This is a genomic window from Paenisporosarcina sp. (assembly GCF_057785155.1).
Genome location: NZ_JBYNRN010000012.1, coordinates 173,014 through 288,356 on the forward strand (window position 1 = coordinate 173,014; position 115,343 = coordinate 288,356).

The 115,343-nt window shown below is 36.6% G+C and carries 113 protein-coding genes, 1 other RNA gene, 1 riboswitch and 4 other annotated features (2 of these 119 only partly in view); of the genes, 103 read left to right on the forward strand and 11 right to left on the reverse strand.

What is annotated here, in order from left to right; all coding sequences use genetic code 11:
- From racE to AC3EA5_RS04190, 19 genes are all read left to right on the forward strand, one after another.
- On the forward strand, nt 1-235 hold the end of the coding sequence (racE, locus tag AC3EA5_RS04100; RefSeq protein ID WP_488607182.1) for a glutamate racemase. 563 nt of this gene lie to the left of the window's left edge; only the last 235 of its 798 coding nucleotides appear in the window; its start codon lies off the left edge, out of view; its stop codon occupies nt 233-235.
- 100 nt (nt 236-335) lie between these two features.
- The gene (rph, locus tag AC3EA5_RS04105) at nt 336-1,094 is read left to right on the forward strand and encodes a ribonuclease PH (RefSeq protein WP_488607530.1); all 759 of its coding nucleotides are present in this window, start codon (nt 336-338) and stop codon (nt 1,092-1,094) included.
- Complete coding sequence (locus AC3EA5_RS04110; protein WP_488607183.1) at nt 1,091-1,687, forward strand: XTP/dITP diphosphatase; 597 nt, start codon at nt 1,091-1,093, stop codon at nt 1,685-1,687. Before rph ends, AC3EA5_RS04110 begins: the two co-directional genes overlap by 4 nt.
- Before the next feature lie 13 nt (nt 1,688-1,700).
- Nucleotides 1,701-2,210 carry a metallophosphoesterase gene (locus tag AC3EA5_RS04115; protein ID WP_488607184.1) on the forward strand — a complete coding sequence of 170 codons (510 nt, stop codon included), beginning with the start codon at nt 1,701-1,703 and terminating at the stop codon, nt 2,208-2,210.
- Nucleotides 2,211-2,804: 594 nt separating this feature from the next.
- On the forward strand, nt 2,805-3,251 hold the full coding sequence (locus AC3EA5_RS04120) for a group I intron-associated PD-(D/E)XK endonuclease (RefSeq protein ID WP_488607185.1): 447 nt from the start codon (nt 2,805-2,807) through the stop codon (nt 3,249-3,251).
- A gap of 171 nt (nt 3,252-3,422) precedes the next feature.
- Entirely contained in the window at nt 3,423-4,658 is a 1,236-nt protein-coding gene (locus AC3EA5_RS04125) for an ATP-binding protein (protein ID WP_488607186.1), read from the forward strand.
- Between the two features lie 60 nt (nt 4,659-4,718).
- Entirely contained in the window at nt 4,719-5,720 is a 1,002-nt protein-coding gene (locus AC3EA5_RS04130; RefSeq protein ID WP_488607187.1) for a tetratricopeptide repeat protein, read from the forward strand.
- 99 nt (nt 5,721-5,819) lie between these two features.
- Nucleotides 5,820-7,103 (forward strand): trigger factor, encoded by a 1,284-nt coding sequence (gene tig / locus AC3EA5_RS04135; protein ID WP_488607188.1) that lies wholly within the window; start codon nt 5,820-5,822, stop codon nt 7,101-7,103.
- A 200-nt stretch (nt 7,104-7,303) separates the two neighbouring features.
- A complete protein-coding gene (clpX, locus tag AC3EA5_RS04140; RefSeq protein ID WP_488607189.1) occupies nt 7,304-8,572 on the forward strand; it encodes an ATP-dependent protease ATP-binding subunit ClpX in 1,269 nt (422 codons plus the stop codon).
- Nucleotides 8,573-8,701: 129 nt separating this feature from the next.
- Nucleotides 8,702-11,029, forward strand: coding sequence for an endopeptidase La (gene lon, locus AC3EA5_RS04145; protein ID WP_488607190.1), 2,328 nt, complete (start codon nt 8,702-8,704; stop codon nt 11,027-11,029).
- On the forward strand, nt 11,026-11,634 hold the full coding sequence (gene yihA / locus AC3EA5_RS04150) for a ribosome biogenesis GTP-binding protein YihA/YsxC (RefSeq protein ID WP_488607191.1): 609 nt from the start codon (nt 11,026-11,028) through the stop codon (nt 11,632-11,634). Before lon ends, yihA begins: the two co-directional genes overlap by 4 nt.
- A 613-nt stretch (nt 11,635-12,247) precedes the next feature.
- Nucleotides 12,248-13,612, forward strand: coding sequence for a glutamyl-tRNA reductase (gene hemA, locus AC3EA5_RS04155; protein WP_488607192.1), 1,365 nt, complete (start codon nt 12,248-12,250; stop codon nt 13,610-13,612).
- A gap of 89 nt (nt 13,613-13,701) precedes the next feature.
- Nucleotides 13,702-14,532 (forward strand): cytochrome C assembly family protein, encoded by an 831-nt coding sequence (locus tag AC3EA5_RS04160; RefSeq protein WP_488607193.1) that lies wholly within the window; start codon nt 13,702-13,704, stop codon nt 14,530-14,532.
- A gap of 17 nt (nt 14,533-14,549) precedes the next feature.
- On the forward strand, nt 14,550-15,479 hold the full coding sequence (gene hemC, locus AC3EA5_RS04165; protein ID WP_394187581.1) for a hydroxymethylbilane synthase: 930 nt from the start codon (nt 14,550-14,552) through the stop codon (nt 15,477-15,479).
- Nucleotides 15,472-16,233, forward strand: a complete 762-nt coding sequence (locus AC3EA5_RS04170) for a uroporphyrinogen-III synthase (RefSeq protein ID WP_488607194.1) — start codon at nt 15,472-15,474, stop codon at nt 16,231-16,233. The genes hemC and AC3EA5_RS04170 overlap by 8 nt, the downstream gene beginning before the upstream one ends.
- The gene (gene hemB / locus AC3EA5_RS04175) at nt 16,230-17,210 is read left to right on the forward strand and encodes a porphobilinogen synthase (protein WP_488607195.1); all 981 of its coding nucleotides are present in this window, start codon (nt 16,230-16,232) and stop codon (nt 17,208-17,210) included. Before AC3EA5_RS04170 ends, hemB begins: the two co-directional genes overlap by 4 nt.
- Nucleotides 17,210-18,499 carry a glutamate-1-semialdehyde 2,1-aminomutase gene (gene hemL / locus AC3EA5_RS04180; protein WP_488607196.1) on the forward strand — a complete coding sequence of 430 codons (1,290 nt, stop codon included), beginning with the start codon at nt 17,210-17,212 and terminating at the stop codon, nt 18,497-18,499. The genes hemB and hemL overlap by 1 nt, the downstream gene beginning before the upstream one ends.
- Before the next feature lie 248 nt (nt 18,500-18,747).
- Complete coding sequence (locus AC3EA5_RS04185; protein ID WP_488607197.1) at nt 18,748-19,803, forward strand: AbrB family transcriptional regulator; 1,056 nt, start codon at nt 18,748-18,750, stop codon at nt 19,801-19,803.
- Nucleotides 19,804-19,858: 55 nt separating this feature from the next.
- Nucleotides 19,859-20,416 carry a hypothetical protein gene (locus AC3EA5_RS04190; protein ID WP_488607198.1) on the forward strand — a complete coding sequence of 186 codons (558 nt, stop codon included), beginning with the start codon at nt 19,859-19,861 and terminating at the stop codon, nt 20,414-20,416.
- On the opposite strand, the gene AC3EA5_RS04195 is transcribed toward AC3EA5_RS04190, so the two are convergent.
- Complete coding sequence (locus tag AC3EA5_RS04195) at nt 20,409-20,600, reverse strand: hypothetical protein (protein WP_394187587.1); 192 nt, start codon at nt 20,598-20,600, stop codon at nt 20,409-20,411. The two genes, AC3EA5_RS04190 and AC3EA5_RS04195, sit on opposite strands and share 8 nt — an antisense overlap.
- A 66-nt stretch (nt 20,601-20,666) precedes the next feature.
- Nucleotides 20,667-20,896, forward strand: a binding site (T-box leader).
- A 48-nt stretch (nt 20,897-20,944) separates the two neighbouring features.
- Between AC3EA5_RS04195 and AC3EA5_RS04200 the strand changes: the two genes are divergently transcribed.
- The 6 genes from AC3EA5_RS04200 to AC3EA5_RS04225 all read left to right on the forward strand — a co-directional run bounded on the left by AC3EA5_RS04200 (nt 20,945) and on the right by AC3EA5_RS04225 (nt 30,559).
- Complete coding sequence (locus AC3EA5_RS04200) at nt 20,945-23,590, forward strand: valine--tRNA ligase (protein WP_488607199.1); 2,646 nt, start codon at nt 20,945-20,947, stop codon at nt 23,588-23,590.
- A gap of 344 nt (nt 23,591-23,934) precedes the next feature.
- Complete coding sequence (locus AC3EA5_RS04205) at nt 23,935-25,239, forward strand: bifunctional folylpolyglutamate synthase/dihydrofolate synthase (protein WP_488607200.1); 1,305 nt, start codon at nt 23,935-23,937, stop codon at nt 25,237-25,239.
- A gap of 81 nt (nt 25,240-25,320) precedes the next feature.
- Nucleotides 25,321-26,571 (forward strand): bifunctional folylpolyglutamate synthase/dihydrofolate synthase, encoded by a 1,251-nt coding sequence (locus AC3EA5_RS04210; RefSeq protein WP_488607201.1) that lies wholly within the window; start codon nt 25,321-25,323, stop codon nt 26,569-26,571.
- Nucleotides 26,572-26,653: 82 nt separating this feature from the next.
- Entirely contained in the window at nt 26,654-28,357 is a 1,704-nt protein-coding gene (locus tag AC3EA5_RS04215; protein ID WP_488607202.1) for a sensor domain-containing diguanylate cyclase, read from the forward strand.
- Nucleotides 28,358-28,446: 89 nt separating this feature from the next.
- On the forward strand, nt 28,447-29,220 hold the full coding sequence (locus tag AC3EA5_RS04220) for a hypothetical protein (protein ID WP_488607203.1): 774 nt from the start codon (nt 28,447-28,449) through the stop codon (nt 29,218-29,220).
- Entirely contained in the window at nt 29,204-30,559 is a 1,356-nt protein-coding gene (locus AC3EA5_RS04225; RefSeq protein WP_488607204.1) for a hypothetical protein, read from the forward strand. The genes AC3EA5_RS04220 and AC3EA5_RS04225 overlap by 17 nt, the downstream gene beginning before the upstream one ends.
- Nucleotides 30,560-30,586: 27 nt before the next feature.
- Here AC3EA5_RS04225 and AC3EA5_RS04230 read toward each other — a convergent pair whose 3' ends face one another.
- Genes AC3EA5_RS04230 through AC3EA5_RS04240 form a run of 3 tightly spaced genes read right to left on the reverse strand, consistent with a single transcriptional unit; the run spans nt 30,587 to nt 32,802 of the window.
- Entirely contained in the window at nt 30,587-31,900 is a 1,314-nt protein-coding gene (locus AC3EA5_RS04230) for a hypothetical protein (RefSeq protein ID WP_488607205.1), read from the reverse strand.
- 14 nt (nt 31,901-31,914) lie between these two features.
- A complete protein-coding gene (locus tag AC3EA5_RS04235) occupies nt 31,915-32,334 on the reverse strand; it encodes a type II secretion system protein (RefSeq protein WP_488607206.1) in 420 nt (139 codons plus the stop codon).
- A gap of 15 nt (nt 32,335-32,349) precedes the next feature.
- Nucleotides 32,350-32,802, reverse strand: a complete 453-nt coding sequence (locus AC3EA5_RS04240) for a type IV pilus modification PilV family protein (protein ID WP_488607207.1) — start codon at nt 32,800-32,802, stop codon at nt 32,350-32,352.
- Nucleotides 32,803-32,892: 90 nt separating this feature from the next.
- On the opposite strand from AC3EA5_RS04240, the gene AC3EA5_RS04245 reads away from it, so the two are divergent.
- From AC3EA5_RS04245 to pheA, 25 genes are all read left to right on the forward strand, one after another.
- Nucleotides 32,893-34,536, forward strand: a complete 1,644-nt coding sequence (locus AC3EA5_RS04245; RefSeq protein ID WP_488607208.1) for a GspE/PulE family protein — start codon at nt 32,893-32,895, stop codon at nt 34,534-34,536.
- 15 nt (nt 34,537-34,551) lie between these two features.
- On the forward strand, nt 34,552-35,592 hold the full coding sequence (locus tag AC3EA5_RS04250) for a type IV pilus twitching motility protein PilT (protein WP_488607209.1): 1,041 nt from the start codon (nt 34,552-34,554) through the stop codon (nt 35,590-35,592).
- A complete protein-coding gene (locus AC3EA5_RS04255; RefSeq protein ID WP_488607210.1) occupies nt 35,592-36,800 on the forward strand; it encodes a type II secretion system F family protein in 1,209 nt (402 codons plus the stop codon). The genes AC3EA5_RS04250 and AC3EA5_RS04255 overlap by 1 nt, the downstream gene beginning before the upstream one ends.
- A gap of 66 nt (nt 36,801-36,866) precedes the next feature.
- Nucleotides 36,867-36,950, forward strand: a riboswitch (cyclic di-GMP riboswitch).
- 19 nt (nt 36,951-36,969) lie between these two features.
- Nucleotides 36,970-37,434, forward strand: a complete 465-nt coding sequence (locus AC3EA5_RS04260) for a type II secretion system protein (protein WP_488607211.1) — start codon at nt 36,970-36,972, stop codon at nt 37,432-37,434.
- A gap of 90 nt (nt 37,435-37,524) precedes the next feature.
- Nucleotides 37,525-38,496 carry a type IV pilus biogenesis protein PilM gene (gene pilM, locus AC3EA5_RS04265; protein WP_488607212.1) on the forward strand — a complete coding sequence of 324 codons (972 nt, stop codon included), beginning with the start codon at nt 37,525-37,527 and terminating at the stop codon, nt 38,494-38,496.
- 14 nt (nt 38,497-38,510) lie between these two features.
- Entirely contained in the window at nt 38,511-39,098 is a 588-nt protein-coding gene (locus AC3EA5_RS04270) for a PilN domain-containing protein (protein ID WP_488607213.1), read from the forward strand.
- Nucleotides 39,095-40,120 (forward strand): LysM peptidoglycan-binding domain-containing protein, encoded by a 1,026-nt coding sequence (locus AC3EA5_RS04275; protein ID WP_488607214.1) that lies wholly within the window; start codon nt 39,095-39,097, stop codon nt 40,118-40,120. Before AC3EA5_RS04270 ends, AC3EA5_RS04275 begins: the two co-directional genes overlap by 4 nt.
- Before the next feature lie 16 nt (nt 40,121-40,136).
- Complete coding sequence (locus AC3EA5_RS04280; RefSeq protein WP_488607215.1) at nt 40,137-40,892, forward strand: prepilin peptidase; 756 nt, start codon at nt 40,137-40,139, stop codon at nt 40,890-40,892.
- 86 nt (nt 40,893-40,978) lie between these two features.
- A complete protein-coding gene (locus tag AC3EA5_RS04285; protein WP_488607216.1) occupies nt 40,979-41,617 on the forward strand; it encodes a hypothetical protein in 639 nt (212 codons plus the stop codon).
- Nucleotides 41,618-41,703: 86 nt separating this feature from the next.
- Nucleotides 41,704-42,324 carry a Maf family protein gene (locus AC3EA5_RS04290; protein WP_488607217.1) on the forward strand — a complete coding sequence of 207 codons (621 nt, stop codon included), beginning with the start codon at nt 41,704-41,706 and terminating at the stop codon, nt 42,322-42,324.
- Entirely contained in the window at nt 42,314-43,012 is a 699-nt protein-coding gene (gene radC / locus AC3EA5_RS04295; RefSeq protein WP_488607218.1) for a RadC family protein, read from the forward strand. The genes AC3EA5_RS04290 and radC overlap by 11 nt, the downstream gene beginning before the upstream one ends.
- A gap of 94 nt (nt 43,013-43,106) precedes the next feature.
- Nucleotides 43,107-44,123, forward strand: coding sequence for a rod shape-determining protein (locus AC3EA5_RS04300; RefSeq protein ID WP_394187609.1), 1,017 nt, complete (start codon nt 43,107-43,109; stop codon nt 44,121-44,123).
- Between the two features lie 14 nt (nt 44,124-44,137).
- Nucleotides 44,138-45,046: a rod shape-determining protein MreC gene (gene mreC, locus AC3EA5_RS04305; RefSeq protein WP_394187610.1), complete on the forward strand. Its 909-nt coding sequence runs from the start codon at nt 44,138-44,140 to the stop codon at nt 45,044-45,046.
- Complete coding sequence (gene mreD / locus AC3EA5_RS04310) at nt 45,043-45,567, forward strand: rod shape-determining protein MreD (RefSeq protein ID WP_488607219.1); 525 nt, start codon at nt 45,043-45,045, stop codon at nt 45,565-45,567. Before mreC ends, mreD begins: the two co-directional genes overlap by 4 nt.
- A 29-nt stretch (nt 45,568-45,596) precedes the next feature.
- Complete coding sequence (minC, locus tag AC3EA5_RS04315) at nt 45,597-46,268, forward strand: septum site-determining protein MinC (protein WP_394187612.1); 672 nt, start codon at nt 45,597-45,599, stop codon at nt 46,266-46,268.
- 1 nt (nt 46,269) lies between these two features.
- Complete coding sequence (gene minD / locus AC3EA5_RS04320) at nt 46,270-47,067, forward strand: septum site-determining protein MinD (RefSeq protein WP_394187613.1); 798 nt, start codon at nt 46,270-46,272, stop codon at nt 47,065-47,067.
- Nucleotides 47,068-47,981: 914 nt separating this feature from the next.
- Nucleotides 47,982-48,530, forward strand: coding sequence for a hypothetical protein (locus AC3EA5_RS04325; protein WP_488607220.1), 549 nt, complete (start codon nt 47,982-47,984; stop codon nt 48,528-48,530).
- Entirely contained in the window at nt 48,517-49,119 is a 603-nt protein-coding gene (locus AC3EA5_RS04330; RefSeq protein ID WP_488607221.1) for a site-2 protease family protein, read from the forward strand. Before AC3EA5_RS04325 ends, AC3EA5_RS04330 begins: the two co-directional genes overlap by 14 nt.
- Nucleotides 49,120-49,162: 43 nt before the next feature.
- Nucleotides 49,163-49,239, forward strand: a sequence feature (ribosomal protein L21 leader region).
- Between the two features lie 14 nt (nt 49,240-49,253).
- Nucleotides 49,254-49,562 (forward strand): 50S ribosomal protein L21, encoded by a 309-nt coding sequence (gene rplU / locus AC3EA5_RS04335; protein WP_394187616.1) that lies wholly within the window; start codon nt 49,254-49,256, stop codon nt 49,560-49,562.
- Nucleotides 49,563-49,580: 18 nt separating this feature from the next.
- The gene (locus tag AC3EA5_RS04340) at nt 49,581-49,916 is read left to right on the forward strand and encodes a ribosomal-processing cysteine protease Prp (RefSeq protein WP_488607222.1); all 336 of its coding nucleotides are present in this window, start codon (nt 49,581-49,583) and stop codon (nt 49,914-49,916) included.
- A 15-nt stretch (nt 49,917-49,931) separates the two neighbouring features.
- Nucleotides 49,932-50,222, forward strand: a complete 291-nt coding sequence (gene rpmA / locus AC3EA5_RS04345) for a 50S ribosomal protein L27 (protein ID WP_394187846.1) — start codon at nt 49,932-49,934, stop codon at nt 50,220-50,222.
- Nucleotides 50,223-50,330: 108 nt separating this feature from the next.
- The gene (locus AC3EA5_RS04350) at nt 50,331-50,861 is read left to right on the forward strand and encodes a Spo0B domain-containing protein (RefSeq protein ID WP_488607223.1); all 531 of its coding nucleotides are present in this window, start codon (nt 50,331-50,333) and stop codon (nt 50,859-50,861) included.
- Nucleotides 50,862-50,864: 3 nt separating this feature from the next.
- On the forward strand, nt 50,865-52,154 hold the full coding sequence (gene obgE / locus AC3EA5_RS04355) for a GTPase ObgE (protein WP_488607224.1): 1,290 nt from the start codon (nt 50,865-50,867) through the stop codon (nt 52,152-52,154).
- Nucleotides 52,155-52,172: 18 nt separating this feature from the next.
- A complete protein-coding gene (locus tag AC3EA5_RS04360; protein ID WP_394187620.1) occupies nt 52,173-52,628 on the forward strand; it encodes an ACT domain-containing protein in 456 nt (151 codons plus the stop codon).
- 55 nt (nt 52,629-52,683) lie between these two features.
- Nucleotides 52,684-53,568: a prephenate dehydratase gene (gene pheA / locus AC3EA5_RS04365; protein WP_488607225.1), complete on the forward strand. Its 885-nt coding sequence runs from the start codon at nt 52,684-52,686 to the stop codon at nt 53,566-53,568.
- Between the two features lie 28 nt (nt 53,569-53,596).
- Here pheA and AC3EA5_RS04370 read toward each other — a convergent pair whose 3' ends face one another.
- A complete protein-coding gene (locus AC3EA5_RS04370) occupies nt 53,597-54,127 on the reverse strand; it encodes a 3H domain-containing protein (RefSeq protein ID WP_488607226.1) in 531 nt (176 codons plus the stop codon).
- Between the two features lie 141 nt (nt 54,128-54,268).
- Here AC3EA5_RS04370 and AC3EA5_RS04375 point away from each other — a divergent pair, with 141 nt between their 5' ends.
- The 9 genes from AC3EA5_RS04375 (at nt 54,269) to AC3EA5_RS04415 (ending at nt 61,706) form a co-directional block, all read left to right on the forward strand.
- The gene (locus AC3EA5_RS04375) at nt 54,269-55,234 is read left to right on the forward strand and encodes a LysM peptidoglycan-binding domain-containing protein (RefSeq protein WP_488607227.1); all 966 of its coding nucleotides are present in this window, start codon (nt 54,269-54,271) and stop codon (nt 55,232-55,234) included.
- A 17-nt stretch (nt 55,235-55,251) separates the two neighbouring features.
- On the forward strand, nt 55,252-56,094 hold the full coding sequence (locus AC3EA5_RS04380) for a phosphotransferase (protein WP_488607228.1): 843 nt from the start codon (nt 55,252-55,254) through the stop codon (nt 56,092-56,094).
- 106 nt (nt 56,095-56,200) lie between these two features.
- Nucleotides 56,201-56,401, forward strand: coding sequence for a hypothetical protein (locus AC3EA5_RS04385; RefSeq protein WP_488607229.1), 201 nt, complete (start codon nt 56,201-56,203; stop codon nt 56,399-56,401).
- A 278-nt stretch (nt 56,402-56,679) separates the two neighbouring features.
- Complete coding sequence (ruvA, locus tag AC3EA5_RS04390) at nt 56,680-57,300, forward strand: Holliday junction branch migration protein RuvA (RefSeq protein ID WP_488607230.1); 621 nt, start codon at nt 56,680-56,682, stop codon at nt 57,298-57,300.
- Nucleotides 57,301-57,318: 18 nt separating this feature from the next.
- On the forward strand, nt 57,319-58,320 hold the full coding sequence (ruvB, locus tag AC3EA5_RS04395; protein WP_488607231.1) for a Holliday junction branch migration DNA helicase RuvB: 1,002 nt from the start codon (nt 57,319-57,321) through the stop codon (nt 58,318-58,320).
- A 21-nt stretch (nt 58,321-58,341) separates the two neighbouring features.
- A complete protein-coding gene (queA, locus tag AC3EA5_RS04400) occupies nt 58,342-59,400 on the forward strand; it encodes a tRNA preQ1(34) S-adenosylmethionine ribosyltransferase-isomerase QueA (RefSeq protein WP_488607232.1) in 1,059 nt (352 codons plus the stop codon).
- The gene (gene tgt, locus AC3EA5_RS04405) at nt 59,397-60,536 is read left to right on the forward strand and encodes a tRNA guanosine(34) transglycosylase Tgt (RefSeq protein WP_488607233.1); all 1,140 of its coding nucleotides are present in this window, start codon (nt 59,397-59,399) and stop codon (nt 60,534-60,536) included. The genes queA and tgt overlap by 4 nt, the downstream gene beginning before the upstream one ends.
- Before the next feature lie 151 nt (nt 60,537-60,687).
- The gene (yajC, locus tag AC3EA5_RS04410; RefSeq protein WP_394187629.1) at nt 60,688-60,960 is read left to right on the forward strand and encodes a preprotein translocase subunit YajC; all 273 of its coding nucleotides are present in this window, start codon (nt 60,688-60,690) and stop codon (nt 60,958-60,960) included.
- Between the two features lie 98 nt (nt 60,961-61,058).
- Nucleotides 61,059-61,706 (forward strand): DUF421 domain-containing protein, encoded by a 648-nt coding sequence (locus AC3EA5_RS04415; RefSeq protein WP_488607234.1) that lies wholly within the window; start codon nt 61,059-61,061, stop codon nt 61,704-61,706.
- Here the strand turns inward: AC3EA5_RS04415 and AC3EA5_RS04420 are convergent.
- Complete coding sequence (locus tag AC3EA5_RS04420) at nt 61,693-63,198, reverse strand: putative polysaccharide biosynthesis protein (protein ID WP_488607235.1); 1,506 nt, start codon at nt 63,196-63,198, stop codon at nt 61,693-61,695. The two genes, AC3EA5_RS04415 and AC3EA5_RS04420, sit on opposite strands and share 14 nt — an antisense overlap.
- Nucleotides 63,199-63,295: 97 nt before the next feature.
- On the opposite strand from AC3EA5_RS04420, the gene AC3EA5_RS04425 reads away from it, so the two are divergent.
- The 7 genes from AC3EA5_RS04425 to dtd all read left to right on the forward strand — a co-directional run bounded on the left by AC3EA5_RS04425 (nt 63,296) and on the right by dtd (nt 72,282).
- The gene (locus AC3EA5_RS04425; RefSeq protein WP_488607236.1) at nt 63,296-63,646 is read left to right on the forward strand and encodes a post-transcriptional regulator; all 351 of its coding nucleotides are present in this window, start codon (nt 63,296-63,298) and stop codon (nt 63,644-63,646) included.
- A 108-nt stretch (nt 63,647-63,754) separates the two neighbouring features.
- Entirely contained in the window at nt 63,755-66,025 is a 2,271-nt protein-coding gene (secDF, locus tag AC3EA5_RS04430; RefSeq protein ID WP_488607237.1) for a protein translocase subunit SecDF, read from the forward strand.
- Nucleotides 66,026-66,139: 114 nt separating this feature from the next.
- Complete coding sequence (locus AC3EA5_RS04435; RefSeq protein WP_394187634.1) at nt 66,140-66,514, forward strand: LapA family protein; 375 nt, start codon at nt 66,140-66,142, stop codon at nt 66,512-66,514.
- Nucleotides 66,515-66,680: 166 nt separating this feature from the next.
- A complete protein-coding gene (gene recJ, locus AC3EA5_RS04440; RefSeq protein ID WP_488607238.1) occupies nt 66,681-69,014 on the forward strand; it encodes a single-stranded-DNA-specific exonuclease RecJ in 2,334 nt (777 codons plus the stop codon).
- 12 nt (nt 69,015-69,026) lie between these two features.
- The gene (locus tag AC3EA5_RS04445; protein WP_394187636.1) at nt 69,027-69,539 is read left to right on the forward strand and encodes an adenine phosphoribosyltransferase; all 513 of its coding nucleotides are present in this window, start codon (nt 69,027-69,029) and stop codon (nt 69,537-69,539) included.
- 89 nt (nt 69,540-69,628) lie between these two features.
- Nucleotides 69,629-71,824: a RelA/SpoT family protein gene (locus AC3EA5_RS04450; RefSeq protein ID WP_488607239.1), complete on the forward strand. Its 2,196-nt coding sequence runs from the start codon at nt 69,629-69,631 to the stop codon at nt 71,822-71,824.
- An 11-nt stretch (nt 71,825-71,835) separates the two neighbouring features.
- Complete coding sequence (gene dtd, locus AC3EA5_RS04455) at nt 71,836-72,282, forward strand: D-aminoacyl-tRNA deacylase (protein ID WP_488607240.1); 447 nt, start codon at nt 71,836-71,838, stop codon at nt 72,280-72,282.
- A gap of 94 nt (nt 72,283-72,376) precedes the next feature.
- On the opposite strand, the gene AC3EA5_RS04460 is transcribed toward dtd, so the two are convergent.
- The gene (locus AC3EA5_RS04460; protein ID WP_488607241.1) at nt 72,377-74,143 is read right to left on the reverse strand and encodes a glycoside hydrolase family 13 protein; all 1,767 of its coding nucleotides are present in this window, start codon (nt 74,141-74,143) and stop codon (nt 72,377-72,379) included.
- A gap of 353 nt (nt 74,144-74,496) precedes the next feature.
- On the opposite strand from AC3EA5_RS04460, the gene AC3EA5_RS04465 reads away from it, so the two are divergent.
- The 6 genes from AC3EA5_RS04465 (at nt 74,497) to AC3EA5_RS04490 (ending at nt 82,528) form a co-directional block, all read left to right on the forward strand.
- A complete protein-coding gene (locus AC3EA5_RS04465; protein WP_488607242.1) occupies nt 74,497-75,780 on the forward strand; it encodes an extracellular solute-binding protein in 1,284 nt (427 codons plus the stop codon).
- A gap of 236 nt (nt 75,781-76,016) precedes the next feature.
- A complete protein-coding gene (locus AC3EA5_RS04470) occupies nt 76,017-77,300 on the forward strand; it encodes a carbohydrate ABC transporter permease (RefSeq protein ID WP_488607243.1) in 1,284 nt (427 codons plus the stop codon).
- A gap of 1 nt (nt 77,301) precedes the next feature.
- Nucleotides 77,302-78,144 carry a sugar ABC transporter permease gene (locus tag AC3EA5_RS04475; RefSeq protein ID WP_394187642.1) on the forward strand — a complete coding sequence of 281 codons (843 nt, stop codon included), beginning with the start codon at nt 77,302-77,304 and terminating at the stop codon, nt 78,142-78,144.
- A 37-nt stretch (nt 78,145-78,181) separates the two neighbouring features.
- Nucleotides 78,182-79,708 (forward strand): alpha-amylase family glycosyl hydrolase, encoded by a 1,527-nt coding sequence (locus tag AC3EA5_RS04480; protein ID WP_488607244.1) that lies wholly within the window; start codon nt 78,182-78,184, stop codon nt 79,706-79,708.
- 31 nt (nt 79,709-79,739) lie between these two features.
- Nucleotides 79,740-81,413 carry a glycoside hydrolase family 13 protein gene (locus AC3EA5_RS04485; RefSeq protein ID WP_488607531.1) on the forward strand — a complete coding sequence of 558 codons (1,674 nt, stop codon included), beginning with the start codon at nt 79,740-79,742 and terminating at the stop codon, nt 81,411-81,413.
- A gap of 65 nt (nt 81,414-81,478) precedes the next feature.
- On the forward strand, nt 81,479-82,528 hold the full coding sequence (locus tag AC3EA5_RS04490) for a LacI family DNA-binding transcriptional regulator (RefSeq protein ID WP_488607245.1): 1,050 nt from the start codon (nt 81,479-81,481) through the stop codon (nt 82,526-82,528).
- A gap of 35 nt (nt 82,529-82,563) precedes the next feature.
- Here AC3EA5_RS04490 and AC3EA5_RS04495 read toward each other — a convergent pair whose 3' ends face one another.
- Nucleotides 82,564-84,114 (reverse strand): N-acetylmuramoyl-L-alanine amidase family protein, encoded by a 1,551-nt coding sequence (locus AC3EA5_RS04495; RefSeq protein ID WP_488607246.1) that lies wholly within the window; start codon nt 84,112-84,114, stop codon nt 82,564-82,566.
- A 614-nt stretch (nt 84,115-84,728) separates the two neighbouring features.
- Nucleotides 84,729-84,963: a binding site (T-box leader), on the forward strand.
- 62 nt (nt 84,964-85,025) lie between these two features.
- Here AC3EA5_RS04495 and hisS point away from each other — a divergent pair.
- The 4 genes from hisS to AC3EA5_RS04515 all read left to right on the forward strand — a co-directional run bounded on the left by hisS (nt 85,026) and on the right by AC3EA5_RS04515 (nt 89,189).
- A complete protein-coding gene (gene hisS / locus AC3EA5_RS04500) occupies nt 85,026-86,318 on the forward strand; it encodes a histidine--tRNA ligase (RefSeq protein ID WP_488607247.1) in 1,293 nt (430 codons plus the stop codon).
- On the forward strand, nt 86,315-88,102 hold the full coding sequence (gene aspS, locus AC3EA5_RS04505) for an aspartate--tRNA ligase (protein WP_488607248.1): 1,788 nt from the start codon (nt 86,315-86,317) through the stop codon (nt 88,100-88,102). The genes hisS and aspS overlap by 4 nt, the downstream gene beginning before the upstream one ends.
- A 44-nt stretch (nt 88,103-88,146) precedes the next feature.
- A non-coding RNA gene (gene ssrS / locus AC3EA5_RS04510) (6S RNA) lies at nt 88,147-88,330 on the forward strand.
- A gap of 97 nt (nt 88,331-88,427) precedes the next feature.
- Complete coding sequence (locus tag AC3EA5_RS04515; protein ID WP_488607249.1) at nt 88,428-89,189, forward strand: tRNA threonylcarbamoyladenosine dehydratase; 762 nt, start codon at nt 88,428-88,430, stop codon at nt 89,187-89,189.
- 30 nt (nt 89,190-89,219) lie between these two features.
- On the opposite strand, the gene AC3EA5_RS04520 is transcribed toward AC3EA5_RS04515, so the two are convergent.
- Nucleotides 89,220-90,509 (reverse strand): replication-associated recombination protein A, encoded by a 1,290-nt coding sequence (locus tag AC3EA5_RS04520; RefSeq protein WP_488607250.1) that lies wholly within the window; start codon nt 90,507-90,509, stop codon nt 89,220-89,222.
- A 135-nt stretch (nt 90,510-90,644) separates the two neighbouring features.
- Between AC3EA5_RS04520 and cymR the strand changes: the two genes are divergently transcribed.
- The 18 genes from cymR (at nt 90,645) to mtnN (ending at nt 108,414) form a co-directional block, all read left to right on the forward strand.
- Nucleotides 90,645-91,064, forward strand: a complete 420-nt coding sequence (cymR, locus tag AC3EA5_RS04525) for a cysteine metabolism transcriptional regulator CymR (RefSeq protein ID WP_488607251.1) — start codon at nt 90,645-90,647, stop codon at nt 91,062-91,064.
- A gap of 34 nt (nt 91,065-91,098) precedes the next feature.
- A complete protein-coding gene (locus AC3EA5_RS04530) occupies nt 91,099-92,241 on the forward strand; it encodes a cysteine desulfurase family protein (protein WP_488607252.1) in 1,143 nt (380 codons plus the stop codon).
- Between the two features lie 21 nt (nt 92,242-92,262).
- Nucleotides 92,263-93,384 (forward strand): tRNA 2-thiouridine(34) synthase MnmA, encoded by a 1,122-nt coding sequence (mnmA, locus tag AC3EA5_RS04535; protein ID WP_488607253.1) that lies wholly within the window; start codon nt 92,263-92,265, stop codon nt 93,382-93,384.
- 18 nt (nt 93,385-93,402) lie between these two features.
- Nucleotides 93,403-94,059 carry a tetratricopeptide repeat protein gene (locus tag AC3EA5_RS04540; protein WP_488607254.1) on the forward strand — a complete coding sequence of 219 codons (657 nt, stop codon included), beginning with the start codon at nt 93,403-93,405 and terminating at the stop codon, nt 94,057-94,059.
- Nucleotides 94,060-94,079: 20 nt separating this feature from the next.
- Nucleotides 94,080-96,512: an SF1B family DNA helicase RecD2 gene (recD2, locus tag AC3EA5_RS04545; RefSeq protein ID WP_488607255.1), complete on the forward strand. Its 2,433-nt coding sequence runs from the start codon at nt 94,080-94,082 to the stop codon at nt 96,510-96,512.
- 87 nt (nt 96,513-96,599) lie between these two features.
- Nucleotides 96,600-96,809: a binding site (T-box leader), on the forward strand.
- A gap of 43 nt (nt 96,810-96,852) precedes the next feature.
- Nucleotides 96,853-99,480 (forward strand): alanine--tRNA ligase, encoded by a 2,628-nt coding sequence (gene alaS / locus AC3EA5_RS04550; RefSeq protein ID WP_488607256.1) that lies wholly within the window; start codon nt 96,853-96,855, stop codon nt 99,478-99,480.
- Nucleotides 99,481-99,569: 89 nt separating this feature from the next.
- Nucleotides 99,570-99,836, forward strand: a complete 267-nt coding sequence (locus AC3EA5_RS04555) for an IreB family regulatory phosphoprotein (protein WP_017380185.1) — start codon at nt 99,570-99,572, stop codon at nt 99,834-99,836.
- 2 nt (nt 99,837-99,838) lie between these two features.
- Nucleotides 99,839-100,264 (forward strand): Holliday junction resolvase RuvX, encoded by a 426-nt coding sequence (gene ruvX, locus AC3EA5_RS04560; protein ID WP_488607257.1) that lies wholly within the window; start codon nt 99,839-99,841, stop codon nt 100,262-100,264.
- Nucleotides 100,265-100,269: 5 nt separating this feature from the next.
- Nucleotides 100,270-100,566, forward strand: a complete 297-nt coding sequence (locus AC3EA5_RS04565; RefSeq protein ID WP_394187657.1) for a DUF1292 domain-containing protein — start codon at nt 100,270-100,272, stop codon at nt 100,564-100,566.
- A 96-nt stretch (nt 100,567-100,662) separates the two neighbouring features.
- Entirely contained in the window at nt 100,663-101,778 is a 1,116-nt protein-coding gene (mltG, locus tag AC3EA5_RS04570) for an endolytic transglycosylase MltG (RefSeq protein WP_488607258.1), read from the forward strand.
- Between the two features lie 173 nt (nt 101,779-101,951).
- The gene (locus tag AC3EA5_RS04575) at nt 101,952-102,587 is read left to right on the forward strand and encodes an O-methyltransferase (RefSeq protein ID WP_488607259.1); all 636 of its coding nucleotides are present in this window, start codon (nt 101,952-101,954) and stop codon (nt 102,585-102,587) included.
- A gap of 5 nt (nt 102,588-102,592) precedes the next feature.
- Nucleotides 102,593-103,522 (forward strand): peptidase U32 family protein, encoded by a 930-nt coding sequence (locus AC3EA5_RS04580; RefSeq protein ID WP_488607260.1) that lies wholly within the window; start codon nt 102,593-102,595, stop codon nt 103,520-103,522.
- An 80-nt stretch (nt 103,523-103,602) separates the two neighbouring features.
- Nucleotides 103,603-104,880 (forward strand): peptidase U32 family protein, encoded by a 1,278-nt coding sequence (locus AC3EA5_RS04585; RefSeq protein ID WP_488607261.1) that lies wholly within the window; start codon nt 103,603-103,605, stop codon nt 104,878-104,880.
- On the forward strand, nt 104,877-105,515 hold the full coding sequence (udk, locus tag AC3EA5_RS04590; protein WP_394187663.1) for a uridine kinase: 639 nt from the start codon (nt 104,877-104,879) through the stop codon (nt 105,513-105,515). Before AC3EA5_RS04585 ends, udk begins: the two co-directional genes overlap by 4 nt.
- Nucleotides 105,516-105,624: 109 nt before the next feature.
- The gene (greA, locus tag AC3EA5_RS04595; protein ID WP_394187664.1) at nt 105,625-106,101 is read left to right on the forward strand and encodes a transcription elongation factor GreA; all 477 of its coding nucleotides are present in this window, start codon (nt 105,625-105,627) and stop codon (nt 106,099-106,101) included.
- 83 nt (nt 106,102-106,184) lie between these two features.
- Nucleotides 106,185-106,652, forward strand: coding sequence for a transcription elongation factor GreA (gene greA / locus AC3EA5_RS04600; RefSeq protein WP_488607262.1), 468 nt, complete (start codon nt 106,185-106,187; stop codon nt 106,650-106,652).
- A gap of 142 nt (nt 106,653-106,794) precedes the next feature.
- On the forward strand, nt 106,795-107,526 hold the full coding sequence (locus tag AC3EA5_RS04605; RefSeq protein WP_488607263.1) for a YrrS family protein: 732 nt from the start codon (nt 106,795-106,797) through the stop codon (nt 107,524-107,526).
- A 195-nt stretch (nt 107,527-107,721) separates the two neighbouring features.
- The gene (gene mtnN / locus AC3EA5_RS04610; RefSeq protein ID WP_488607264.1) at nt 107,722-108,414 is read left to right on the forward strand and encodes a 5'-methylthioadenosine/S-adenosylhomocysteine nucleosidase; all 693 of its coding nucleotides are present in this window, start codon (nt 107,722-107,724) and stop codon (nt 108,412-108,414) included.
- Between the two features lie 25 nt (nt 108,415-108,439).
- On the opposite strand, the gene sigK is transcribed toward mtnN, so the two are convergent.
- Together sigK and pssA are read right to left on the reverse strand one after the other, a co-directional pair.
- On the reverse strand, nt 108,440-109,174 hold the full coding sequence (gene sigK / locus AC3EA5_RS04615) for an RNA polymerase sporulation sigma factor SigK (protein WP_394187668.1): 735 nt from the start codon (nt 109,172-109,174) through the stop codon (nt 108,440-108,442).
- 86 nt (nt 109,175-109,260) lie between these two features.
- The gene (pssA, locus tag AC3EA5_RS04620) at nt 109,261-109,800 is read right to left on the reverse strand and encodes a CDP-diacylglycerol--serine O-phosphatidyltransferase (protein ID WP_394187669.1); all 540 of its coding nucleotides are present in this window, start codon (nt 109,798-109,800) and stop codon (nt 109,261-109,263) included.
- A 92-nt stretch (nt 109,801-109,892) separates the two neighbouring features.
- On the opposite strand from pssA, the gene AC3EA5_RS04625 reads away from it, so the two are divergent.
- The 9 genes in view from AC3EA5_RS04625 to AC3EA5_RS04665 are tightly spaced (at most 38 nt apart) and all read left to right on the forward strand, a layout consistent with a single transcriptional unit that may run on beyond the window.
- Nucleotides 109,893-110,675, forward strand: coding sequence for a phosphatidylserine decarboxylase (locus AC3EA5_RS04625; RefSeq protein WP_488607265.1), 783 nt, complete (start codon nt 109,893-109,895; stop codon nt 110,673-110,675).
- Nucleotides 110,676-110,713: 38 nt separating this feature from the next.
- A complete protein-coding gene (locus AC3EA5_RS04630) occupies nt 110,714-111,235 on the forward strand; it encodes a YqeG family HAD IIIA-type phosphatase (RefSeq protein WP_488607266.1) in 522 nt (173 codons plus the stop codon).
- Nucleotides 111,232-112,335, forward strand: coding sequence for a ribosome biogenesis GTPase YqeH (gene yqeH, locus AC3EA5_RS04635; protein WP_488607267.1), 1,104 nt, complete (start codon nt 111,232-111,234; stop codon nt 112,333-112,335). Before AC3EA5_RS04630 ends, yqeH begins: the two co-directional genes overlap by 4 nt.
- A gap of 13 nt (nt 112,336-112,348) precedes the next feature.
- Nucleotides 112,349-113,191, forward strand: a complete 843-nt coding sequence (gene aroE / locus AC3EA5_RS04640) for a shikimate dehydrogenase (protein WP_488607268.1) — start codon at nt 112,349-112,351, stop codon at nt 113,189-113,191.
- Nucleotides 113,178-113,477 (forward strand): ribosome assembly RNA-binding protein YhbY, encoded by a 300-nt coding sequence (gene yhbY, locus AC3EA5_RS04645; RefSeq protein WP_488607269.1) that lies wholly within the window; start codon nt 113,178-113,180, stop codon nt 113,475-113,477. The genes aroE and yhbY overlap by 14 nt, the downstream gene beginning before the upstream one ends.
- A 2-nt stretch (nt 113,478-113,479) precedes the next feature.
- Entirely contained in the window at nt 113,480-114,052 is a 573-nt protein-coding gene (locus tag AC3EA5_RS04650) for a nicotinate-nucleotide adenylyltransferase (protein WP_488607270.1), read from the forward strand.
- Nucleotides 114,039-114,608, forward strand: a complete 570-nt coding sequence (yqeK, locus tag AC3EA5_RS04655; RefSeq protein WP_488607271.1) for a bis(5'-nucleosyl)-tetraphosphatase (symmetrical) YqeK — start codon at nt 114,039-114,041, stop codon at nt 114,606-114,608. The genes AC3EA5_RS04650 and yqeK overlap by 14 nt, the downstream gene beginning before the upstream one ends.
- Nucleotides 114,609-114,959, forward strand: coding sequence for a ribosome silencing factor (gene rsfS / locus AC3EA5_RS04660; protein ID WP_394187677.1), 351 nt, complete (start codon nt 114,609-114,611; stop codon nt 114,957-114,959). It abuts the gene before it with no gap.
- Nucleotides 114,959-115,343 carry the 5' portion of a class I SAM-dependent DNA methyltransferase gene (locus AC3EA5_RS04665; protein WP_488607272.1) on the forward strand. The gene runs 353 nt beyond the window's last position, so the window shows 385 of its 738 coding nt (coding positions 1-385); the start codon lies at nt 114,959-114,961; the stop codon falls past the right edge of the window. The genes rsfS and AC3EA5_RS04665 overlap by 1 nt, the downstream gene beginning before the upstream one ends.

Below are 115,343 nucleotides of genomic sequence, written 5' to 3' on the forward strand. Positions count from 1 at the left end.
ACTTCAAAAGCATATTGAAGCAGCGGTGGGAAAGCATATTAAAGTTTTATCATCTGCTGAAGAAACAGCTGAAGATGTAATGGAATTGTTAACATATTACCACTTACATCAAGAAACACCATCAACAGAACCACATGTATTTTATACAACTGGTTCTATACCTATGTTCAAATCCATCGTTACAAAATGGCTTGAAATAGATGAGCCTAATATTCAATCCATTGAATTTAAATAAACCCGACGTTCCCATAAAAAGGAATGGTCGGGTTTTGGTTCGTTTAAGCAAAATGTGATACGATAAAGTTCGCGATAGTATTCGAGGAGGCAGTATGAAAATGAGAAATGATGGACGTATGAAAGAGCAAATTAGACCGGTTCAAATTGATACCGAGTATTTAGTGCACCCTGAAGGTTCTGTTCTAATTACAGTAGGACAAACTAAAGTAATATGTACAGCGACAGTTGAAGATCGTGTACCTCACTTTTTAAGAGGACAAGGAAAAGGATGGATTACAGCTGAGTACTCCATGTTACCTCGTGCAACTCATTCTAGAACCCAACGTGAAGCATCTAAAGGGAAAATCGGTGGACGTACAATGGAAATTCAGCGTCTCATTGGACGTGCGCTACGTTCAGTTGTTGATTTAGAAGCATTAGGTGAACGCACAGTGTGGATTGATTGTGATGTTATCCAAGCAGACGGTGGAACAAGAACCGCTTCAATTACGGGTGCTTTTGTTGCAATGACGATGGCTCTTGCTAAATTGCAAGATGCAAAACAACTGCCTTTATTTCCAGTAACGGACTTTTTAGCAGCAACAAGCGTAGGAATTGATGCTGAATTTGGTGCTATTTTAGATTTGAACTACTTAGAGGACTCTTCTGCTCAAGTAGATATGAACATCATTCAAACGGGATCAGGTAATTTTGTTGAATTACAAGGTACCGGTGAAGAATCAACGTTCACAAGACAACAATTAAATGAGTTACTCGATCTTGGTGATATCGGAATAAAAGAATTGATTGAACAACAAAAAGTTGCATTAGGTGAGATTTCTGAAAGACTGATCAACAGAATCGAATCTTTGTTATGAAAAAAGTCATTGTAGCAACGAAAAATAAAGGTAAAGCAAAAGATTTTGAAGCACTATTTCATCCATACGGATTTTCCGTGCTGACGTTGCACGATGTTGCTGACGATATGGATATTGAAGAGACTGGTGAAACGTTTCAAGAGAACGCCATTTTAAAAGCTGAGGCACTGTCACAACGTCTTAATATGTTTGTGATTGCAGATGATAGCGGATTAATAATTGACGCATTAAACGGTGCACCAGGCGTCTATTCTGCACGTTATGCAGGTGAATCAAAGAGCGATGATGCTAATATGGATAAAGTATTAGAAGAATTATCGAATATTGATGATCCTGGGCGAACAGCTCGGTTTTATTGTGCAATTGCATTAGCTGGTCCTGATTTCGAAACAAAAACCGTTTACGGAACGTGTGAAGGGGTAATTGCAAAAGAGAAAAAGGGTACGAATGGCTTTGGATACGATCCAATATTTTATGTACCTCAACTTGGGAAAATGATGGCAGAGCTTTCTGCTGAAGAAAAAGGGTCGATTTCCCATAGAGGAAATGCTATCAAGAAAATCCAAGCCGAATTGCCAAACTTATTTAAATAAGGAGGTAGCTTGTATGAAGATTTTAGTTATGTCTGATACGCATGGAGATTCTGATGTTATTGATGTAGTGAAGGAACATGTAGGTTCAGTTGACGCTGTTTTCCATTGTGGAGATAGTGAATTGGACATACATCATTCTTCATTGGAAGGAGTTCAAGTTGTATTAGGCAATTGCGATATGGATTCTTCTATGCCCATTGAAGTTACCACTACTATTAAGGGTACACATATTTTTATGACACATGGTCATCTTTTTCAAGTGAAGTCTACATTGATGTCATTAAATTATCGAGCACAAGAAATCAAGGCTCAACTCGTATTATTTGGCCATTCACATGTGCTTGGTGCCGAATTGATAAACGGCGTACTATTTGTCAATCCAGGGAGTTTAAAAGTTCCTAGAGGACGAAAAGAAAAGAGTTATGCAATCATTGAAAAGTCATCTTCCCAATGGGTAGTAACATTCTTTTCAGATACCCATTTAAAGTTAGAGTCGGTGAGTTTTTCATTAAATGAAAATTAACGTTGACTTTTGCCTGTAGCATTTCTATAATAAATATTGTCTTTCATTTCTGAAACGAAGTGAATTTGCACAAGTCTCAGTAGCTCAGCAGGATAGAGCAACGCCCTTCAATTTTATTAGGAGCCTTTACAGGGAAAGAGAACCTGTAAAGTGGACGACACTATATCGGTGAAACCTTAACAGATCATGCTGATGGCAATACCGAGGAAACTTACGCTTCATTTCAATGAAGAAGAGGCAATCCGAATAATTACGAAAGTAATGGTAGGAATGCTGAAAATCGTTTACACGACGTGAGGTTCCGTAGAGACTACACGTGTCGCACCTGCAATGGTGAAGATATAGTCCAGACTACAAACAATGTACATTGGTAGCGAAAGCTATAGTGGTAAGCTAAGGCGTCGGTCGGGGGTTCGAATCCCTCCTGGGACGTAAAGTTATAATGTGTGAAATAAAAAAAAACCTTTCAACTCTTTTGGGTTGAAAGGTTTTTATTTATACCCACTATTAAATCATCTCATCCCTTATATATTTGTCTATATTAATAAATTAGAATATAATTCAAAAAAATAATTTAATCTAAGGCGGTGTGCTATGTCTCATCCTACAAAAAACAAAGGTGATTTAGGTGTACTAAAAGCACAAGCAGATTTATGCATGAAGGGTTATTTAGTATTGATACCACTATCTGAGCATTCACCATTTGATTTAGTTGCTTATAAGGATAGGGACTTTCTCCGTATACAAGTTAAATTTAGAAGTTTAAATTCTAAGGGATTTCTATTTGTTAGGTTCAGTTCAGCCTATAGTACTTCTAAAGGCTGTTTTGAAAAGAAAATTGATAAACAGGAAGTAGATTTATACTGTGTATATTGCCCAGATACAGATCAGTGTTATTATTTTGATCCAAGTCAATTTAACAGTTCTGTAAATCTAAGAATAAATAAGTCACTGAATAAACAAAGTAAGAATATTCATTTCGCCTCTGACTTCTGCGACATTCCGTTAAAAAATAATAATATCAGTAAGGATTTTGGTTAAGGTAGGTAAACTACTCATTTTCAAACTGCTAATTTCTAAATAAAAAAACAAAATTGAAATTAATTTTATTCTCATTTTTTTCAGAAGAAATCGTTGACTAGTTCAGAATGTATGTACTTAATTTTTATTCTTCCTTTTATCAGGTGAATATAGAACTTTGGAGGAATGAATATGTTAGAAAGCATCTTAATAAATATTTTATTTTTAATCTTTCCTATTTTAATTTTTGTTATCTTTTTTGATAGTCGGCGTCACTTTTATAATCAAACCTTTCTCGTCTTATTTTCAACAATATCAATGATTTTGTGTATGATTTATCCGATTAAACTTGAAATCGGTTTTATTTTCGATTTACGTTATATTCCGTTTATTATCGTTGCCCTTTACGGAGGGTATCAAAAAGTGATTCCTCTTTATATGGTGTTAAATTTGTATCGATTTGTGATAGGCGGCGATGGGATATGGCAATCATTTTTATTTTCGACAGTAATCCTCTTAGTCATTCCGTTCTTCCATCGAAGATTCTTAAAAGCAAATACGAAGAAAAGAATATATATGGCGGTCTCAGCTGCCCTATTTACGATGATTCTTTATTTAACGACATTAAGTACATTTTTTGAAGAATTAACTAGAGAGTATTGGACACTTGCGACATACTCTCTTATAACACATATCATTATTATTTCCTTAAATGTATTGATGATTGAAAAAGTCATCTCAAATATTAATAATCGGGAAAGTTTTCTTCACACGGAACGATTACATGTCATGAGTGAATTGTCAGCAAGTGTGTCTCATGAGATTCGAAATCCATTGACTGTAACGAATGGTTTTCTTCAATTGTTAAAAGAATCTAAAACGATCTCAGCTGACGAAAAAGTATTTATTGATTATTCCTTAATCGAATTAGAACGCGCCGAAAAGATAGTAAGTGATTTCTTAAGCTATGGCAAACCACAATCTGAAAATATGGTTAACAGCAATCTAAAAGAAGATATGGAATATGTATTAAATATTCTAGGTCCATATGCAAATATGAATCAAGTGAACTTTGATTTTCGGTTTTCGAATACGTTAACGAAGAAATACGATCAAAATCAAATACAACAAAGTATGATTAATGTAATTAAGAATGGAATCGAATCAATGAAAGAAACCGGGGGGACACTACTCATCACGGTGACTGAAGAACAGCGAGCAATTGTCATACAAGTTCAAGATCATGGTGTGGGCATGACTTCGGATGAAATTTTAGAATTAGGTAAACCCTATTATTCTACGAAAACTGAAGGCACGGGTCTCGGTATGTTGATGGTTTATGGAACGATTAGCAAGTTGAAAGGCAAAATTGAGGTAGTCAGCGAAAAGCATAAGGGAACAACTTTTATTATCACATTACCTGTTTAGTATGCGTATGCTTTTCTCGTTTTGTGCTACTATATACACAAGAGAAAGGCGGTCATTACATTGCGTAAAAAGCATGGAAAAATTCAAAAACATCAAAATGTAATCGTCTTTCCAGGGATGGTGGACCGATTAATTTCTGATGGCCTTAAGCACGCTGAAGATTTTCAATATGATTTAGCGGTTAAATCAATACGGCAAGCGTTAACTTACCGTGAAGCAGACGAACAGACACTTGGTGTCTTTGCATATTCTTTATATGAAACACGGGAATTTGAAGAAGCAAAAGTGATTTGTGAAGAATTGCTAAAAATTGGACCCACATATTACTTTGAAACGGTTGAATTATATGTCACTATCTTAATGGAGTTGCGTGAATTTGAAAAAATGGAAGAGATTTTATCTGCAGTGATTGATGAAGCGCCAATTCCTGCTGATAAACTTGAAAAATTTGAGCAACTGCTTGAACTTGGGAATAAACTCGCTAAACAAAAGAATAATGAATTTTTATCTGACCTTCCAAAAACACATGTCATTGATACAACCTTATTTGAAATACATACGTTTAGTCGATTTTCTGAAGACAAACAACAACAGCTTTTAGTGGAGCTAGAGGGATCAGATTTAACTCAAGTCGAGGAAGAACTAGTAGCGATTGTGGAACATGATTTATTATCCCCAATTACCAAGTCTTTTGCCTTGCTGTTGATGGTGCACGCTAATATGGACCGAGAAATGACCATAGAAAAATTTGGACGCTCAGCTGCCATCAACCCGAAATTGTTATCTGATCCAGCAGAAACAACAGTGGTTCTTGACGTTTTAAAACTGGTGAAGGATAGACTTGTTCAGAATCCTTCTAAGTTAGAAATGGTAGAGGATCTGATTTTACGTCATTCGTTTGCTACTTATCCTTTTGACTGGTTTGAACATGGTGCAGATGAGGTTGGGAATATGTATATTGATTATGTTAGTGGTATGCTAGGTGAAGATGTTTCATTTGAAGGGAAGCTTTACGATTTTATTATAAAAATTGATATCCTTTTTGAATTGCGTGAGATGTGAAATAAGTTGAAAGTATGCACATGTGTGCTATACTAGAATGGTTGTCAAAATCATAGATAAGCATGAAATTCGCTGAATAAAACGATGGAGGTTGAATATATGTCTGCAAAATGGGAAAAACAAGAAGGTAATACAGGTATTCTAACAATTGAGGTACCTGCTGAAAAAGTTAACGAAGGTTTAGACAAAGCATTTAAAAAGGTTGTAAAAGAAATTAATGTTCCTGGTTTCCGTAAAGGGAAAATGCCTCGCCAAATGTTTGAAAAACGCTTTGGTGTTGAGTCTTTATATCAAGATGCTTTAGATTTCATCCTTCCAGATGCATATGCTAATGCAATTGATGAAGCGGGAATCGATCCTGTTGATCGTCCTGAAATCGATATCGAGACTATGGAAAAAGGTCAAAACTTAGTATTCACAGCTAAAGTAACGGTTAAGCCTGAAGTTACTCTAGGTGATTACAAAGGTCTTGAAGTAACTCAAGAATCTGCTGAAGTTACGGATGAAGAAATTGAAGCTCAATTAAAAGAGCAACAAACTCGTCTTGCAGAATTAGTAATTAAAGAAGACGAAGCAATCGTTAATGGTGATACAGCTGTTATCGATTTCGAAGGATTCTTAGGAGAAGAAGCATTTGAAGGTGGAGCTGGTGAAGATCACTCACTAGAAATCGGTTCTGGTTCATTTATTCCTGGATTTGAAGAGCAATTAATCGGATCTAAATCAGGAGACCAAAAAGACGTTGTTGTCACTTTCCCTGAAGAGTACCATGCAGCAGAGCTTGCAGGTAAAGAAGCTACTTTCAAAGTAACTGTGAAAGAAGTTAAAGGAAAAGAACTTCCTGAATTAAATGATGATTTTGCTAAAGAAATGGACAGCGAAGTTGAAGGTATTGACGCACTTCGTACGAAATTAAAAGAGAAAACAGCTGCTGACAAAAAATTAGCTGCTGATTCATCTCTACGTGATCAGTTAGTTGAAAAAGCTGCTGAAAACGCGACAATCGATATTCCTGAAGCAATGATTAATTCAGAAACAGACCGTATGTTAAATGACTTTGGTCAACGTTTACAATCTCAAGGTATGAATTTAGATTTATACTACCAATTCTCTGGTCAAGACGAAAATGCTCTTCGCACACAAATGCAAGAGGATGCAGCTAAGCGTGTTCGCGTTTCATTAACACTAGAAGCAATCGCTGCAGCTGAAAACTTCGAAGTTTCTGAATCAGATGTAAATGCTGAATTAGAGAAAATGGCTGAACAATTCAACATGCCAGTAGATCAAATTCGCACTGCACTTGGTGGAACTGAAGCTTTAGAAAATGACCTACGTATGCAAAAAACAGTTGAATTTTTAGTTGAAAACGCTAAAATTTCATAATTATAAGAATCATAAGTTATACTGAAACAAGGCGCGGACATTTAGCCCGTGCCTTGTTTTGCACATACATAGAAATGAATATGATTGAGACAATAGAAGGAATAGCGATGAAAACAAATTGATTAAGTTTTCGTCAATCTTATTAGTTGATTCCCGTTATAGAATCTTGTAAGATTGTTGCTTGAATAGGGGTGAATATTTTGTTCAAATTTAATGATGAAAAAGGGAATTTAAAGTGTTCCTTCTGTGGAAAATCCCAAGAACAAGTTCGTAAATTGGTCGCTGGACCAGGTGTATATATTTGCGATGAATGTATAGAATTATGTACAGAAATCGTTGAGGAAGAGCTAGGTACAGAAGAAGAAACAGAATTTAAAGAAGTGCCTAAGCCAAAAGAAATCATGTCTATATTAGATGAATATGTAATCGGACAAGATAAAGCTAAAAAATCATTAGCTGTTGCAGTTTACAATCACTATAAGCGTATTAACTCAAACAGTAAAATTGATGATGTAGAACTTTCGAAATCGAATATTGTCATCATTGGACCTACTGGTAGTGGTAAAACGTTATTGGCGCAAACTCTTGCACGTATACTTAATGTTCCATTTGCTATCGCAGATGCAACCTCATTAACTGAAGCTGGTTATGTTGGCGAAGATGTTGAAAATATTTTACTTAAATTAATCCAATCTGCCGATTATGATGTTGAAAAAGCAGAAAAAGGAATTATTTATATTGATGAAATTGATAAGGTTGCACGTAAATCTGAAAATCCATCGATTACTCGTGATGTTTCAGGGGAAGGTGTTCAACAAGCCTTATTGAAAATCCTAGAAGGAACAGTAGCAAGTGTACCTCCTCAAGGTGGACGTAAACATCCTCATCAAGAATTTATTCAAATTGACACAACCAATATCTTATTTATCGTTGGTGGAGCATTTGATGGAATTGATCAAATCATAAAACGTCGTTTGGGCCAAAAAATTATTGGTTTTGGAGCAGATCCAAATAAAAAAGAAATTGAAGATGCGTCTTTATTATCTTCATTAATCCCCGAAGATTTATTGAAATTCGGATTAATTCCTGAATTCATCGGCCGTTTACCAGTTTTGGCTAATTTAGAACAGTTAAATGAGAATGCATTAATTCAAATTTTAACTGAACCTAAAAATGCTTTGGTAAAACAATATCAAAAAATGATTGAATTGGATGATGTGAAATTAACATTTGAAGATGATGCATTACTTGAAATTGCTAAACTTGCGATTGATCGTAAAACTGGTGCACGTGGACTTCGTTCTATTATCGAATCCTTAATGTTAGATGTAATGTTTGAATTACCTTCACGTGAAGATATTGTCGAATGTGTCGTTACGAAAGAGACTGTTACTGACAATGCACAGCCTAAATTAATTTTAGCTGACGGTACAGTTTTAAATCAGGATAATAAAAAAACTTCAGCATAAAATAAGCTGATACAGATAAGCTGGCTTCGAGCATGCGTGTGCATACGCGTAAATCGGATGTCAGCTTTTTCTTCCATATGTTTGATTTGCGGGTAAATCGGACAGAATCGGATGGAGGTGAATTCCCGCATGCCAAAGAAAAAAGAGGAAAAAAAAGTTCCATTATTGCCACTTCGTGGACTTCTTGTCTTCCCTACAATGGTATTACATATTGATGTTGGACGAGAACGATCAGTCGCGGCACTTGAGCAAGCATTGTTAACAGATAATATGGTGTTTTTAGCAACGCAGAAAGAGATGAATGTAGAACAGCCTGTGGAAGATGATTTGTATGAGATTGGTACACTTGCTCATGTGAATCAAATGATTAAACTTCCAAATGGAACAATTCGAGTATTGGTCGAAGGTATTGAGCGTGCTTCTTGGAAAAGCTATAAAGAAGATAAGAATTATACGGTCGTACAAGTAGAAACTTCTCCGGATGATCCAGAAAAAACAGCAGAGCATGAAGCTTTAATGAGAATGTTGTTACAGTATTTTGAAAAATACTCGAAAGTATCGAAAAAAGTGACCACTGAAACATATGATACTGTGTCGGATATTGAAGAACCTGGTCGATTAGCTGATATGATTGCTTCTTATTTGCCGCTTAAAGTAAGTGGAAAGCAAGAAGTTCTAGAAATATTTGATACGAAAGAGCGTTTAGAGTGGTTGGTCAATCGCCTACACAATGAACAAGAAGTGTTAGATATGGAGAAGAAAATCAATGCTCGTGTGAAGCAAGCGATGGAACGGACACAAAAGGAATTCTATTTGCGTGAACAAATGAAAGCCATTCAGACAGAGCTTGGTGATCGAGAAGGGAAGACCGGTGAAGTATCAGATCTTCGTAAGAAAATTGATGCATCCGGAATGCCTGAAGCTACACTTAAAGCTGCAATTAAGGAACTCGATCGATATGAGAAATTACCTTCGGCTGCTGCAGAAAGTGGCATCATTCGAAATTATTTAGATTGGCTTGTATCTCTCCCATGGAAAGATTCGACTGCCGATCGATTAGATATTAATCGAGCTAAAAAAATATTAGACCGTGATCATGATGGTTTAGAAACTGTCAAAGAACGAGTGTTAGAATACCTAGCAGTTCGTCAATTAACAAAATCATTGCGTGGTCCAATTCTATGTCTTGCGGGACCTCCGGGTGTCGGTAAAACTTCTCTAGCTCGTTCAATTGCTGAATCACTTGGACGCCAATTCGTTCGAATTTCACTTGGTGGTGTTCGAGATGAATCTGAAATAAGAGGACATCGACGTACGTATGTCGGCGCAATGCCTGGTCGCATCATTCAAGGTATGAAGAAAGCAGGTAAGATTAACCCGGTATTCTTATTAGACGAAATTGATAAAATGTCTAATGATTTTAGGGGAGATCCGAGTGCCGCTATGCTTGAAGTATTAGATCCTGAGCAAAATCATTCATTTAGTGATCACTATATCGAAGAAACGTACGACTTATCTAATGTCTTATTTATTGCAACTGCCAATGATTTAAGTACAATTCCAGGTCCTTTACGCGATCGCATGGAGATCATTACAATTGCTGGGTATACAGAAATGGAAAAACAGTCAATTGCCAAAAATCATTTATTGCCAAAACAATTAAAAGAACATGGCTTAACTAAATCACAATTACAACTTCGTGATGATGCACTTTTGGATTTAATTCGATATTATACGCGTGAAGCTGGCGTTCGTAGTTTAGAAAGACAAATCGCAGCGATTTGTCGTAAAGCTGCGAAACAAGTGGTTTCTACTGATAAAAAACGAATTGTCATGACTCCTGCAAATTTAGAAGAAGTAATTGGTAAGCATAAATTCCGTTATGGACAAGCCGAGACGGAGAATCAAGTTGGTGTAGCAACAGGACTAGCATATACAACTGTCGGTGGAGACACGTTACAAATCGAAGTAGCGTTATCACCTGGTAAAGGTAAACTCCTTTTAACTGGTAAGTTGGGTGATGTTATGAAGGAATCTGCTCAAACAGCATTATCATTTGTTCGCTCTAAAGCAGAAGAATTGGGTCTTGATACAGACTTCCATGAGAAGTGTGATATTCATATCCACGTTCCTGAAGGCGGGGTTCCAAAAGATGGACCATCAGCAGGTATCACCATAGCTACCGCATTAGTATCAGCTCTTTCAAAACGTCCAATTAAACGTGAAGTAGGAATGACTGGAGAAATCACATTAAGAGGTCGCGTACTTCCAATTGGTGGTGTAAAAGAGAAGACGCTAAGTGCACATCGTGCTGGTTTAACGACCATTATTTTACCGAAAGACAATGAACGTGATATAGAAGATATACCGGAAAGTGTGCGTGAAGATTTAACGTTCAAACTTGTTTCGCATGCGGATGAAGTGCTAGAAATAGCATTAGAAGGAGGCGTGCAATGAAAGTTCATAACGTAGAATTAGTCATAAGTGCAGTAAGACAAGCACAATATCCAGAGGGAGGATTGCCAGAGTTTGCTTTAGCTGGACGGTCCAATGTAGGTAAATCCTCATTTATTAATAAAATGATTGGCCGTAAAAGTATGGCTCGTATATCATCTAAACCAGGGAAAACGCAGACATTAAACTTCTATAAAATTGAGGAAAAACTCTTTTTTGTAGATGTACCTGGATATGGCTACGCAAAAGTATCAAAAACATCACGTGAAGCATGGAGCAAGATGATTGAAGAATACATCACGACACGTGATTTACTAAAAGCCGTTATTCAGATTGTCGATCTTCGTCACCCACCGTCAGATGATGATTGCATGATGTATGATTTCCTGAAATATTATAATATCCCGTGTATCGTAATTGCTACGAAAGCCGATAAAATCCCTAAAGGCAAATGGGAGAAACATAAGAAAATGGTGCGCGATGAATTAGACATGGAAGCGCACGATACGATGATTTTATTTTCATCAGAAACAGGTATGGGCTTCGATGCAGCGTGGGCAGAAATCGAACGTCGTATGTTACCGACTGAAGAAATTGAATCAGAGTAAGTAAATTTGCATTCCCTAATTTATTTTACAAAGCCACTCTATCTCGATTTAAATTGAGATAGAGTGGCTTTTCGTTGTATATATTCCTCGAGCGCTTCTTATTGACTAAAGTATCAACTGTCGATTCACTCAATCCCTTATTGATATAGCATTTATTGTAGTAACTTAAGATATAACATATTAGAGGTGTATAAAATTCCAGGAGTAAAATTGTACTATTTGATTTTATATACACAATTTTCTTTTTACTGATTGTAATGGAGGCGGCGACTCCTGGGCAAAAGCACTCCCTTTAGACCCTGGACTGAGCACCGCGAGGGAAGCGGCTAAAGGGAGTGCCCCCGGAAAGCGTCTGCCGCAATGAAAATCAGCCACGACAATTAAAAAATGTCAACTTCACTGTATTTACAACAATTTTCGAGGCAAAATGAATTATGAAATCATAACGTTTGTATGCGTGTGCTCGTTTTGATACACTTACATTGTAATTATTATAAATAAGAACATGACTCATCCTTGATTTCATAGCTTGTTCACATTTAAAACCTTGTTTTATGAATGGTTATGTTATAATAAAAGGCATGAAATAGAACGTGAGAGGTGTCATGAGGCCATGCATACCATAGTCGTAGGTGTTAATTTTCGTACAGCTCCGGTAGAGATTCGCGAACGATTATCCTTCGTTGAATCCGATTTACCGCAGGCGATGCAAGCACTACAAACGCAAAAAAGCATATTAGAAAATGTCATCGTGTCTACATGTAACCGAACGGAAATCTATGCGATTGTCGATCAGTTACATACAGGACGATATTATATTAAACAATTCCTTGCCGAATGGTTCAAGCTACCAATCGATTCTTTTTCTCCATATCTTTTCATCTATGAAGCAGATGGAGCGATGGAGCATTTGTTCCGAGTAACTGCTGGAATTGATTCAATGGTTTTAGGGGAAACACAAATTTTGGGTCAGGTGAGAAAAAGCTTTTTAGAGGCTCAAGAACGTGGGACAACTGGAACTGTGTTCAATCAATTGTTTAAACAGTCTGTAACACTCGCAAAAAAAGCACATGCTGAAACAGCGATTGGTGAGAATGCTGTTTCTGTCTCTTATGCAGCTGTTGAACTCGGTAAGAAGATTTTTGGTTCATTAAAGAATAAACATGTGGTCATTTTAGGTGCAGGAAAAATGGGTGAATTGGCGATTAAAAACCTTCATGGTAGCGGTGCTGAAAAAGTGACTGTCATTAATCGAACGTTTGAAAAAGCTCAATTACTTGCTGCTAAATTTGATGGACAAGCTAAATCTATACAAGAATTACAATGTGCTTTATTAGAAGCAGATATCTTAATTAGCTCCACAGGTTCAACGGATTTTGTGATTGATTTGGACCTTATGCAATTCGTAGAACGTTTACGCAAAGGAAAACCATTATTCATGGTGGACATTGCCGTACCACGTGATTTGGATCCGCGAATTGGGGAACTTCCTAATGTATTTTTATACGATATTGATGACCTTCAAGGAATTGTAGAAGCTAATTTAGCTGAGCGTCAACGTGCAGCAAATGAAATCATGTTGATGATTGAAGATGAATTAGTCCAATTTAAAGATTGGCTTGGAACTCTAGGCGTTGTCCCTGTTATTTCGGCACTTCGACAAAAGGCGTTGCAAATTCAATCGGATACAATGGTAAGCATTGAAAATAAAATGCCGGACCTAACTGATCGTGAACGCAAAATATTAAGTAAGCATACAAAATCTATTATTAATCAATTACTAAAAGATCCGATCCTTCAAGCGAAAGAATTAGCTTCTTCACCTAAATCACAAGAACAACTCGATTTATTCCAACAGATTTTTGGAATTGAAGAAGAAGTTAAGCAAGAGAAAGAAAAACTAATGACTGCTACAAAAGAGACAGTTGACTTTCCTGAAAAAACGAAGCAAGTAACAAATCCAGGGTACTCATATTAAATTCTAGTAGGGAGGCGTTTTCGTTCATGTATGTTAAACTATACATGCGAAAACGCTTTTTCTCATGATGAAAAGAGAGGGGTAAAGCAGTGGTGGATATAACCATGACAAGGTTGCATGAAGGAATGGTCATCCTCTACGCAATTAGTCTTGTCTTTTACTTCATCGATTATTTAGATAAAGATTCAAAAGCATATCGTATTGCCTTTTGGATACTTACTACGGTATGGATTTTGCAAACAGTATTTTTAGTTTTGTACATAGTGGAGACGCAGAGATTTCCGATTCTCACATTATTTGAGGGTATATATTTTTATGCTTGGTTATTAATCACACTGTCGATTATTTTACATGTAACTTTTCGAGAAAAAGTGCCTGTATTCTTTTTAAATGTGATTGGGTTCATTTTTATAACCATTCATACATTTGCTCCAGTTCAAATTGAGCAGTCTTCAGTAGGAGACTCTTTATTATCTGAGTTGTTATTTATTCATATAACGTTTGCCATACTGTCCTATGTAGCTTTTTCACTGTCCTTTGTATTTTCAGCTTTGTATCATATCTTATATCGCTTATTAAAGAAGAAGAAATGGACTAAGCAGTATGGGAATTTGCCATCTCTTGGACAAGCTGAAAAAGGTATGACAGTTTCGATCGGAATTGGTATTCCGTTTTTATTAGTCAGCTTAATTCTCGGATTACAATGGGCATACGTATCGCTTAATGAATTTACCATATTGGATATAAAGATATTCGGATCTATCTTCTTATTATTTGTATATGGTTTTTTATTTTATAGACGTCAGAAGGGACTACTTCATGGGACAAGCTATGCTTGGGGGCATGTATACGCATTTCTCCTCGTATTAGTTAATTTCTTCTTAGGAAGTCGCTTATCTGATTTTCATTTTTGGTATTAAGAGAGGATGTTTCAACATTGAGAAAAATTATTGTAGGTTCTAGAAGAAGTAAATTGGCATTAACACAAACGAATTGGTTTATTGATCAAATGAAACAAGCAGGTGCTCCATTTGAATTTGAGGTAAAAGAGATTGTCACAAAAGGTGATCAAATCGTTGATGTTCAACTTTCGAAAGTTGGCGGAAAAGGGTTGTTCGTAAAAGAAATTGAGCAAGCTTTATATGACAAAGAGATTGATTTTGCTGTTCATAGCATGAAAGATATGCCATCTGAGTTACCAGAAGGACTTGTGATTGGTTGTATCCCTCCACGTGAGGATGCACGAGATGCGTTTATATCTACTGGTCATGTGAAGTTTATGGATTTACCAGTTGGTGCTGTTGTAGGTACAAGTAGTTTACGTCGTTCTGCCCAACTTTTACTAATGCGTCCGGACATTGATATTAAATGGATACGTGGGAATGTAGATACACGTTTAGCAAAACTTGAAACGGATGAGTATGATGCGATTATCTTAGCGGCAGCAGGTTTAAAACGCTTAGGTTGGAGTGACGATGTAGTTACTGAATATTTATCTGTTGAAGATTGTTTGCCAGCAGTTGGCCAAGGTGCACTTGCGATTGAATGCCGTGGTGATGATGCAGAACTATTAGATGAACTTAGCAAGCTAACACATCAAGATACATGGAAAGCTGTCCATGCAGAACGTGCATTTTTATATGCGATGGATGGAGGGTGTCAAGTTCCGATTGCAGGATTTGCAACGGTACAAAACGATACGATTGAATTTACTGGTTTGGTTGCATCTCCTGATGCGGAGCAAGTATACAAAGAATCTTCTTCAAATGTAGAGCCTGAAACAGCTGGTAAAGAAGTAGCGAAGTCATTGAGTGAACAAGGGGCATATGATTTGATTCAACAAGTGAGAGCCGATTTGAATGTGTAATAAGGGTGATTTGCAAGGGCGAACGATTGTCTTTACAAGTCAACCAAAGTCTGATGAGCCGTTTAAATTAGTTGAACGTTTAGGCGGGGAAGTAGCTTGCTTTCCATTGATTCAAATTACTGAATTCATTAGCCATGATGAAGCTTTTATTGCAAGATTGTCTCTTTATGAATGGCTTATTTTTACCAGTCAAAATGCGGTAGAAATGTTTAGTGAAAAGCTAAATAGACACGGGATATCAGTAAATGAGTTGTCTTTTAAAGTGGCGGCAGTAGGAACTAAAACCGCCTCAGCATTAGAAGCAATCGGACTGCAGGTATCATTTATTCCAACTATTTATAGTGCAGACACTTTTATTAACGAATTTCCAACTCATTTAAAAGACACAGATCGATGTTTGTTTTTAAAGGGATCACTTGCGAAAGATACTATTAGAAATGGATTAGACCATGTAGATGAGTGGACTGTGTATGAAACGACACCTAATGTTAAAAATGCAGGGGAGTTAGCTGAATACTTAAAATCTAATCCACGAGTATGTATAACATTTGCTAGTCCATCAGCTGTTCATAATTTCTCGAAATATGTATATTCACAAGTGCATCTACCAACGGTAAAATTTGCAGCGATTGGTCATATTACGGCTAAAAGCTTAATTGACCATGAATTGCCTGTCCATATACAAGCTAAATCGTACACCTATTTAGCACTAATTGATGAAATTGCAAATTGGAAGGATGTTGAAAGTAAATGAAAGATCTTCAATTTAACAGACATCGTCGTTTACGTAACAATGAAACAATCCGCGCGATGGTACGTGAAACGACCTTACATACGAATGATTTAATTTATCCAATTTTTGTTGCAGAAGGCTCAAAAATTCGAAACCCTATTTCTTCAATGCCAGGTGTTTATCAACTATCGCTAGATAACTTAGGGGAAGAAATTGATGAAGTGGTAGCACTAGGAATACCATCTGTCATACTTTTTGGAATTCCTCTGGAAAAGGATGCAGAAGGCACACAAGCTTATCATGATCACGGTATCATTCAAGAAGCCATTCGATTTGTAAAGATGCGCCAACCGAACTTAATGGTTATTGCCGATACATGTTTATGTGAGTACACAGACCATGGTCATTGTGGCATTATCGAAAATGGCCAAGTGTTAAATGATCCGACATTGGATTTACTTGCACGTACAGCTATCGCGCAAGCTAAAGCGGGAGCAGATATTATTGCTCCATCTAATATGATGGATGGTTTCGTAGCGTCAATCCGATATGGTTTGGATGAAGCCGGTTTTGCACATTTACCAATCATGTCTTATGCAGTGAAATATGCGTCAGCTTATTACGGTCCTTTCCGAGATGCAGCTAACAGTACACCACAATTTGGCGATCGTAAATCATACCAAATGGATTACGCTAATCGTAATGAAGCGATGCGAGAAGCTACATCTGATGTAGAAGAAGGTGCAGATTTCTTAATCGTAAAACCTGCTTTATCGTATTTAGATATCGTACGTGATGTGAAAAATAACTTTGATATTCCAGTTGTTGCTTACAATGTAAGTGGAGAATATGCAATGGTCAAAGCAGCTGCACAAAATGGCTGGATTGATGAAGAAAAGATCGTTCTTGAAACGTTAACAAGTATGAAGCGTGCAGGCGCAGATTTAATTATGACGTACCATGCAAAAGACGTGGCACGTTGGTTGGGGGCTAAATAATGGGACGTTCTTACGAAAAGTCAAAACAAGCATTTTCTGAAGCCGTGAAATTAATGCCGGGTGGCGTGAATAGTCCAGTCCGTGCATTTAAATCGGTTGATATGGATCCAATCTTCATGGCAAGTGGAAAAGGCGCAACAATCACTGATATTGATGGCAATGACTATATTGACTATGTATTATCCTGGGGACCTCTAATCTTAGGTCATTCACATCCAGATGTCGTATCAGCTATTCAAAAAGTCGCAGAAACAGGGACGAGCTTTGGTGCTCCAACTGTGGTTGAAAATGATTTAGCAAAGCTTGTTATGGAAAGAGTGCCATCAATCGAAATGGTTCGTATGGTTTCGTCTGGAACAGAAGCTACAATGAGTGCTTTACGCGCAGCTCGAGGATTTACAGGTCGCAATAAAATTCTGAAATTCGAAGGTTGTTATCACGGACATGGCGATAGCTTATTGATTAAAGCTGGATCAGGTGTTGCTACCCTAGGCTTACCAGATAGTCCTGGTGTTCCTGAATCAGTGGCGAAAAACACAATTACAGTAGCTTATAATGACTTAGAAAGCGTACGAGAAGCTTTCAAGCAACATGGTGATGATTTAGCTGCCATTATTGTTGAACCTGTAGCTGGGAATATGGGGGTAGTTGGACCTGAACCAGGCTTCTTGGAAGGACTTCGTGACTTATCAACAGAGAACGGAACAGTGCTTATCTTTGATGAAGTTATGACAGGTTTCCGTGTTGGTTATCATTGTGCACAAGGTCATTTCAACGTGAAACCTGACCTCACATGTCTTGGCAAAGTAATTGGTGGAGGACTACCTGTAGGGGCATATGGCGGTAAACTTGAGATCATGTCTCAAATTGCACCGAGTGGTCCAATATATCAAGCGGGAACATTGTCAGGAAATCCTCTAGCTATGACTGCAGGACTTGAGACATTGTCTCGATTAACACCTGAGACTTATGATCATTTCAATAAATTAGCTGATCTTTTAGAGACTGGTTTCCGTGAAGCAGCAACGAAATACAATATTCCACACACAGTTAACCGAGCTGGCTCTATGATTGGCTTCTTCTTTACAAATGAAACCGTAACAAATTATGATATTGCGAAGACGTCAGATCTTCAGTTATTTGCAAAATATTATCGACTAATGGCGGAAGAAGGCATTTTCTTACCACCGTCTCAATTTGAAGGAATGTTCCTATCTGCTGCCCATACGGAAGCAGATATTGCAAAAACAGTTGAAGCATTCCATAAAGTATTTGCTCAATTAGTCTAACTTTTTTGTCCTGGTACTCCTATGAGTACCAGGGCTTTTTTCAATGGGCTTAGTTAACAAAAATTATATAGAGATCCGTTGTGTCTCATTTCCTATTTCGAAGATTTGACGGATCATCTCAACAGTCAGTTCGTGTAAGATAAAATCTAGGTCATTCTTTGAAGAGCTTTTAATTAGAAAGAATAAACCTAAGGGAATGTGGTCTCAGTATATAACAGAGACTTTTCAGTGAATATGAGGTGTAAAGAATGCAAAAACAGTGGTTGATTTTTCGGACGTTTTTAATTGCCGCCTTAAGTGGGTTTGCCTTCTATAAAATTGGTGTATTCTTACCATGGTTACTAGGACCGATGATTGCTTTATTACTTTTAAGACAGGTCACGAAACTCGAGTTTATTTGGCCAAAGCTATTACGACAAATAGGGCTGATCATTTTAGGTGTTCAAATTGGTTCTTCATTTACAAGACAAGCAGTAGAGCTTATGTGGTTTGATTTTCCGTTAATGATTCTTTTAACCGTTTCAGTTGTGGGAATGGCTTTAGTATTAAGTAACTTGTTTATGAAGATGTCTGGTGAATCTTTAGCAACTTCCATATTAGGTTCACTTCCTGGTGGACTTTCTCAAATGGTTTTATTGAGCGAGGAAGTAAAATCAGCTAATTCTACGGTAGTGACCTTAATGCAAACTTTCCGTATTTTTGCTGTTGTAACGATTGTTCCATTCTTAACAGCGTGGATCCCTAAAGGGACTCACTTTGATGAGTTGTCACTAAATAACTTACCATCTTTTAATGTCTCACATTTCTTGTTTTTTCTTGGAATGGGTGTGACTTTGTTTATCCTCATGAAAAGAGTTCATTTTCCTTTACCTGAACTAATGGCTCCAATCCTATCGATGGCCATTGTTCAATTTTTCACGGACCATTCTGTTGTAGAAGTGCCAACGTTGCTTCTGATCGTATCCCAACTTTTCGTAGGAGCGCACTTAGGGTTGCAACTTGAAAAAGTATCTGAGCTATTTACACTCCGATTATTTTGGTCGATATTAGCAACGAATATTTTACTCATCACATATTGTGCATTCATGGCCTATCTACTTATGTTCATCCATCCAGTGAATTCTTTTCTCGACTTCTTTATAAGTGCTGCTCCAGGAGGCATTGCAGAAATGTCCATTACGGCACTTGAAACTGGAGCAGATTTATCCACCGTCACAAGTTTTCATTTGTTTCGCATCTTTTTCATACTTTTATTGGCAGGACCTCTAGTGACAATGGCTTTAAAAAAATGGGTTAAATCATAATTCTATGTTCCCTCGCATACAATCTTTCACAGATAGTTGTGAAGGAGGACAAGAATTGGAAAAAGTAAATTGGTCATTCCAAGAAAATTTTTATTTTCCAGAAAGTTTTGGCACACCGACCGGAACGACGCTTGTAGAAGTAAAACCTAGATTCGAATTTCAACAAAAGGACGGGTATTGTTGTCTGAATGGAATTTACCATATTTCTGCTTATGTGGCGTTTGAACCTGGTCAATGTGAACATCATGGGATATCAGATTGGGTATCAATTGAAGATTTAGAGATGAATGGTGAACACGGTTACTTTGAATATGCCGTTCCTCACTCCATTGAGCTACCAGCGGATTACAATCAAAGTCAAAACGTTCCAGAGTTTACGATCACGAAAATTGATCCAATCGTTACAAATGACAAAACGCTTCAGATTAACTGGGCAGTAGATTGTGCTTATGAAAAATTGGTTCAGCCTGAATTGGCAGTTGAAGAAAGTTCATCATCTTCTTCATCGGCATCAAGTAACGAAGTGAGCGAATCATCAGAAGTGACGGGTAAGTCCAAACCATTTTTCTTAAAAGAATTGAAAGAAACCTATTCAGTTTACCAAGTTAAATAATATCTTTTTGGAATAAAAATAAAATCGCAATTAATAGACATAATAATAAAAAATCGAATGTTGTTGGAAGAAAAATCGTTCGAATTAATTCAAAAACAGTAATCGGTAAAATAATATTTTTACAATAAAATCGGGTCTTTCGTAACCATGGGGGAAGTAGGTAGGGATTATATCCTCGTCTCATAAAAATCTCCTTTCAAAAAAACTTGACTTCATATTGGAAGTTCCGATACAATTGGTTCAATTAAATATCGATGCTTTGATTGGGAAGAGTAAAATCACGTCGTTATCATTAGAGAGGAAACATTTGGTGAAAGTTTCCGTTAGCGCGTATTTGAATGTCGCCCAGGAGCAGTATCTGTGAACGAACTTGAGTAGCAGATGCCGGTTTAAAACCGTTAAGAATCTTGAGAGCGTGATGATGTTTTTTTGTCATCTGCGAATAAAGGTGGTACCGCGAACAACTCCTTCGTCCTTTTTGTGACGATAGGAGTTTTTTTATTTCCCAAAAATAAGGAGGAACTGAAAATGACTGAACAAAAACCTCAATTATCAACAAAGTACGATCCAAAGTCCATTGAACAAGGACGCTATGAATGGTGGCTAAATGGTAAGTTTTTTGAAGCTCAACCAAACAGTGATAAAGAACCTTATACGATTGTTATTCCACCACCAAACGTTACGGGTAAACTTCACTTAGGTCATGCATGGGATACAACTTTGCAAGACATCTTAATTCGTATGAAACGCATGCAAGGATATGATGCATTATGGTTACCAGGGATGGATCATGCAGGGATTGCAACTCAAGCAAAAGTAGAAGAAAAGCTTCGCTCAGAAGGCAAATCTCGCTACGATCTAGGTCGTGAAGATTTTGTAAAAGAAACGTGGAAGTGGAAGGAAGAATATGCAACCCATATTCGTGCGCAATGGTCAAAACTTGGTTTAGGTCTAGATTATTCGCGTGAACGTTTTACTCTAGACGATGGTCTTTCAAATGCGGTTAAAGAAGTATTTGTGAAGCTGTACAACAAAGGTCTAATCTACCGCGGTGAACGAATTATTAACTGGGATCCCGCGACTAAAACAGCCTTATCCGATATCGAAGTAATTCACCAAGATGTACAGGGTGCTTTCTATCATATGCGTTACCCACTAACAGATGGTACTGGTCATATTGAAGTTGCTACAACTAGACCTGAAACGATGCTAGGGGATACGGCTGTAGCGGTTCATCCTGAAGATGATCGTTACAAGCACTTAATCGGTAAAACGGTAACACTACCGATTATTGGACGTGAAATACCAATTGTTGCAGATGATTATGTGGATAAAGATTTTGGTAGCGGTGCGGTTAAAATTACACCAGCACATGATCCAAATGACTTTGAAATCGGGAATCGCCACAATTTAGAACGTGTTTTAGTTATGAATGAAGATGGAACAATGAACAAAAATGCGGCTCAATACGAAGGGCAAGATCGCTTTGCATGCCGTAAACAAATTGTTGCAGATTTACAAGAAGCGGGCACTTTATTCAAAATCGAAGAACATGCTCATTCAGTTGGACATTCAGAACGCAGTGGTGCAGTAGTTGAGCCATATCTATCCACACAATGGTTTGTTAATATGCAACCTCTTGCCGATGCAGCAATTCAATTACAACAAGGCGAAGATAAAGTTCAGTTCGTACCTGAGCGATTTGAAAATACGTATATGCGTTGGATGGAAAACATTCGTGATTGGTGTATTTCGCGTCAATTATGGTGGGGACATCGTATTCCGGCTTGGTATCATAACGAAACAGGCGAAATTTATGTGGGACATGAAGCACCTGCAGATGCTGAAAACTGGAAGCAAGATGAAGATGTATTAGATACATGGTTCTCTTCAGCTTTATGGCCGTTTTCGACAATGGGATGGCCGGATGAAGAAAATGCTGAATTTAAACGATATTACCCAACGGATGTTTTAGTAACTGGTTATGACATTATTTTCTTCTGGGTTTCTCGTATGATTTTCCAAGGAATCGAATTCACTGAACAACGTCCATTTGACGATGTTTTAATTCACGGATTAGTTCGTGCGGAAGACGGACGTAAAATGTCGAAATCACTTGGAAACGGTGTAGATCCAATGGATGTTATCGATCAATATGGAGCGGATGCACTTCGATACTTCTTATCAACCGGTTCGTCACCAGGACAAGATTTACGTTTCTCTATTGAAAAAGTAGAGTCCGTTTGGAACTTTGCCAATAAAATATGGAATGCATCACGCTTTGCGATGATGAATATGGAAGGCATGAAGTTCGAAGATATCGATTTATCTGGAGATAAATCAGTTGCAGATGCATGGATTTTGACTCGTTTAAATGAAACAATCGATCAAGTAACGAAGCTTGCTGAAAAATACGAGTTCGGTGAAGTAGGTCGCGCCTTATACAACTTCATCTGGGATGATTTCTGTGATTGGTATATTGAAATGTCGAAATTGCCATTATACGGAGAAGACGAAGAAGGGAAGAAGATGACAAGGTCAGTGCTGGCTTACGTGTTAGACAACACTATGCGTTTACTCCATCCGTTTATGCCATTCATTACAGAAGAAATTTGGCAAAGCCTACCGCACGAAGGTGAATCTATTACGATTGCCGCGTGGCCAACGGTTAATGAATCATTAACGGACAGTAAAAAAGCATCTAGTATGAAATTACTTTCTGATATTATTCGTGCAGTTCGCACAATCCGAGCAGAAGTTCAAACGCCAATGAGCAAAAAAGTTCCATTGTATATTTCAGCTAAAGATGCAGAAACATTAGTGATCTTAGAAGAAAATGCAATGTATTTAGAGAAGTTCTGTAACCCTGAGCCACTTGTATTAGGTCAAGATATTCAAGCACCTGGTCAATCTATGTCGAGTGTCGTTTCAGGAGCTGAACTATTCTTGCCATTAGAAGGTTTAATTGATATTGGGGCAGAGACATCTCGATTAGAAAAAGAATTAGAAAAATGGGCGAAAGAAGTCAAACTTGTTCAAGGTAAACTATCGAACGAACGATTCGTATCGAAAGCTCCTGATGCCGTAGTTGCAGAAGAACGTGCAAAAGAACAAGATTATCTTGAAAAGTATGCAACAGTTGAAAAACGATTGGCTGAGCTTAAAAATCTATAATTTTAGTGAATGTCCCAAACTTTTGTGTTTGGGGCATTTTTATATAGACATGTAATAAAACTGAATTTCATTTACGACGGACGATTTCCAGGGGGAATGTCTTTAGATGCGTTTTCTCGTCACTTTCGGTGTTTTACTCGTAAACTTTAGGGGATTACTCGTCACTTTTTCGATTTTACTCGTCAAAATGGTCTCAAGCACAAGTTACCATGGATATAATGTCCCGAAATTATTATTTGGGACATTTTTCTTTTAAGAAGTGATATCTTTTATTCGAGAGAACGTGATAGAATAAATTGAATTCTCGGAAATTCCGAGAATATTGAGATTGAGGAGTGACCAATGTGTTTATATCTGTTGATCAAGTAACTGAATACATTTATAACATGAACCAAAAAACGGAACGTAATAGTAGATTAAGTCGAATTCGATCGATTTTATCAGCATTGGGTAATCCACATGAACAGTTTCGCTCTATTCATATTGCAGGTTCTAACGGCAAAGGTTCCACTTTAAATGCTTTAAAAGAAATCCTAATGGCTGAAGGACTGAGAGTCGGAAGCTTTATTTCTCCGCATTTAGAAGTTGTCAACGAACGAATGATGATCAACAATCAAATGATTACAGATGATCAGTTAATCCAATATATGAATGATATATATCCATACCTTCAAGAAGGTCAAGTTGGAGAAGGTTCCAACTTTTTTGAAATCCTGACAGTCATTGCATTTGTCTATTATCGAGATATGGAAGTAGATATTGCCCTAATCGAAACAGGAATAGGCGGCACATTTGACTCGACAAATGTTTTAACTCCATTATTATCAATAATAACTTCGATTTCTTTAGATCATACACAAATTTTAGGCGATACAATAGAAGCTATTGCGCGTGAAAAAGCCGGAATTATTAAACCTGAAATCCCGGTAATAAGTGCAGTTAAAGATAGCCAAGCAGTACAAGTTATTGAAGAAAAAGCTAAAATCGAACAATCTCCAATTTTTCAATTATATAAAGATTTTATAATTGAAGATGTGACTCAAAATATAAAAGTTCAACACTTTACTTATCAATTAAATGATATGCAATTTAAAGAGTTAACCATAAAAATGGCAGGACATCATCAAATTGAAAATGCGTCGCTTGCAATAACGGCAGTTCTTTTGCTTAATAGCTTATATGGCTTTACTATTTCAGAAGAAAACATCCGACAAGGATTAGCAACATCAAGTTGGGCTGCGCGTTTTGAAGAAGTGTTGCCGAATGTAATCATTGATGGTGCTCACAATCCAGCGGGAATGGAAGTACTTATTAGAACTTTAAAACAACGTTACCTTACTGAAGAGATCCATGTTGTCTTTACAGCTCTAGATGATAAGGACATTAAATCGGTTCTGAACATGATCGATGAAGTGGCTACAAGCGTCATGATTACAGAGATTCATTTAAAGAATGCTGCTTCAGGAACATACATTTATGAAGCATCGAAACACCCGCACAAGGAATTAGAATTGAATTGGCAAGAAGCATTGGAAAAGACTTTGCAAAAAGTTAATGATCAAAGTGTGGTTGTTGTAACGGGATCTTTATATTTTATGTCGTTAGCACGTCCTTATTTAAAACAAAAAGCACATGTAGAAATTTTTTAATATTGTCCCTGCCTTTTAAACAAGGTGGGGTTCTTTTTAATTTAGTTGCTTAATCAAATAAATCTCAGAAAGGAAAAAATCATGATTCCTAAATTTAACGAGTATAAAGAACGCTGGGAAGTGGAGGGCAGAAATACAATTGAACCTGGATTAGATCGAATGATTGAGGCACTTGAAAAAGTAGGGGACCCTCATAAGCATTTAAATATTATTCACGTGGCTGGAACGAATGGCAAAGGTTCTACGATTGCGATGATGGAAGCGATGTTATCTCTGCATGGGTTGAAGACAGCCTGTTTTTATTCCCCGTGTTTCTTTGATGTCCATGATCAAATCCAATTAAACGGTCGTTATATTTCCGAAACTCAATTAGATCTTTTATTTAAAAAAGTGAAGCAAGCTGGTTTAAGTGGTTTTTTAACAGATTTCGAACTCTTAACCGTTTTAGCTTTTATGGCATTTGAGGAATTTGAAGCTGATATTGTTTTAGTAGAAGCGGGTATGGGTGGTAGATTTGATAGTACGAATGTAGTAACTCCTCTACTATCCATTATTCCAAGTATTGCGATAGAGCATGAGCAATTCCTAGGAACAACCTTAAGTGAAGTAGCCTATCATAAAGCAGGGATTATAAAGCAAGGGGTACCTGTCATTATTGGAAATTTAGATGAAGAGTCTTTAAATGTAATGAAAGAAGAGTGTTTTGAGCAAAACGCGACTTGTTGGATTGAATCTAAAGATTTTATGTTAAAACAAGATGTTTATCTAGATTTTGAAGGAAATCAAATGGATGGAATTCATATTGGGTTGAAAGGTCAACATCAGCTTTTAAATGGAGCCATTGCAATCCGTGCAATTATTTATTTTTTAAAAATGAAAAATAAAAATGTAGATGAAACAAAAGTTCGAGATGCTCTACTAAATGTTTCATTGCAAGGTAGATTCGAAAAAATAAACAATCAACTTATTTTAGATGGTGCTCATAATCCAGCAAGTATTCGAGTTTTAGTAGACACGATTAAAAAAGAGTTTCCAAATGACCCGATTCATTTTTTTGTGGGGTTAATAAAAGGGAAAAATGCAGTAGAGATTTTGAACATTTTAGAGGAGATAGATGCAAAATTTACCTTCGTTGACTTCCCAGATGAGAGAGCGATGAGTGCGCAAAATTTGCTGAATTTAAGTAACGCTACTATTAAAAGTGTGACTAAAGACCCTATCGGAGAAATCGAAAAAATATTTTCTGAAAATAGTAAGATAATAGTAACAGGTTCCTTATATTTACTAGCAAATATAAGAAAAAAAGCTTTGAAAATGTTTACGAATATTTAGAAAACAGTAATGACAAAACTTTCAATCTTTGATACGATGAACTACGAACTAGATAAAATGTACCAATTTGAAAGGGGCTTATATGAACATATCGAAACAAGCAAAAATCAATATTTGGATATTGTGGTTTGTAACCGTCCCGATTGGTATCTATTTTTCCTATATAAATTTCGCACCATCGTCAGTCGAGTGGACATTGGTTTTAGCTTATATTGCAATAGCATTATTAACAGTTATTTTTCCATTTAAAGTGGCGGGAACTACGATTTTTTTAATACAATGGATCAATCTCGCGACATTTTTAACATATGGACTTTTTGTCGAAATGATTATTACTCAAATTGCAATCATTCCGTTGATGTATCGTATGAAATTTCAAATTGTTGATTTTCATCGTGTACTATTCAACTCGTTTATGTTTTTTGCCATTTCGTTTATTACAGGCAGCTTTGTCATGTACTTGGGTTATGAGGTAGGGAGCACGAATCTTTCAGAAATCTTGATTTATAGCTGTATTTACTTAGTAACATTAGTAATAGTAAATCATATTATTTTGCATTTTTATATAAAACTTGAAGTGAAGGATCGAAAATTCTTTGAAAAAGACGTGTTTTGGGATTACACAGGTCTTATCATTACCTTACCTTTTGGTATTACGCTGTATTTATTACAAATCCATGTTGGCCCAATCGCGTTTTTATTATTAGGACTTCCATTTTTAATGATTACACTTGTACTACGTATGTACAATAACTCAGCTTTAGTAAATGATGACTTAGGTCGTGCAAGTAAAATTGGACATGAATTAGCAGATCGATTAAGTTCCGACGCGATCATCGATTTATTCGTGAAAAATATCGGTGAAATGTTGCCTTTAGATTATCTTTATATAATTGATTTTAAAGATGATAAATTTTACGTAATGAGAGCCATTGAACGTGGTCAAGAAAAGAAGTTGGAGCATTCGCATGAAGTATTATCAAAAAGTATTCCTGGAATTGTGTTTAAGAGAGATAAATCCATATTTTTTTCGAAGAAATCCGAATGGAAAGATATTAAAGCAGAGTTTCTTCCACATAACACCGAAAGTATAATTGCTGTACCAATTAGTAGAAATCAAAAAGTAGAAGGCATTTTGATGATTGCTTCACGTAAAAAGCATGCGTTTGAATTACATCAATTGCAGATTTTAAATCTACTTTGTTCATATTTTGCCGTATCACTTGAGAAAGCTAGATTTGTGCAAGATGCTGTATCGAAGAGTGAACGTTGTGGGTTAACTAAACTTTATAATTATCGCTATTTTGATCAAGAATTAGAGAAAAAGATGAATGATTTGTTGAATGGTAACCTTCGACAGCTTTCACTTATGATGATGGACATTGACCATTTCAAGAGTATCAATGATACATACGGCCATCAAAGTGGAAATGACATTTTGTATGGGCTTGCGAGACTCATTGAGAAAGAAATTGGGGATAAAGGCATTATTGCTAGATACGGTGGGGAAGAGTTTGTGGTCTTATTGCCAAACTATTCGAAGCAGCAATCAGTGAAACTTGCGGAAGACTTGAGAGAACTAATTGAGTCGACACCATTTGAAATACGCACAGACTTAGGTGAAAAACGTGATTTAACGAAAGTGCAAATTACAACAAGTATTGGTGTATCAACTGCGCCAGAAGATTGCGATGAGGCAATGGCACTCATTCGAAACGCCGATCGAGCACTTTACATCGGAGCCAAACGAGCTGGGCGAAATCGAGTTGCTGAATATATTAAATAAATTTGGAGAAAAGACAGGGAAAATGCCTGTCTTTTCTTTCTTATTCATGAATTTAAACGGTATACTAATAGTGAAGTGAGGTGCCAAACATGACATTTGCAATAGGTTTAACAATTAGTTTTATTCTTTTAAGTTTATTTATTTATGTTCTACCTATAATTTCAAATAAAATTAGTTTAAGTGTTTTACTAATTATCACTACTCTTGCATTTGTTCTTAGTTCATTAATGGCCAATCTTTATTCACCATTAATCGGGATTGGAATTTTCCTATTATTAATAGGTTCACTATCATTATTAATTGGCAAAAAACGTATGTGGCTTGAAACTACCACAAATAAAAAAGGTTCGTCATCAAGAAGAAAAAGATTTAAGGAACTATCAGTTATCGAAGGAACTAATTTAGAGAATTTATCTTCAGTAGATGACCATATGCTTTATCACAAATCAAAAGATGATCATTTTGATGTCTCACAAAGTTCTCAAAATGTAATAGATTTGAAAGGTATGCATAGTGAAATTAATCTAGGTGAATATGAAGTTGCAGCAGCGAGGGAAGACGTCATTTATAATGATGAGCCAGATATTGTTGTTGATGAGATCAGGGAAGAAAAAATACTTTATCAATTTGACCGTGAAGACGATATAAAACAAGATAATCAAATAGTTTCTAACGATGAACTTTCTGATCAATGGATGGAAAAAAGACTTCAATCCTTATTCGATAATGAAAAAAATAGTAATGATGTGACAAAAGAAAATTCAATGGAAAACATAAGTGACTTGGATAATTCAAGATATGAAGATTTGTCAGAAGGATATTTCAATCAAAACGGGAGTGGAATAAATGGCTCAAAAGAATAGTCTTCAATTTTTCATTCTATCTCTTATAGTAGGAATTATTTTACTTGCGGGGACATTTTCTTTCACGAGCTTAACAAAAGCTGTACTAAATCCTGATTCTTTTACTCATTTTAAAGAAAATTCCTGGATTGGTCCTATTGATGTGTCTGGTTTAAATAAGGAGCAATCTTTACAACTTTTATCTAAGAAAACGAATGAGTGGAAGCAAAAAAATCAAATGGCCACCCAATTTCTATTTGAAAGCGCTAAGATGGATCCCGAAACTTTAACGTTTGACGTCCAAGGTTCTGTGAACACAGCTCTTAATGGACAAAGGAATCAGTTGCAAGTTACTTTAAATGAGAATTTATGGAATGATCATTTATTAGAATTAGGTTTTACAGGACAAGAAGATATAGTAGACTTCGTCAACTTTAAACAAGATATTTTATCTTTTGCTCACGATTTACAACCAAATAGCGGAAACTTTAATTTGACATCATACATAGATCGTAAACAAACAGGTGTAATTGAAATTGCACAAGCAACGATGCCAGTTTCAATAAGTGATGCTAGTATATCTAGTTGGATTCGAAAACATTCAACTATTATAGTAGAACCTAATAAATCCCTTTCGTTAAATGACATTTTCATTTCTGAACCTGAAGGACTTTATTCAGATGAATTCAAAACCATTTTGACTTCAACGATGTATAAGGCAGCTTTAGAAAGTCCTTTTCAGATTTTGGAAAGAAATATTAGTCAAACCAATCCTTTTAAAATTCAAGCAGGATTTGAGGCTTTTATTGATGAAAATAAAGATTTTGTAATAGTAAATGTTTATGGGTTTCCATTAACTATAGAAACTATACAATCGGGTAATCAACTAGTAGTTAAAATCAGTGGGACCGATGTAGGAATTGAAATTGACCTAGACCCACTTGAGAGAAAAGTTTTGCCTTATCGCGTTCAAATCCAAACCATTGAAAAATCTGTTCCTCAGAAAACAGATAAGGGAGTCGAAGGCGTTGAGGTAAATGTATCTCGAACCGTATTTTTGAATGGAGAGAAAAAGGCAACCTTCCATGTAGCAAACGATCTATATTTTCCTAAACACGAAATACAATATCGACATGAAGTTGGAACCTCTGAATTAACGCCTCCCGCCTCAAACGATTCGTCAACAGGAGCAGGAACTAATAATATTTCAGTTGATGGAATTCCGACTCCTACTGTACCTAGTGGAGGAAGTAGTGGAGGAACGCCCAACCCAGCACCAATTATTCCTCCAGGGGGAACTTCAACAGAATCTGATTCAGATGAAATCCTTAAAGAAGATCAAACTAAAAATACGAAATAAAAGGGAAGTGCCGAGTTGGCACTTCCCTTAATTTGTAATGTCATAATCAATGTCATTTAATATCGATTCATGAGTGACATTAACATCACTAATAATTTCAATTTCAATACCTCCATCAGAGTCTGATACTCCATAACAATTTTTATTGAAGGTATCAATATCTACAATTAATGGTAGTTTTGAGCCATTTGTATTTTGTCCTGATCGATTAGCAGTATTCAAAATAATAACTGAGCTTGTGGAGTCAATATATAACTCATCTAAAAAACTATCGTTTTTTATACAAACGGTTGATGAATTTGTAACTTTAAAAGGATCAATAGTATTACCAAATCCTTCTACAACCATATGTGTATTAGAAATAGTCATCCCTTTTTTAGTGGCATTCACAGCACCAATGCTTCGAATATTTGAATCATAAATATTAATATGTTTATTTAGATTAAGTGCCCCTGAAGAATATAAATTAATGTTAGTTGCCAACAATTGATCAATGCTAGTATCTCCATTTACAAATATTGAAACATCTTCGATGCCTTGAAAATTCTTTGCATCTAAGTTTCCATCGATAAATATAAAAGAGTCTTTAAAATCAGTATTGTTTGCGCTATTAGTCGATATATCATCTTTAAAATAAACAGTGGAATTTTCAATATCTTTAATAAATTTACTTTCACTTATGCATGTTTTATTTTTATATGTACCATTACAAGCCTCAGTAGGAAAAGGAGGAGAGAAATTAGGTGTTGGGATAGTTTTGTTGTAATCGATTTGTCCAGATCCACTGCCTGGATTTGAATTATTTATTGTCAAATCTACAAAGTTTTTAGGTAACCTAATGTTAAAGCTGTATTTCTCTTGATTAACACTATTGCTTCCTTCAATTAAAAACTTATATTGTAAATATAAATCATTAGATTCGTATTCATAAGGCGATTCTGTAAGACTGAAATTCAACTTTGGTTCTTCAATTAAAATTAATTTCACTTCATAACTAGACAAGATAGCTTTTAAATCCATTATTCCATTAAATTCTTCTTCTTTTTCTAAAGCCTCCACTTCAGCTTCAGTTTCATAAAGTTCTGGTGATTTTGCTACCTTTTCTTGAATGTTGTCTCTAACTTTGTGAATTATTCTAACATAATCCTCAAAAACTCTACTCCGATAATATTCAATTCCCATTTCTGTAATGTCAGATAGAAGAAAATCTTCATCTGTTTTTTCAACTTGTGTTTGTTGACTCAAAGTCAAGAATGACAGTGTGCCAATGAAACTAGTGATTACTAATATTAATGCCAATGTTAATAATAAAGTATAACCACTCTCACTATTTCGATTCATGATTTCTCCACCTCTTACTTTAATCTATTGAAAGTAGATTTAAGGGTTGTATTCACATTTTTATTCGTTTTACTTTTTAAAACTAATGTAATATTTAGTTGATCAGTTTTAGGGGAAATTGACTTCCCAGACACAAGTGGAAATAGATTATAGTCAATCTGAGGATTTGAAAAGACAATTTGTGAAGAATTTTTAGCTGTAATAATAATTTCATCGTTATTATAATCTATCGTATATTCAGAGGATTTCCGATGTACTTCATCAAGAGCGTTTAAAATAATATTCGCTTCTTGCTGAATTTGATTCTTTGAAATTTCAACTTCATTAGTTTGCATGGCTTGAAATAGAAATGCCCAAATAATCGTTGAAAAAATTCCGAAAATAACGAGAGTCGCAAGCAACTCGACAAGTGTTACACCTTTTTGATTAATCATTGACTATCCTCCCTATTAGTTAGGAGTTATATTTTTACTAATAAAACCATACGTCTTACTTATTATTCGAGTGTCACTATGTCCAATAGAAACTTTAAATTTATAAAGATTTCGGATTTCATTTTTTAGTGGTTCATCTCCAACAAAGGGCTGGTCTTGAACTTCAATGAGTACTTCAAAACCATTATATTTACCGTTATACGAATAAACGCCATTATCAAGAGTTCGTTCATTTGTAAATGATAGTTTGTTAGGAAAAAGATCCGATGATTCTATCTCTTGTTTCACTAAAACCCGAACTTCCTTAGCAGTTGCCGCAGCTTGTAAGTTCTCTTCTGTTGATTTATTGAAGTTAGTGATTTGTGGAAATAATGATAGAAAAGACACAATCACTATTGAAAGTAAAACGATCGAGGCTAGAACTTCGATTAACGTTAAACCTTGTTCATTCTTGATGGATTTTTGCATTTCAATCATCCTTTTAAGTTCTATGTATCTATTTACTTCATGAATCTTATATACTAGAAAGTATACTACACTTTTACCAATGGAAGGTGTGTGAGTAATTTGGAGCGTAAACGCTTAGGAGATATTTTAGTTAGTGCAAATATTATTACTGAAACGCAATTAATGGAAACTCTTGAAAAAAAGTCAGCAGATCAACGTCTTGGTGATGCGCTTTTAGAACGTGGCATTCTTACTGATCAACAACTGATCGAGGTTCTTGAATTCCAGCTTGGGATTGCTCATGTTTCGCTGAATTTATTTCCAATAGATGAAACCTTGTTGGGACTTTTAGGAGTAGACTATTGCAAAAGAAACTTTGCCTTGCCCATCGAAAAAAATGGAACTCAATTGAAAGTTGCTATGGCTGATCCATTAGACTTTGTAGCAATTGATGATATTGAATTGCGGACAGGTTTTACTGTGATGCCTGTTATATCGTCAAAAAATGATATTTTAGAATCAATTGATAAATTTTCACAAGTAAATAAAGATTTATATGTTGAAACTTCCGGTAGACTTGACGATGAAAGTCAAGAAGAAGCACCTGCCATCAGACTAACCAATCAATTATTTATGCAAGGTTTAGCACTAGGTGCAAGTGATATACATATTGATCCACTTGAAGATAAAATCCATGTCAGATATCGTGTGGATGGCTTATTGAAAACAGATCGTGTTCTCCAAGCATCCCAGTTCGCGTCACTTATTGCGCGTCTAAAAATCATGGCCAATCTAAATATTACCGAATCGAGATTACCACAAGATGGCCGAATTAGACTTACTCAAAGTGAACAAATTATTGATTTGCGTGTTTCAATTTTACCAACCGTTAATGGAGAAAAAGTCGTTATACGTATTTTAGATAAAAACAAAGCGATTAAACCAATTAATCAATTGGATTTTAATAAACGTTATTTACAAGCATTTATTAAAATGGTGGAGCAGCCTTCTGGAATGGTGTTATTGACTGGTCCAACAGGTTCAGGGAAGACAACGACTTTGTACTCCGCTCTGCAACATATTAATCGAGACACAACCAATATCATTACGATCGAAGATCCTGTTGAGTATCAGATAGAAGGAATCAATCAAGTTCAAGTTAATCCACAAATTAATTTATCTTTTGCTAGTGGCTTACGTGCGATATTAAGGCAAGATCCAAATATCATAATGGTCGGAGAAATTCGTGATGAAGAAACGGCTGAAATTGCTATTAGAGCAGCATTAACCGGACATTTTGTTATGAGTACACTGCATTCAAATGATGCGATTAGCAGTGTGCCACGTCTACTGGATATGAATATTGAGCCATACTTAGTCATATCCGCATTAAATGGCGTCATTTCTCAACGATTAGTTCGAAAGATTTGCGAAAATTGTAGGGTTGAACATGTACCATCTGCAGTAGAAAAAACGGTGTTTGACAAACGTTTTATTGGAATTGAAAAAATCTATAAAGTTTCTGGATGCAGTAAATGCTTAAATACAGGCTATAAGGGCCGAATTGCGTTACATGAAATGTTTATATTAGATGAAAAAATACGTGACCTACTATTTAATGAAGCAAGTATGTTTGACATTCAAAAAGAAGCCATGAGACAAGGTATGATTCCGCTTCTTGACGATGGGTTATTAAAGGTTAAAGCAGGTTTCACTACTTTAGAAGAAGTATTAAAAGTCGCGAAAGTGAATTAAGAAGGGAACGTTGGTATGAATGAACAACTAAGTCAATTACTTCGAGCTGCATTTGATCTTGGGACATCTGATGTGCATTTAACCGTCGGTATGCCACCTATTATGAGATTAGATGGTGAGTTGAAGCGTTTTGGACAAGATGTTTTAAAACCACAGGATATTGAAACGATGACCCGATCCATTCTGACTAATGAAATGTGGGAAAAGTTTATTGAAAAAGGGGAAATTGATTTTTCACATGGCTTACCTGGTGTTTCCCGTTTTCGTGTAAATGCTTATCATCAAAGGGATTGTATTGGTCTTGCTTTTCGAGTTATTCCAACACATATACCTACTTATGAAGAACTATCATTGCCACCAGTTCTTCGAGATATTTCAACTCGTCCCCAAGGGTTAGTTTTAGTGACTGGGCCAACTGGTTCTGGTAAATCAACGACATTGGCTTCTATGATATCGGAAATGAATAAATCGATGAAAAAACATATTATTACACTTGAAGATCCAATTGAGTATTTACATAGTCATGGAACATGTATGATTAATCAACGTGAAGTAGGTTTTGATACGAAATCATTTTCATCTGGTTTACGAGCCTCTTTAAGACAGGATCCAGATGTCATTTTAGTTGGAGAAATGCGAGATTTAGAAACCATTTCTACGGCAATTACCGCTGCTGAAACGGGGCATTTAGTTTTTGCAACCTTGCATACTACCAGTGCAGTAATGACCATTGATCGAATCATCGACGTTTTTCCGCCTAGTCAACAACCGCAAATTCGAATTCAACTTGCATCTGTTCTGCAAGCCGTTGTTTCTCAGCGATTATTCCCTAAAAAGGAAGGGAAAGGTCGTGTTGGTGCATTTGAAGTATTACTAAATGTACCGGCTGTAAAGAATTTAATCCGTACTGAGAAAATTCATCAAATTACTTCGGTTATGCAATCTAGTAGAAATATTGGAATGCGAACAATGGAATCGGAAATAGAACGTTTGGTTAAAGAAGAAAAAGTTAGTTTTGATAGTGCTAGTCCATATTTATCGGAGAAGACGATTTAATGGGATACTATGGATATGAAGGTCGAGATCGAAAAGGATTAGTGATCGCTGGTAGTATTAAAGCTACTTCAATAACCGATGCAAAACAAAAATTGACGGTTAAAGGTATTTCTACAAAGAAAATTGAAGAAAAAACCGGGATTCTTTACACGGAGATTCCTTTATTGGAAAAATCCATACCTTTTAAAGAACTCGTTATATTCATTAGACAGTTTTCTACTTTGATTAAAGCTGGAATTACGATTTTGGATGCAACATCAATCTTAAAAGATCAATCTACTTCTAAAAAAATGAAAATTGTTCTTGGGGAAATATTAGATGACTTACGGGAGGGTTACCCCTTCTCAGAAGCTGCTTCCAAACACCCGAAAGTTTTTCCAACTCTCTTTTCAAATATGTTACGTGCAGGTGAAGCGGGTGGGCAATTCGATGAAATATTAGATCGACTTGCACTGTACTATGAAAAATCTCACACGACTCGTCAAAAAGTGAGATCCGCAATGACTTATCCACTTGTCTTGTTAGCAGTTTCGATATTGGTCATTGTCTTTATGATTGGATTCATTGTTCCTCGATTTGCAGGAATGTTTTCTTCATTTGGAGCAGAACTTCCTTGGTCAACTCAATTACTTTTGTCATTAAGTTCAGTTGTAACAACCTATTGGTGGATATTTATACTTGTTATCACAATTTTAATATTCGCCTATCAAACGGTTAAAAATAAATCTACTGTCCGTTATAAAATTGACTCTTTAATATTGAAAATTCCTGTGTTTGGTCCTCTCATGAAAAAAGCAATTCTCGCGAGAATGACACGAACACTTAGTACGCTATATGAATCGAGTGTTCCAGTAACGCAAGCACTTGATATAGTTGAAAAAGTAGTAGGAAACTCCGTAATTGAAAAGTTATTGAGAGAAGCAAGTGTAAGTGTGCAAGAAGGGAATTCAATTGCCAAACCATTTGTAGGACATTGGGCAGTACCACCATTTGTTTCTCAAATGATGATTTTAGGAGAAAAGTCAGGTACTCTTGATTTTATGTTAGATAAAGTCGCCGATTTTTATGAACAAGAAGTCGATCAAAGTGCAGAACAATTGAAAACATTGTTAGAGCCTATGCTCATCTTGTTTATAGCAGTCGTAATTGGAGGAGTTGTGGCGTCTATCATGATACCGATGTTCTCGATTTTATCGGAAGTTCAATAATTTTATAACTTTAGACATATTTCGACTTGAAATAATTGTTTACCAACCGATAATATAGGTAATAGGAAGAATGATGGACGCAAGGACAAATTACCTGTATGTGGGCACTTGGGTAATTTTGAGCAAATAGTGCACCCACCCATTGAAAACATTTAGGGGAGAGATTTAGATGAGAAAATGGTTAAAGCACTTAAAAAATCAAAAAGGGTTAACGCTAATTGAACTATTAGCAGTAGTCGTAATCCTAGGAATTATTGCAGCAATCGCTGTACCGGCAATTGGGAATATTATTGATAATTCTAAAGATGATGCACACAAATCTAATGCATTGTTGATAATAAACTCAGCGAAACTTGGAATTGTTAGTGGAGAAGTAACTTCTTCAATGCTTACTGATAACTTAATTACTTTAGATGAATTAGTTACAGCAGGAGTTTTAGATGGTCTACCTGCAGATCCTTCAGTTGATGGAACAACATATAGTAAAGGTTCATCGTTTGTCAAATACATTCCTGCAAATGCTAGCACTCCAGCAGCGTACAAAATAACATTAAAAAGTAATAGTGGTACTTTATATTATAAAGCTGATATAACAGAAACCGAAATAAATGCTGGAGCAGACCCAACTCCATAACTATCTGATATAAATAGCCCTTTGCTTTTAAGCAGGGGGCTATTATTATAGTTAATACATACATATACATAGAATTAGAGGTGACGAAGATTGTCGACATATTGGGGAAATCATGCAGCAGTGTTTATTACATTTACGAAACGATATATCCGTATTTTAGTCGGCAATCGGAAACACCAATATACGCATGCGATTCAACGTATTATTGAAGATGGTTGGATTGACAAAAGTGAAATCATTCAAGATGAACAATTGGTTCGTGCTTTAACTTCGGTTGTAAAACAATATAAATTGGCAGGATTAAAAACATATGTCTCCTTTTCCTCACATGAATTATTACTTCGTTCAACAAAATTGCCACTGAGTGTTCCGATTGAAGAGTTAAAAGGCAGTTTATATATGGCGCTTGGTGAATCATTCCAACTTCCTTTCCAAGATCCTATTATTGAAATCGTTGGTACTGCAGAAGTTGATGGTAAAAGAGAGGTTCGTGCATTAGCTGTTCCGGAAGAAGGCATCAATAAAATGGTGGCCATACTTAAGCAATCAAAACTACGACCAGTTGTTATGGATGTTCCATTTTTAAACCTCTATCGTTTATTTCAGGAACAATTTCATTTAACTGAAGAACAGAATATATTATTAATTCATGCGGAGTTAGATGGAGTTCAGTTAAGTATGTTCCACAATCATGAACCGGTTTATGTTCGAACCTTTACGTTAGTTCCACCAACTGAATATACGGCTTTTGAATCAAGAACAGGTTTTCAATACATAGAAGTCCCAAAAGAAGATGTCGTATTTACCGAACATATGAATATGATGAAAAAAGAAATTGAACGATTACAGTCATTTTATCAATTCAATTTACAACAAGGTAAACAAAAAATCGACACGATTTGTTTAGCAGGCGATCATCCTCATTTAGGTGAGTTAAAAGAAAGTTATGCAGATTCAGAAGACATCAATGCTTTTCTCTTACATGAACAATCTTGGGGAACGAAGACAGGGTATAAGATTCCAGACTCATTTGCAGAATTAGTTGGCCTTTCTTGGAAGTAAAAGGGGTATTACATATGCGACATGTCGATATCAATCTCATACAAACTAAAAATAGACCGAAAGAATGGCTTTTTATCTCGGTTTTTTTAGTGATTCTTCTATTTTGTTTATTTGCCTGGATATGGTCGATTTATCATGAAAAACACCAACAAGTTGAGAACTTAGAGAATTTAATTGCATCGCAAGTTTCAATTCCGGTTGCAACGGAAGAGGATCCTAGGGTGGTTGAATTTGATCGTTATGAATCCGCAGTAGAATGGGCATCAACTCAGCCGTATTCTAAAATTGCAATACTAGTAGAGTTATCAAAAAAACTACCAGTTCGTGGTTATTTCACCTCTTATGTATTCATTGATGATTCAATTGAGTTAGAGGTTCAATTTGATAGTCATGCTGAAGCAGCTTTCTATTTAACTTCAATTCAACAATCCCCATTCATAAATGAAGCCAGAATTTTATCTGTTACTAAAGATACACTTGCTCAAGAAAATGCTGTTAATGAAGAAACATTTGTTCAACCTAGGACCATTGCAGTGTATTCAATTTTGTTAAATCAAGATGCATTGAAAGACCTTGATTCCGAACAGGAGGGGTCTCCATGATTGTATTTGAACGAAAACATTGGCAAGTGATCATAGGTGTGTTTAGTGCATTATTTATTTTAGGAGTTTTATTTTATTTTTTATTAGTAAGACCAACAAATGAGCGTATTGAGCTTTTAAAGACACAAAGTCTAAAATCTGAAGTTAGTGAACCAGTGAATGAAGAACCTGTTTCCATTTCAGAGAGTGAAATTGCAATTTTGACCCAAAAAGTGCCGATTACTAGAGAAGAAGAATCCATTATATTAGACTTGGAAAAATCGGCTTTAGCCTCTGACACATTATTAGACTCAATTGTATTTCAGTATGATGGCTTGATAAATGAACAATTCACGGAAGTTGAAATTGAAGATGGTTCACCATCTGAAACAGATACAGAATTGGTTATTAGCGATGACGCAATTCAACAAACGCAACCTGTTCCACCTCCTCCTGATTTAAAAACAATTGTTGTTGAGCTTGAAATCCAATCAAAAGATTATGAAAGTATGTTGCTGTTTCTAGAAGAAATGGAAAAGCTAAATAGAATTTATACCATTGAAACGTTTGCGTTTACAGGATTTAGTGAAGGAGAAGAGAGAGTAGGTCCAATGGAAGATTTATTTAACTATTCCATTCAACTTGTGACGTATTATGCTCCTGATATCAATTTACCGATAAAGATGGATAATCCTGCGTCTTCAGAAGAAGCGGAGAAGATTAATCCTTTACAAGATGTTACAGAAGTAAAAGAAACGATTAGTTCCTTAGAAGGTAGTAGCATATCTTCAAGTGAACAAAGTATCTCCGAGATAACTGAACAGGAAGTAGTTTTAGATCCTCCTTCTGAGGTCTCTGAACAACCTGCAGCTTTACAACAACCTGCTGAAAAAAGTCATGTTGTTAAAAGTGGGGAAACCTTATTTTCAATTTCAATGGATTATTACGGCAATCGAAATGGCGAAACCATTATCATGAAAGCGAATAATAAAAAAGTGAATACCGTATTTGTCGGAGAAGTTTTACGAATCCCTTCCTATTAATGAATTGAGGTTTTTTATGATAATCACAATTTCCATATTCTTTTTCTTATATGGATTACTATTTGGTTCCTTTTTTAATGTTGTCGGTTTAAGGATTCCAAAAAAACAGTCAATTGTTAGTCCTCCTTCAACATGTTCGAATTGTAAAAGGAGATTAACAATTTTAGATTTGGTTCCCGTATTTTCTTATATTTTTCTAAAGGGAAAATGTCGTAGTTGTGGACAAAAAATTCAATGGATCTACCCGGTGATGGAATTATGTACAGGAATTCTATTTTCCATTGCCTATCTAAAACTAGGATTCTCTAAAGAACTAATCGTTGCTCTCCTTTTCATTTCCATGTTAGTCATCATCACTGTTTCAGATTTAGCTTATATGTTAATTCCTGATAAGGTATTAATTTTCTTTGGCGTTCTATTAATATTTTCAAGAATACTTTCACCACTCACTCAATGGTGGGATAGTGTGGTTGGTGCCTTTATAGGATTTGGTATTTTATTATTAATTGCCATTTTGTCGAAAGGTGGTATGGGTGGAGGAGACATAAAACTGTTCCTTGTGATTGGCTGGGTGCTCGGAATGATTCCAACCTTACTGACCTTATTTGTGGCTGCTTTTGTTGGGATGATTGCTGGATTTATTCAATTGAAAATAAAAAAGGCGGATAAGAAAACGCCAGTACCTTTTGGACCTTCTATTGCAGCAGCGTCACTGATAGTTTATTTTTATGGAGATATCATACTCGAATGGTATACAAATTTGTTTATATAAGACGAAAACTTTTTTTGACGAGACGACATGAGTCTCGTCTTTTTTTATGGGCGACGTGATAGGGTGGAGAAAAATGAGGTGACCATATGCGGATTTCTAGAACATTTTCAAAGTTTTCTTACACACTAGCACTTCTCCACGGTTTTTTAATTGGAGCTGTATCCATCGGTTTGTTTGCACTTTTAATTCAGTGGCAAGATATTCGAAAGGTGGATACACCAGAATTAGTCACGCCTGTAGAAGAAAAAGAAGAAGTTGAACCTGTTGTTGCACCAACGGATGATAAAACCGTATTTCCCTTTTACGCAAAACAGTATGGTGTCTTTTCAACGGCTGAAGCAGCGGCAAACTTGATGCAGACTAATCCTTCTTTAGCATCTTCAGCTGTTATTTTAGCAGAGGATAAATATTATGTATGGTCAGCGGTAAGTGTAGTAGAAGCTGAAGTGAAAAATGCAGAAAGCAAAGATTCTTTTGTTAAGCCTTTTCAATTATCAGCATCTGGTTGTACGGAAGATCATCTAAAAAATATACCTCTTTTGCTTAGCGAAACAGATCGGGCAAAATTTTATTTTGAAGGAGTAGAGGCGAGCGTTAAGATTCCTGAAGACTGGAAGTCGAATATTGCAGCAATATCTAAGCTTTCAAAGGAAATTAATGTTGTTCGTGCACAGCTATTATCTCATTACGGAACGCAAAATGAATGTCTCAAAATTGAGTTTTAATACCTAAAAAACTGTGGTTTTTAAGTTATCTCCATTTACGATTAATTTTCATTTCCTGTGTGATTTTGTATGATATCAAAAAGGAGATGTTTGATATCAAATTAACGACTAAAAAACCACTCATATTAGCAAGTGCTTCACCCAGAAGATTTGAATTACTATCATTATTAGAAGTGCCTTTTAAAGTGAGAACTGTCGAGGTTGATGAATCTAATATACTTGGAGCGACACCTGGAGAAAAAGTATGTAATACGGCGATGGCTAAAGGTTTACCGATTGCGGAAAAATATCAAGATGCCATTGTTATAAGCGCAGATACGATTGTTTTTTTGAATGAAGAGCCTTTATATAAACCGGTTGATAATAAATTGGCCACTCAATATTTAAAAAGGTTATCCGGAAATATTCACACAGTTTATACAGGTGTTTCGATTTTTCATTCCGGAAAATGTCATACATTCTTTGAACAAACGAATGTTCAATTTTATCCTTTATCGGAAGAGTGGATTCAACTTTATGTGGAAAGTGGTGAAGGGGCAGATAAGGCAGGAGGCTACGGCATCCAGGGTGCTGGAGGTTTTTTTGTAGAAAAGATTGTAGGGGATTATCATAATGTTGTGGGATTACCAATTGGGAAACTTTTTAAAGAGCTAAAGTCTTTAGGTTTACTTTCCTTTGGTGACGAGGTTGATTCCTATGACAACTGAAATCTTCCCGACATTAATGATTCGAGATGTACATGAAGCCGATCGACCACGAGAACGTTTAATTAGACAGGGTGCCGAAAGTTTATCTAATCAAGAATTAATCGCGATTCTTTTAAGGACTGGTACGAAGCAAGAATCCGTTCTTCATTTAGCAAACCGTGTTTTAACCTATTTTGAACAACTTCACGAACTAAAAACTGCGACGATTGAAGAGATGACTGCAGTTAAAGGTATTGGGGAAGCAAAAGGGGTTCAATTATTAGCGGCAATTGAGTTAGGAAGACGTTTAGCTCAGCAAAAAACAGATGGGAAATTTACAGTTCGTTCACCGAAGGATGCGGCTACTTTTTTAATGGCAGACATGACGTCGTTAAAACAAGAAAATTTTGTTGTACTTTTTATGAATGTGAAAAATCAAGTTTTGCATAAACAAACAATATTTATCGGCAGTTTAAATGCCAGTATTGTTCATCCACGAGAAATCTTTAGAGAAGCTGTAAAACGTTCTGCTGCCTCCATCATATGTGCTCATAATCACCCTTCAGGCAATCCTTCACCATCACCCGAAGACATTGAAGTGACGAAAAGATTACAAGAAGCTGGTAAAATTATGGGAATCGAATTATTGGACCATGTAATCATTGGTGACCATCAATTCATTAGCTTAAAAGAAAAGGGGTACATGTGACACTATAATTTTCTTCATTTATCCGTTATAATGAAAGTTATGATTTCAAGTAAGCTGAGAACAACTGGCTAAGGATAGAAAGGAAGAAAATTACGTGTTTGGATTTGGAGCAAAAGATGTCGGGATTGACCTTGGCACAGCAAATACTTTGGTATTTATTAAAGGAAAAGGGATCGTTTTACGCGAACCTTCAGTAGTAGCTAAAAATACGAATAATGGCGATATCGTCGCTGTTGGTAAAGATGCTAGAAATATGATAGGTCGAACACCAGGTTCGATTGTTGCAATTCGCCCGATGAAGGATGGGGTTATTGCAGATTTTGATATCACAACTGCTATGATTCAGTATTATTTAAAAGAGGCTATGAAAGTAGCTGGCGGATCATGGAAAAAACCAAACGTCATGATTTGTGTACCATATGGAATAACTTCAGTTGAGCAACGTGCAGTTATTGACGCAGCAAGACAAGCGGGTGCACGTGAAGCTGTTACGATTGAAGAACCATTTGCAGCTGCAATTGGATCGAACTTACCAGTCTGGGAACCTACAGGTAGTATGGTTGTTGACATTGGTGGAGGAACAACTGAAGTAGCTGTTATATCTCTTGGAGGGATTGTCACAAGTGAATCAGTACGTGTAGCTGGAGATGCAATGGATCATGCCATTTCAGGTTATATTCGTAAAACGTACAATTTAACAATTGGTGAACGAACTTCTGAAGCTATTAAAATGGAAATTGGTTCTGCTAAAGTGATAGATAATATCGAGACTATGGAAATTCGTGGTCGTGATTTAGTTACGGGATTACCTAAAACGATTGAAATTACATCACAAGAAATTGCTGAAGCTCTTAAAGAATCAGTTGCTGCAATTATTGAAGGTGTGAAAAAAACGTTGGAACAAACTCCTCCTGAATTATCAGCTGATGTTATGGAACGAGGAATCGTCTTAACTGGCGGTGGAGCACTTCTTAAAAATCTAGATAAAGTAATCAGCGACCAAACGAGTATGCCGGTCTTTATCGCAGAAAATCCCTTAGACTGTGTGGCAATTGGTACAGGTATGGCGTTAGATCATATGAATGTCATTCGACAACAGTCTAAACATTAAGGAGGTTTGCTTCAATGCCGCAATTTTTTTCGAATAAGCGATTGATTATGTTGCTTGTCGGGGTGATTTTTCTTGTGGCATTGATCAGTTTCTCTCTCAGAGATCGTGATCATGCTTCTTTACCTGAACAATTTATTAAAGATGTAGTTGGTTTTGGACAATCTATTTTCTCTAAACCGACGCAATACATAACAGGTGTTTTCGAAAATGTTGATTCTTTGTTAAATACTTACGATGAAAACAAACGATTAAAAAGTCGTTTAGAAGAGTTTGCTAAATTGCAGGCTGACGTAAATGTTTTAACTTTAGAGAATTCGACATTACGCGAAATTGTAGACAAAGAAGAAAATCTTCGAAAATATGAGCCGATTCAAGCAACAGTTATCGCAAGAAACCCCGATCAGTGGGAAGAAAAAGTTGTACTTGATAAAGGGACAATTCATGGTGTTGAGGTTAATATGGCGGTCATGACTTCTCAAGGGTTAATTGGTAAAGTGTTTTTAACGACATCGTTTACATCAACAGTAGAGTTGTTATCGACTCAAAACCCTAATTATCGTGTCTCTGCCATGGTAACAGTTGATGGAGAGAAAAAAGTGTTCGGTTTAATTGAAGGGTATGATGATGAAAGAAACGAATTGATACTTAAACGAATTGATTCCAATATTGAAATTAAAGCAGGACAAAAAGTAATGTCATCAGGTTTAGGTGGAATCTTCCCAGAAGGGTTATATATTGGGGAGATTACGGAAGTAACAACCGATGATTTTGGCTTAACTAAAATGGCGTATATCAAACCAGCAGCAGACTTTGCATTATTAGATCATGTAATGGTAGCCAAGAGATCAATGCCTAGTGCAAGTGGAATTGATGGGGAAGTTATTGTTGAAGAGGAAGCAGAAAAAGAAGAGGATCCTTCATGATTCGATTCGTTGTTCCTCTTATCGCCATTGTTTTGTTTTTTTTAGAACCTGTATTTGGCTTGTTTTCTCCAATTGAATTGTATGGAGAATACCGTTTTTTAGTCCCTCGATTCTTAATTATGTACTTAATTTTTATCTCGATTTACTATAGCCGAAATGTAGCTATGATTTACGGTTTAGTATTTGGTCTATTGTATGATGTGACTTACATTGATATTATTGGATTGTATTCATTTTTATATCCATTAATATGTTTAATTGCGAGTTTCATTGTTCGATATATTCATCAAAATTTACTGGTCACGACCACATTGTCATTATTGTTGGTAGCTTTACTTGAGTTTGTTTTGTATCAATTTTTCTTATTAATCGGACTAACTGATATGTCCATGAGCAATTTTGTTTATGGAAAACTGATTCCAACGATGATTGCCAATTCTATTTTTCTAATTATGCTAGGATGGGCATTTAAGTATTTAATAAATGCAAGGTTCATTCAACGTTTGAACCAACCATCATAAATTCGAATTTTACGCGTGAGGTGACGCATTTGACGAAAAAGCAACTTGTCTATATTAAAGGGACAAAAGACGGCCTAGTGCTTCGGCTAGATGATCAATGCGCTTACGCTGATATAGTTGAAGAACTTAAAAACAAAGTATCTGACGAAGGTATTGAAGGACAAGCAGAGGTTCTATTACAAGTGGGACATCGATATTGTTCAGAAGAACAAATCAAAGAATTAATTGCCTGCGTTCATACTTCACCGCATCTTCGGGTTTCTAAAGTTCAAAGCGATGTGATTTCTGTGGAAGAAAGCAATCGACGAATTTTAGAACGACAATCCGAAACTTATGTAGGAATTGTTCGATCTGGACAAGTTGTTACAGCTGAAGGTGATTTAGTTGTTGTAGGTGACGTTAATCCAAACGGTCGAATTGTAGCAGGCGGAAATATTTTCGTGCTTGGTCGATTAAAAGGGATTGCTCACGCAGGTTCTAACGGTAACACAGATGCTGTCATTGCTGCTTCTTGGTTAGAAGCTACGCATTTAATGATTGCTGATGCTCTTGAGATTATGACGGATGAATTAACCATATTATCAGAGCAACCTGAAATGGAATGTGCTTATTTACATGCTAATGGTTTTATTGCGATTGATCGTTTGCAAGAATTACGTTTATTAAGACCGCAATTATCTACATTTAAAGGAGGAAGCTGATGTGGGAGAAGCCATCGTTATAACTTCAGGGAAAGGGGGGGTCGGTAAGACGACGACCACCGCTAACCTTGGAACTGCATTAGCACTTCAAGGCAAGAAAGTTTGTTTGATTGACACAGACATTGGTTTAAGAAATTTAGATGTTGTTTTAGGTTTAGAAAATCGAATCATCTATGACCTCGTTGACGTTATTGAGGGGCGTTGTAAAGTGCATCAAGCACTTGTTAAAGATAAGCGTTTTGATGACAAGTTATTTCTACTACCCGCAGCACAGACGACTGACAAAAACGCTATTAATCCTGAACAAATGAAAGAATTAGTGACAGAATTAAAACGCGATTACGATTATGTTGTGATAGATTGTCCCGCTGGTATTGAGCAAGGGTATAAAAATGCCATTGCTGGAGCTGATCGTGCGATTGTCGTAACAACTCCTGAAATTTCTGCTGTTCGAGATGCTGATCGTATCATCGGATTGCTAGAACAAGAAGATATTGCTCCACCTAAACTTATTATCAATCGCATTCGCCAACATTTAATGAAATCTGGAGATGCTTTAGATATTAATGAAATTACTACTCATTTATCAATCGATTTATTAGGTATTGTTGCTGATGACGAAAGCGTCATTACTTCGTCTAATAAAGGGGAGCCTGTAGTTATGGATCCTACTAATCGAGCGGCTTTAGGTTACCGAAATATTGCTCGACGTATTTTAGGGGAATCAGTTCCATTAATGTCTATGGATTTAGAGCGTAAAGGTGTATTTTCGAAAATCAAAGCAATCTTTGCTAAATAATTATTACGGGGCCATCTCTTAAGTCGTTTAGTGACTTAGAGATGGTCTTTTTTATATCAGAACTTAGCAGGTGATTATCATTATGGTGTACGCTTTCCGGGAGAACGTGCTTAGCCGCTTCCTCTCGGGTGCTCAGTCCAGGGTCTAAAGCACGTACTAATTCCCCCAGGAGTCGCACCACGAGTATATAAACATGGATTGTTTAACAATAGCTCTGGTATATAACACCAAATTATTGTTGTATGAAATATTTCCAGGGAAATCAAGAGCGGTTACTTGATTTTAGATTATTAAAGATTTAAGCCCACCACATCACAAGCCAGCTACTTTGAAATACTGGCTTCATCAGCAATAGAAGCTTCAATCTTCATGAAAATCACCTTTTCTTTTTTTGATAGAGAAATGTCTACATATTGAACGATCCATTACTATAATTTGTACTTTTTATTCAAAACTAAAGAAGAGAATCGATTCATAATGGTTTTTATAAAATCATGAAATTTTGTTAAGTGTAGTGCAATGTGGCGGAAAACATCTGCTCCTGTTTCTGCATCGTTTCACTAGCTTCGAAACATGAAAGAACGTTGCATCGCTACGCTAGCTTCGTCGCAAAGATCAAGACAAATTGTCTTTGCTCTTGATCTTTCCAGCGGGATTAGCCGGTCCATGTGAGACCTCGCAGTGAGCATTGCGAAAGAGGAGGCTCACGGACCGCCCGCGGAAAGCGTCCACCTGAAGCGGAACAAGAGCATATTAATTGTGAATTAAAGATCTTCACTTTAGGGATATCACTTTAAAAAAATTATTATTTACTAAATTAACTCAAGTCTATTAATAAATCTATCAAACTTGGCATTTGTCATTCATGCTCTTTCTTCTTGTTGCATATAGTGCATTAAAAGGAGGGGTGAGCGATGAGATGGCAGAAAAAGTGGTTCGTAGCTTGTCTATTAACAATAGGAGTTATTGGGATGGTTCAAATTGAAGAACGTGATGGTGGAAATTCACAGATTCGTTCCCTTTTTGAGGAAGGGAAAGACATTCAGTACGCACGTAAGATGATTATGTCGTTAATGACTGATGAGAAACTTGAAGAAGTGATTCCAGTATCGGCATCTGTGCACCCTTCAATGAAAACGTATGAATCAATGCAACCATATCAAGATGGCGTACTGGTTTCGTATACCAGTCCAGTTCAAGTGGTTGCTCGTGAAGATGGATTAATTCTGTTTACTGGTCAAACAAAGCAAACGGGGAAAACCATGACTATTTTATATGATAGTGGGGAAACTGTGACTTATGGATTTATAGAAAGCTTCTCACATTTACCATATACAGCAGTTGCTACAAACGAATTAATTGCCGAGGTACAACCAGGATCAATGTATGTTCGAGTGGAACGGGATGGAAAGTATTTAGAACCTTCTACATTGACAGAATGGATTTCAGATGCCGTTAAATAGCACGATGCGATTTAGATTACATCCGATATTAATTCCGCTCATTTTCTTTTTGATTGGAACTGGTCAATTTGCACATTATACGATTATCTTTGTCTCATTATTGATTCATGAATCTGGACATTTAATTGCTGCAAAATGGACAGGCCTATCGGTTAAATCTTGTACAATAATGCCGTATGGTGGAGAAATTATCATTCGTAATCTTAGGCAGGCTCCAAAACATCACCAATGGTTAGTTGCAATTTCAGGTCCACTCACGACAGCCGTACTTATATTACTTGCGAATTTTTTATCGTTTCCTGGACAAGCTTTCTTTATTCAAGTCCAATTTACAATATTATTTTTAAATTGTTTACCGATTCTTCCGTTAGATGGAGGACAAGCTTTATTAGCACTAGTTCCTGATTGGTATGAATGGATATTAATGATGTCTATTTTTTTACCATTGTTTTTGATTTTATTTGTATCAACCGAAATTCACTTGGTATTTATATTTGCTTTTATAGCTTATCAAAATATTAAATCATGGCAATATCGTAAATACGAAGCAGCATTTCAGGATATTGTTCAAAAGCGGTTGACTCTATGACCTCAAGTGTGATAATATTTTAATGTTATTGTTTGTAGCACCCGTGCTACTACAACCGCTCTTAAAAGGTTTAAGTATCTGAAAAGATCACCTTATTTAAAGGCGAGTCTGAGTCTAAGAGGAGGTGCAGTAAAATGTACGCAATTATCGAAACTGGTGGGAAACAAATCAAAGTTGAAAAAGGTCAAGAAATTTACATCGAAAAATTAGGTGTGGATGCTGAAGACGTTTTCACATTTGACAAAGTTCTATTTGTAGGTGGAGACAATGTTAAAGTTGGAGTTCCTTTCGTGGAAGGTGCAACAGTTAAAGCGACAGTCGTTAAAAACGGTCGTGGTAAAAAAATCACTGTTTTTAAATACAAAGCGAAAAAGAACTACCGTCGTAAACAAGGTCATCGTCAACCTTATACAAAATTAGTGATTGATGAAATTAACCTGTAAGAAAAAGATGTGGTATTGATGATTCAAGTAACGATTGAACAAGATCAGTCAAAACAAGTTCGTTCTTTTGAAATGAAGGGACATGCTGATTTTGCTGAACATGGAAAAGATTTAGTTTGTGCAGGTGCTTCTGCTGTTTCATTTGGAGCAGTAAATGCCATCATGTCACTCACAAACATCACTCCAGATATTCAGCAAGGACAAGATGGCGGATTTTTCAAAGTCTCGTTCCCGCAAAACCTGGATACAAGAACAAATGAGCAAGTACAATTACTTGTACAAGCAATGATTGTTTCTTTACAAACGATTGAACATGATTATGCACAGCATATAAAAATAACCTTCAAAAAGTAGGAGGTGGAACAGATGATGTTAAGATTAGATCTTCAGTTTTTCGCATCGAAAAAAGGAGTAGGATCGACTCGTAATGGTCGTGACTCTCAATCAAAACGCCTTGGCGCTAAACGCGCTGATGGTCAATTCGTTTCAGGTGGATCAATTTTGTACCGTCAACGCGGAACAAAAATTTATCCTGGTGAAAACGTAGGCCGTGGTGGAGATGACACACTTTTTGCGAAAGTTGACGGAGTAGTACGCTTTGAGCGTTATGGCCGCGACAAGAAAAAAGTTAGTGTATATCCTGTAGCTCAAGAAGCTTAATTCAACAGCCAAAGGACTGCATGTTTGCAGTCCTTTTTCTTTTGCAACAAAACAGGTCTATTTCTTGGTATACTTAAGAAATTAGAAAAGCATAATGGAGAGTGACCTATGACTGAAAAGCCTTTTTCAGTAAACGATGCATTGCGACATGCTCGTCATGATTTTTTAAATCAAATGCAACTTATAAAAATGAATATGGATCTTGCTCGATTGGATGAAGCAAGGGAAGTCATAGCAAGCTATACAGAAAAATGTAAAGTGTTTTATGAGTTATCTAAATTACAACTTCCTAAAACCTCAGAATGGCTTCAAACTGCCAATTGGCGTTTTCCTGGATTTAAAGTTGAAGTCGGCACTGAGATTACAATGCCTTATAAAACTGAAATGGATGTTTCAATTCGAGACAGTTTGGAACTTTTCACTAAATTCTTAGAGCCAAAATTGAATCCATATTTTGAACACGAATTGCGTGTGTGGATTGAAAGTACAGAAAATCTATTTAGGTTAACAGTTGAAGCAAATGGGAAATGGGAACTCGGCGACGATTTTTTAATTAAGACCCAAGGCTTAACAATTACTCACGAATGTAAAACGACTGAAAAATGGCGTTTTCATATAGAAGAAAGCAAGGAGGGATAAGCGATGTTTGTCGATCACGTTAAGATATTTATTAAAGGCGGAGATGGCGGAGATGGAATGGTAGCATTCCGTCGCGAAAAATATGTACCAGATGGTGGACCAGCTGGTGGAGATGGTGGCCGTGGAGGAAATGTAATATTCGAAGTCGAAGAAGGCTTACGAACATTAATGGATTTCCGTTATAAGCGACATTTCAAAGCAAACCGTGGAGATCATGGTCAAAGTAAAAACATGCACGGTAGAGGTGCAGATGATTTAATCGTAAAAGTTCCACCAGGTACAGTTGTGATGACTGAAGAAGGTGGTACAGTTTTAGCTGATCTTGTGGAGCATGGACAACAAGCAGTTATTGCTAAAGGTGGCCGCGGTGGTCGTGGAAACTCACGCTTTGCTACACCACAAAATCCAGCACCTGAACTATCTGAAAAAGGTGAACCAGGCGAGGAAATTGAAGTTGTACTTGAACTTAAAGTATTAGCTGATGTCGGCTTAGTTGGATTCCCAAGTGTAGGGAAATCTACATTGTTATCAGTTGTATCTGCTGCAAAACCGAAAATTGCTGCTTACCATTTTACAACCATCGTACCGAATTTGGGAATGGTTGAAACAGAAGATGGAAGAAGCTTTGCGATGGCTGATTTACCTGGTTTAATCGAAGGTGCAAGTGAAGGTGTTGGTCTTGGTCATCAATTCCTGCGTCATATTGAACGTACTCGTGTTATCGTGCATGTAATCGATATGTCCGGCCTAGAGGGTAGAGATCCGTATGACGACTATGTCACAATCAATGATGAATTAAAACAATACAATTTACGATTAACGGAACGTCCTCAACTGATTGTTGCAAATAAAATGGACATGCCTGATTCAGAAGAAAATTTAGCTGAATTCCGTAAAAAACTTCCGGAAGATGTTAAAGTGTTCCCAATTTCAGCGTTATCTCGTAAAGGTTTAAATGAACTTTTATTTGCGATTGCTGATTTACTTGAAGTAACTGGAGAATTCTTGCTTCATGAGATGGCTGATGAAGAGTCAGACGCAACTGTATTGTACAAGCACAAAAAAGAAAGCGATGGCTTCGAAGTATCACGTGATGATGATGGTGCTTTCGTATTAAGTGGTTCATCAATCGAACGCTTATTTAAAATGACTGACTTCTCTCGTGAAGATTCTATCCGTCGATTTGCTCGTCAATTACGTGGAATGGGCGTAGACGAAGCGCTACGTGAACGTGGAGCTGTTGATGGAGATACGGTTCGTTTACTTGAGTTTGAATTTGAATTTATTGAATAGAAGGTGAGGATGGACTAAATGAAAGACGTATCGGAACAACGATATTTTTTAGTGCGTGAGGATGTCCTAACAGAAGCGATGCAAAAAACACTTGATGCTAAGCAACTTTTGCAAAGCGGAGAAGTGGCTTCTATTTGGGATGCTGTTAAACAAGTCGATCTTTCACGCAGTGCTTTTTATAAATATCGCGATGCGGTCTTTCCTTTCCATTCCATTGTAAGAGAACGCATATTAACTGTATTTTTACAGTTAGAAGATCGAAAAGGGACGCTTGCGACCCTTCTACATACAGTGGCAGAAGCCACATGCAATGTTTTAACGATTCATCAAACGATACCTATCCAGGGAAGAGCAAATGTAACGTTATCTCTCGATGTTACGGCAATGTCGATGCAATTGGATGATTTTATTCATCAATTGAAGCGACTAGACTTTGTGGAATCTGCTGAAGTAATTAGTTCTGGAGCATCCTAGTATTCTTTTATAACTTGATAGAGTATGGTGTGTATTATGTAAAGGGGTGTCTTCGATGTCTTCTTCCATTTATGAAACTCGTATTGCTTATTTAGGTCCAGAAGCTTCATTTACTCATCTAGCTACCCAAGAACTATTTATGGATAAATGGTTAATGCCTTTTACAACAATACCCGAGTGTATTGAAGCAGTGGCAAATGGTGAAGTGGAATATGCAGTTGTTCCGCTAGAAAATGCGTTGGAAGGTTCTGTCCCTTTAACGATTGATTATTTGTTCCATGATGTGTCCTTACATGTATCAGCAGAAATTCTTTCACCTATTGAACAGCATTTTATGGTTCATCCATCACAAGTTGAACAAAGCGACTCAATTGAAGCAGTTTATTCCCATCCACATGCTCTAGCACAATGTCATAAATATTTATATTATCGCTTTCGTGGGATCCCCTTAGAACAAACAACATCTACTGCAGCTGCTGCTAAGTATGTTTCTGAAAAACCAGAGAAATGTATAGCGGCTATTGGCAATGCTTACGCAGCTAAAAAATATGGATTGACGATTGTTCAAGAAAATATCCACGATTTTCATTTTAACCATACACGGTTTTTTGTATTGTCTAAGAACAATTCAACTATTAATGTGGATGGTCATGACAATCAACCGAAAACAACCATGATGATTCAACTTCCAGTGGATGATCGTTCTGGAGCGCTTCACCAAGTGTTATCAGTGTTCGCTTGGCGTCAATTAAATTTAAGTAAAATTGAATCTAGACCGTTGAAGACGGGACTTGGTCATTATTTCTTTATCATTGATGTTTTAGCAGATGAGGAATCTCCTATGATGAAGGGAGCTAAAGACGAGCTGCAAGCATTAGGCTGTGAAGTGAAATCTTTAGGAACTTATTATACATATAAAAAGGTGATGAATACCAAATAGGGTATTCATCACCTTTTTATATTATTGATCAATCATTGGCTATATATCCTTTTTCACTCATGGCAACGATCGCACGATCTAAAATGGAAGGTTCAGTCGCGACAATTAAATGTAAATGAATCCCCCCAGTTAACTCAGAAAGGAAACTTGCCCCTGTTTCATTCACTTTCTGCAAAAATAAATCAACTTCATGACGATTTGAAACTTGAATGGAAGCCGTTAAATCGCCGTAAACAGGATGCTCAATCGTCACATTCTTTACTAGAACACCTGCGTCAACTAAAGTGTAAAGTTCATCTTTTGCGTCCTCTGGTGAATGAATACAAGCAATTTGACGTTCATACAAAGGACCTGAATTAGAGTTCTCAAAGTACACATAACCTTGACTTGTCGCGATAATCGGTTCATTTCTAGCTTTTAGTAATGTCATGTCTCCAACGATAACTTGTCTGCTCACACCTACGATTTTTGAAAGGTCCGTTCCAGTTAAAGGTGCATCGGATTGCTTCAAAAGCAACAGTAACTCATTGCGTCTAGCCTCACCTAATAATTTCTTCAAAAAAACCCCGCTCCTAGTTGTGCATAATCAACCCACTAATAATCATAGTTTAACATGAACAGAGTTCGTTTGATGCATGAAATGAAAGTGACCATTTTGTATAGAGCTTCATACGATACATAGATGAAAGGGGGAAGACATGTGCACGTACATGTTGTCCAAAAAGGAGACACACTTTGGAAAATTTCAAGACAATACGGGGTTTCATTTGACGAAGTAAAACGTCTAAATGCCCATTTGGCAAATCCTGATTATATTGTGCCAGGTATGAAAATTTTTGTTCCGGAAACGGCAAAAACGCAAGAGGTAAAAGAACATCCATACTACGATGGCCGTCCTGTGAAGAGTAAAAAGGAGGAAATGATCTCCCAACCGGCACCAAAAGCCGTGACTCAACCTAGTCCAAAAGCTGTAACACTACCTACACCTACACCGGCGCCAGCACCGATTCCTCAACCTGTTGCGCCAATCATGCAGCAACCGACTCCACAACCTATCCCAATGCCATACCCATATCCATTCTCTCAAGATATTTCAATGACGAATATAATGCCACAAATGATGAGCATCCCATATGGCTGGATGCCAGTACCTGATATGGATACACAACATATTCCGCAACCAATGCCTAAAAAAACACAAACAATGCCGATTTATACACCACCAGTAGTTCCAGCACCACCAGCACCTACACCAGCACCAATTAAAGGGTGGAAACTACAAGATTCGAGTTCACTTATGGATTCATCATCTCTTCACCATCCTGTAATACCAGAACAAGTCCAACCACAGACTCATCCAACCGACGGGTATGGACCATGCGGATGTGGCCACCCTGCATATGTACGACCAATGCCACCATGTGGTTGTGGACGTCCACCGATGCCCTATGCAATGCCTGAAATGAATTATGGAGATAATAGCAACGAGTCGAATGGCTTACCTGAACAAACATTAGGCGCTTACCAAGAACCAAATATGATGATGGCTCATCATCCATATATGATGGCTCCTCAAATGATGCCTTATGTGGCTTGCATGCCTTGTCACATGTGCCATGCTCCACATGGACCATGGGGATATCCTTACCCAGGTCGTCAACGTTAAAAGTGGATAAAGAGAATTTGATTCAACTTAAGCCAAATGTTTGGAAATGGCAAGTTGGAAGACATCAATACTCGTTGAAAAAATATAAAGATGTTGCTGAAGCGGAAAAAATTCGTTTCATTCATCAAAAATTATTAGAAGTGAACCAAACTTATATTTTGCCAATCGAACCATATTCAGATCAATTAGTTATTCAACAACCATGGGTAGAAGATGGTGGGAAAGTACAGTTTGATAATCTCAGAGATCGACAAGATTCTCTACGTTTGTTAAATAAATTGCATCGAACAGGTGAATTAATAAAGTGGAAGAGATGTTCCTATTTACATGAAATTGACTTAATTCGAAAATGGGAACATCGCTTGGAGAAGTGGCAATTTGCTACTTCTTTTTTACACATTCATTTAGGAGAGGCAAAGACACTACAAATTACGAAATATGCCCAGCAAGCCCTTCAGAACATAAAACCTCTCTCATCTGGAAATAAAACATTACTGCATGGAGATGTCGTGCATCATAATTTTGTTCGAAATCAAAACGGGAAAATGTATTTAATCGATTTTGACTTAGCTTGTGTAGGTCCAAAAGAAGTAGAATTAATTTTATGGATTCACCGGGTATTACCGCATCTCGACTATAATTTGCAAAAACTAATTTTACAAAATCCCTCACTTAAAACACTTACAGCTAAAGAATTTCACTATTTATTATTTCCAAACGAATTGCTAAGAGAATGGTTATATGCAACGACATTAAGTAATCAGCAATTAAAAACATTCATACCAAAGTTGAAGATTTTTACAGATAAGACGCTTAAAATGATGCCAAAATTGCAAATGGAGATTAATCAAATGGGCTGATTAAAAAATTGTCGGTTAAATCACAACAAAAATGCTAGCTAATCGTGGTATAATAGTGAAATCGGCAACACATTGTTAGCAACATTTTCACTTAGGAGGAATACTCATGACAGAACAAAATCAAACGAATGAAACAGAAGCACCAAAAAAAATGAGCTTAAAAGAAATTATGAAGCAACAATTAGAAGCGAAAAAGAATAAAAACAACTCAACGAATTTGACTGGAAACGCAACTCAATCTACAAAAAAAATGACGAGTCAACAAACAAAAAAAGTCAGTAATACACGTAGAAAAATGGGTGTCTAACAAATTAATATGTATTGTATGAAAACCCTGCTCACTTGAGTAGGGTTTTTTATGCTTCATCTGGAGCTTTCTGAAAGCATTATTGGCTGCCAGCAATTTGTTCACTTGAATTACTGATCACTCCCATTCGGAAAGAATTGCTGTTTTAGAATATAAAATGCACTAATTTTACATAGACATTTTTTCATGCAGAAGAAATACGAATAACAAGATGAATACATACGTTCTCGTATGAATTATGCTATAATCAAGAACGTTGATTGTGAGGAGATTTAACTATGTATGATTATATTAAAGGGGTAGTTACGCGTGTAACACCTGAATATATTACGTTAGAATTGAATGGAATAGGTTGGCAAATTTTCTCGCCAAACCCTTATGCATTTAGAGTTTCAACTGATGAACAGCAAATATTTACCCATTTAAATGTTCGAGAAGATGCGCAAAATTTGTTTGGGTTTATTTCGCTTGAACAACGCGAACTTTTTCGGAAGCTTATTTTGGTCTCGGGTATTGGACCTAAAGGGGCATTAGCCATTTTAGCTAGTGGACAACCCTCTCAAGTGATTCAGGCAATTGAAAGGGAAGACGAGACTTTTTTAGTGAAATTCCCTGGTGTGGGTAAGAAAACTGCACGTCAAATGATTTTAGATTTAAAAGGAAAACTTGGAGACTTGGTTGGCGAAAATGCATTACCTAGTGGCGAAGATGAGCTTCAATTATTCCCAGATCAATCTGGTAAACAAGAAATTGATGAAGCGCTCCTAGCTTTAGCGGCACTTGGTTATTCAGATAGAGAACTTGCCAAAGTTCGCCCACAATTAGAATCCATTCCTGAGGCATTAGAAACCGATGGATATATGAAGAAAGCACTTCAATTGTTATTAAAACAAAGCTAACGAAAGGAGGTCACTGATATGCAAGAACGTGTTATTTCTAGTGATGTATCTGAATTTGATGAACGATTTGAACAGTCATTAAGACCGAAGTATTTATCGCAATACATAGGTCAAGAAAAAGTGAAAAACAATTTAGAAGTATTTGTAGAAGCTGCAAAAATGCGAGAAGAAAGTTTAGACCACGTGTTGTTATATGGGCCTCCTGGACTTGGAAAAACAACGCTTGCAGCTGTTATTGCCAATGAAATGAATGTGAACATTCGTATGACAAGTGGTCCTGCAATCGAACGACCGGGAGATTTAGCAGCCATTGTAAGTTCGCTTGAACCCGGCGATGTGTTATTCATTGATGAAATTCATCGATTAAATCGTTCGATTGAAGAAGTGCTTTATCCGGCAATGGAAGATTTTTGTCTCGATATTGTCGTCGGGAAAGGGCCATCTGCTAGGTCGGTTCGATTGGATTTACCACCGTTTACATTGATAGGGGCAACAACTCGAGCAGGTGCTTTGTCAGCACCTTTAAGAGATCGTTTTGGAGTTTTGTTGAGATTAGATTATTATGATCAAAAGGCACTTACTGAAATCGTGACACGAAGTGCGGCATTATTTGATGCAAATATTGATCTTCCATCGGCTGGAGAAATTGCAAGTCGTTCTCGAGGGACGCCACGAATTGCAAACCGTTTGTTAAAACGAGTTCGAGATTTTGCTCAAGTTCGTGGAAATGGTGACATCACATTGGATTCTGCCAATGATGCGTTAGAATTATTACAAGTTGATCCTTTAGGTTTGGATCACATCGATCATAAATTAATTATTGGAATGATTGAACGCTTCAGAGGTGGACCTGTTGGACTAGATACCATTGCCGCAAGTATTGGCGAAGAATCTACAACGATTGAAGATGTATACGAGCCGTATTTACTACAAATCGGTTTCCTTCAAAGAACACCACGTGGACGCGTGGTCACGAAGAGCGCATATGATCATTTCAAATACCCTTATTTTGAAGAATAAAGACTAAAAGGATGTAGAATTATGCAAGTAGAAGATTTTGATTTTGATTTACCAGAAGAGTTAATAGCTCAGACCCCTCTTGCTGACCGTACGTCGAGCAAGCTTTTAGTATTGGACAAAGATAGTGGGGAAGTAACACATCACACGTTCAAACATATTATTGATGAGTTCCAAGCCGGCGATTGTCTTGTGCTTAATGATACACGGGTACTTCCAGCTCGTTTAATGGGTGTAAAAGAAGATACTGACGCAAACATAGAAGTTCTTCTTTTAAAGGCTACAGAAGAAGATACATGGGAAACATTAGTTAAACCAGCGAAACGGATTAAACTAGGGACAGTTGTGTCGTTTGGAGAAGGGTTGCTTCGTGCAACCTGTGTTGGAGAAACGGATCATGGTGGAAGAGTATTCAAATTTACCTACGAAGGGATTTTTTACGAAATTTTGGATCAGTTAGGGGAAATGCCTCTCCCTCCATACATTCGTGAAAAATTAGATGATCAAGACCGTTATCAAACAGTTTTCGCTAAAGAGCGAGGGTCTGCAGCAGCACCAACAGCGGGACTTCATTTTACAGATCGTCTATTAGATGATATTCGAGCAAAAGGTGTCGAAGTAGTATTTATTACACTGCATGTAGGTTTAGGAACTTTTAGACCTGTTAGTGTGGAGTCGATTGACGAGCATGAAATGCATTCAGAATTTTACCGTCTTTCAAAAGAGACAGCTGATACAATTAATCGTGTAAAAAAAGCAGGAGGACGTATTATTTCTGTTGGAACTACGTCAACACGTACATTAGAAACAGTAGCCAACAAATTTAATGGTGAACTGCAAGAGGATAATGGGTGGACTTCCATCTTTATTTATCCGGGATATGAATTTAAATGTATTGATGGGTTAATTACGAATTTCCACTTACCTAAATCTACTTTAGTGATGTTAGTTAGTGCATTAACTACTCGCGATCATATCTTAAATGCTTATAACCAAGCCATTCAACAACAGTACCGATTTTTTAGTTTTGGAGACGCGATGTTTATTCGCCCATCCGTTAATCAGAAAGGAGTTCGTTCATGACAGCAATAAGATACGAACTAATTAAAACTTGTAAGCAAACAGGAGCACGTTTAGGTATCGTGCATACACCACACGGATCATTTGAAACACCAACATTTATGCCGGTTGGAACACAAGCCACGGTAAAAACGATGTCTCCTGAAGAATTAAAAACGATGGAATCAGGCATCATTTTAAGTAACACGTACCATTTATGGTTACGCCCAGGAAATGACATTATTAGAGAAGCTGGTGGCTTACATAAATTTATGAACTGGGATCGTGCCATTTTAACCGATTCAGGTGGTTTCCAAGTGTTCAGTTTAAGTGAATTCCGAAATATTGAAGAAGAAGGCGTTCATTTCCGTAATCATATGAACGGCGATAAACTTTTCTTAAGTCCTGAAAAAGCGATGCAAATTCAAAATGATTTAGGATCTGACATTATGATGGCATTCGATGAATGTCCACCATTCCCTGCTACTCCTGAATATATGAAAGCAAGTGTTGAGCGTACATCTCGATGGGCGGAAAGATGCTTAGAAGCTCATGCACGTCCTAATGACCAAGGACTATTTGGTATTGTTCAAGGTGGAGAGTATGAGAACCTTCGTCGTCAAAGTGCAGCTGATTTAGTTTCAATGGATTTCCCAGGCTATGCCATCGGAGGACTTTCCGTAGGTGAACCTAAAGACATTATGAATCGTGTACTTGAATTTACAACACCATTTTTACCCTCAGATAAGCCTCGATATTTAATGGGGGTTGGCTCGCCAGACTCACTAATCGATGGCGCTATTCGTGGTGTAGACATGTTTGACTGTGTATTACCAACAAGAATTGCACGTAATGGTACTTTAATGACGAGCAATGGACGTTTAGTTGCTAAAGGGGCTCAATATGCACGTGATTTTGGTCCGATCGATGAAAACTGTGACTGTTATGTATGTCAAAATTATTCAAGAGCTTATATTCGTCATTTAATTAAAGCAGAAGAAACATTTGGTATCCGTTTAACTTCTTATCATAATTTATATTTCTTGATGAATTTAATGAAGCAAGTTAGACAAGCAATACGAGAAGATCGTCTAGGAGATTTCCGAGCAGAGTTCTTTGAACAATACGGTTATAATAAACCTAATGCGAAAAATTTCTGATTCTTGTATACTTAGATAGGGTGTTCTAATAGTCCGCTAAAAATAACTGTCGTATCTCATAACCATCTGAAGGTTTCAACAGAGTTCAACATAAAGTTATTTTTAAGTACTATTTGAATTTGCTTTAATAGAGAGAGGGGGAATTTAGAGAATGGAAACATTACTTGGGTTATCACCAATTATTTTAATGTTCGTTGTGATGTGGTTTTTCATTATCCGACCAGCACAAAAGCGTCAAAAAACGACAGCTTCTATGCAATCAAGCTTAAAACGTGGAGATCGTATTGTCACTGTAGGTGGCCTTCACGGTTTAGTAGATGCAGTTGATGAGTCAACTGTGTTCTTAACAGTTGCAGATGGGACACGCCTTCAATTTGAGCGTGCAGCTATCGCACGTGTTGTTGATGCATCACCTGTACTTTAATTTATGATAAAAACCTATTTCTCCGTTTTGGAGAAATAGGTTTTTTTGTATAGGTCATTTCCTTTTTCCCCATACTGATTTTAAAAAAGGGGATGCGTATGGGCGAACTCCTAGTTGTTGCATGGCGTACTGTTTTTTTATACCTTTTAATACTTGTCATTTTTCGTTTAATGGGAAAGCGAGAAGTAGGCGAGCTAAGTCTGATGGATTTAGTGATTTTTGTCATGATTGCAGAAGTTGCTTCATTTGCCATCGATAACCCCCAACGGAAATTATTTGAATCGATTTTACCAATGATATTATTACTAATAATTCAATTGATCACATCGTATTGGTCGCTTAAGAGCAAAAAAATTAGGGACTTAATAGATGGGGATCCATCTGTTATTATCCGAAATGGAGAAATAATTGAGACCGAAATGCGTAAACAACGATACAATCTGGATGATTTATTTCAACAACTTCGTGAACAACAAATTGGCTCAATTCAAAACGTGGACTATGCGTTTTTAGAACCATCTGGTAATTTATCGGTATTTAAAAAAGATGGCGATCATCCTGTGTTGCCTTTAATTGTTGATGGTGATATTCAAGAGACCCATTTAAACTTAATACAACAAAACAAACAATGGCTTATGCAGAAGCTTAAAGACGAGAACATTGAAGATCCAAACACAGTCTTTTATTGCAGTTATGAAAATGAACGTTTGTTTTTGCAACTGAAAGAAAAATTCAAGACTTCTTAACAAGTTTTCTCATCATACGAAAATCGGACAATCGCACTTGTCTGAATAAAATGAGCCCTATCCCCACCATAACACAGGTAATTAAACTATCCGCGACCCATGGAAGTTCAGCAATGGGCCAGACAAGTGGTCTTAATATCACGGTTGTAATGAATAATAAATATGGGAAAGCAAAGAAGGTGAAGCCAATTCCGGCTTCTTTTTTTTGCCGTAATGTCGCCATATGTAAAAATGAAGTTAAGCATACCCCAAAGCCAATAGCTAAAATAGCTCCTTTTTCCTCAACACCAGGTTGTGAAGCCAATACAAACATCACAAATAATTTGCCTAGGCCACCATAAATCGAATTCATCATGGCTGCTTTTGCTTCATGCATGGCTTGTAATATGGCATGAAGCGGGCTTTGAATGTAGTAAAAGAAAAACACGGGTGCTAACAATGCCATATAACCTGATCCTTCATCAATATGAAACAGTACATTTACAATATGTTCACCATGCAAATAAAACACAGTAGCTGCAAAACATCCTGTAATTGCTGAAACACGCATAGCTAAAGAAACACGTTCTTGCAACATATGTTTATTTGACCGTGCACGAGCATCACTAACCGCAGGAACTAAAACGATTGATAACGCATAAGGAATAAATGCTGGGAAAAGTAATAATGGAATGAATACGCCCGAAATTACACCGTATAAACTAGTCGCTGCAACAGCACTAACACCAGCTACAGATAATGCTCGGATAAAAATGATTGGTTCTAAAAACCAAGTAAATGATCCGAATAAACGACTTCCTGCAGAAGGGAGGGCAACTTGTAGAATCGGTTTTGATGGATAGGAATCGCTTGCTACCGCCTTCATTTTCTGACGTTTATATTTCATCCATAGGTATAAGAAAGCTACTAATTCTGCAACCAAAGCAAGTAACATAGCTGCCGCTGCTGTTTCAGCAGGTGAATCTTGTATGACGATATAAGGGAGGAACCAGGTCACCAATCCGATTCTTAAAAATTGCTCGATTAGCTGTGACCAAGCAGTTTCTTCAACTTTCGCTAAACCCTGAAAATATCCTTTTAAAACACTTGAAAAAGCTGCAATGGGGATGGTGATTAATCCGATGTACAGTGTTTTTTCTATTTCTTCATTTCGTAAAAGTTCTGAAGCTAAAAAAGGAACAAAAAACCACAGGAATGGACCCAAAAAACAAATTGATAAAACCGTCATCTTCCAAACTTTTCTCATTAATGCTTTAATATCACCAAATTTGTCTTTAGCGTAAAGTTCAGCAATAATTTTTGCAACAGCAATAGGAAGACCTAACTGAATGAGAGAAAGAAAAAAGATGAAAGCTGGATAGGCAGCCATATAAATACCGACAGCTTCTTCTCCGGCAATTCGAACAAATTGAATTCGAAACACAAAGCCAAATAACTTAGATAGAAATACAGCCCCCATTAAAACTAAAGTTCCACGAAAAAATGTAGACAATTCTGCCACTTCCTTCTCAAGACACACAAATTCATATACAATATTCGTATGCGAGAGAAAGAAGAGTTAAAACCATAGAAGAGAGAAGTGACGAAAAATGAATGAGCAAAAACTTGAATTGTACGATCACGTCATGCCTGCACTAGAAAGTAAAAAGAGCGAGTTTCATGTTTATCAATACACATCAGTCACTGAAGCAGATATTTGGAATTATTGTATGAAGAAAAAATGGAAAAATAAAGACGTGAAAGAAATGCGCATTTATGAAATAGTGAATGACATTTTGTCTACTTCACCAGCTAAATATATGACACATACGCAAATCGAAGAATCTCGAACTTCTAATTGGTTTTCACAGTTAAATCAAGATGAACTACAAGTCCTATTACAAAATAACATCAATGAAGGTCAACAGATTCAACGTGGCTCAGATTTAGAAGACATTTAAGGTGATTTGACACCAAGCGGGACGTGTTTCATAATAACCATGTTGCGCTTTTTTTCGTAAGTGGTAATTTTAGGTTGCCATTTGACAAGTTGAGGAGGAAGTTTACATATGAAAACTAGAGGCCGGATTATCGCATTTTTATTACTCATCGTAGTATTTGCGGCTTCCATCAGTACAACAGCTCAAGGAGTATTAAACAATATTAAGTTAGGCTTAGATTTACAAGGTGGATTCGAAGTTTTATATGAAGTTCAATCCTTAAAAGATGGCGAAGATATTTCAGAAGAGATTTTAGCGGATACGGCTACTGCTCTTTTAAATCGTGTAAACGTTTTAGGAGTTAGTGAACCTGTTATTCAAGTAGAAGGTGAAGATCGTATACGTGTGCAACTTGCAGGCGTTGAAGATCAAGAGTCTGCTCGTGAATTACTATCTACTCAAGCGAATTTAACATTCCGTGATGTGGATGACAATTTGATGTTAGATGGCTCTGATTTAAAAGAGGGTGGCGCAAAAGCAACTTTTGATGAGCAAGGACGCCCAATGGTTACACTTGAATTAAAAGATCCATCCAAGTTTGCTGATGTTACACAAGAAATTAGTCAAAAACCACTAGGCACTAATTTACTCGTAATTTGGTTGGACTTTGAAGAAGGTGTGGATTCATTCAGCGCAGAAATGGCGAAAGAAGATCCGAAATTCGTTTCAAGTCCTACAGTTGATGAAAGAATCAACTCTAACAGTGTCCAAATTTCAGGTTCATTTACAGTGGATGAAACGAAAGATTTAGCGGGTGTTTTAAATGCTGGGTCATTACCAGTTAAACTTGAAGAAATATTCTCAACCTCTGTAGGTGCACAGTTTGGTGAACAAGCATTGAAATCAACTGTTACAGCAGGAATTATTGGTATCGCGATCGTATTCCTATTTATGGTCATGTATTATCGACTGCCTGGATTAGTTGCAATGATTACTTTATCAGTTTATGTTTTCTTAATTCTTCTAGTATTTGACTTAATTAACGGTGTCTTAACTTTGCCAGGTATAGCCGCTATCGTTCTAGGGGTAGGTATGGCAGTAGATGCTAACATCATAACTTATGAACGAATTAAGGAAGAATTAAGAGTCGGGAAATCAGTTAAAGCATCATTTAAAACAGGTGCTAGCTCGTCGTTCTCAGCTATATTTGATGCCAATATTACATCTTTAATTGCAGCTGCAGTATTATTCTATTTTGGTACAAGCTCAGTTAAAGGGTTTGCCTTAATGCTAATCATCAGTATTCTAGCTAGCTTCATAACAGCTGTTTGGGGTTCTCGATTATTATTAGGACTGCTTGTAAATAGCGGAATGTTTGACGGAAAACCATGGTTATTTGGTGTCAATAAATCATCAATTCATCCAATTGAAGAAGAGTTTGATACACTCGATTTGCCAACGAAATTCGACCGATTTGATTTCGTAAAAGCACGTAAAAAATTCTTTACTGCTTCTATAGTATTCATTGCAATTGGTGCAATTTTACTGGGTGTTTTCAAACTGAATTTAGGGATTGACTTCTCAAGTGGTACCCGAGTAGAGATTTTATCTGAAGATTCATTAACGAAAGATGAATTATCAACTTACTTAGAATCAATTGATTACCCTGCCGAAGATATTGTCATTTCTGGTGATAATAAAGAAATCGGTGTCATTCGATACAAAGATGATTTCGGTCAAGAAGAAATTAATAATATGAAACGTACCATTTCCGATGAGTATGGTGCAGAGCCAAATATTAGCACAGTATCTCCAACCGTTGGAGAAGAACTAGCAAAAAATGCATTCTATGCATTATTAATCGCTGCTATTGGAATAATCATTTACACGGCTATTCGATTTGAATGGAGAATGGGTGTTGCAGCAATTGTTTCCCTGATGCATGATGCGTTCTTCATGATTGCAATCTTTAGTGTATTCCGTATAGAAGTGGATATTACATTTATCGCCGCAATCTTAACGATTGTCGGATATTCTATTAACGATACAATTGTTACTTTTGACCGTATTCGTGAAAATATGAAACGTTCAAGAAAAGTTGAAAGTGAAGAAGATTTGGCATTGATTGTTAATAAATCTTTACGCCAGACTCTTGGACGATCGGTTAATACAGTATTAACCGTAGTAATCGTTGTAACTGCTCTATTAATCTTTGGTGCAGATTCAATCCGAAATTTCTCCTTAGCATTATTAATAGGATTAATTGCAGGTACCTATTCATCAATCTTTATCGCTGCACAGTTGTGGTTTGTATTAAAGAAACGTGAACTGAAAAAAGTAGGTACAATTGATGTAGAAGCAGAAGAGAAAAAATGGGGTTCAGATGAGCCTGTTGTTTAACATTCACATGTCAATTTGATTAATAAAAGATGGGACAGGGTATAGGGAACTATACATTGTTCCATTTTTTGTGGCTTAAGTTGTATACTATGTTAAAGAAGGGGATGTGAGAAAATGAAATTTCAATGGTCATTATTAATTGGACTAATTTTTGCCGTAATTATTGCCGTATTTGCCGTTGTAAATGTTGAAACAGTCCCAGTAAATTATGTATTTGGGAATGCAGAGTGGCCTTTAATTTTAGTGATTTTAGGATCAGCACTTTTAGGAGCGCTTCTTAGTGGTTCAGTTGCTATTTTCCGTTCATTCGTTCTCCAAAGAAGAGTGAAGCACTTAGAAAAAGAAGTAACATCAAAGGAATCATTAATTGCCACACAACAAAATGAAATTAGTACGTTGCAAAAAAATGAACCTGTGCGTTATCAAGACGCAGAACCAGTTGGTTACCAAGACTCAAAACCAGCAGCAGATCAAAATACAACAATCTAATAAACGTTAAATTGACCAACAAACAAACCTGTTTGTTGGTTTTACTATGTAAAAGTTATGTTGCATGATTGATAGTACTCAACAAAAGTCTTTCACATGTTCAGACGCTTAATTGCTCTTTTATTATTATTTTTCTGTATAATGGTGACTTGAGGATGTGAAGAGAATGCTAGACTCCAAGAAAAGATGGCAGATCGAAGATACTGATCCAACGATCGTTGAATTACTTAAAAAAGAATTAAATATACCCACAGTTTCTGCAAAATTATTGGCTTCTCGTGGATATTCAAATATTGAAAAAACACGTTCGTTTTTAAAAATGGATGAGAGCACCATGCATGACCCTTTTTTGTTACATGACATGGACGTAGCGGTGAAACGTATTAAATCTGCAATTGACCATGAAGAAAATATTCTTATTTATGGAGATTACGATGCAGATGGTGTGACGAGTACAAGCGTTATGATGAGCGTACTCCAATCTTTAGATGCAAATGTAGCATTTGCTATACCAAATCGTTTTACTGATGGCTATGGTCCAAGTGAGCGTCTTTTTAAACAAGCTTACGATGATGGGATCGATTTGATTATTACTGTTGATAATGGAATCTCAGGAATTGAAGAAATAAAATTAGCAAAAGAACTAGGTATGGATGTCATTATTACGGATCACCATGAACCTGGAGACATACTTCCTCCAGCTGATGCGATCATTCATCCAAGACATCCTAAAGGGAATTATCCATTCGGCGAATTAGCTGGAGTTGGAGTTGCCTTTAAATTGGCACACGCACTATTAGGATCTGTCCCTAATGAGTTATTTGAATTAGTGGCGATTGGAACGGTTGCTGACTTAGTTCCTTTAAAGAATGAGAACAGATATTTTGTGAAACAAGGTCTTCATCACATGCGTAAATCAGTCAGACCTGCAATACAAGCATTATGTCAAATTTCTGGAATTGAACAGCAAAACATAACGGAAGAAACAATTGGGTTTATGTTCGGCCCCCGAATAAATGCTCTTGGAAGATTGGCTGATGCTGGTCCTGGAGTAGATTTGTTTTTAGCAACTAATTCAGCAGATGCTCAATCGATTGCAAAAGAACTGGATGCTTATAATAAAGAACGTCAAAGTATCGTAAGTAAAATGACGGAGGAAGCTATTGCATTGGTTGAATCAGGAGAAATCGGACTAAACCCTCACGTAATAGTGGTTGCGAAAGAAGGGTGGAATCCGGGAGTTGTCGGAATCGTCGCTTCAAAATTAGTTGAAAAATATTATAGACCGACTCTAGTACTTGGGCTTGATTCTGAAAAAGGAATCGCAAAAGGGTCTGCTAGAAGCATAGAAGGTTTTCATTTATACGATGAACTTGCTAAAAATCGTGATATCCTTCCACATTTTGGTGGTCATCCAATGGCAGCGGGTATGACTCTTGCTTTTGATCAAGTAAATGAACTGCGACAAAGATTGAACAAACAGGGTGAAGAGATTTTAACTGAAGAAGATTTAATTCCTATTCAAAAAATTGATATTAAGCTTAAAATGGATGAAATTGATATTGATTCAATCGAGGCTTTAAAAGAGTTAGGCCCATTTGGAATGGACTTCCCGAAACCCGTATATTGCATTGAAGATGTAAATGTGGCTTCGATGCGAAAAATTGGGGCTAACCAAAATCATGTGAAATTAGAAATTGAGGATGATTCAACGATTTTGGATGCAGTTGGTTTTGGTCAAGGTCACTTAGTGGATGAGTTAACTTCTGGCGTTCGTGTTTCATTTGTAGGCGATTTACAAATTAATGAATGGAATGGACGAAAAAAGCCACAATTTATGATAAATGATGTACAAACAAAAGATTGGCAGCTTTTTGACATTCGAGGGATTAGACAAACGAATAGGTGGATTCACTTAATTCAAAAAGAGGAAACTTTATTCATAGCATTTGATCAAAAAACAATTAAGCATTTTGAAACGGTTCTAAACCAACCTATTCTCCATGTGAAAGAAGATACTTTATTTACGGAACAAAAACCGTACATTGCTTTATTAGATATTCCGATTGATGAACAGCTTCTCGAAAAGGTTCTAAGAAAGCTCGAACCAAAAAGAATTTACGCTCATTTTTACGTTCCCGAATCGAAATACTTCGAAGGAATACCAAATCGAGATCACTTTAAGTGGTTTTACGGATTCTTACTTAAACGTAAATCTTTTGACTTACAAATACATGCTGAAGAATTGGCCAAACATAAAGGCTGGAGTCAAGAAACATTATTTTTTATGGCACAGGTGTTTTTTGAACTTGGATTTGTTAGAATAGACAATGGACGAATTGACATACTTGAAGGTCAAGTGAAACGAGATCTTGTTGAATCTGTAGCATACCAATCACGCGCAGCACAAATAGAGCTTGAACAAAAGTTGTTATATGCGCCTTATATGGAGTTGAAACAGTGGTTTGACTCGAGACTCGTCAAACAGACAGTTTCCTGAGGAGGAGCAATGATGGATTTAAAGCAATATGTAACAATAGTAGAAGATTGGCCAAAAAAGGGCATTCGATTTAAAGATATCTCTACAATTATGGATAACGGGAAAGCATATAAATATGCAACCGATCAAATTGTAAAATATGCAAAAACAATAGATGCAGATATGATTGCAGGACCTGAAGCTCGTGGGTTTATCATTGGATGTCCAGTTGCATATGCCATGGAACTTGGGTTTGCCCCAGTTCGAAAAGAAGGAAAACTGCCAAGAGAAGTTATTCGTGAAGAATATGACCTTGAGTACGGTACTAACGTTCTTACGATGCACAAAGACTCAATTAAGCCTGGTCAACGTGTCTTAATCGTCGATGATTTATTAGCAACAGGAGGAACTGTTGAAGCGACGATCAAAATGATTGAACAAATGGGTGGAATTGTAGCAGGTTGTGCATTCTTAATAGAATTAACTTATTTAGATGGTCGTGAGAAGCTAAAAGGTTATGATATTTGTACATTAATGCAATACTAAGAGGACGGACTTTACAAGTCCTCCTTTTTTTTTATACAATAGTGATTATATATACATTTTTAAAAACGAATGGAGTCAGGTGAGTCGACATGGCGAAAGACCAAGTAATGACAGCTGAAGAAGTTTTCGCAATTGTCGCTACGTATATGAATGACAATAACGTAGAATTTGTCAAAAAATCTTATAAGATGGCTGAGTATGCCCATCGTGAGCAATTTAGAAAATCTGGTGAACCTTATATCATTCATCCGATTCAAGTTGCCGGTATATTAGCTCAACTACAAATGGACCCTGCAACAGTTGCTGCAGGTTTTTTACATGATGTCGTAGAAGATACGGAAGTGACGCGCGAAGTCATTGTTCATGAATTTAATGAAGAAGTAGCCATGCTGGTTGAAGGTGTAACGAAACTAAGTAAAATTAAATACATGTCCAAGGAAGAACAGCAAGCTGAAAATCATCGCAAAATGTTTGTCGCAATGGCACAAGACATTCGTGTGATTTTAATTAAGCTCGCAGACCGTTTACATAATATGAGAACGCTAAAATTCCAGCCGGTGGAAAAACAACGAATTAAAGCGAGCGAAACACTTGAAATTTTTGCTCCACTTGCACACCGTCTTGGTATCTCGACAATTAAATGGGAGCTAGAAGATATTTCATTGCGTTATTTAAATCCACAACAATATTATCGCATTGTCAATCTTATGAAACGCAAACGTAACGAACGTGAAGAATATTTAAATGATGTAATGGAAGATATTAAAGATCAATTATCTGACGTGGAAATTGAAGCGGATTTATATGGTCGTCCAAAACACATTTATAGTATTTATAAAAAAATGGTTATTCAAAACAAACAATTTAATGAGATTTATGATCTTTTGGCTGTTCGTATCACGGTCGAAAGTATAAAAGACTGTTATGCAGTGCTTGGTATTATTCATACGTTGTGGAAGCCGATGCCAGGCAGATTCAAAGATTATATCGCTATGCCAAAGCAAAATCTTTATCAATCCTTACACACTACTGTTATTGGACCTCAAGGAGATCCATTAGAAGTGCAAATTCGTACAGAAGAAATGCATCGCATCGCGGAATACGGGGTTGCAGCTCATTGGGCTTATAAAGAAGGAAAAACAATAGATGTTAATAGTAAATCAGTAGATTCTAAATTAACATGGTTCCGTGAAATTTTAGAATTTCAAAATGAATCTTCTAATGCTGAAGAATTCATGGAATCCTTAAAGTTCGATTTATTTTCTGATATGGTGTACGTCTTCTCTCCAAAAGGGGATGTAATGGAATTACCTGCAGGTTCAGTTCCAATTGATTTTGCTTACCGAGTTCACTCTGAAATTGGAAATAAAACCATAGGAGCCAAACTAAACGGGAAAATGGTTCCTCTTGATACCAAGTTAAATACAGGCGATATCATTGAAATTTTAACATCGAAACAATCATTTGGACCAAGTCGAGACTGGCTGAAAATCGCTCAGAGCTCGCAAGCAAAACATAAAATTAAGCAGTTCTTCAAAAAGCAACTGCGAGAGGAAAATGTTCATAAAGGCCGCGAGATGATTGAAAAAGAAATAAAATCCCAGGATTTTGATATTAAAGAAGTGCTATCGAACGAAAATATTAAGCGTGTTTGTGAAAAATTCAACTTTACGAGTGAAGATGACTTATTTTCTGCGGTCGGATTTAATGGAATTACTGCTCAACAAGTGGTTAATCGATTAGCTGAAAAAATGCGCAAAATTCGCGATCAAGAAGTAGCTCTTGAAAAAATCACGCAAGAAATGAAATCTCCTACTATTCGAAAGTCGACTGACTCAGGAGTAGTTGTTAAAGGAATTGATAATTTACTCATTCGTCTTTCAAGATGCTGTAGTCCAGTACCAGGCGATGAAATTGTTGGTTTCATTACAAAAGGTCGTGGTGTTTCTGTTCACCGTGGAGATTGTCCCAATGTTCAAGATGAACATTCCAATGAACGTATTATTGATGTCGAATGGGAACAAGAACTAACAATCGGCCGTAAGGAATATCAAGTAGATATTGAAGTATCCGCTTTTGATCGACCAGGTTTATTAAACGAAGTTATGCAAGTTGTAAATGAAGCAAAAACAAATATAGTCGCTGTAAGTGGGAAAGCAGATAAAGATAAAATTGCTACGATCAATATGACGATTATGATTACAAATATTGCGCATTTACACAAAATAGTTGAACGTATTAAGGCAATCCCAGATATTTATTCTGTACAACGTATGACGAATTGAGGTTTTAACGTATGAGAGTCATCTTGCAAAGAAGTCTAGAGGCAAAAGTGGAAGTTGACGGTGCAATCACTGGTCAAATAAATCATGGATTCGTATTACTAGTGGGAATAACTCACGAAGATACGGAAGCTGATGCAAAATATGTAGCTGACAAGGTCGTTAATCTCAGATTGTTTGAAGATGAAGAAGGGAAGATGAACCACTCCATTCTAGAAAAAGGTGGTTCAATTTTGTCGGTATCCCAATTCACTCTATACGGAGATACGAAAAAGGGTAGAAGGCCAAGTTTTTCTCTGGCAGCTAAACCAGATTATGCACAACCACTTTATGAAATGTTTAACGAAGAATTACGTTCAAAAGGCGTTCAAGTTGAAACAGGTGTATTTGGCGCTATGATGAATGTTTCTTTAGTCAATGATGGACCTGTCACTTTAATTGTAGAATCACCAGCTAAATAAAAAAAGAACCTCTACCATACCTGATTGTTTATCAGATGATTGGTAGAGGTTTTTTATTAGCTTCGAAACATGAAAGTTCATTGCAAAGTGAAAGTTAAATAAGCTGACCTTTAAACGAAAGAATACTAAATCCGTAAGGCTCTATCGTGATTTCCTTAGATTCAGACATTTGTACTGTTGAATTGTTCCATACATCACTAACTTCCTGATTCTCAATATTGAACGGTAAAATATACGACTCTGACTCGCTGGTTGGATTTATTAAAACCACAACATTTTTAGTGGAAGTATATTTACGGTAAACGACTAATTTAGTCAATTTATGATTAAGGAACTGGAAAGTTCCTTCATTTGCTAATAATTTTTCGGAACTTCTTAAAGCAATTAATTTTTTGACGTGATTGAACAAATCTAAATCTTGCTTAGTAGTATCCCATTCCATACACTTTCGACAACCTGGATCCTTACCACCGGTCATGCCAATCTCATCTCCATAATACATACAAGGGGAACCCATAAACGTATATAAAAGGGTGTATATCAATTTAACCCGTCTGCTATCTTCTTGACATTCAGTTAAGATACGAGAAGTATCATGACTTCCTACAAGATTAAATGTTGTATCTAGTACTCTCTCCGGATAACTTTGTATTACGGTAGTCATTGAATCCATAAATTCTTGTGAAGTAATGGTTTGAGAAGCTAAAAGCTTTTGAACGTTGCTCGTAAACGGATAATTCATTACAGCGTCAAACTGATCTCCTAATAACCATGGCATAGAGTCATGCCAAACTTCTCCTAAAATATAAAGGTCGGATTTTTCTGTTCGTACTGCTGTTCGGAACTCTCTCCAAAATTGATGATCTACTTCATTCGCGACATCTAAACGCCATCCATCAATGTCAAACTCTCTGATCCAATAAGTAGCTACATCAAGTAAATATTTTTTGACATCCAAATTCTGAGTATTTAACTTCGGCATAGATTCGACAAAAGCGAATGTTTCGTAATTTGGTCGATCCCCACCTTGTAAAGGAAGGTCATGTGGATAAAACCAATCCACATAAGGTGATTGTGCACCGTTCTTTAAAACGTCTTGAAATGGTTCGAAAAAATATCCACTATGATTGAAGACAGCGTCCAACATGATTTTAATCCCACGTTGATGACAGGCATTTACTAATCGCTTTAAATCTTCTTTTGTTCCAAACTGCGGGTCGATTTCAAAGTATTCACTTGTATCATATTTATGATTCGATTTTGCTTTAAATATAGGTGTAAAATAAATTCCGTTAATCCCTAGATCTACTAAGTAATCAAGTTTTTGCAAAACTCCTTCAAAATCTCCGCCGAAAAAGTTCGAAGGTGAAGGTTCTGCTTCACCCCAACCTAGAGTGTCTGAGGGATTTATCGAAGGATTACCATTGTTGAACCGATCCGGAAAAATTTGATACCAAGTTGTATCTTTTACCCATGTAGGTGCATCAAATAATTCAGATGCATGGACATAAGGAAAGCAAAAATAATAGTCACAATCGTAAAGGACTTCAGGGAAAAATCCTTTTTCAGTATATAAATACGATTCATGTTGGTTTTTTAATTCAAAACCATAGCGAATTCTTCGGTGAGGAGGAGTGATTTTGCATTCCCAATAATCAAAAATAGAATCACTAGCACTTAGGTACATATCTGTTTTATCTACTACCCATTTTCCTTCTTCCCAAATATAGGGATCTCCATGTATTAAAACAATCTCTTCAACATCATTTTTCTTTGTTCGAATGCGTATACCTAAAGTAGATTCATCCACCAAAAATGAAAAATTCATTCCAGGACGGTGAAAAATAGCGGCTTTCTCCATATGTGACACTTCCTTATCTATTAGTGCAGTGCACCTTTTCAATCAAACTTTGATACAGAATAACAAATTGAACATTTGAATACAATCATTCTAAAAGAATTAAAGATAGGGGCGACTAGCAGTGAATTGTATAAAACTAGAAAAAGGATCCATTCAATATAAAAATAATTGTTGTAATAAATAAATTAATCTTTATAATTAAAATTACATTTGTGCAACCGCTTTCACATTATAAGTTTTGTCTTCCTTAAAGATTTAAACCTAATTTTGACTAGTAGTTTTGTGTCAATTTCTTTTTGTGCAACCGGTTGTATAAATCCAAAAAAATATAAATAGAGTGTAGGAGGGTCATGATGAAAAAGAGTCTATTATTAATGATGCTTATTCTTTTATTGGGCGTTGTTGCAGCTTGTGCTCCAGACCGCGAAGAAGGTACGGATACTAAAGACGGCGACAATGGTACTGCATCTGAAGAGCCAAAACCTGAGAAATTAGTGATTTGGGAAGATGTTGACAAGTCTAAAGATTGGTTACCAGCTGCTATCGCTTCTTTTGAAGAAGAATACGGTATTACAGTTGAATTCCAAGAATTAAACATGGCAGACAAAATTCGTGACCAATTACGTTTAGATGGTCCTGCTGGAAACGCTCCGGACGTTGTAACACTTCCACATGACCAAATCGGTCAAGTAGTTACTGAAGGTCTTATTCGTGAAATCGAAGTTGAAGATTCAGTATTAAAAACATACAGTGAGTCTTCAATCACTGCTCAAATGTATGATGGAAAACTTTACGGTCTTCCAAAAGCTACTGAAACTCCAGTTTTGATCTATAACAAAGCATTAATGGAAGAAGCACCAAAAACGATGGATGAGTTATATGCATTCTCTAAAGATTTCACTAAAGGTGAAAACTATGGTTTCCTAGCATTATGGGATAACTTCTACTTCGCTCACGGTCCACTAGCTGGTATGGGTGGATATGTATTCAATGAAACAGCTGATGGTTTAGATCGTGATGATTTAGGCTTAAACAACGAAGGCGCTGTTGAAGGTGCTGCTTACATTCAAAAATGGTACTCTGAAGGATTATTCCCTAAAGGTATCATTGGTGAAAGTGGCGGAGCTGCAATGGACGGTTTATTTAACGAAGGCAAAGTTGCTGCAGTTATGAACGGACCATGGGCTTTTCAAGGTATGCGCGATGCTGGTATTGATATTGGTGTAGCACCAATGCCAACACTTCCAAATGGTGATCCAGTTAAGACATTCATGGGTGTTAAAGGATGGCACGTAACTGAGTTCTCTGAAAACCCTTACTGGGCAACTAAGTTAATCGAACATTTATCAAATGACGAAAACTCTAAAGCTCGTTTTGAAGCAGTAGCTGAAATCCCAGCTAACGTTGCGTTAGTTGAAGATCCAATTATTGCTGACAATGAAGGCGCTAAAGCAGTTGCTCTTCAATCACAAGATGCAGTTCCAATGCCTAATATCCCAGAAATGGGAGAAGTTTGGGGCCCAATGGCTTCAGCACTTCAAACTTTAGCAACAGGGAAAGCTGAACCACAAGCTGCTTTAGATGAAGCGGTTAAATCGATTCAAACAAATATCGAAACAAATCACCCAGCTAAATAATAAGCAGGTGAAAAAAGTGTCGGGCGGTATCTTCTTTTTGAAGGTATTGCCCATCCTTTTATTAACAAAGTTTTATTAACATAATCTGTATGAAATACATACCGTTAGATTTTGTATCATTTCTTATTAATAAAAGCTTAAACTTTTAAAAACTTAATGTTTATTGCATTGAATAATGGTACGGTAGTACCTGAACAAATACTTTCTCCTATTATGAAAGGGGAGGCAGAGAACCTATGGAAGAAACAAAAAAGATCACTAATCATGGAAGAAATGCTGCACTACTTTCCATTATTCCTGGATTTGGGCAGTTTTATAATAAACAGTTTGTAAAAGGATTCATTTTCCTTATTTTAGCGATGTCGTTTGCTTTTACTTTTTACGATGTCCTACCAGTAGGATTTTGGGGACTATTCACTCTAGGTGAAATCCCTAGACTTGATCATTCTGTGTTTTTATTAATCGATGGAATCATTGCATTGATTATTACGATTATGGGCTTAGGAATTTTTGCACTTAATATTTATGATGCTCGAAATAATGGTAAGAAACGTGATGCAGGACTCGAATTAAATTCAGTTCGTCAGCAGTATCACAATTTAATTGATAATGGTTTCCCGTATCTAATGATTACACCAGGATTCTTCTTATTAATTTTTGTCGTTATTTTCCCAATCCTTTTCGTTCTTTTACTAGCATTTACAAACTATGATTTATATCATTCGCCGCCAGCCAAGTTAGTTGACTGGGTAGGTTTCCAAAACTTCATTGATACTTTCAAATTGGATATATGGAGAACTACGTTCTTCGCAGTACTTGCGTGGACGATTGTTTGGACATTTGGTGCAACTACTTTACAAGTAGCTTTAGGAATTTTCTTAGCTATTCTGGTAAACCAAAAAGATTTAAAAGGGAAAGCCATCATACGAACAATGATGATCTTACCTTGGGCAGTCCCATCATTCATTACCATTTTGATATTCTCAGGAATGTTTAATGAATCCTTTGGGGTAATAAATAAGACATTGCTTCCGTTTTTAGGAATGGAACCTCAACCTTGGATGACCAATGAAGTGTGGACTCGATTTGCTTTAATCATGATTCAAACATGGTTAGGATTCCCGTTCATTTTTGCCATGACAACCGGTGTTCTTCAATCAATTCCAGAAGAACTTTATGAAGCAGCAACAGTTGATGGGGCTACAATCATGCAGAAATTCTTTAACATTACGTTGCCTTTAGTATTGTTTGCGACTGCACCAATATTGATAACACAGTATACATTTAACTTTAATAACTTTAATGTTATCTTCCTCTTTAATGGAGGAGGACCCGCACTTCCGAGCCAAAATGCAGGAGGAACGGATATACTTATCTCTTGGATTTACCGACTCACGATGACGAGTGCTCAATATGGTAAGGCTGCAGCTGTTACCATGATCCTTTCTTTAATTGTAATTACTGTTGCACTATGGCAGTTTAAACGCACGAAATCTTTCCAAGAGGAGGATATGATGTAACATGAGCAATAAACAAAACAAAATTATCCGACTCACACTTTCTTATATTGTTATATTAGCAATGATTTTCATCGTGGTTTATCCACTTTTATGGGTTATTGGATCATCTCTAAATCCAGGTCAAAGTTTGTCTGGTTCAAAAATGTTTCCTGAAAATCCTACTCTGATTCATTATCAATTCTTATTTGATTTAGAGAAGTCAAATTATCTTTTATGGTATTGGAATTCAATGAAAATCAGTATCACAACTATGATTCTTTCAGTCATTTCTGTAGCATTTACTGCGTATGCCTTTTCACGATATCGCTTCATTGGACGTAAAAATGGCTTAATGACATTCTTGATCCTACAAATGATTCCAAACTTTGCAGCTTTAATTGCGATATTTGTATTAGCAAATCGTACTGGTTTATTAGATACACATATTGGTTTGATTTTAGTTTACGTAGGCGGACAAATTCCAATGAACACTTGGTTAATGAAGGGGTACTTGGATACCATTCCAAAAGAGTTGGATGAATCAGCGAAAATGGATGGAGCAGGTCACTTCCGGATTTTCTTCCAAATTGTGATGCCTTTAGCAAAACCAATTCTTGCAGTAGTAGCATTGTTTTCATTCATTGCTCCACTAGGTGATTTCATATTAGCTCGAATTCTGCTTCGTTCTGAAAAGAATTTCACTCTTGCTGTCGGCTTGTATGAACTAGTAGCTAAGCAATTTGGAAATGAATTCACTAAATTTGCGGCTGGTGCTGTATTAGTAGCTATTCCGATTGCATTGTTGTTCTTAATGTTCCAAAAGTATTTCGTTTCTGGCTTAACTGCAGGTGGAACGAAAGGGTAATAATTAAAATGATTTGTTGATATGGAGGGAACGGGAAATGAGAAAAAGATTCAAAAACCTCATTATTATTCCGTTTCTTCTTTTTTTTGCATTGCCAGTTGATGCCATTGAAAAAGAAGAACGTAATTGGCAAGATGAAAGTATCTATTTCATAATGGTCGATCGATTTAATAATGGTGATACGAATAATGATTTTGAAGTAAACCCAATTGATTCAAAATCATACAATGGTGGTGATTTTAAAGGAATCACTGACAAGTTAGATTACATAAAAGAAATGGGCTTCACATCCATTTGGCTAACGCCAGTGTTTGATAATGAAGCGAATGGTTACCATGGTTATTGGATTCAGGATTTCTATAAAACAGAAGAACATTTTGGAACTTTAGAAGAATTCAAGACACTGGTAAAAGAAGCTCATGATCGAGATATTAAAGTGATATTAGACTTTGTCGTAAATCATGTTGGACCTAATCATCCATGGGTTAATGAAGAGGCGAAAAAATCGTGGTTTCACGATAAGCAGCCAATCACGAATTGGGATAACCAAGAGGAAGTTGAAAACAATTGGCTATTCGATTTGCCCGATTTGAACACTGAAAATCCAGAAACGCGAACGTATTTATTTGACGCAGCGAAGTGGTGGATTGAAGAAACGGATGTTGATGGATACCGTTTAGATACGGTAAAGCATGTACCAAAAGAATTTTGGACGGAATTTGCCAGTGAAGTAAAATCAGTCAAAGAAGATTTTTATTTATTAGGTGAAGTTTGGCATAATGATTTACGTGTAGTGGCAGCGTATCAAGATACAGGGATTGATGGTTTTGTCGATTTCCCACAAAACGAACACCTTCGAACTTCTTTTTCTAAGCCAAATACTAGTCTAGGTTGGCTCTTTGCATCACTTGATCGAAATCAAGCGTTTTACGATCGCCCTGAATTGTTAGGAACGTTTATGGATAACCATGATATGACCAGGTTCACTCGTGAAATCCTTCAATACAAGCAAGATCCAGTTGTTCGTTGGAAACTCGCTATGACCTATTTATTCACCGCTCCTGGTATTCCAATCGTATATTATGGATCTGAGATTGCGTTAGATGGAGGAGAAGATCCAGATAATCGTCGGATGATGAAGTTCGATGGAGATGACGAGCTCATTTCTTATATTGCTAAACTTGGGGAATTAAGAAAAGTGCATCCTTCATTAACCAGAGGGAAGTTAGAACTTTTACATGAAGAGAATGGTGTTGCAATTTACAGCAAACAACATAAACAAGAAACGATGATTATTGCCATCAACAATACAACCGAAACACAGTCAATTAAAATTGATTCGGATTTTGGTGAAAGTAAGAAACTTGTTAGCGTATTAAATGAACTTGAAATTAAGGATCGCGATCAAACTTTTAATTTGGAACTTAAAGCAGAAAAGGCAGACATCTACTTAGTGGCAGATCATACTGGTTTGCAAATTTCGACTAAGATTTTGATTGGTGTAGGAGTGTTTGGCTTTATACTACTAACTTTAGTTATTTGGAGAAAAACAAAAAAAGTTTGACATCGCAATTTATTCATTGGAGGTTTTTAAACTGAAGAAATATTGGTGGAAAGAAGCAGTATGTTATCAAATTTACCCTCGAAGCTTTAAAGATAGTAATGGTGATGGAATTGGTGATTTGCAAGGGATTGTATCTAAGTTAGATTATTTAAAAGAATTTGGTGTAGATGTTTTATGGATTTGTCCTTTCTTTAAGTCTCCGAATGCTGATAATGGCTACGATATTAGTGACTATCAAGATATTATGGAAGAGTTCGGGACGATGGAAGACTTTGAAGTACTTCTAGAAGAGTCACATAAAAGAGGCTTAAAAGTAATCTTAGACTTAGTCATCAATCATACGAGTGATGAGCATCCATGGTTTGTTGAATCACGTTCCTCAAAAGACAATCCAAAACGTGATTGGTATATTTGGAGTGACGGAAAAGATGGAAAAGAACCGAACAACTGGGAAAGTATATTCTCAGGAAGCGCATGGGCTTTAGACAACGACACAAATCAGTACTATATGCATTTATTCCATGAAAAACAGCCTGATTTAAATTGGGAAAACAAAGAAGTAAGACATGCTTTATACGACATGGTGAATTGGTGGCTAGACAAAGGCATTGATGGTTTCCGTGTTGATGCTATTTCGCATATTAAAAAACGTCCAGGGATGCCAGATTTACCGAACCCTGAAAACTTGGATTATGTGTCATCGTTTGATATGCATATGAATCAAGAAGGCATTCATGAATTTTTAGAAGAGTTAAAAGTAGAAACATTTGATAAATACGATATTATGACGGTTGGAGAAGCCAATGGTGTGAAAATTCACCAAGCAGATGATTGGGTGGGGGAAGAAAACGGGAAGTTCAATATGGTCTTCCAGTTCGAACACCTTGGACTATGGGAAAAAGGTACAAATAACTCTGTAGATGTCATTGGTTTAAAAAATACATTATCGAAATGGCAAACTGAGCTTCATGAAAAAGGTTGGAATGCCTTATTCTTCGAAAATCATGATCAACCACGTAGTGTATCTACTTGGGGCAATGATGACCAGTATTGGTCGGAAAGTGCTAAAATGTTAGGTGCTTGTTACTTCTTCATGCAAGGGACACCTTTCATTTATCAAGGGCAAGAAATTGGGATGACCAATGTTCAATATGATTCCATTGATGATTATGACGATCAAGGCATGAAGAATTATTATCGTATAGAAACAGCTAAAGGTAGACCACACGAAGAAATTATGGAAATCGTATGGAGAACGGGTCGAGATAATTCACGCACACCAATGCAGTGGAATGGGGATTCAGAAGCTGGTTTTACTACGAGTAAACCTTGGTTAATGACAAATGAAAATTATCAAGAAATTAACGTAGAATCTCAAATTAATGATTCTGATTCTATCTATTCATTTTATAAAAAAATGATTGAATTACGTAAAGCGAATTCAGTCCTTGTTTACGGAAAATACGAATTGTTGTTAGCAGATCATCCAAGTATTTTTGCTTATACACGTACTGAAGGTGAATCTGAAGCCATGATTATTTGTAATTTCAGTGATCAAGAAGAGCGTGTAACATTTGACGATACAACAACAAAGCAGGGGCAGTTACTTTTAAGTAATGTTAAGCAGGAAGACAATAGTTTCACATCTAGTATGGTATTAAAACCATATGAAACAAGAGTTTATTTATTCACTCAAAACAACTAAATTGTAGGTTCTGATAGAACAAACATGTTGGATAAAACTTATAACCGTAGGGAGGGGAATAACAATTGGCCATTACGATAAAAGATGTAGCTAAATTAGCTGATGTTGCTCCTTCTACGGTGTCCAGAGTTATTGCAAATAATCCGCGAATCAGTGATAAGACCAAAGAAAAAGTGAAAGCAGCAATGGACGAACTAGGCTATCACCCGAATTTTATAGCAAGAAGTTTAGCTAATCAGTCAACTCGAGTCATTGGTTTAGTTTTGCCAAACTCAACAGATGTGTTCTTTCAAAATCCCTTTTTCCCAACTGTTCTTCGTGGTTTAAGTGATGGAGCCAATGAAAGACAATACGCTTTGCAAATTAGCACGGGTAAAACCGATGATGAAATTTTTGAAGGTGTTGTCCAAATGGTTCAAGGACGAAGAGTAGATGGGGTCATCTTGTTGTATTCTAGAACGGAAGATAAAGTGTTGAATTATCTGAGGGAAAGAAAGTTTCCATTTGTTGTGATTGGAAAACCTTTTAAAGATGTCGATCAAATTACGTACGTCGATAATGATAATTATAAAGCCTCGAAAGAAGCAACCAATTATTTATTATCTTTAGGCCATAAACAAATAGGGTTTATTGGCGGTGACTTGAATTTTGTCGTTACGATTGAGCGGATTTTAGGATTCGAAAAAGCTCTGAGAGAAGCAAATATTGAAAGCAATGATGAATATATTATTCACAGTGAATTTCTTCGAGAAGGTGGTCAAGAAGCCATCAGCCAGTTGCTGAATTTAAAGAATCCTCCAACGGCTTTAGTAGTTGCCGATGATTTAATGGCTCTTGGGGTTTTAAATACATTAACGGAAATGAAGATTTCTGTTCCAGAGGATATATCTATTTTGAGTTTTAATAATGTGTTGTTTTCAGAGTTATCAAATCCTCCTCTAACTTCAGTTGATATTAATATTTTTGAATTAGGCTACCAAGCCTCAAGAAGTTTAATTCGTCTTTTAAGTAACGAAAATGAACCAGTGAGACGTATTATCGTCCCTCACAAATTAATCAAAAGAGTTTCATGTTCTAGTCGAATAATAGACATAAAAACAGCTCCTCCGAAATAATGGATGAGCTGTTTTTTATTTTGCGTTTATGAATTTCATTTTAATTTGCTGTCGAAGTAATTCACTACGCCGTTATAAATTCCTAGGGAAGCTTGTTCTCTGAATTGATCAGTTGAGACTGAGCGTTCTTCAGACGGGTTACTTAAGAATCCTAATTCAATCAAAATTGCTTCTTGACGATTCTCACGTAATACTAAGTAATTACCAGGTTGTGAACCGCGATCTCTTAATGAGATTTTTTTACTAAGTCCAGAATGTACTGCTTTTGCTAAGTTTTTTTGATAGCCATGCATGTAATACGTGGTAAATCCATTAATCGATGAATCATCGGTTGCATCATAGTGAATACTGATAAATGCATCCGCAGGTAACTGATGAGCAATGGATACTCGCTTACGTAAATCAACATACACATCGGAATCTCTTGTCATAACTACATCAGCACCTGCAGCGCGTAATTTACTACTTAGTAACTCAGATGTTTGGAGAGCAATCCCTTTTTCATCGGTTCCTCTTGCACCAGTGGTTCCATGGTCATTACCACCATGTCCAGGATCAATAACAATTGTTAAGCCGTTAAGTGTGCCTTTTTTTCTAGGAGCTTTTTTGTCTTTTGTATCAGAAGTTGTTCCTTTTTGGTTTGATGAAACAACCCAATTAGCTACGAAAGCTTTTTCACCATCATTTAATTGTACTTCGTACCAATCACCTGTTTGTCCAATTGTAGAAAATGTTTCTCCTGCATTTGCTCTGTATACGACTTCGCTAGAAGTAGATGCATCTGATCTCAAATTCGTCCCATTATAAACAATAGTGACCGTTTTTAAAGAAGTATCTTTATCTTTAACTTGTTTAGTAGTTGTCGGTGCTAAATCTGTATAGGTACCGTAAAACGAATAAACCCATCCAGACTCTTTGTTCGATAGGGCTATGTTCACCCAATTATTGCGTTTTTCTAAAATTTTAAAGCGATCGCCTTTTTTTATCTGAGATACTTTTTTTGATGTTAAATCTGGTTTTGACCGAACATTTAGCAAGTCGACTGAAACTTGAAAAGCGTTAGTTGAGTCAACTATTGACTTAGGAGTATCTTTTGATTCCTTAGAAATCGTTATGTATTCCTTTGAAACAAACCCTTTAACTTGATTAAAGGCAATTTCAACCCAATCGCCTTGATCACTGATAAATGAGGCTTGATCACCTGCAGATAATTGAGTGAGCGTTGCAGCATTTATAGAAGGTTGAGAACGTACATTCAATCGATCCACTTTCGAAATCACTGTTTGTTTAATTATCTCTTGAGCTTCTGATTTCTTGGTATACCATGCTGCCACCCATCCACTATGTTGATCTTTTGTTACCTTCAACCAATCTCCTTGTTTATCAGTTACGATCATTCGATCGCCTTTGTTAAGAGAAGTCATAATTGGATAAGCTAATCCAGGACCAGAACGCATATTTAATGAAGAAACAGTAGATATAACTTCTTCACCATTTGCTTGAGAGTTCGTTGGGATAAGAATTGAACATATTAATATAAGTGCGATTGCATAAGAAAATAGTTTATATAAAGATACATTTTTCATGAAATTCCTCCCTTTTATCTATTGTAAATAGAGAAGAGGGAAAAGACTATAACTTTCTGACATTTTGAGACAGACTTCGACTATATATAATAAAGAATTATTAATATTATTTACATATAAAGGGGATAGTGATATTTCACATATTATCAATTTTCTCCATTAAAGAGTGATGTGCAGGTGTTTTCGTCGGTGGAAAAAGTACATCATCAAGAGGTATGTAGAATGGTGTAAATAAAGGTTTAATTTTTTTCTTTTTAAATAATCGACTCTCCTAAAGTGTGAGTAAATAATTTTCATAATGTCCACTTTAAAAATCATATTTTAATAATTTGTTCTGTGAAGCGTAAGGGGACGACTCCAGCGGAATCAGCACGAACTGAAGACCCTGGACTGAGCATCGCGAAGGAAGCGGCTGAAGTCGTGCCCGCGGAAAGCGTTCACCTGGAGCGAACTAGGCTATGAACTAGGCTATATATAAACAACATGAAAAATGTTTATTTCTACATTCCAGTGAACGAATTATGAAATTGATTCCTGTTAATTCGGTACAAATCAAAAAAAGATTGACAACCATCTTCACAGTGATTAAGATAAGAACTAATCTTAAAACAAACATCATGCCGATGACCAAGAAATTAGCTGTTTAAAACGCTGTAAAGAGAGGGAAAGACGTGGCTGTAATCTTTCCTACAGAAGCATCCAGTGAACAACACTTGATAGGCTTTTCGTCGAAACCTTTTTAGGTAGTAGGTGAAAACGGAACCGGTCGTTATCCGGAATGAGAGGGCACAAAATTTTGTGTCAACTAGGGTGGAACCGCGGAAGCTTACATAAGCTCTCGTCCCTTGCTATATGCAAGGGGCGGGAGCTTTTTTATTTTTTTTATTTGCGAAATGGAAGGAGACAAACAAATGTCCATTAATGTCCCAAGAGGAACAAAAGATATTTTACCCGAGGAAATGTTTAAATGGCATGCACTTGAAGAGCTTGTTCGAGATACATGTAGATTATATCAATATAAAGAAATTCGCACGCCAATCTTTGAACACACGGAATTATTTACTCGTGGAGTTGGTGATACCACTGATATCGTTCAAAAAGAAATGTATACATTCACCGATAGAGGAGATCGCTCCTTAACTTTACGTCCTGAAGGAACTGCTTCGGTAGTACGTTCATATGTAGAAAACAAATTATTTGGTTTGCCAAATCAACCAATTAAACTTTACTACATGGGACCGATGTTCCGTTATGAACGTCAACAAGCAGGAAGATATCGTCAATTTGTACAATTTGGAATTGAAGCTATTGGCAGTAAAGATCCAGCTATTGATGCAGAAGTAATGGCTTTAGCAATGAAGGTTTATGAAAAAGCAGGATTAAAGAAAGTAAAATTAGTCATCAACTCACTTGGAGATACAGAAAGTCGACAAGCTCATAGAGATGCATTAATCGCTCACTTTGAACCTCATATTCAAGAATTTTGTTCGGATTGTCAAAATCGATTAGAAAAAAACCCATTACGAATTTTAGATTGTAAACGAGATCGTGAAAACCCACTGATGAATACCGCTCCAAAATTACCAGATTATCTAAATGAAGAATCTGCTGCTTATTTTGAAAAAGTGAAACATTATTTAGAGGTTTTAAAAATTGGTTATGAAGTGGACCCGAATTTAGTCCGTGGACTCGATTATTACAACCACACGGCTTTTGAGATAATGAGCGAAGGTGAAGGATTTGGGGCAATTACGACACTTGCTGGCGGTGGACGATACAACGGTCTTGTTGAAGACCTTGGTGGACCAGAAGCACCTGGTATCGGATTTGCGATGAGTATGGAGCGTTTGTTCCTTGCTCTAGAAGCTGAAGGTAAAAGTTTTGATAATCAAGAATCACTTGATATGTACATTGTTTCAATGGGAGATTCAGCGAAGGATAAAGCTTTATCTTTCGTATCTGAACTACGAGAACATAACATGTCCGTTGAAATGGATTTCTTAGACCGTAAAGTTAAGTCCCAAATGAAATCTGCCGACCGATTACAAGCTAAATACGTTGTTGTTATTGGTGATACAGAACTTGATACTGGAAAAGTCGCATTGAAGAATTTATCGACTGGAGCTCAAAAAGAAATGACGTTTGAAGAAATCGTTGAAAATGTAGAACAACTGAAATTATCTTGGCAGGAGGAATTAGCATGATAAAACGTACACATCCATGTGGAGAAGTAGCAGAAAAAGAAATTGGACAACAGGTATTATTAAAAGGATGGGTACAAAAAAGACGCGATCTTGGTGGTTTAATATTTGTTGATTTACGTGATCGTACGGGTATTGTTCAAGTTGTCATTAATCCAGAAATTTCACCTGAAGCATTAACGATAGGTGACAAATTAAGAAGTGAATTCGTCATTGAAATCAGTGGTGAAGTAGTTGCACGTCAAGATGCTCAAATTAATCCTAATATGAAAACAGGGAAAATTGAAGTTCAAGCATCTCACCTTACAATTATTAACGAAGCTAAAAATCCACCTTTTGCAATTGAAAACCAATCAGATGTAAATGAAGACTTACGATTAAAATACCGATATTTAGATTTGCGTCGACCGGTTATGTATGAAACCTTTAAAATGCGTTCGGACGTTACCAAAACGATTCGTCAGTTTTTAGATGAAGAGACCTTCTTAGAAGTCGAAACACCAATTCTAACGAAGTCTACACCTGAAGGCGCTAGAGATTATTTAGTTCCAAGTCGCGTGCATGAAGGTGAATTTTACGCTTTACCACAATCACCTCAATTATTTAAGCAAATGCTAATGGTATCAGGTTTTGAAAAGTACTACCAAATTGCTCGTTGTTTCCGTGATGAAGATTTGCGTGCAGACCGTCAACCAGAATTCACGCAAATTGATATGGAAATGAGTTTCATGTCTATGGATGAAATTTTGGAAATGAATGAGCGTATGATGCAAAAAATTATGAAGCAAGTAAAAGGAATCGATATTCAAATTCCATTCAACCGAATGAAGTATACAGAAGCTATGGATCGATTTGGGTCTGATAAACCGGATGTGCGATTTGGTCTTGAATTGCAAGATGTATCTGACTTAGTAGCTCAATCATCATTTAAAGTATTTGCTGGAGCAGTCGAATCAGGTGGTCAAGTTAAAGCAATAAATGTAAAGGGTTCTGCAGACCAATATTCTCGAAAAGATATTGATGCTTTAGGTGAATTCGCTGGACGCTACGGAGCAAAAGGGCTTGCTTGGCTGAAAGTAGATGCTGAAGGATTAAAAGGTCCAATTGCTAAATTCTTTGAGGGAGAAGATGGAGTAAATCTTTCTTCGAAATTACAAGCTGAACCTGGCGATCTTTTATTGTTTGTTGCAGACAAGAAATCTGTCGTTGCAGATGCTCTTGGTGCTTTACGTTCGAAATTAGGAAAAGACTTAAACATGATTGATGAGAACAGATATGAGTTTTTATGGATCATCGACTGGCCATTATTTGAATATGACGAGCAAGAAGGTAGATATTATGCAGCTCATCATCCATTCACAATGCCATTTGTTGAAGACATTGAGTTAATGGATTCAAATCCGATGGAAGTTCGTGCACAAGCATACGATATGGTGTTAAATGGTTATGAATTAGGTGGAGGATCTCTACGTATTTACGAAAGAGAAATTCAAGAAAAAATGTTTAGTCTTTTAGGATTTACACCTGAAGAAGCTAAAGCTCAATTCGGTTTCTTATTGGAAGCATTTGAATATGGAACACCTCCGCATGGTGGAATCGCACTAGGTCTAGATCGTTTAGTAATGTTGTTAGCTGGCCGTACAAACTTAAGAGATACGATTGCATTTCCTAAAACTGCGAGTGCTAGTGATATCTTAACGAAAGCTCCTTCAGCAGTATCTGATGACCAATTAAAAGAACTAAGTCTTTCGGTTAGTATTCAGAATAGTGCGAAAGATTCAGAGTAAATACATTGAGTTTTTAGATATTTCATGGTAGGATACTAGTAATACGAATCCTGAAGTGTTCGTTAATTGCCAATCGCTTTTGACCGAACAATTATATCGTCGGGAATCTTACTTTTACAATAGCTGACATGCCCCCAGGGGAAGTCTTAAGTTGTAAAGTGGATACCCACCTGCTGTGTGCGGGTTCAAAACGATACGCTTCAAAATGACGGCACAGTTGGGATTCGTCTTACATTATGTATAATCCCTCTAGCAATTTGTAGTTGCTAGAGGGTTTTTCGTGGAGTAAAATACTCCGAATAGAAGTAGATTGTGAGGGAATTACATGTTACATCAATTTTCAAGAAATGAATTAGCAGTCGGTACTGAAGGTGTCGAACTAATGAAAAACACTACAGTTGCTATCTTAGGAATAGGTGGGGTAGGTTCTTTTGCCGCAGAGGCTTGTGCTAGAAGTGGTGTGGGGAAGATTATCCTTGTGGATAAAGACAATGTAGACATTACAAATATTAATCGTCAACTAGTTGCGTACACTTCTACAGTTGGGCGTTCTAAATCGGAAATTATGAAGGAACGAATTTTGGATATTAATCCAAATTGTGAGGTTCATGATTTACATATGTTTTATACCGAAGAGACTTTTGAAGAATTCTTTAGTTACAATTTGGATTATGTGATTGATGCATCGGATACGATCATCTACAAGGTACATTTGATGAAAGAATGTCTTCGCCGAGGAGTAAAAATGATTTCAAGTATGGGTGCTGCCAATAAAACAGATCCAACACGATTTAAAATCGCTGATATTTCAAAAACGCATACGGACCCTTTAGCGAAAGTTATTCGATTAAAGCTTCGTAAAGAAGGTATCTATAAAGGAATTCCAGTGGTATTCTCTGATGAAAGTCCGATTATTGTAAGAGAAGATGTGGTTGAAACGGTAGGGAAACCTGATGCTAAAATTCGTAAAGCAAAAATGCCTCCTTCCTCAAATGCTTTTGTACCTTCAGTTGCTGGATTAATAGCAGCAAGTTGGGTAATTAACGACATTACAAAAGAAATTCCAGTGAATCGTGTTAGAAAATAAGTAAAAGACGTAAATCGTATCCATCGCGATTTACGTCTTTTTTTGTTTGAACGTTTCGAGTTTCTGATAAATTCCGGCTAATTTCTTCTCCTCGCCAGCTAATACCGGTTCATAGAATTTAGTTCCAATTAAATTATCCGGTAAGTATGTTTGATTGACCCAGCCTCCGAAAGAACCGATTGGCGTATTATGGGGATATAAATATCCTTCGTGGCCTAAAGCAGCAGCTCCCACGTAGTGTGTATCCCTTAAATGACTTGGGATATCTCCTACTTTACCAGCATGAATAGAGGCAATGGCAGCATCCATCGCTTTATAAGCTGAATTTGATTTTTCTGAAAGACACATTTCAACCACTGCATTTGCTAATGGAATGCGCGCTTCAGGTAATCCAAGTCTTTCAGCTGCTTGAATACTAGCCAATACATGTGCACCTACTGCTGGATTTGCCATACCAATATCCTCGTAAGCCATTACTAGTAATCTTCTTGATACAGCTATGAGATCACCATTTTCAAGCAAGTGAGCCAAATAATACATAGCAGCATTGACATCACTTCCACGAACCGATTTTTGTAAAGCAGAAAGAAGATTATAAAAATGAGATCCTTTTTTATCCCCAAATACACCAATTCGTTCTACCAAGTTTTGAAGTAAAGCATCTTCTACAATAATAATGCCATTTTCTTCGTCAGAAGCGGAAACAACGGATTCGAGTATCGTTAAAGCTTTTCTTGCATCTCCATTAGCTGAGTCGGCAATTTTCATTTGTTGCTCTTCAGAGATTTGAATCGTCAATCGCCCTAATCCTTTATGTTCGTCTCGCAAAGCACGTTGTACTAATGTTAATAAATCCTCTGAAGATAAACGTTTTAATTGCTTAATTTCACCACATCGAGAACGTATCGCTGGATTCACATCGTGAAATGGATTTTCTGTTGTCGCACCGATTAAGACGATCGCTCCACTTTCAACATGGGGCAGTAAGGCATCTTGTTGTAATTTATTGAAACGATGGATTTCATCTAAAAATAAAAGAACTTTCCCTGTTATGCGAGATTCAGCTACGACGTCTTCTATATCTTTTTTTCCTGATCTTGTCGCATTTAACGCAATGAACGGAAGATTGCTCGTACCAGCAATCGCATAGGCAAGCGATGTTTTGCCTATTCCAGGTTCCCCATATAAAAGCATGGAGGGGACATGACCATTTACAATCATTTTATATAAAGGTGTATGTTTCCCGATAACGTCTTTTTGTCCTGCAACTTCCTCAAGTTTTTGAGGTCTCATTCGATAAGCAAGTGGCTCTCTTTGCAAGTTGAGTTCCTCCTAATTTCGTACATTTGTTCTCCATTATACGACGTAGGTATATAAAAGTCATTTCAGAGGTCATTAGTCGGAAATGTGCTATACTATGTAGATGAATTTAATGGACTTATAGAGGTGATTTAGTTGAGAATTTCAACAAAAGGTCGTTACGGATTGACGATTATGATCGAACTAGCTAAACAATTTGGAGAGGGTCCAGTACCGCTCCGTCAAATAGCAGCAGATAACAAACTTTCAGAAGCTTATCTAGAGCAACTAGTATCTCCTCTACGAAATTCAGGGCTGATTAAAAGTGTTAGAGGCGCACATGGTGGATATATGCTTACTAAACCTCCACATTTAATTTCAACGGGGGATGTTATTCGTGTTCTCGAAGGACCAATCCAACCTGTTGAAGGTATTGAAAACGAGGCACCGCCTCAAAGAGAACTCTGGTCTCGTATACGCGATGCTGTTAAAACAGTATTAGATACAACATCAATTGAAGATTTAGCATCTTATAATGAAGAGTCATCTCCTGATGGCTATATGTATTATATTTAAGCTATATTTTTTACTATTTTAAAAGGAGAATTCCATGAACAAAATATATTTAGACCACGCAGCGACATCTCCTGTACATCCGATTGTCATTGAAAAAATGGTTCAGTCAATGAATCTAATCTTTGGTAATCCGTCAAGTATTCACTCCATAGGTCGTGATGCTCGAAAAGAATTGGATCAATCACGTGAAATTTTAGCGAAGAGCATCGGCGCAAAAGAGCAAGAAATCATTTTAACTGCTGGTGGGACAGAAGCAGATAACCTAGCCATATTTGGAACTGCTTACGCTCGGAAAATTGAAGGAAATCATATTATTACCTCTCAAATTGAACACCACGCTGTATTACATGCATGTCACAAGCTTGAAAAGGATGGCTTCGAAGTTACTTATTTACCAGTAAATGAGCAGGGGATCATATCAATTGATGATGTCAAAAGAGCTTTGCGTGACGATACAATTTTAGTGACGTTAATATTTGGAAACAATGAAGTGGGAACACTTCAACCTATTAAAGAAATAGGCGAGCTTTTAAAAGATCACTTAGCATCGTTCCATACAGATGCTGTACAAGCATATGGATTAGTTCCGCTTTCAGTTGACGAACTGCATGTGGATTTACTTTCCGTTTCCTCTCATAAAATAAACGGTCCAAAAGGAATTGGGTTTTTATTTCAAAAAAAAGGAACGAAACTATCTCCTCAACTGTTTGGTGGTCAGCAAGAAAAGAAACGAAGAGCTGGAACCGAAAATGTACCTGCTACAATCGCATTTGCTGAAGCGGTTAAGATTTCTGAACAAACAATAGTTGAAAAAGTGGAGATATTTAAACAATTTAAAGAAACGATGATTGAAATTCTAGAAAATGAGGGAATTCAGTTTAAATTAAATGGTCATGAAAAGTTCGCTCTACCCCATATTTTAAATATTAGTTTCCCGCATACAGACGTCGAATCTTTGCTTGTTAATTTAGACATGGAGGGATTAGCGGTATCAAGTGGTTCTGCTTGCACAGCAGGTTCAATTGACCCTTCCCATGTCCTTGTGGCGATGTATGGAGAAAAAGCGGAGGAACTGCGTAATTCAATTCGTTTTAGCTTCGGATATGGTTTGACTATTCAGGATATAGAAGAAGCAGCGAAGAAAACAGCAAAAGTTGTGAAAAGACTTGTGAAATAATATTAGGAAAAGGTGATCGACATGCAAGAAGTTAAAAATCCTGCAAATACACGAGTTGTAGTTGGTATGTCTGGCGGAGTAGATTCGTCAGTTGCAGCTTATTTATTAAAACAACAAGGGTATGATGTCATAGGTATTTTTATGAAAAACTGGGACGATACAGACGAGAATGGTGTTTGTACGGCCACTGAGGATTATGATGATGTTATTAAAGTTTGTAATCAGATAGGCATTCCTTATTACGCAGTTAATTTTGAAAAACAATATTGGGATAAAGTATTTACTTACTTTTTAGAAGAATACAAAGCAGGAAGAACACCTAACCCTGATGTGATGTGTAATAAAGAAATTAAGTTCAAAGCATTTTTAGAGCATGCTATTAGTTTAGGAGCTGATTATTTAGCTACTGGTCACTATGCTCAAGTTAAAGAAATTGATGGCGAAACACAACTTTTACGTGGTCTTGATAACAACAAAGATCAAACTTACTTTTTAAATCAATTGTCTCAAGAACAATTGTCAAAAGTGATGTTTCCAATTGGACATTTAGAGAAAAAACTAGTGCGAGAAATTGCTTCTGAAGTAGGATTAGCCACAGCAACCAAAAAAGATTCCACAGGTATTTGTTTCATAGGAGAACGAAACTTTAAAGAATTTTTGAGTCAGTATTTACCGGCACAACCAGGTGATATGGTCACTATGGACGGAGAAAAAATGGGTCGTCATGATGGATTAATGTATTATACAATTGGTCAACGTCACGGGCTAGGGATAGGTGGCGCAGGTGATCCTTGGTTTGTTTTAGGTAAGAATTTAGAAAAAAACGAGTTGTTAGTTGGGCAAAATATTCATCATGAAGCACTTTTCTCAGATCAATTAACGGCTGTAAATATGAGCTTTACAACGACCAAACCATTAGATACCATATTTAGTTGTACTGCGAAATTTAGATATCGCCAAGAAGATGTTCAGGTGAAAGTTGAGCTGACTCCTTCTAATGGTGCTATTATTTCATTTGCTAAACCTGTTCGTGCAATTACACCTGGACAAGCTGTTGTATTATATGATGGCGATGTTTGTTTAGGTGGCGGAACGATTGATGAAGTAATGAAGCAGGGTAAAAAACTAACTTATGTTGGTTAAAGAAGTAGGAGTGGTAACGTGAATGAATTAGATTTAGGCATTTTAGCAATTCAAAATAAAGATTATGAACAAGCCGTTGTTCATTTTAATAACGCTATTGAAGAGGAACCTAATAACCCATTAGGATACATTAATTTTGGGAATTTATTAGCTCGCATGAATGAAATTGAACGTGCAGAAAGATTTTTTCAAAAAGCTTTAACGCTAGATGAGCAGTCAGCAACTGCTTATTATGGCTTGGCTAATTTGTATTATGAACAAGAGCGCTTTGAAGAGGCTGCTAAACTTTATGAAAAAGCCATTAAGTTTAACATTCAAGGTGCAGATGCTTACTTCATGTTAGGAAAGTGTTTTGAACGATTAGGCAATCCAAAGTTAGCATTGCCATACTTACAAAGAGCAGCAGAACTTGAACCAGAAGACATTCAAATTCGTCTGTCTTATGGGATCGGATTAGCGGCTTTAGAAATGTTTAAAGAAGCAGAGCCAGAGTTTGTATATGTCATTCATGAAGATATAAATAATGCCGATGCTCATTATAATTTAGGTGTACTTTACGCAGTCTCTACAGACCGAACTGAGGATGCACTTTATCATTTAAAACAAGCATATACACTTCAACCAAATTTTGATCAAGCTCGATATGTATATGACATGATTGCTCTACGAAATTAATGTGAATGGAGATGATTGGTTTGCCAAATCAAATCGAATTATTCAACCAAGACGCTTTGTTTATAGTTGGCAAACCAGTTGTCACCATTTTTCATAACCCCACCAACTTATTCTCCATTATTAAACTCAAAATCAGTGAGACAAACAGTACGTTCGATGAAAAAGAGATTATTGTTACAGGATACTTTCCACCGTTAATGAATGAAGAAATGTATCGTTTTACTGGTCAAATCAAACAGCACCCAAAGTATGGAACGCAATTCCAAGTTGAAACATTCTCAAAAGATGTACCGGAGACAGAACAAGGAATTATTCACTATTTATCAAGTGATTTATTTCCAGGTATTGGTCGTAAAACGGCTGAAACCATTGTCAAGAAGCTTGGAAAAGATGCAATTCGTCTTATATTAGATGACCCAGAATCGCTGGATACTGTTCCAAAATTAGCGAAAGAAAAAAAGGAAACGATCCGTTTTACCCTGGAGCAAAATTTAGGATTAGAACGTGTGATGATTCAATTAAATGAATGGGGTTTTGGACCACAGCTAGCCATGCGTATCTATCAAACCTATCGAGAAGAGACGATCGAAGTATTAATGAAGAATCCTTTTCGATTAATTGAAGATGTAGAAGGAATTGGCTTTCATCGTGCAGATGAATTAGGTGGAAAATTAGGCATGACAGGGAATCATCCTGATCGAATTAAAGCAGCAGTCTTTCATTTGCTAAATGCTGCATCATTAAGTGAAGGGCATGTGTATCTACATGCTGAGCATATATTGCCGAATGTGAAACAATTATTAGAATCAAGTCAGTTTGAAAAGGTGCCTTTTGATGCCATTTCTAATGCTTGTATCGAATTAGTTGAAGATGGGAAACTGGCAGGTGAGATGTCTCGTTTTTATTTGCCATCTCTCTATTTTTCAGAGGTTGGCATTGCTTCCAAACTTGAGCTTTTAATTCAAGAACAGAAGGAGCGAACGGGCTTTCCTACATCCGAAATTAGAAAAGCACTTGGAGATGCCGAAGAACGGCTAGGCGTGACCTATGCTGAGACTCAAATAGCTGCAATAGAACTTGGTATGAATGCTTCCGTGATGTTGTTAACAGGAGGTCCAGGTACTGGTAAAACGACCGTTGTTAGAGGTCTAGTTGAGGTCTATGCAGAATTACATGGTTTAACACTTGACCCAAAAGACTATGCTAAAAAAGAAGAACCATTTCCAATCATTTTGGCTGCTCCTACAGGTAGGGCTGCGAAACGTTTAAATGAATCGACGGGTCTTCCTGCAACGACGATTCACCGTTTACTCGGTTTTACAGGTCAAGATAAAGAAGAAGAGACAGAACGAGATATAAAAGGAAAGCTAATCATTATCGATGAAATGTCGATGGTCGATACATGGCTTGCACATCAATTACTAAAAGCGATACCTGAAGGAGCTCAAGTCATCTTTGTAGGCGATCAAGATCAACTACCACCCGTGGGACCAGGGCAAGTATTAAAAGATTTACTTGGATCAAGTCGAATTCCAACTGTTGAATTGACGGATATTTATCGTCAATCAGCTGGGTCTTCTATCATTGAACTTGCTCATCAAATGAAAAAAGGGAAAATGCCAACGAATTTAACGGATAAAACGTCAGATCGTTCGTTTATAAAAGCGGGTCCGGAACAAATTTCAAAAGTTGTTGAACAAGTCATTAAAAGTGCACTTGCTAAAGGCCACACGATTAAAGAACTACAAGTATTAGCACCGATGTACAAAGGACCTGCAGGTATTGATGCTTTAAATAAAATGATTCAAGAAATGGTTAATCCAAATGATACTAAAAAACGTAAAGAACTAACTTTTGGTGATACGATTTATCGAATTGGTGATAAAGTACTTCAATTGATCAATCAACCAGAGAGCCATGTATTTAATGGTGATATGGGCGAAGTTATAAGTATTTCAAAAGCCAGTGAAAATGTTGAAAAACAGGATATGATGGTCGTTTCTTTTGAAGGGATTGAAGTCACATATCAACGTAGTGATTTAGGTCAGCTAACATTAGCTTATTGTTGTTCTATTCATAAATCTCAAGGTAGTGAATTTCCGATTGTCATTATGCCTGTTGTCAGAAGTTATATGAAAATGTTGCGTCGAAATTTACTGTATACCGGCATTACAAGGGCTAAGAATTTCTTGATTCTTTGTGGGGATGCTGATGTATTTAAATATGGGATTGAACGTAATGATGATCTTGCTCGTTTAACTTCTTTAAAAGAAAGGTTAAACAACCAGGAAGTATCTGAGGAATCAGAGAAAATGGAGGACACTACTACTACAGTTGAAGAAGTAGAAAATCAAGAATTGGCAATCTTAACGGCTGCTAATCATCTCTCGATTCATCCTTTAGTTGGTATGAATGGTTCAACTCCTTACGATTTTGTGGAAGAAGTGAATTGACACAAAGGCAATTGTTTTTTATACTAAAAAAAAGTTGCTCAATTTGAGGAAGTATTTTCATTCATTCTTCATGTAAAGCAAGCATAATTAAACACGTTGATAGAGAAAGTACATTTATAATTCTTGTCTTAGAAAAAGGTTCCCCGGCTGAAAGAACCTTCAAGTATTTGAATGGAAAGCTACTCTTAAGTGCAGCTAATCCCTGCCGTGAGCCGCGTTAAGGCATAATCGAGAGACAGCAGTCATGTTTTGCTGTAACTAGGGTGGTACCGCGAATTTAAAGCCTTCGTCCCTTTTTTAGGGGATTGAGGGCTTTTTCTATTTTAAGGAGGAATGAAAGATGAAAACAGCAGCAGAAATACGTCGAATGTATTTAGATTTCTTTATTGAAAAAGGCCATGCAGTTGAACCAAGTGCTCCACTCGTTCCGATCAATGATAATTCATTACTTTGGATTAATAGTGGCGTTGCTACCCTGAAGAAGTATTTTGATGGACGTGTTATACCTGAAAATCCACGCATTACGAATGCACAAAAATCGATTCGCACAAACGATATCGAAAATGTGGGGAAAACAGCACGACACCATACGTTTTTTGAAATGCTTGGGAACTTTTCTATTGGAGAATACTTTAAAAAAGAAGCAATTGAATGGGCTTGGGAATTTCTAACGGATAAAAAATGGATGGGCTTTGATCCTGAACTACTATCCATTACCGTACATCCGGAAGATGAAGAAGCTTATGCGATTTGGAGAGATGTGATCGGTATTCCAGAAGAACGAATTATTCGTTTGGAAGGAAACTTTTGGGATATTGGAGAAGGACCAAGTGGACCTAACTCTGAGATCTTCTATGACCGTGGTGAAAGCTACGGCAATGATCCAACAGATCCCGAAATGTATGCAGGCGGTGAAAACGACCGTTATTTAGAAATATGGAATTTAGTTTTCTCGGAATTTAATCACAACCCAGATCATACGTATACACCATTACCAAAACAAAATATTGATACTGGAATGGGCCTAGAACGTATGGCGTGTGTTGTGCAAAATGTTCCAACTAATTTTGATACAGATCTGTTTATGCCAATCATTCAAAAGACTGAGGAAGTATCTTCAAAATCGTACGGGAAAGATTTAAATGATGATTTAGCATTTAAAGTAATTGCTGACCACACGCGTACGGTTGCATTTGCAATTGGTGATGGTGCATTACCATCTAATGAAGGTCGTGGGTATGTTTTACGTAGACTATTACGTCGTGCTGTACGTTACGGGAAAAATTTAGGGATTGATCGTCCATTCATGTATACACTGGTTCCGATTATTGGCGAAATCATGAACGATTTTTATCCTGAAGTGGAAGCAAAACAAGATTTCATTATGCGCGTTATTAAAAATGAAGAAGAACGTTTCCATGAAACGTTACAAGATGGGTTAAGTATATTATCAGCTGTTATATCATCTCAGCAAGAAGCAGGCTTGAACATTATTCCTGGTAATGATGCTTTCCGTTTATATGATACGTACGGTTTCCCAGTGGAGTTAACCGAAGAGTACGCTGAAGAAGCTGGAATGACCGTTGATCATGAAGGGTTTAAAGCATCGCTTGAAGAGCAACGTACACGTGCTCGTTCAGCAAGAAAAGACGTTGATTCAATGCAAGTACAATCAGAAGTTTTAGGTAATCTTAAAGAGGAGAGTACTTTTGTTGGTTATGATACTTTAGCAATAAGCACGAAAGCGCTTGTGATCATTAAAGATGGTGAAATAGTAAACCATGCTAATGAAGGTGATGAAGTTAAACTAATTCTTGAGCAAACTCCTTTTTATGCTGAAAGTGGCGGACAAATTGCTGATCACGGTTCATTAGAAAGTGATTTGTTTAAAGGCTTTGTAAAAGACGTTCAAAAGGCTCCAAACGGTCAAAATTTACACACAGTTTTAATTGAATCAGGAGAGCTTACAACGGGTCATGAAGTAACAGCATCAGTTGACCAATCGTTAAGAAGCTTAACTGTTAAAAATCATACCGCTACACATCTTTTACACCAAGCATTAAAGGATGTATTAGGAACGCATGTTAACCAAGCAGGTTCTTATGTTGGACCTGACCGATTGCGTTTTGACTTCTCTCATTTTGGCCAAGTAACAAAAGAAGAACTCGAAAAGATTGAACAACAAGTGAATGAAAAAATTTGGGAAGATATTCAAGTTATAACTGGCTATCATGGGATTGATGAAGCGAAGCAAATGGGCGCAATGGCGTTGTTTGGTGAAAAATACGGTAAGATTGTTCGTGTCGTATCAATTGACAGTTACTCACTTGAATTATGCGGTGGATGCCATGTAAGTAATACTTCGCAAATTGGATTCTTTAAACTTGTTTCAGAAAGTGGCATTGGAGCGGGAACTCGACGAATTGAAGCTCTAACTGGAAAAGCTGCTTATGAATTAATTAAAGCAGAGGAACAACTTTTGAGTGAAGTTGCAGCTTTAGTGAAATCAAATCCAAAAGATTTATTAACAAAAATCCAAGGATTACAGATGGAAATGAAACAAATGCAAAGAGAAAATGAATCATTATCCGCAAAAATTGCGAATAGCCAGTCGTCTTCTGTACTCTCAAATGCACAAGAAATGAATGGTGTTACTGTTTTATCTGCACGTGTTGAAGCGAAAGATAATAACCAATTACGACAAATGATGGACGACTTAAAAACAAAAATGAAACAGGCTGTTATTGTTTTGGGTGCATCTGAAGAAGGAAAAGTTATGTTAATCGCTGGTGTAACAAACGATTTATCAGGTGGCAAATATCATGCTGGAAATCTTGTGAAATTTGTTGCAGAACAATGTGATGGCAAGGGTGGAGGTCGTCCAGATATGGCGATGGCCGGCGCTAAAGATGCTTCAAAACTTGATGGTGCTTTACAATCTGTGTATGATTATGTCAAATCCGTTTAATTGTCAGATGAAATCGGTTATACTAATGTTGTAAGTCAAAATCATATATATATGTACAACCCATTTTTTCTGAAAGCGAGGTGCTGATCATGAGTTCATTTGACAAGACGATGAAGTTTAACTTTCCAGAAGAGTCTATGGAACAAGAAGTAAAACAAGTAATGCTTCATGTCCATTCGGCACTTGAAGAGAAAGGTTACAACCCAATTAACCAAATCGTCGGCTATTTACTTTCGGGTGATCCGGCATATATTCCTCGCCATCAAGAAGCACGTAATTTGATACGCAAGCTTGAGCGAGACGAAATACTTGAAGAGCTTGTTAAGTTTTATATCAAGAAGAATAACGAGGCGTAGACATGAGAATAATGGGGCTTGATGTTGGTTCAAAAACGGTTGGTATCGCAGTTAGCGATGCTTTCGGTTGGACAGCCCAAGGGATTGAAACCATCAAAATTGATGAAAGTAATAACCAATTCGGCATTGATCGGATTGAAGTGCTTGTGAAATCTCATGAAGTGTCTACTTTTGTTGTGGGTTATCCAAAAAACATGAACAACAGTATTGGTCCTAGAGCTGAAGCATCTGAAAGGTTCGCTGAATTGCTCAAAGTGACATTTAACAAACCTGTTGTTTTATGGGATGAGCGCTTAACGACGGCTGCTGCAGAAAGAATGTTAATACAAGCAGATGTGAGCCGTAAAAAAAGGAAGCAAGTGATTGATAAAATGGCTGCGGTTATGATTTTACAAGGTTACTTAGACAGCAAATCTAATATGAGGTGATTGGAATGGAACACGGACAACAAAACATTACAGTAGTAGATGATAACGGTACAGAGCAATTATGCGAGATTCTTTTTACATTTGAGTCAGATGAATTTAAAAAATCATATGTTCTTTACTACCCAATTGGTGCTGAAGAAGATGAAAATGAAGAGATTGAAATTCATGCATCTTCTTTCTTACCATCAGAAGACGGTAAAGATGGCGAACTTCAACCAATCGAAACTGACGAAGAGTGGGCGATGATTGAAGAAATGCTTAACACTTTCTTAGATGAAGAAGAGGAAGAAGACGAAGAATAATCAATCTTTCTAAAGGTGGAATGAATAAAATCATTCCACCTTTTTCTTTTGTGTAAAATTCTAGTATAATAGGTGTCAGATAGAGGGGGGAAACCCGTGGAAAACGAAACAAAAAAAGAGATTATGTTTAATCGTATGAAAGAAAAGAAAAAAGAAGTGAAAATTGTTCGACGGATTGTGCTTGCAATTGTCCTAATTGTCTTGATTGGCGGGGGTATTGCAGCCTATAGTGGGTACAATTATGTAAAGAGTGCTTTACAACCGATGGATGAAAATTCTGAAAAAGTTATCCCTATTACAGTAGAAATTGGTTCAAATTTAGATTCAATTGCAACACTATTAGAAAAAAATGAGATTATTAAAGATGCTCGTATTTTCAAATATTATGCAAAGTTTAACAACGAATCAGATTTCCAAGCAGGTGATTATGGCTTAACTCAAGCGATGACTCTTGACGAATTAATTGAAAGTTTAAAAACGGGTAAAGTATATCGTGAACCAGTATTCACTATGACAGTACCTGAAGGCTTAACATTGGGTCAAATAGCTGCAGTTGTTGAAAAGAGAACTACTCATTCAGCAGAAGACTTTTTAGAACTTGTGAAAGATCCAGTTTTTATCGACGAAATGATTAATAAATATCCAACATTATTGACTGATGAAGTAAAAGGCGAGAATGTTCGTTACGCATTTGAAGGGTATTTATATCCTGCTACGTATGCTTTTTATGAAGAAAACCCGTCTTTAGAAGAAATCGTTGATCAAATGTTGAGTTCAACTGCTACTGTAGTTGCACCTTATACAGATGTGTTAGCAGAACAAGAAAAAACGGTTCATTGGCTATTAACATTTGCATCCTTATTAGAAGAAGAAGCAACAGCGTCAACTGATCGCGAAATGATTGCGAGTGTTTTCTTTAATCGTCTAGATGAAGGAATTCCTTTACAGACGGATCCAACTGTTTTGTATGCATTTGAAGGGGAAAGAGACAATATTGCCTCTGATAAAAATACAGAACATCCATATAATACGTATTCGGTTCAAGGTCTACCACCAGGCCCGATTGCTAATCCTGGACAAGCATCTATTGATGCAGTTCTAAACGCACCTGAATCAGATAATTTATATTTCCTTGCTGATGAAAATGGAACGAATTATTTTTCTGAAAGTTACGAAGAACACTTGCAAAAGATCGAAGAACACTTGCGTTAAAGGGTTGAAGGGAAGCTATTCGCTTTCCTTCTTTTTTCGTGTCTAAAGGTGTCCAACTTTTGAAAACTTTACATAAGAAAACATGTTAGGTTGTGACAATAAGGTTGCCAGCTAGGAATTTGTAATGCTATGATTGAGTGTAATTTTTGCGAATTAAAGGAGTTAAAGTCGAAATGAGGACACCAGATTCCTACATTGAATCACATATAATTAATCGTTCGCCCCAATTAATGGAAATGGAAGAATTCGCTCGAATCAACCATATTCCGATTATGGAACTCGTTTCAATTGAATCATTTTTACAACTTTTAAGATTACAAAATCCAGATTCCATATTAGAAATTGGTTCTGCAATTGGATATTCAGCCATACGAATGGCGACAGCCCTTCCAAATACTAAAATCACGACGATTGAAAAAGATGAAAATCGGGCTGAATTAGCTCGCACATATATCGAAAAAAATGATTTATCCGATAGGATTCAATTATTATCTGGAGATGCATTGGATATTGATTTACATTCACTAGCATCCACGAAATACCAGGCTATTTTTATTGATGCAGCTAAAGGTCAATATCAACGATTTTTTGATAAATATTCACCACTAGTGCCTTCAGGTGGTGTTATTTATTGTGACAATATGCTGATGCGTGGTTTTACAGAGATTGAGCTATCTGATGTTCCTAGAAGAAAACGAACAATGGTAAGAAATCTTCAATCCTTCACAAAATGGTTAATGAATCACGAAGATTATATAACAACCTTCCTTCCAATAGGGGATGGAATTACGATAAGTATAAAGAGGTGACATTGATGAAAAAACCGGAACTTCTCGTTACACCAAAATCTGTAGATCATCTAAATGAACTTATTTCTGCAGGTGCTGATGCATTTCTGATTGGTGAAAAACAATTCGGATTAAGGCTCCCTGGTGAATTTAAACTAACTGATATTGAAAAATCGGTTCAACTCGCTCACGCTTCAAACAAAAAGGTCTATGTATCGATGAATGCTTTATTTCATAATGAAAAAATTGATGCCCTTTTACCTTATATGAAGAACTTAGAACAGATGAACGTTGATGGAATTGTATTTGGAGATCCAGCAATCGTTCAAATAAAAAAAGATTCTCAGCTATCCATTCCTCTGCATTGGAATACAGAAACCACGGCGACCAACTGGTTCACAGCAAACTACTGGGGTAGACGGGGTGCAACTAGAGCAGTTCTTGCAAGAGAATTAAGCCTCGAAGAAGTCGTTGAAATAAAAGAAAACGCAGAAGTAGCGATTGAGGTTCAAATTCATGGGATGACATGTATGTTCCAATCAAAAAGAGCCTTGTTAGGAAATTATTTTCTTTATCAAGATAAAGCAATGGAAATTGAGAATCGCTCTAGTGGTCAATCGATGTTCTTACATGATAAAGAACGAAATAATAAATACCCTATATTTGAAGATGTAAATGGAACACATATCTTCAGTCCTAATGACATGTGTTTAATCGATGAACTAGGAGAAATGATTGAAGCCGAAATCGATTCATTTAAAATCGATGGCATTTTACAAGAGGAGTCGTATATTACAACCGTAACGGCTTTGTATCGTCAAGCGATCGATGCATATATGGAATCACCTGACTTATATGAAGAGTTAAAGGATCAACTAGTTGCTTCAATAGAGAATATACAACCAAATTTACGACCGCTTGATACAGGATTTTTCTTTAAGGAAACGGTTTATTAAGATAGCTCTTTTTAACGAATATTAAACGAAGCCAAATGCATTGCAAAAGTTTACAAAGCCTTTAAGAAAAGAGGATTTCTATGTCATTGTTACAACAAAAAGGAATCAGCGAATATATAGATGGAAAACGGGTCATTACAAAAAAACCTGAACTCCTTGCTCCAGCTGGGGATTTAGAAAAGTTGAAAATAGCGATTCATTACGGAGCGGATGCTGTATTTATTGGCGGTCGGGAATTTGGATTGCGTTCAAATGCCGGGAATTTTTCAATTGAAGAAATGCGTCAAGCCGTTGAATTTGCAACTCCTTATGGTGCGAAGATTTATGTAACGACCAATATTTTCGCTCACAATGAAAATATGTACGGTTTAGCTGATTATTTAAAGAACATTGAATCTGCAGGGGTCACTGGTATAATTGTTGCGGACCCATTAATCATTGAAACTTGTCGTCAAGAAGCACCGAAACTTGAAATTCATTTAAGTACCCAGCAATCACTTTCTAACTGGAAGGCAGTGGAGTACTGGAAAAATGAAGGACTTCATCGAGTAGTACTGGCTAGAGAAACCAGCGGGAATGAAATACAAGAAATGAAAGAAAAAGTAGATATTGAAATTGAAGCTTTTATTCATGGTGCGATGTGTATTGCCTACAGTGGACGTTGTACATTGTCTAATCATATGACTGCACGTGATTCTAACCGTGGAGGATGTTGCCAGTCATGTCGATGGGACTATGATTTATATACGGTTCAAGATGGCAATGAAAAAGCTTTATTCGATGAATCGGATGCGCCATTTGCCATGAGTCCTAAAGATTTAAAATTAGTTGAATCTATTCCAAGAATGATTGAACTGGGAATTGACTCTCTTAAAATTGAAGGACGCATGAAATCGATTCATTATGTAGCTACAGTTGTTAGCGTATACCGAAAGGTTATTGATGCATATTGTGCAGACCCAGATAATTTTAAGATTAAACAAGAATGGCTTGAAGAATTAGACAAATGTGCGAATCGAGACTCTGCTTCGGCTTTCTTTGAAGGTGAACCAGGGGTTGATGAACAAATGTATGGTGTACATGGTCGAAAAACATCTACAGACTTTATAGGGTTAGTTTTAGATTACGATCAAGAATCGCAAATAGTTACTTTACAACAAAGAAACTATTTTGAAGTCGGTCACGAAGTTGAATTTTTCGGACCTGAAATCAACAATGTACGTATGACGATTAACGAATTGTGGGATGAAAAAGGACGGGCAATAGACATAGCAAGACATCCGAAACAAATTGTTCAATTTAAATCCGAAGTCCCGCTTTACCCAAATAATATGATGCGAAGGGAGATTATCAGATGAATCATAAACGTCCAGTTGTCATCGGAATTGCAGGAGGATCTGGTTCCGGTAAAACAAGTGTTACAAACGCCATTTATGAAGTATACAAAGAGCACGCTGTTGTAGTTATTGAACAAGACTACTATTATAAAAATCAGAGTCATTTAGAGATGGAAGAGCGGTTAAAAACGAACTATGATCATCCATTAGCATTTGATACAGATTTGTTAATTGAACACATACACCAATTGCTAAATAGACAAGCCATTGAAAAGCCAATATATGATTATGCTTTGCATACTCGAGCGAAAGACAGTATAATCGTTGAACCACAGGATGTTATTATTCTCGAAGGAATTTTAGTCTTAGAAGATGAACGTTTACGTAATTTAATGGATATTAAATTATTTGTTGATACAGATTCGGATTTACGAATCATTAGACGAATATTAAGAGATATTAATGAACGCGGACGTTCGATTGAATCAGTTGTGGAACAATACTTGTCAGTTGTTCGTCCAATGCACAACCAATTCATCGAACCTACGAAGAGATATGCAGATATTATCATTCCTGAAGGTGGTCAAAACCAAGTTGCAATCGATTTAATGGTTACAAAAATTAAAACTATTCTTGAATCTGATATCATTGTGTAATATGATATTCAAAGACTGACAATATTATCTAAAAATTGTGTCGTATATCCAAGCACTATCCGGCATAGTATTTTTAAGAGGATGCAAGTAGTTGAAGGAGTGAAATACATTGTCTACAGAAAAACAATATCCAATGACAGTAGCGGGGAAAAAGAAATTATCTGATGAACTTGAGTTCCTTAAAACGGTTAAACGTAAAGAAGTAGTAGAACGTATTAAAATTGCCCGTAGTTTTGGCGATTTATCGGAAAACTCTGAGTACGATTCTGCGAAAGAGGACCAAGCCTTTGTGGAAGGACGTATTTCAACTTTAGAATCTATGATTCGCAATGCAGTCATAATTGAAGAAGATGAAAAAAATAACGATATCGTCTCACTAGGGAAAACGGTTTCATTTATAGAAATTCCTGATGGCGATCAAGAAACATATACGATCGTTGGTTCAGCTGAAGCTGACCCTATCGAAGGGCTAATTTCAAATGATTCTCCAATTGCTAAAAGTTTAATTGGGCGTTCAGTTGGAGACCAGGTTAAAGTATTAACACCTGGTGGAGAGATGGACGTTAAAATCGTTTCTATTAATTAATACTATTTAAAATCCACTCCTGTCTTGATGGGAGTGGATTTTCTATACATTTATTTTCATGGGAATGGGGATCGAAATGATTTATGCGAAAAAAACAATCCTTAACGGCTGCTGGACTCGAAAAACTTCGGGATGAATTAGATGATCTGAAGAACGTGAAGCGTAAAGAAGTGATTGCTCGAGTAAAAGCATCTCGCTGCTTTGGTCTCATCGAAAATACAGATTATCAAACCGCACGTGAAGATCAGGGTTTTATCGAAGGGCGAATACTTACTTTAGAAAATATTCTTCAGAAAGCAGAAGTAATTGATCAGAGTAAACTTAATGAGAAAATAATTGAGATAGGACATACTGTATCAGTTCGAGAATTGCCAGATGGAGAAAATGAAACTTTTTCTATTGTTGGTTCAGCTGAAGTAGATCCTCTCGATGGGAAAATTTCTCCGGAATCACCTATTGCAAAGCAGATGCTAGGCAAACAAGTCGGCGATGAAATAAAAGTAAAAACTCCCAATGGTGAAATGTTATTTTTAATCGTATCGATATCTTAATATCATTAAATTGAAACCTAATTTTAATCGTATCGTCTAATTTGTTATTATAATCTGTGGTAGCATTTTTAACATTGCGAACAAAATAAGTTTTGCATATATCTCGAAATAATAGCGAGATTTTTAGAAGGAGGAATCGTGAATGGCTGAAACACAACGTCGGTATTCATCAAGAACGAATCGACCTAATAAACCTAGGAACATGAATAAAATCTTAAATGGATTAATAGCATTGGTTGTCGTTTTAATTGTGATTACAGCTGGAATTATCTTTTTAGGAAATGATACATCAGAAAAAGCGGAATCTCCTAAAAACGAAGATACTGTAAGTAACACAGAATCGGATACAGATTCAAATGAAGAATCTTCTTTAGAATCTGGAGAAACAAATTCCGATGAAGAGACTGAAGAAGATGCAACAGAAGGTTTAACAACTGAAGAAGTTGAACCAACCGAAGAAGAGGAAGCTTCAGAAGAAACAACAGAAGAAACAGAATCGACTGAAAGTACAACAACTGAAGGTGGCTCAGTAACCTCTACACCATCAGATGATCCAATCGTGTCTGAAAGTATCGTAAATACTGCTTGGGAGCCTGTAAAGACCTCTCAGACGGGTTCACACACGTCCGTTTATGAAAAAGGGCATGTCGATTGGGACGAAAAAGTACAAGCATTAACATACGCAACAGGATTAGCCAGTGATAATATGATTATTTGGCAGTTAAGTAATGGTGGGGGACCTCAGAAATCTATTGGTGTTGTATCCTCTAACGATAAACAAGAAAAATATCGTGTATATTTACAATGGATTGACGGGCAAGGATGGAAACCAGAAAAAATGGAGACTTTAAAAACATTGGAAGGCGCCTATTGACATTCGGCGCCTCTTTTATTATTTTTAGGGAAGTGTTTTTACAAGGTAGTCGATGTAATTGAGCTTTCGGTTTTTTATAAAATTACATTTTTTTATTACTTCGATGCGAATGAGCATAGAAACCTTAAACAAAATCCTTTTTGAGGATTTTTATTAAAAAGCTATATAACTAAAGAGAATTGAGGCGAGTCGATTATGAAAATTGCCGTTATTGGTGCAATGGAACAAGAAGTTGAAGCGTTACGCTTAGCCATTGAAGATGCACAGACAGATATCATCGCTAAAAGTGAATATACAGTTGGAAAATATGCTGGTCATGATGTTATTTTACTGAAAAGTGGAATTGGAAAAGTAAATGCAGCTATGTCTACATCAATCTTGCTTGAGAAGTTCAACCCTGATATTGTCATTAACACGGGTTCAGCTGGAGGGTTCGATGCCTCTTTAGAAGTTGGAGCGATTGTTATTTCTGACGAAGTTCGTCACCATGATGTAGATGTTACAGCTTTTGGTTACGAGATGGGACAAGTACCGGATCTTCCTGCTGCTTTTAAATCAGATGAGAAACTTCGTAAGTTAGCTGAAGAAACGGTTAATGAATTAGGAGAACATCAATATGCAACTGGCTTAATAGCAACAGGCGACTCGTTCATGAGTGATTCAGAGAGAGTAGAATTAGTTCGTGGATATTTTCCGCAAATGAAAGCAGCTGAAATGGAAGCTGCTGCAGTAGCTCAAGTGTGTTATCAGTTTGACGTTCCTTTTATTATTATTCGTTCACTTTCTGATATTGCTGGAAAAGAGTCGAGTATGAGTTTTGAGGAGTTCTTACCAACGGCAGCGAAACATTCAACAGAAATCGTTTTACGATTGATTGCGAAATTGTAAACAATTTTCTTGTTATAAACTGAGGTTAATTAGAGGCTCTTTCGATATCGAGTGAATCGAAAGAGTTTTTTTCATGGGTGAAAAGTTGGTATAATTTGACCAGTGCTCGTTTTTCAATACGAGATACATAACTTCTTGAAATATTTAATTGTTTCGCAATTTGCTTTTGCGTCATCGGTTCAAATGATCGTAATCCATACCTTCTTTCCAATATTTCAAGTTCCCTTTTTTCTAACTTTTCTAGATGTCGATACAAACGAGCCATCTGTTCCTTTTGTTCAATGGTTTGTTGAGCAGTGTCATCATTGGTTTGAAGTAAATCTGTAATCTGTAATGAATGTCCATCTTTATCAGTGCCGATAGGTTCATATAAGGAGACATCTTTCTGAACTTTTTTCTGTGATCTTAAGTGCATCAGAATCTCATTTTCAATACATCTAGCTGCATATGTTGCAAGGCGTGTTTTTTTATCCGGTGTATAACTTGCTACAGCTTTCATCAGACCAATGGTTCCAATGGAAATATAGTCATCTAGTTGTTCGTGTTTAGGGTGGAATTTTTTCACAATGTGAGCAACAAGGCGCATATTTCTTTCAATTAGTTCATGCTTCGCATCTTCGTCACCTTTTAGACATAATTGAACATAATGGGCTTCTTCTTCCTGACTAAGAGGTTTCCGAAATGCCTGCCCTTTTAAATAACCAATTACAGCGGGAATTTCAATCCACATTTGAAGGATCGCCGTAAATATACCGCTCATGATGAATCGCACCTCCATGTCGTCTTTTGTCACTATATGTTTCCAAAAAGAAATCCATGAAAAAAACGACCACATAAAAATGGCCGTTAAACTTTTCTTAATGTAAATGTGCTAATCATGAGGATGGCTAATATGACGGTTAAGAACATATAAAAGACCGGTGGAAAAATTGACAATCCAAAATATGAAAGTGTTAAGATGGTTCCTGCTGCAGTGATTGGTAACCCTGTGAAATAACCATTAGATTCCATGATATTAAATCTTGCCAGTCTAAACGCTCCACTCGCAATATAAATAATAGCAATAATCATTCCAACTGTTCCAAATTCAAATAAATCGACCATGTAAATGAGTATGGCTGGTGCAACTCCAAATGAGATGATATCACTCATTGAGTCAAGTTGTTTCCCTAATTCGGATTCTTGTCCTAATTTCCGGGCAACCATGCCATCAAAACGATCGAGTAACGCTGCAATAAATATAAACAGGACGCTATAGCTATATGATTCGTTTAATGTTGCCATAATGGCAGCACCACCAAACGATAAATTACCAATTGTGATCATATTAGCGGCATGCGCTTTCATTTTTTTGATTGAGTGATCCAATCGTTGAAATAAAAACAATGGAACAACACTCCTTTGCTTATAAGCTATTTAACTATTATACTTCGTTCATATCAAAAAAGGTAGAGCGTATTTTAAACGGGAGGTTCAACATGAGACAAAAGGTATACCAATTACTAATCGAACTAACAAATGGAAAAACCACATCAAAAATGTTGCAAAAAGTTACAACATCCAAATGGAGTCGACGATTAGTACCATCGTATATTCATACATACGGAATTAATACGGCAGAAGTTTCAAAACCGATTGATTCATTTGAATCTCTTCATGAATTCTTCATCCGCCAATTAGACAGTCAATATCGTCCAGTTGATAGTGGAAGTGAGGCGATCGTTAGTCCAGTTGATGCAAAAGTAGAAACAATGGGTGTAATTTCTGAACAAGGTACATTTACAGTGAAAGGAAAATTGTATACGGTCGCTGATTTACTAGGATATAAAGAGTATGCAGCTATGTACGAAGGTGGAAACTATGTTGTTTTCTACTTAAGTCCAGCAGATTATCATCGAATACATAGTCCTGTCGATGGACATCTTAAAAAGCAGTATATATTAGGTGAAAAATCTTATCCTGTGAATCAAGCTGGGTTAACATATGGGAAATCTCCAATCAGCGGAAATTATAGACAAGTTTCACATGTCATTTGTGCAAATCAGAAGAAATGTGCTGTTGTTAAAGTCGGAGCAATGTTTGTAAACTCAATACAACTAACTAATACTTCCAGGGAATGGGTCAAGGGTGAAGAAGTGGGTTATTTTACTTTTGGTTCAACGGTCGTCTTACTTTTCGAAAAAGACGCAATTTCATTCGAATCTAATATACAACCAAATCATCGTGTCCAAATGGGTGAGAAGATCGGGAGTATGTTATAATGATAAACAGAAAATTAGCTTGAACGGAGTGTGTCAGGGTGTATCGAAATTTTTTACCAAGTGAATTTGTGCGAAGTGTCTTTCACATTTCACCAGAACATTTAAAAGCAAAAGGGATCCACGGTATCATAACGGATTTAGATAATACATTAGTTGAATGGGATCGACCAGATGCAACACCAAAGTTGGTTGAATGGTTGAAATCCATGAAAGATGCAGGCATTCAAGTAACAATTGTGTCAAATAATAATGAATTAAGAGTGCAATCTTTCGCGGACCCATTAGGTATTCCATTTATATATAAAGCGAGAAAACCTATGGGCAAAGCTTTCCGTAAAGCTCTGCACATCATGAGTGTTAAAAAAGAAGAGGTCGTGGTAATTGGCGACCAATTGCTAACAGACGTTGTTGGCGGCAATCGAATGAAATTACATACCATTCTAGTTTTACCTGTAGCGAGTTCTGACGGATTCTTTACCCGTTTTAATCGATTAGTAGAACGACGAATATTTAGTTCTTTAAAAAGAAGAGGGTATGTAACATGGGAGGAAGAAGTTTGACAAATCAACCAACATGTATCGGATGCGGTACAGTAATTCAAATTGAAAATCCGAAAGAACCTGGTTATGCTCCACCGTCATCTTTAGAAAAAGAAACGGTCATTTGTCAGCGTTGTTTTAGATTGAAAAATTATAATGAAATACAACCTGTTTCTTTAACAGATGATGATTTTTTAAGAATTTTAAATAGCTTGGGCAAAGAACAAGGACTCATCGTTAAAATCGTTGATATTTTTGATTTTAATGGAAGTTGGTTACCGGGATTACATCGTTTTGTAGGTAATAATCCTATTTTACTTGTAGCAAACAAAGTAGACCTATTACCAAAATCCGTCAAAAAGAATCGTGTCATTCATTGGTTAAAACAAGAAGCGAAGAAGCTTGGCCTTAACCCTATTGATGTCATGTTGGTAAGTGCTCATAAAGGGACAGGCATGATTGAAGCAATGGAAGCCATTGATAAGTATCGTGAAGGTAAAGATGCGTATGTAGTGGGTTGTACGAATGTTGGGAAATCCACATTTATCAATCGAATAATAAAGCAAGTAACTGGTGAAAAAGAAGTGATTACGACGTCTCACTTCCCAGGAACTACACTAGACCTTATTGAAATTCCATTAGACGATGACCAAGCATTGTATGACACGCCTGGTATTATCAATCATCACCAAATGGCTCACTTTTTAGATTCGTCTGAATTGAAATGGATAACGCCTAAAAAAGAAATTAAACCAAAAGTTTTCCAAATGAATGCAGAGCAAACTTTATACTTAGGTGGTCTAGCAAGATTTGATTTTATTCAAGGTGATCGTTCATCTTTCACTGTTCATATTTCAAATGATTTGCCGATTCACCGTACGAAGCTAGAAAATGCTGACGAATTATACGCGAATCATTTAGGTGGAATGCTAGCGCCTCCATCAGTGGAATTTATAGAAAATTTCCCTAAACTAGTTCGACATGAGTTTTCAATAAAAGAAGAAAAAACCGATATTGTATTTTCAGGTTTAGGTTGGATAACGATTAACAAACCGAATGTAGTCATTGCAGCATATGCACCAAAAGGAGTAGAAATTCAATTGAGACCTTCGTTAATTTAGGAGGGATGATTAAGTGAAAAAGTGGTATGCAGTTATTGGTGATCCCATATCTCACTCTCTATCTCCCCTAATGCATAGTAAATGGTTTGAAGACATGAATGTGAATGCAACTTATATTCCTATTCATGTCTCTAAAGATCAATTACAAAACGCCGTAAATTCTTTAAAACTTTTAGGAGCGAGTGGATGGAATGTAACCATTCCTCATAAAGAGACCATCATTCCTTTATTAGACCATTTGTCAGAATCTGCAGAGTGGATGGGAGCTGTCAATACGGTTGTTGTGGAACAAGATGGTAGTCTTACTGGACATAATACTGATGGTGACGGTTTCGTTAACTCATTAGAAGAAACCATCGGGACTCAGTTAAAAGAAGCACAAATACTAGTAGTTGGAGCGGGTGGAGCTGCAAGAGGTATTGCTTTTGCGCTTAAAGCTGCTGGGTATGACAATATTTCTTGTACAAATCGTACATTTCAAACAGCAGAAACACTCATGCAAGATATTGGTGGAAAGCAAGCGTTGTCTATTTTGAGTGCTGAAGAAAAGCTAAATGATTTCCGTATTATCATACAAACGACTCCACTTGGCATGAAGAGTTCAGAAGATACATTGCCAATTTCATTGGATTTGCTAAATCCCTCAGCAATTGTTGCTGATATTGTGTATAATCCATTATTGACGCCTTTTTTATTACATGCTGAAAAAAAAGGGGCGACGATTGTGAATGGACTGGGAATGTTCGTTCATCAAGGAGCTCTATCTTTTAAAAAGTGGACAAAAGAACAACCAGATACAGAACAAACAGTAAAAGAATTAACGCGAATTTTAGGAGGACCCTATGTTAACAGGTAAACAAAAGCGCTTTTTACGAAGTGAAGCTCATCATTTAACACCTATTTTCCAAGTTGGTAAAGGTGGAGTAAATGATCATATGCTTAAACAAATTTCAGAAGCATTAGAAGTACGAGAGTTATTAAAGGTAAGTATTTTAACGAACAATGAAGATGATAAGAATGATGTTGCGATTAAATTGGCTAAGGGTACAAAGTCTGAACTAGTGCAATTAATCGGTTTGACTGTTGTTCTGTATAAACCTTCTAAAGAAAATAAAAAGATTGTGCTACCTACAAAAGGTTAAACATGAAAAAAGTATGCATTTTTGGCGGAACATTTAATCCTCCACATATCGGACATCTGATAATGGCAAACGAAGTATTTCATGCGCTAGAACTTGATGAGATACGCTTTATGCCTAATGCTATACCACCACATAAAGAGGCGGTAGACCTATGTACTTCTGACCAAAGAAAACAAATGGTACAACTGGCTATTGAACCGTTTCCTTATTTTTCAATTGAACCTATTGAATTAATACGTGGAGGTCGTTCTTATACGTATGACACAATGGTTGAACTTCAAAGTAAGGAACCTGACACTCAGTTTAGTTTTTTAATTGGTGGAGATATGATTGCTAGTCTCGAAAGTTGGTATCAAATAGATGAGCTTGTTAAGCTTGTTCAATTGGTAGGTGTTAAACGGCCAGGGTATGAAGCGAAGACCAAATATCCGGTCTTACAAATTGAAGTTCCACAAATCGCTTTGTCTTCAACGACATTAAGGAAACGACTTGCCTTACATCAAGATGTTTCATTATTAATACCGGAGTCGGTCCAAGATTATATCCGTCAGGAGAAATTATATGAATCGAGATAAGTATTTAGAAGCTGTGCGTTTGCGCATGCCTGAGACTCGATATGTGCATACATTGGGTGTAATGAAAACAGCCAAACGTTTAGCGAAGGTTTATGGAGAATCTGAACAGGACGCAGAACTTGCAGCTATTTTACATGATGTCGTTAAATTTGCAGATAGAAATTGGTTAAAACAACAGATTGTCGAACATCATATAGATGAAAGACTTTTATCGTTTCATCATGAATTGTGGCATGCTCCAGTTGGAGCACTCGTTGCACAGCAAGAGTTTGGCATAACGAATCAAACCATACTTGATGCTATACGATTCCATACAACGGGAAGAGCTAATATGTCCAAGCTTGAAAAGATCATTTATTGTTCGGATATGATTGAACCTAATCGACAATTTCCCGGATTAGAAGAATTACGTGAAAATGCTGAAGAGGGCTTAGACGTTTTGATGGAGATGTGTGTCAAACGTTCAATTCAATTTTTAATACAAAAAAATCAACCGGTATATCCGGATTCCATTCATTGTTATAATGAATTGGTCACACGAAAGGAAAATGAATGAATGTCAGAATCAACCTTATTAGAAATAGCTTATAAAGCAGCAGATGATAAACGTGCTGAAGATATCGTCGTATTAAATATGAAAGGTGTTTCATTGTTAGCGGATTATTTCGTAATTTGTCACGCAAACTCTGATCGCCAAGTTCAAGCGATCGCAAAAGAAATGGCAGACCAAGCAAGTAAAGCTGGCTATGATGTAAAGCGACTAGAAGGGTTCGACTCAGCAAGATGGGTACTAGTTGATATGGGCGACGTGGTTGCTCATGTATTCCACAAAGACGAACGTGCATTTTATAACTTAGAACGTCTGTGGGGCGACGCACCAATTATCGAAGTGGAATCACAAGCTTAATGTCTAGCTATACTGAATTTGCTAGGGTCTATGACGAATTAATGACAGATATTCCGTATGATTTATATGTTGAAAAAGTTTTGGAGGCATGTAAACAACCAAATGGGAAATCGTTATTAGATATTGGTTGTGGCACTGGTGTGTTATCTTCAAAGTTTGCGGATGCAGGATTTGATGTGCAGGCTGTTGATTTGTCGGAAGAAATGTTATCGATGGCACAGCAACGTTTTGCTAAGAATCAACAAGAAATCCCATTATTTTGTATGTCTATGTCCGAATTAAATGGGTTTGAAGAAATTGATGTGGCCGTAATAGCTATTGATTCTTTAAATTACTTGTCTGAAAAACAGGAAGTAGTCGATACCTTTTCAGCTGTTTATTCAA

Coding starts and splice junctions, on each gene's coding strand:
- rph (WP_488607530.1), top strand. CDS start 336: ATGAGAAATGATGGACGTATGAAAGAGCAAATTAGACCGGTTCAAATT.
- AC3EA5_RS04110 (WP_488607183.1), top strand. CDS start 1,091: ATGAAAAAAGTCATTGTAGCAACGAAAAATAAAGGTAAAGCAAAAGAT.
- AC3EA5_RS04115 (WP_488607184.1), top strand. CDS start 1,701: ATGAAGATTTTAGTTATGTCTGATACGCATGGAGATTCTGATGTTATT.
- AC3EA5_RS04120 (WP_488607185.1), top strand. CDS start 2,805: ATGTCTCATCCTACAAAAAACAAAGGTGATTTAGGTGTACTAAAAGCA.
- AC3EA5_RS04125 (WP_488607186.1), top strand. CDS start 3,423: ATGTTAGAAAGCATCTTAATAAATATTTTATTTTTAATCTTTCCTATT.
- tig (WP_488607188.1), top strand. CDS start 5,820: ATGTCTGCAAAATGGGAAAAACAAGAAGGTAATACAGGTATTCTAACA.
- lon (WP_488607190.1), top strand. CDS start 8,702: ATGCCAAAGAAAAAAGAGGAAAAAAAAGTTCCATTATTGCCACTTCGT.
- yihA (WP_488607191.1), top strand. CDS start 11,026: ATGAAAGTTCATAACGTAGAATTAGTCATAAGTGCAGTAAGACAAGCA.
- hemA (WP_488607192.1), top strand. CDS start 12,248: ATGCATACCATAGTCGTAGGTGTTAATTTTCGTACAGCTCCGGTAGAG.
- AC3EA5_RS04170 (WP_488607194.1), top strand. CDS start 15,472: ATGTGTAATAAGGGTGATTTGCAAGGGCGAACGATTGTCTTTACAAGT.
- hemB (WP_488607195.1), top strand. CDS start 16,230: ATGAAAGATCTTCAATTTAACAGACATCGTCGTTTACGTAACAATGAA.
- hemL (WP_488607196.1), top strand. CDS start 17,210: ATGGGACGTTCTTACGAAAAGTCAAAACAAGCATTTTCTGAAGCCGTG.
- AC3EA5_RS04185 (WP_488607197.1), top strand. CDS start 18,748: ATGCAAAAACAGTGGTTGATTTTTCGGACGTTTTTAATTGCCGCCTTA.
- AC3EA5_RS04195 (WP_394187587.1), bottom strand. CDS start 20,600: ATGAGACGAGGATATAATCCCTACCTACTTCCCCCATGGTTACGAAAG.
- AC3EA5_RS04200 (WP_488607199.1), top strand. CDS start 20,945: ATGACTGAACAAAAACCTCAATTATCAACAAAGTACGATCCAAAGTCC.
- AC3EA5_RS04210 (WP_488607201.1), top strand. CDS start 25,321: ATGATTCCTAAATTTAACGAGTATAAAGAACGCTGGGAAGTGGAGGGC.
- AC3EA5_RS04215 (WP_488607202.1), top strand. CDS start 26,654: ATGAACATATCGAAACAAGCAAAAATCAATATTTGGATATTGTGGTTT.
- AC3EA5_RS04220 (WP_488607203.1), top strand. CDS start 28,447: ATGACATTTGCAATAGGTTTAACAATTAGTTTTATTCTTTTAAGTTTA.
- AC3EA5_RS04225 (WP_488607204.1), top strand. CDS start 29,204: ATGGCTCAAAAGAATAGTCTTCAATTTTTCATTCTATCTCTTATAGTA.
- AC3EA5_RS04230 (WP_488607205.1), bottom strand. CDS start 31,900: ATGAATCGAAATAGTGAGAGTGGTTATACTTTATTATTAACATTGGCA.
- AC3EA5_RS04235 (WP_488607206.1), bottom strand. CDS start 32,334: ATGATTAATCAAAAAGGTGTAACACTTGTCGAGTTGCTTGCGACTCTC.
- AC3EA5_RS04240 (WP_488607207.1), bottom strand. CDS start 32,802: ATGCAAAAATCCATCAAGAATGAACAAGGTTTAACGTTAATCGAAGTT.
- AC3EA5_RS04250 (WP_488607209.1), top strand. CDS start 34,552: ATGAATGAACAACTAAGTCAATTACTTCGAGCTGCATTTGATCTTGGG.
- AC3EA5_RS04255 (WP_488607210.1), top strand. CDS start 35,592: ATGGGATACTATGGATATGAAGGTCGAGATCGAAAAGGATTAGTGATC.
- AC3EA5_RS04260 (WP_488607211.1), top strand. CDS start 36,970: ATGAGAAAATGGTTAAAGCACTTAAAAAATCAAAAAGGGTTAACGCTA.
- AC3EA5_RS04270 (WP_488607213.1), top strand. CDS start 38,511: ATGCGACATGTCGATATCAATCTCATACAAACTAAAAATAGACCGAAA.
- AC3EA5_RS04275 (WP_488607214.1), top strand. CDS start 39,095: ATGATTGTATTTGAACGAAAACATTGGCAAGTGATCATAGGTGTGTTT.
- AC3EA5_RS04280 (WP_488607215.1), top strand. CDS start 40,137: ATGATAATCACAATTTCCATATTCTTTTTCTTATATGGATTACTATTT.
- AC3EA5_RS04285 (WP_488607216.1), top strand. CDS start 40,979: ATGCGGATTTCTAGAACATTTTCAAAGTTTTCTTACACACTAGCACTT.
- AC3EA5_RS04290 (WP_488607217.1), top strand. CDS start 41,704: ATGTTTGATATCAAATTAACGACTAAAAAACCACTCATATTAGCAAGT.
- radC (WP_488607218.1), top strand. CDS start 42,314: ATGACAACTGAAATCTTCCCGACATTAATGATTCGAGATGTACATGAA.
- mreC (WP_394187610.1), top strand. CDS start 44,138: ATGCCGCAATTTTTTTCGAATAAGCGATTGATTATGTTGCTTGTCGGG.
- mreD (WP_488607219.1), top strand. CDS start 45,043: ATGATTCGATTCGTTGTTCCTCTTATCGCCATTGTTTTGTTTTTTTTA.
- AC3EA5_RS04325 (WP_488607220.1), top strand. CDS start 47,982: ATGAGATGGCAGAAAAAGTGGTTCGTAGCTTGTCTATTAACAATAGGA.
- AC3EA5_RS04330 (WP_488607221.1), top strand. CDS start 48,517: ATGCCGTTAAATAGCACGATGCGATTTAGATTACATCCGATATTAATT.
- rplU (WP_394187616.1), top strand. CDS start 49,254: ATGTACGCAATTATCGAAACTGGTGGGAAACAAATCAAAGTTGAAAAA.
- AC3EA5_RS04340 (WP_488607222.1), top strand. CDS start 49,581: ATGATTCAAGTAACGATTGAACAAGATCAGTCAAAACAAGTTCGTTCT.
- rpmA (WP_394187846.1), top strand. CDS start 49,932: ATGTTAAGATTAGATCTTCAGTTTTTCGCATCGAAAAAAGGAGTAGGA.
- AC3EA5_RS04350 (WP_488607223.1), top strand. CDS start 50,331: ATGACTGAAAAGCCTTTTTCAGTAAACGATGCATTGCGACATGCTCGT.
- obgE (WP_488607224.1), top strand. CDS start 50,865: ATGTTTGTCGATCACGTTAAGATATTTATTAAAGGCGGAGATGGCGGA.
- AC3EA5_RS04360 (WP_394187620.1), top strand. CDS start 52,173: ATGAAAGACGTATCGGAACAACGATATTTTTTAGTGCGTGAGGATGTC.
- pheA (WP_488607225.1), top strand. CDS start 52,684: ATGTCTTCTTCCATTTATGAAACTCGTATTGCTTATTTAGGTCCAGAA.
- AC3EA5_RS04385 (WP_488607229.1), top strand. CDS start 56,201: ATGACAGAACAAAATCAAACGAATGAAACAGAAGCACCAAAAAAAATG.
- ruvA (WP_488607230.1), top strand. CDS start 56,680: ATGTATGATTATATTAAAGGGGTAGTTACGCGTGTAACACCTGAATAT.
- ruvB (WP_488607231.1), top strand. CDS start 57,319: ATGCAAGAACGTGTTATTTCTAGTGATGTATCTGAATTTGATGAACGA.
- queA (WP_488607232.1), top strand. CDS start 58,342: ATGCAAGTAGAAGATTTTGATTTTGATTTACCAGAAGAGTTAATAGCT.
- tgt (WP_488607233.1), top strand. CDS start 59,397: ATGACAGCAATAAGATACGAACTAATTAAAACTTGTAAGCAAACAGGA.
- yajC (WP_394187629.1), top strand. CDS start 60,688: ATGGAAACATTACTTGGGTTATCACCAATTATTTTAATGTTCGTTGTG.
- AC3EA5_RS04415 (WP_488607234.1), top strand. CDS start 61,059: ATGGGCGAACTCCTAGTTGTTGCATGGCGTACTGTTTTTTTATACCTT.
- AC3EA5_RS04425 (WP_488607236.1), top strand. CDS start 63,296: ATGAATGAGCAAAAACTTGAATTGTACGATCACGTCATGCCTGCACTA.
- secDF (WP_488607237.1), top strand. CDS start 63,755: ATGAAAACTAGAGGCCGGATTATCGCATTTTTATTACTCATCGTAGTA.
- AC3EA5_RS04435 (WP_394187634.1), top strand. CDS start 66,140: ATGAAATTTCAATGGTCATTATTAATTGGACTAATTTTTGCCGTAATT.
- recJ (WP_488607238.1), top strand. CDS start 66,681: ATGCTAGACTCCAAGAAAAGATGGCAGATCGAAGATACTGATCCAACG.
- AC3EA5_RS04445 (WP_394187636.1), top strand. CDS start 69,027: ATGGATTTAAAGCAATATGTAACAATAGTAGAAGATTGGCCAAAAAAG.
- AC3EA5_RS04450 (WP_488607239.1), top strand. CDS start 69,629: ATGGCGAAAGACCAAGTAATGACAGCTGAAGAAGTTTTCGCAATTGTC.
- dtd (WP_488607240.1), top strand. CDS start 71,836: ATGAGAGTCATCTTGCAAAGAAGTCTAGAGGCAAAAGTGGAAGTTGAC.
- AC3EA5_RS04460 (WP_488607241.1), bottom strand. CDS start 74,143: ATGGAGAAAGCCGCTATTTTTCACCGTCCTGGAATGAATTTTTCATTT.
- AC3EA5_RS04465 (WP_488607242.1), top strand. CDS start 74,497: ATGAAAAAGAGTCTATTATTAATGATGCTTATTCTTTTATTGGGCGTT.
- AC3EA5_RS04470 (WP_488607243.1), top strand. CDS start 76,017: ATGGAAGAAACAAAAAAGATCACTAATCATGGAAGAAATGCTGCACTA.
- AC3EA5_RS04475 (WP_394187642.1), top strand. CDS start 77,302: ATGAGCAATAAACAAAACAAAATTATCCGACTCACACTTTCTTATATT.
- AC3EA5_RS04480 (WP_488607244.1), top strand. CDS start 78,182: ATGAGAAAAAGATTCAAAAACCTCATTATTATTCCGTTTCTTCTTTTT.
- AC3EA5_RS04495 (WP_488607246.1), bottom strand. CDS start 84,114: ATGAAAAATGTATCTTTATATAAACTATTTTCTTATGCAATCGCACTT.
- hisS (WP_488607247.1), top strand. CDS start 85,026: ATGTCCATTAATGTCCCAAGAGGAACAAAAGATATTTTACCCGAGGAA.
- aspS (WP_488607248.1), top strand. CDS start 86,315: ATGATAAAACGTACACATCCATGTGGAGAAGTAGCAGAAAAAGAAATT.
- AC3EA5_RS04515 (WP_488607249.1), top strand. CDS start 88,428: ATGTTACATCAATTTTCAAGAAATGAATTAGCAGTCGGTACTGAAGGT.
- AC3EA5_RS04530 (WP_488607252.1), top strand. CDS start 91,099: ATGAACAAAATATATTTAGACCACGCAGCGACATCTCCTGTACATCCG.
- mnmA (WP_488607253.1), top strand. CDS start 92,263: ATGCAAGAAGTTAAAAATCCTGCAAATACACGAGTTGTAGTTGGTATG.
- alaS (WP_488607256.1), top strand. CDS start 96,853: ATGAAAACAGCAGCAGAAATACGTCGAATGTATTTAGATTTCTTTATT.
- AC3EA5_RS04555 (WP_017380185.1), top strand. CDS start 99,570: ATGAGTTCATTTGACAAGACGATGAAGTTTAACTTTCCAGAAGAGTCT.
- ruvX (WP_488607257.1), top strand. CDS start 99,839: ATGAGAATAATGGGGCTTGATGTTGGTTCAAAAACGGTTGGTATCGCA.
- AC3EA5_RS04565 (WP_394187657.1), top strand. CDS start 100,270: ATGGAACACGGACAACAAAACATTACAGTAGTAGATGATAACGGTACA.
- AC3EA5_RS04575 (WP_488607259.1), top strand. CDS start 101,952: ATGAGGACACCAGATTCCTACATTGAATCACATATAATTAATCGTTCG.
- AC3EA5_RS04580 (WP_488607260.1), top strand. CDS start 102,593: ATGAAAAAACCGGAACTTCTCGTTACACCAAAATCTGTAGATCATCTA.
- AC3EA5_RS04585 (WP_488607261.1), top strand. CDS start 103,603: ATGTCATTGTTACAACAAAAAGGAATCAGCGAATATATAGATGGAAAA.
- udk (WP_394187663.1), top strand. CDS start 104,877: ATGAATCATAAACGTCCAGTTGTCATCGGAATTGCAGGAGGATCTGGT.
- greA (WP_488607262.1), top strand. CDS start 106,185: ATGCGAAAAAAACAATCCTTAACGGCTGCTGGACTCGAAAAACTTCGG.
- AC3EA5_RS04605 (WP_488607263.1), top strand. CDS start 106,795: ATGGCTGAAACACAACGTCGGTATTCATCAAGAACGAATCGACCTAAT.
- mtnN (WP_488607264.1), top strand. CDS start 107,722: ATGAAAATTGCCGTTATTGGTGCAATGGAACAAGAAGTTGAAGCGTTA.
- sigK (WP_394187668.1), bottom strand. CDS start 109,174: ATGAGCGGTATATTTACGGCGATCCTTCAAATGTGGATTGAAATTCCC.
- AC3EA5_RS04625 (WP_488607265.1), top strand. CDS start 109,893: ATGAGACAAAAGGTATACCAATTACTAATCGAACTAACAAATGGAAAA.
- yhbY (WP_488607269.1), top strand. CDS start 113,178: ATGTTAACAGGTAAACAAAAGCGCTTTTTACGAAGTGAAGCTCATCAT.
- AC3EA5_RS04650 (WP_488607270.1), top strand. CDS start 113,480: ATGAAAAAAGTATGCATTTTTGGCGGAACATTTAATCCTCCACATATC.
- yqeK (WP_488607271.1), top strand. CDS start 114,039: ATGAATCGAGATAAGTATTTAGAAGCTGTGCGTTTGCGCATGCCTGAG.
- rsfS (WP_394187677.1), top strand. CDS start 114,609: ATGTCAGAATCAACCTTATTAGAAATAGCTTATAAAGCAGCAGATGAT.